Consider the following 115343-nt stretch of genomic DNA (forward strand, 5'->3'; position numbering starts at 1 on the left):
CTCCCAATCATTAAAATGTGAATAATTTAAATTTAGGGTGACTTTATTCTCTTTTGCAAATTTCAGGATGGCCTCATGCGTTGGCTCCGTACTATGCAGTTCGATAGGAACGGATAGTTCTATAGATAATTTGGCTATTTTGTGAATCCAAATTGCGAAGCCCTCTTCGAACTCAGCATTTGGAGGCACGACTAAAATTAGTTTTTTATGATTGGCCAACGGTATTTCAAAATCGCAGATAAAGAGAGTTTTCTCAGTATTTTGTAAAATACTTTCCATTTTATCGCCAATTAATTTATCTAAAAACCCTGTTTTTTGAGGCCAGCCTAACAATATGATATCGGCCCTTATTTCTTTAGCCGTTCGAGAAATCCCACTGGCAGCATTATGGTCAATGGTGGCCATAATTGTGGCGTTCGTATCTGATGCAGTAGCTTCATTGATATATTTTTCCAACCCTTCTTTGGCTTTTATAATGGTCTTTTCAGCCTCCTTAGTATTAGGAACTACAGTTAGAATAGACAGTGGATTGGTTGACTTTTGCTCCTTTATCAACACTGCAAAATCGAGTACTTTATCAATGTTCACAATATTCGCAATGGGTATAAGAATATTCTCTTTGTGCGCTCTGTAGGTCAAATGTAAATAATCGTCATCATCAACATCCCGTATAATCATCTTAGCCGCACTTTCTGTCGCAAAAGAGGCCACTATGCACGTCACTAGTATTAAAATAACTGTCCCATTAAGAATATTGGCATCTAAAATTCCGGCTTTGTATCCTACCAAAATAACCGCGAGAGTAGCCGCCGCATGGGCACTACTTAATCCGAAAATTAATTTGCGTTGTCCTTTAGAGAATTTAAAAATAATTTGGGTAATCCATGCTGCCATCCATTTTCCAAAAATAGCCACAAAGGTTAAGGTACCCGCAATAATCAAAGCCATTGGACCGCTAAGAATAACGCTGACATCTACAATCATCCCCACACTTATGAGAAAAAATGGGATAAAAAGCGAATTGCCAATAAATCCGATCCGATTCATCAGTGCTGAAGAATGTGGAATAAGTTTGTTTAGTGCCAATCCCGCTACGAAGGCACCAATAATTGATTCCAGACCCGCTAATTCAGCTAAAAACGCTGAGAAAAACACTACGGACAGTACAAAAATGTAATGCGAGTGTTTTTCACTCTCCAATTTCCTAAAAAACCATTTGGCTATTTTTGGAATGACCAAGAACATAAAGGCTGAAAATAAAACAAGAGAGATTCCCAAACGCATCCAGAAGTCGATAGTTAATCCGCCATTGTGAGATCCTAATATGACCGCTAATAAAACCAACACGGCAGTATCAGTTAATATGGTCCCTCCTACGGTTACGGCTACAGCTAGGTTTTTAGACAGTCCAAATTTACTCACTATTGGGTAAGTCACTAATGTATGCGTAGCAAACATACTAGAAGTAAGCAAACTGGCATTAAAGTCGAAGCCCAGAATGTAATAGCACACCGGAAACCCGATACTTATAGGTATGGCAAAGGTTAAAAAACCAAATAGGAGACTCTTATTACGGTTGACTTTAAATTCGTTGAGATCCAGTTCCAAACCTGCTATAAACATAATATAGAGGAGTCCGATGGTCGAAAACACGTCTACAAACAGACTCTTTTCTAAAATATTTAACCCCGCAGGACCTATGATGATTCCAGAAACAATCAGTCCAATAATTCCTGGAATCCGTATTCTGTGCAGCACTATGGGCGCTAGTAAAATGATAAAAAGGATCAATGAGAAAATCAACACCGGGTTGTGCAATGGCAACTGAAATTCTTCTATAAGTTGGTTAATGATGGTATCCATAGTTAGCACTTGTATTGAAAGCTGAAAATGCATCAGTTGCCATCACGATGCAGAACTGCGTATTAACAAGCAAATATAGTAATAAGATTCGCACACTTATTTAGCAACGATAAGGTATGATGTTAAATTTTTTAGAAAAATAACCAATAGTAGAATGTAGTAACTAGTTATGCGATTAGTATTCAAATTCCAATTGAACAATAATCGAATAACAGACTCATAATATGATAGTTAAACAAAATCAGGTTTATACCTATATTTTTTGTATATTTGTTAACCAAATGGTTAGACTTTATGGTTAACATGAAAAAAGAAGAGTCTACAGAGCAACAAATTTTGGAAGCGGCCAAAAACATATTTCAATCTAAAGGTATGGATGGCGCAAGGATGCAGGAAATTGCCGATAAAGCGGGAATCAATAAGGCAATGCTTCATTATTATTACAGAAGCAAACAATTGCTTTTTGAAGCCGTATTTAAAAATGTTTTTTCACTCTTGGCCCCTCAGTTAAATACCATACTCAACGATGATTCTTCAATTGAAGAAAAAATCAGACACTTTACCAATGACTATACCTCATTTATGATGAAGCATCCATATCTACCAAATTTCATCATTAATGAACTAAACAGAAATGAAGATTTTATAATAAAACTTAAGAACACTACTGGATTCCCCAATATTAAAAAATTTAAAGCTCAAGTGGATAATGAGATAAAAGCAGGGGTTTTAAGCCCTATTGATGCTGACCAATTATTCGTGAACATATTAGCGTTAAACATTTTTCCGTTTTTAGGAAAACCGTTGGTTAAAGCACTCACCACAAAGGATGAAACGTCTTATATGGCATTTGTAGAAAAAAGAAAAATTGAAGTTGCCAATTTTATAATCCAGTCCATAAAAAAGTAACTGTATGAAATTGTTTTTTTTCATAGGGGTAGTAATAATAACAAGCACTGTGGTTTCGCAAGAAATAGTCACACTTCAGGAATGTTATGATTTAGCCTCTGTCAATTATCCTCTAACGAAACAATTGTCCTTATTTGAAACGCAACATCAGTTGGAGCAGGAAGTTGTTTTATCATCAAAATTGCCGCAATTTAGTTTTGATGCACAAGCTACCTACCAGTCTGATGTGATTGCTGTTCCAATTCCAAATTCAACCATAAAACCAATCAATAAAGACCAATATCGTGCAACCCTATCCGTAAATCAACTGATTTATAATGGCGGTGCAACAGATGCCTCGCTGAACGTGAAATCATCACAACTCAAAACCAAACAAAAACAGGTTGAAGTAAACCTCTATCAACTAAAACAACACATCAATCAACTCTATTTCTCGATTTTATTGGCACAGGAAACGGACTTATTACTCCAATCAAAACAGACCTTGTTGGAAGTTAAATTGAGTGAAGTTATTTCGGGCATCAAATATGGCGTACTTCTACCTGCATCAGATAAAGTTTTGAAAGTTGAATTGATAAAAATAAAAAAACAACTTAAAGACATTGAGAGCAATAAAGTAACCTTAATTGAAACACTGTCCAGTATCATTGGGCACCATTTGGATCCTTCCACCACATTTCAAAATACGTTGATTGAAACCATTACTACAACCGAATTAACCCGACCCGAATTAGAACTATTTCAACTTAAAAAAGATGAAATTGAAAGCAACGAGGCAGTTATAGCCAAACAAAATTCTCCAAAATTATTAGGATTTGCTACAGGTGGCTATGGCAATCCTGGATTGAATATGCTCGATAATTCCTTTCAACCCTTTTATAGTCTTAGTGTGAAATTGAATTGGAATGTTTTCGACTGGAATTCCAATAAAAAACTACGAGAAGCCCTGTCAATCAATAAAGATATTATTGATACTGAGACAGAAACCTTCAAACTAAACACCAACACTGAACTGAACCAGCAGCTCAACGAGATTAAAAGGATAGAGGCGTTTATCGCTTCAGATTTAGAGATCATCAACCTTCGCAAAGAAGTACTTAAATCTGCCGATTCTCAGCTCAAAAATGGGGTCATTACCTCATCGGCATATATTACCGAACTCACTAATTTATACGAAGACGAAAACACTTTAATCAAACATAAAATTCAGTTACAATTGGCAAAAGCAAATTACAATGTTATTAAAGGACATTAATAACCTCCTGCATTTAGTGCACATATACGCAGAGGGTTGTAAGCATAACAAAAAACAATTCTGCGAAAATCAGCGAAATCAGCGGGAAACAAACACATATAGCATGACATACTCTAATTATATAATCCCTTTAAGCCTAGTAGCAACTATCCTATTCTCCTGCGACAAATCCAACGGAAAAGCAGATGGCTACGGCAATTTTGAAGCCACAGAAATAACAGTTTCTGCTGAAAACAACGGAAAACTGATGCAGTTTGATGTCAATGAAGGCGACCAACTTACCAAGGACCAATTTATAGGGTATATTGATACCATTCCGTTGGCCTTAAAACGTGAACAATTGTTCATATCAAAAGACATCATTAGTTCAAAATCTAAAGGGGTTCTGTCTCAAATTAATGTGTTAAATGCTAAATTAAAAACAGCTCAAACCAACAAAACCCGCTCCGAAAACCTGATTAAAGATAATGCAGGCACACAAAAACAGTTGGATGATGTTCAGGGCGAAATAGAGGTTATAAAAAATCAAATTCGCAGTGTTGAAATCCAGAATGCGCCTGTAGTCAACGAATTGAAGAGTATCGATATACAACTCAAACAAATTGATGATCAGATTGATAAAAGTAAAATTGTCAACCCAATAAATGGTACTGTATTAACCAAATATTCAGAACCTGGGGAGATTACCTCTTTTGGGCGACCATTGTATAAAATAGCCAATTTGGGCAGCATGCAATTGAGAGTCTACATCAGTGAAACTCAGTTGGCAAACATTAACATTGGGCAAGAAGTCACCATTAAAATTGATGATGCTGACACGATGAAGGCTTACAAGGGCATAATCAGCTGGATTGCTTCGGAAGCGGAGTTCACTCCAAAAATCATTCAAACCAAAGAAGAACGCGTGGCATTGGTATATGCTGTTAAAGTGGACGTCACGAATGACGGAAGCCTAAAAATTGGCATGCCCGCAGAATTATGGTTTTACAATTCGAATACTAATTAAAACATAATAATCATTAAAAACAGAACCAATGAAACATTTAATTTTCGCACTTGGTCTATTGACCATCGTAAGCTGCAAGGACAGTAAAACTTCAGAAACCACCGTGCATACGGATGCCATTGACCACGCCGTGGCGGCCGATGATGAACATCATAATGATGAAACATCCAACGTATATGGCAATACTTGGACTAAAGACATGGCAATGGACAATGGTGAGAAATGGCAAGCAGATGTAACCACCAATGAAGGGGTTAAACAATTGCAACAAACCTATTATGCCCAGACCACAAACAGCTTGGAAGACTATCATAAATTGGCCGAACAACTTAATGAAGATAAAAACTACGTGGTAAAAAATTGTACGATGGAAGGCCCGTCCCATGACAATTTACACGTTTGGTTACATCCATTAATTGAAAAAATTGCGGCGCTTTCAAAAGCTGAAACGATTGAAGATGCTACAAAAATCAAAATTGGCATTGAAGAAAACATTAACTAGTACGACACCTATTTTAAATAACAAATCATATAAATACGATGGAAAAACATAGTTATAACGTCAACATCCATTGGACACAAGACCGAAAAGGGATGATGTGTTCACCAGAATTAGAAAACAAGGAGACTAACGACACCAATTGCATAGAAGTAGCAACACCACCCGATTTTGATAAAGGAATGCCGCATATTTGGTCACCTGAACATTTGTTTACGGCAGCAGTGAGCAGTTGCTTAATGACCACTTTTTTAGCCATTGCAGACTATTCAAAATTGGAATTCGTCAGTTTTAAATGTCGCTCAAAAGGTATTCTGGAGAAGGTAAATGGCAAATTTGTAATCAGTGAAGTACTGCTATTCCCTGAAGTTGTTATTTCTGATGAATCTAAGCGTGAACGCACTCTACGCATTATAGAAAAATCAGAAAAAGCCTGTTTAATCTCAAATTCCATTACATCAAAAATCACTATGGAAACCAAAATCAGTGTTCAAAACTAATAATCTGTGGGCATTTCAATACATAACATATCAAAATCCTATAAAGATGTAAAAGCCTTGCAGGACATTTCATTTGAGGTCAAGCCGAATGAACTTTTTGGTATTATTGGTCCTGATGGTGCTGGTAAGACAACATTATTCAGAATTTTGACCACACTCTTATTTCCTGACCAGGGCACAGCAACTGTGGCTGGATTTGATGTGATTAAAGATTACAAAAAGATCAGGAACAGCGTAGGTTACATGCCTGGTAAATTCTCCCTATATCATGATTTGACAGTTGAGGAAAACTTAAATTTCTTTGCGACAATTTTCGGAACGACTATCGAAGAAAATTATGATTTGATTAAGGATATTTACGTACAAATTGAACCTTTTAATGACCGTCGTGCAGGTAAATTATCGGGTGGCATGAAGCAAAAGCTAGCCTTGAGCTGTGCGTTAATCCACAAGCCCAAAGTATTATTTTTAGATGAGCCCACTACAGGTGTCGATCCGGTTTCGAGAAAGGAATTCTGGGAAATGCTAAAGCGTTTGCAACAAAAAAATATCACCATTTTGGTATCTACACCTTATATGGATGAAGCCGCTTTGTGTGACCGAGTAGCTTTAATTCAAGATGGTAAAATTTTGCAGATAGACACTCCAAAAGCTATTGTGAAACACTATCATAAGTCTATTTATAATGTAAGGTCAGCAAACATGTACCAGCTGATCACAAGTTTAAAAGCCTATGAACACCACCATAGTGTTTATCCTTTTGGCGAGTTTGTGCATTATACAGATAAACGATCCGATTTTAATCCAGCCGACTTAATTGCCTATTTAAAATCTAAAAACCTATCCGATATCTATATTGAAAGAACCGAAGCCACTATTGAAGACACCTTTATGGAATTAGCAATATAAATGTCAGTTTGAACGCAGTCGGAACTACAACACATCTCGACTGCGCTCGATGAAACAAAATTCACAAAAAAATGAGCAAAAGCAAAGTCATACAAGTAGAAGGTTTAACCAAAATGTTTGGCGATTTTGCAGCTGTAAACTCCATCACTTTTGAGGTTGAAAAAGGAGAAATCTTTGGATTTTTGGGCGCCAATGGTGCCGGAAAAACCACAGCCATAAAAATGCTGATCGGTATTTCACACCCAACCTCTGGAAAGGCCACAGTAGCTGGTTTTGATGTTTATACTCAAACAGAATACATTAAAAAAAACATAGGTTATATGAGTCAGAAGTTTGCCTTATATGACGATTTAACGGTGAAAGAAAACATCATCTTTTTTGGAGGAATTTATGGATTACCACGAAAAATAATTAAAGAAAAATCAGGAACTTTAATTCAGGAACTTGGACTTGAAAACGTTGCCAACCAATTGGTTGGATATTTACCCTTGGGTTGGAAACAGAAACTATCCTTTTCAGTGTCCCTGATTCACGATCCGAAAATCGTGTTTTTAGATGAGCCCACAGGAGGCGTTGACCCGATTACCAGACGTCAATTTTGGGAAATGATCTATAAAGCGGCCAACCAAGGCACCACTGTGTTTGTAACTACCCATTATATGGATGAAGCTGAATATTGTGATCGTGTTTCCATCATGGTCAATGGTAAAATTGAAGCTTTAGATACACCGAAAAAACTTAAAGAACAGTTTCAGGCGGAGCGCATGAATGATGTGTTTTTAAAGTTGGCGCGCGGATAGAAAAAAATATCCCGCAGATTTCGCGGATTTTCGCAGAAATATAACGATAATATTTAAAGAAAATCGAGTATTCTCGGCAGAACACAAAAAAAGTTAATGACTATAGAATCAAAATCAGAAAACGATATTTCATATAAATTAGAGGGGCAATTTTCAAAGTATATAATGAATTAGGTCCCGGGCTATTAGAATCTGACTATGAAGCTGTTCTATGTTTCGAGTTACAAAAACAAGGATTATCCATTAAGCGACAAGTTCCTCTACCAGTTATTTATGAAGATGTGGAATTGGAAATTGGTTTCAGATTGGATGTGTTGGTTAATAATAAAATTATAATCGAAATCAAATCCGTAGAGAAATTAGAGAAAGTACATCATAAACAAATTTTAACCTATTTAAAATTAACTGGTCTAAAACTTGGGATTTTAGTCAACTTCAATGTTGATACTATCACTGAAGGGATTTTTAGAAAAGTAAATGGACTATAAGAAATAGCCCGTAGATTACACGAATACGTACAAAAAAAGATCAAACCAAACACTAAGCCTTCTGCGAAAATTAGCGAAATCCGCGGGAAATGTAAAATTAAGTATTAAAAAAAAACCTTCCGTCGCAGGGACTTACGATGAAAAGATTTATAGGCTTCGTAAAAAAGGAATTCTACCACATTTTTAGGGATAGACGCTCATTGTTTATTCTCTTCGGGATGCCTATTGCCCAAATTCTATTGTTTGGATTTACCATTACCAATGAAATCAATAATGTGGATATCGCCATTTTGGACAATTCAAAAAATAGTACTACAGAAGCAATCATTAATAAAATAGGGGCTTCAAAGTATTTTAGCATCAAACAAGTATTCACTCGTGAAGCGGATATCGCTTCTGTATTTGAAAAAGGCCACGTTAAAGCCGTGTTGAACTTTGACAAAGATTTCAGTAAAAAACTGATTAAAGACCACAAGGCAACCATCCAAATCATTACGGATGCCACGGACCCAAATACGGCAAATACGATTACCAATTATGTCAATGCCATCCTTCAGCAGTATCAAAAAGAATTGAACAAAGACATCAACGTGGCCTATCAAATAATCCCACAAACCCGCATGGTTTACAATCCTGAACTCAAAAGTGTGTACATGTTTGTCCCAGGAGTGATGACCATTATTCTGATGTTGGTTTCGGCCATGATGACTTCCATTTCGATTACCAGAGAAAAGGAATTAGGTACCATGGAAATCTTGTTGGTGTCCCCATTAAAGCCGTTCCAAGTTGTTATCGGAAAAGTGATTCCTTATATTTTTCTATCCATCATTAATGCCATTGTGATTGTTATGTTGAGCATATTTATTTTCAATATGCCTATTCAAGGAAGTCTTTTACTATTAGGTTTGGAGAGTGTGCTTTTTATCATCACTTCACTCGCTTTAGGCATTTTAATATCCACAATTTCCGCCACTCAGCAAACCGCCATGATGATTTCATTAATGGGATTGATGTTGCCTGTAATATTATTGTCGGGCTTTATCTTCCCTATTTCGAGCATGCCCATGCCGCTTCAAATTATTAGTCATATTATTCCTGCCAAATGGTTCATCATCATTTTAAAGGCTATTATGCTAAAAGGTGTTGGCTTGGAATTTATCTGGAAAGAAACCCTGATTTTATTGGGAATGACGGTATTTTTTATGGCGTTGAGTGTGAAGAAATATAAGATACGATTGGAGTAAAAAAGTGGGCAGTATTCAGTAAGCAGTCCATAAAAAATTAAAATATCAGTGATTCAAATGACCATATGAGTGTTGCGAAAATATATATCATTAATAACTAAAAAAGAGATTCCCACCTTTGCGGGAATATTATGAAAACAATCCTTTACATCATACAAAAAGAGTTCAAGCAAATTTTTAGAAATAAGGGTATGCTTCCTATTATTTTTATATTGCCCCTACTCCAATTGGTTATTCTTTCTAATGCCGCCACCTTTGAAGTCAAGAATATGAAATTTGGTTATATTGATAACGATCGCAGCTCGACATCGAGGGCACTGATCGAAAAATTCAATGCATCCACTTATTTTAATGTGCTGACCGATTATCCTACGCAAAAGCAGGCAAGCGCCGCCATGTTACGAGGCGAAGTTGATGTCATTATGGAAATTCCCCAACATTTTGCGCGCGACTTACAAACAGAACAACACAATATATTAGGCATTACTATCAATGCCATTGACGGCGCTGCTGCAGGTGTTGAAAATGTCTATATCTCACAAATCATACTAAGCTTCAATAAAAATATAAGAACCGATTTATCCCAAATTTCCGATGCGCAAATACAACCCGTCATCATTGAGACCATCCCGTTATTCTGGTATAATGAAACCTTAAATTACAAAACCTTTATGGTTCCTGGTATCCTGGTATTGTTGGTCACCATGATTACCCTTTTTCTTTCGGGAATGAACATTGTGCGGGAAAAGGAAATAGGAACTTTGGAGCAAATTAATGTTACGCCCATAAAGAAAAGTCAATTCATAATTGGGAAACTCTTTCCGTTTTGGGTGATTGGGATGGTGTTATTGAGCATCGGATTGATCATCTCCAAACTTATTTTTGACGTCCCCATGGTGGGCAGTTTACTTCTTCTGTACCTTTATACCTCCATTTATATCTTGGTGGTTTTAGGTATTGGGCTATTTATTTCAAACTTTACGGACACCCAACAACAAGCCATGTTTATTGCCTGGTTTTTTGTAGTGATTTTTATTTTGATGAGTGGGTTGTTCACACCAATTGAAAGTATGCCAAGATGGGCACAACTAATTACCGAGTTTAATCCTATTAAGTATTATGTAGAAGTGATGCGGATGGTGATGCTTAAAGGTTCTGATGTAATGGATATCCTGCCGCAACTGATCAAAACTTTGGCTTACGCTATTGTTATGAATGGTTTGGCAGTATGGAGTTATAAGAAAACTAACTAATACGGTTATAAATCTTCTAGATTTAAAGCGCAATTAAAATGATTATGCGATTTATTATTGCAACAAATGCACATTAGCATCACTTTGAAATTTTCAGATTTCAATACAATCTTTTACCTATGGAACATCAAGTATATATAAAAAAAAGTAACGGAGAAACGGAACTATTTTCCTTTGAAAAGCTTAGAAGATCATTGCGATCATCCGGTGCCAGTAATGAAACGGTTGAGACCATTGTCGAAAAGATTCAAGGCCAAGTTTATGACGGCATGTCGTCTAACACAATCTATAGAAAAGCCTTTAGCATCTTAAAAGGTAAACATAAAAGCACCGCTTCACGATACAGTTTAAAACGCGCCATTTTAGAGTTGGGACCAACCGGTTATCCGTTTGAAAGATTGATTGGGGCTTTATTAAAGGAAAGAGGATTCAACACCAAAGTAAGTGTCACCTTGCAAGGCGCCTGTGTAACTCACGAAATTGATGTATTGGCCGAAAAAGATGGCAATGTGTATGCAATTGAATGTAAATTCCATGCCGATGCTAGAGCGACCAGTAATGTGAAAATACCTTTATATATTAATTCGCGATTTTTAGATATTCAACAACAGTGGAATTCCAATCCAAAAAACACCACACATTTAAAACAAGGCTGGTTGGTAACTAACACCCGATTTACTGCAGACGCCGTCAACTACGGAAAATGTGTGGGATTAACGCTAATGAGTTGGGATTATCCAAAAAATAACGGTCTAAAAGCCAATATAGATTCTTTAGCGTTATATCCAGTAACTACCTTAACTACTTTAAACAAACGGGAAAAGCATCTCCTCATAGCGTCTGATGTGATATTGGTTAAGGAATTATTCGATGGCAAGAATAAATTAGTAAATATTGGTTTATCAGACAGAAAAATTGAACGTGTTCTGAATGAAGTGCAACAATTGTGTGGATCGGATTGTAATTAAAAATGCGCTCAGCCTATAATTTAATCCATGTCAAATTTTCCATTCTGCACACTTAATAAGTCATATTTACTTATTTATAAACGTTTTCGCAACCATATTTCTCTGTAGGTAACATATGTTACTGACCACTATTCGTATCTCATGTACATTTGTGACATAAATGATGTAACACATGAAAACGAAACTCCTCATACTAACAATTGCTTCTTTGGGATATAACACAATGAGTCATGCTCAAGATATTATTCCAATTTCTAGAGATGAAGTTTTAAACAAGGTGAGTCAAGATAATATCAGTCTAAAAATATCTGAACAGGAGTTTATAGAGGCTAGAGCTGATTACAGACAAACAAACGCTGTTTTTCTTCCCACTATCACCGCAAGTCACACCGGTATTGCTACTACTAATCCGTTAATGGCATTTGGTTCTAAATTAAATCAGGAAATATTAACGCAAAGCGATTTTAATCCTGCCACTTTAAATGATCCGTCTCAAATTCAAAGTTTTGCCACGAAATTTGAAATACAGCAGCCGCTCATCAATTTAGATGGGTTGTTTCAACGGAAAGCCGCAAAATCCAAAATGGAAGCTATGGCTCTAAAAACGGATCGCACCGCTGATTATTTAAAGTTTGAAGTAGCAAAAGCTTATATGCAGTTGCAATTGGCCTACAAAGGCGTGGACGTACTAGAAAAAGCCTATCATGCTGCCCAGGCCAATCAAAAATTAGCTGACAACAGTTTTAAACAAGGTTATTTACAACGCGCTGATGTGCTAAATGCAGAAGTTCGTGTTACGGAAGTTCAAAATCAGTTACAAACGGCAAAGAGTAATGTACAAAACGCTTCTAATTACCTCTCATTTTTAATGAATGATGAAACTTATGTAGCCTATATGCCTAAGGACAGTTTAACCATTTCTGTTACCACCGTGGAAAACCATATTATTTCAGAAAACCGATCAGACATTAAAGCCATGCAATTGGCTACAGATGCTTTGGAGTTGATGAATAAGGCAGATAAAATGGCCTTTCTACCACGGGTGAATGCTTTTGGAAGTTTTGAGTTATATGATGATAAAATTTTTCAGGCAGATGCCAATGGCTATTTATTTGGAGCGCAGTTAACCTGGGATATTTTTCAAGGTTCCAAACGCTTCGGTAAGGTACAGAAAAGTAGCGCAGAACTTGAAAAATCAAAATTACAATATACGCAATATGTGTCCCAAACCAATTTAGAATTGAACAAGGCAAAGCGTTCGTTACTAGATGCCGAAAACAAATTAAAATTGACCGCATTGGCTTTAGAGCAATCAGAAGAATCATTAAGAATCAGAACAAACAGGTTTAAGGAAGGGTTAGAAAAAACATCCGATTTACTAATTGCCGAAACGCAGTTTGCGCAAAAACAATTGGAGTATTACCAAACCATTTTTGAATACAATTATGCACAAGCATATTTAGAGTTTTTAACTAAAAAATAGAAAGAGACAAGACTATACAACCGAGGACTCAAGACTAATAAGCTTGAGTTCATGGCAACCACATTAACATTAAATAAAATGAAAAAATACATCTACCTATTATTCTTAACTACTGCTTCTTTTTTTATGACAAGTTGCGGTAGCGACAATAGAAAAGCGATTACTGATACTACCCCACCAATTCCAGTAACTATTAGTCAAATTACAGCAAATAACACGAGTCCGTTTTTATCAGTAAGTGGTAAGATCCAGGCCGCAAATAGTGCTGATTTAAGCACCAGAATGATGGGCTATGTCAATAAAGTACATGTTAATGTAGGTGATAAAGTAAAAAAGGGACAATTATTGGTATCCATCAATAATACAGATTTACAGGCCAAACAAGGACAAGTTAATGCTGGTATTACTGAGGCAACAGTAGCCTATACTAATGCCAAGAAGGATTATGACCGCTTTCAAAGTTTATTTGCAGACAATAGCGCCTCTCAAAAAGAATTGGATGATAGGACTGCTAATTTTGAGATGGCAAAAGCCCGCTTGGAATCTGCCAAACAGATGAAAAATGAAATCAACGCCCAATTTGCCTATAGCAATATTACTGCCCCTTTTAGCGGCACAGTAACAAGTAAAAGTATTGAAACTGGCGACATGGCCAATCCTGGAGTGCCATTAATAAGCATTGAAACGCCTGGTGATTTTGAAGTCATGGCCATGGTGCCTGAAACAGAAATTTCACAAATTAAAAAAGACGCTGAGGTGAGTGTGTTGGTCAAGTCTATCAATCAAACTTTAAAAGGCAAAGTAGTTGAAGTAAGTACTTCGGCTAAAAACACGGGCGGACAATATTTAGTAAAGATTGATCTCGATAAAACAGATGCGAATATCCTCTCTGGTATGTTTGTTAGTGTTCAGTTTCCTGTTGAAAAACAATCCGCTACTGAACTGGTTTTAATTCCGAAAGAAGCCCTTATAACCAACGGTCAACTAACTGGTGTATATACGGTAAGCCAAAGCAATACGGCCATTTTACGTTGGTTGCGTTTAGGAAGAACTTTTGGAGATCAAGTGGAAGTCTTATCAGGTTTGAATTCGGATGAAGCCTATATCGTTTCTGCAGAAGGTAAACTTTACAATGGTGCTAAAATTACAATTCAATAACTAAAAAGTCGTATCAAAGATTATACGTTGTTTATTATTTCAAATTAATGAACTCATAAGTGTAAAAACATTTGTAGTGAAAACCCTTTTTTTGCTGCCATAAATGGCAAAAAAAAGGAAACGGATGGCCGATTAAAATGCCCAAAACATAACTTAAAATGAAAGAAGGAATCGCAGGAAAAATTGCCAAAATCTTTATACAATCAAAGCTCACAGTGCTTCTGATGATTGTATTTATGGTTGTTGGCGTGTATAGCTCGTTTTTAATTCCGCGTGAGGAAGAACCACAAATTGATGTGCCAATGGCCGACATTTTTGTGGGTTATCCTGGGGCAAGTCCGACGGAAGTAGAATCGCGCGTTATAAAGCCATTGGAGCAATTAATCTCCAATATTAAAGGTGTAGAATATGTGTATTCTACCTCCATGCAAGAACAAGGGATGGTAATCGTCCAGTTTTATGTGGGTGAGGATATTGAGCGTTCGTTTGTAAAATTATACAACGAAATCAGTAAACACATGGACCAGATGCCTGCAGGGGTTACATTACCGCTTGTCAAAACTCGTGCAATTGATGATGTACCCATGCTAGGTTTAACCTTATGGAGTGAAAATTATGACGATTTCCAACTAAGCAAAATGGCGCAAGAATTGGAAGACGAAATAAAGAAAGTAAATGATGTGGCCATAACCCATAAAATAGGTGGTAGGGAGCGTCAAGTACGTGTGGTTTTAGATAAGGATAAATTGGCAGCTAGTGGCCTGGATTTCCTGTCTGTTTCAGAAATGATCAAGGCGAATAATAGTCAGTTAAGCTCCGGCAGTTTTGACAAAAACGATACTGAATTTTTAATAAATACTGGAAAATTTTTAGAATCGGCCAAAGATGTTGAAAATCTTGTTGTGGGTGTACAACAAAACAGACCAATTTATCTAAAGCAGGTGGCCACCATTATTGACGGTCCTGAAATTCCACAGAACTATGTGAGTTTAGGATTTGGACAAGGCGGTGACAAAGCGTCCGATTATAAATCAGATTACCCAGCAGTGACCATTTCAGTGGCCAAACGAAAAGGTGCTGATGCCATGAAACTTTCTGAGATTATTATTGACAAAGTAGACCGTTTACGTAGCACCTTAATTCCGGATGATGTCCATGTAGAAATCACTAGAAACTACGGTGAAACAGCTTCTGATAAAGTGTCGGAACTGCTTTGGCACTTGGTCGGATCTATTTTTGCTGTGACTCTTGTTGTTATGCTCGCTATGGGATGGCGTGGTGGACTAGTCGTGTTTTTATCCGTACCTATTACATTTGCTTTGACCCTGTTGAGCTATTATATGATGGATTATACCCTCAACCGAATTACGCTTTTCGCATTGGTTTTTGTTACCGGGATTGTAGTAGATGACTCCATTATTATCGCCGAAAACATGCACAGGCATTTCAAAATGAAACGCCTGCCATTTAAACAGGCCGCTTTATATGCGATAAATGAAGTAGGAAACCCTACCATTTTAGCAACCTTTACGGTTATTGCTTCTGTATTGCCTATGGCCTTTGTTTCCGGATTAATGGGACCCTATATGGCACCAATGCCAATTGGGGCATCCATTGCCATGATTTTATCGCTTTTTGTAGCTTTAACCATTACCCCGTATTTAGGATATATTTTTTTAAGAGAAAAAGAAAAATCAATCGGTTTGTCTGGGAAGAAAGTAAGATCACCTAAGCTAGAAAAACCATTAGAAGAAACAGTTATCTATAGAGTTTACAACAAGGTAGAACGCCCTTTATTAGAGCATAGCGGTAAGCGTTGGTTGTTTTTAGGAGGCACCTTTGTGGTATTGATGGCTACAATGCTCTTGTTCTTTACCAATTCAGTTGCGGTTAAAATGTTACCGTTTGACAACAAGAATGAGTTTCAGGTAGTTATTGATATGCCAGAAGGCACAACCTTAGAACGCACAGGAGTTGTAGCTCAAGAGATTTCTCAATATTTATCAACGCGTCCTGAAGTGGTCAATTACCAAAACTATATTGGCACCTCTGCCCCTATTACCTTTAATGGTTTGGTGCGACATTACGATTTACGTGGTGGTAGTAATATGGCGGACATTCAAGTGAATCTCATTAGTAAAAATGACCGTTCAGCGCAGAGTCATGACATTGCGAAACTGTTGCGTCCTGACATTCAAAAAATCGCTGCAAAACACAATGCGAACGTCAAATTGGTAGAGGTTCCACCAGGACCTCCTGTATTATCGACCATTGTTGCTGAAGTTTATGGACCAGATTACAATCAGCAAATAAAGATTGCAGACCACATTCAAGAGATTCTGAGAAATACAGATGATGTGGTTGATATTGATTGGATGGTTGAAGATGATCAGGTTGAATATCAATTTGAAATCAACAAGGAAAAAGCCATGTTATACGGCGTAGCGCCACAACAAATTGCCTACACCATGAATATGGCCCTATCCAACAACGCCATCACCACCTTATATGATGAGGATGCCAGTAAGCAAGTGGGCTTGGTATTGACTTTGGATGAAAAGGAGAAATCGACTATTTCTGATATTTCCCAACTTAAAGTCACCTCCAAACAAGGCAATATGGTACCCATTGCAGATTTGGTGACTATCACTAAAGGTACTGCTGCAAAGAGTATTTATCGTAAAAACCAAAAGCGTGTGGTATATGTGTTAGCGGATATGGCAGGCGAATTGGAAAGTCCGGCCTATGCTATTTTAGGAATGGAAGATAAACTAAAAGAAATCCCTTTACTTGAAGGTTATATGCTAAATGAATTGTATTTGGGTCAGCCCGATTATGAAGACAACTATACCGTTAAATGGGATGGTGAATGGCAAATTACCTTGGAAGTTTTTAGAGATTTGGGAATTGCCTTTTTAGGCGCCATTATCTTGATATACATCTTAATTGTGGGCTGGTTCCAAAACTTTAAAGCTCCAATTGTGATGATGGTAGCCATACCATTATCCTTGATAGGAATTATTTTGGGCCACTGGATTATGGGCGCATTCTTTACCGCAACCTCATTTATTGGGATGATTGCACTGGCGGGAATTATGGTGCGGAACTCGGTATTGCTAATTGACTTTATCAATCTCCGTACTGCCGATGGCATCCCATTAAAACAAGCCTGTATTGAAGCTGGAGCTGTGAGAACCACACCTATTCTGTTAACGGCCGGAACGGTAGTTATTGGTGCCTTTGTGATCTTATTTGACCCCATATTTCAAGGTCTTGCCATTTCATTGATGGGCGGAACCATTGTGTCAACCGTGTTAACGTTATTGGTGGTGCCGTTGGTGTATTATATGATTGAAAAAAAGAATTACAAATAACAAGTCGGTGAAGTGTGGTCTAGAACACTTTTGGGTTCATGATTCCGTTGCTTCCCACACTAATACAACATATGATGAAACTAGTAATTGTAACCGCAGTAGAAGAATTTCAAAAAGACGTTTTGACGCTCTTCAAAAAAGCTAATATTGAAAATTTTAGCAGTTCTGATATTGATGGCCATAAAAACGGATCATCAATCTTGATGGCATCAAGCTGGTTTGCAGGCGCAAAATCTGGCAATGAATCGCGACTGTTCTTCTCGTTTACAGAAGATGAACACATCAATGCCTTATTCGAGTTAATTATCGCATACAATTCAAATTTAGAAACGAACAATCCTATCAAAGCCGTGGTTGTTCCCATTGAAAAATCTATATAAACTTAAAAATCCTTACAATGTTAAATACATATTTTAGAGTGATCGTCGGCACAATGGTGCTATTGAGTGTAGTACTTACCGTTTATGTCCATCCAAATTGGATGTGGTTAACCGTTTTTATTGGGGTCAATTTAATCCAGTCTGCATTTACCAAATGGTGTCTACTAGAAACTATTCTCCAGAAATTGGGAATCAAGAATACAGGAGGTTCCTGTTCTATTTCTTCCAAAAAAAATTAAATAAAATAGAGTTGTTAGTTGATTAATTATAATTGATACTGTCCATATCCGTTTTAACTTCAAGCGTCAAACTATAACAATAGTATAACATTTTGTTTTATGAAACTATTAGAAGGTCTTTTCATTTAATTTTGATACTTTTAAATATCTAATTGCTAACTCTTAATAAAGTAATAGTAACAAGTACGCTTTTAAAGTGGTAATAATTTATCGAATTTAATAATAATCGTCATGAAAAAATTAATCCTACTCCTCATTTTGGCTAGTTTATCTTGTAAAGAACAAGGCACTAACGCCACTGCGCAAAGTGAAGTTCTAACAGCAACAGAATTTAAAACTGCAATTTCTAAAAAGAAGGTGCAATTGGTTGATGTAAGAACTCCAGATGAATATGCTGAAGGCCATATTGAGAATGCTGTGAATATTGATTATTATAGAGATGATTTTAGTAGTGCTTTCAACAATTTGGATAAAGATAAGCCTATTTACATTTATTGCAGAAGTGGAAATAGAAGCGGGAAGGCTGCTATTATTCTGTCAGATTTAGGTTTTAAAGAAATTTATGATTTAAAAGGTGGTTTCTCAAACTACAACTAATTAAATCGTACTACAAGAAAAATGTGCTATTGAGATGTGTTAGAACCCCATTTCAATAGCACATTATTTTTTAGCTAGTGCTTTTTGGTTGAACTTCAACCTTAGCCTTATCATTGGTATCATTTATCATATATACCGTTCGAGTAGGATAAGCCATTTCTATATTTGCTTCGTCATACCGCTTTATGACACTTTCAAAGACGTCACACTTCAGGTTAAAGGTATCTGTAAAATTCCTTCCCCACGCCCAAGCCCGTATAGTGTATGAAGAATCATTTATTTTGGTAAGTGCCGTTCTAACAATAGGCTTCCCATTCTTCTTGTCCAATTCTGATCTATTATCATAAATTAAGGGATGTTTTTCGCACTCTTCCTGCAACAACTTTTTTGCCAGTTCAATATTGCTGTCATATGAAATACCCAATTCAATGTGTTCACAACATTTAAGTTCTCCTAAGTCATAATTAATTAACTTCTCTTTATTTATGATAGCATTGGGAATAACTATCATTTTATTTTCAAAATTCCTAATGACGGTATGGCGTAATGTAATGTCTGTAACAGTACCAACCATAGTATCAGTAACCTTAATGACATCGCCAATTTTGAAGGGCTTAAATGATATAATAAACACACCGCCCACCAGGTTTGACAATGCTTCTTGAGATGCCACACCGGCAATTATAGCCACTACGCCTGCTCCACCCAAAGCTGTTTGGGCTACTCCTTTAAGTGATGGAAAGGCTAATAGAGCAAATAGCACACCAACAAAACTAATCATAAATACAGCTACATAGCGTAGAAACTTGTAACTGGTAGGATCATATTGATATACTATTTTTTCTTCTATTTTGCGTTTGAACCATAGATTGACTAAGGTTGCGGATACGATAGTAGCTACTGCAACTATCCCTAAGTGACTAACCAATTTGAAGTAGGCCTTTAGGGTGGCATCTTTCTCTCTATCCACAAAAATAAAACTCAATGCAATTACTCCTAACACCAACCATAATGTGTTTAATGTCCTTTTTAATATTCTTAGCGGCCTGACTGGTACACCTGGCATTTTTTCCGCTTCTTTTTTCAACAACCATCGGCTAAGGATATTTGTCATTCCATAAAGCACTAGCCAAATGACAATAACAACAGTTCCATAAATTATATGCGATCGATATGCTTCAAAAAATTCAGTCATTTATTTTTATAATTTGTTTTAGACGTTGGCAAACTATTTATTTCACATCAAAATTCCATAAAATCATAGATAACATGTTTTAGAAAACTATTATCTTAAGTATTAACTCTGTATGATTTTAATCTTTGGTCAAAGGTATAAATTTTATATGGTCTCCACTTTTCAATAATGGAGAAGTTAAACTATTTACTATAATTTACATCTTAATACAGTGTGCTATTTATTTTGAAAGAAAAAAAGGTTAAATTCAAATTGAGTGTTGAATTTAACCTTTTTAAAAATTATGTAAGGACGACTCTTATTTAGCAATAGTAGCTCTAAGCATCCAGGCCATTTCTTCGTGTTCCATCATAATTCCTGTTAAAAAATCAGCTGTACCCGCATCTTTAAAGTCTTCTTCTACTTTACTTATGTTCTCTCGGATATACTTAATGATAGTATCATGATCTTCTAATAATGCCGCCGAGTAATCATGGCTGGAGTTATCACCAGTGTATTTTTCGGATAAATGTGTTAACTCTAAAAACTCTTTTAAGGTTCCAGGAGCATAGTTTCCAACTTTTCTAATACGCTCTGCCACCGTATCGGTAAATTTCTTAATGGCATTATAATGTTCTTCAAAGAACAAATGTTTAGTGTGAAAGTCATGCCCTTCCAAATTCCAATGTGCTCGTAATGTTTTGGTGTACAGTACAAACTCATCTGCTAATAATCTTGAGAGCACTTCAGTTACCTTTTCTCTATTTGCTTTTGTAATTCCAATGTTCGTTTTCATACTCGTTTTATAATTTATATTACTTAATTTTTAATTTTATTTTTCTCGAAGTAAAGAATAGCAGCCTTGAGTCATAATACCAATTTTAACTGTAGCAATGTTGTTTCATTACAATTTTTATTGACTGCTTTAAAAACACTCCGTATTCTTGATGTTATTTGAATCCTCAACTTATGATTACAATATTATGGTTAATTCTCGATTGCATTATTATCTGTAACAGTTTGACCTACCATCACACCTTGAGAATGCCCTTTACCCACGTATGCATTAAACCAATTCCAAAAAGTTCGAAATTTGTTTCGATAACTAACAAGTAAAAACAAATGCACAAACAACCATGAAAACCAAGCAAACCAACCTGTTAATGTCGTTTTAGGAAAGGTCATGTCAGCAACGGCTTTCTGATCGCCAATTATGGCCATAGCACCCTTATCAACATACTTAAAAGGCTCCATTTGTTGATTTTTTACCATTGCGACAAAATTATCAGCCAATACCTTTCCATGCTGTTGCGCAACACTGCCCAATTGCGGATGTCCTTCAGGAAATTCAGGATCCGTTTTTTGGATACAAGCATCACCTATAGCATAAACATTCTGGTATTGCATAACCTTGTTAAAAGCATCAACCTTTAGACGGTTGCTCTTGTCATAAACATCATCCTTAATCCCTTTAATCTTAATACCTGTTACGCCGGCGGTCCAGATTAGGGTTTTAGTTTCGATTGTTTCCCCATCCTTAAAGAACACTTTGTCATCTTTATAATCAGAAACCATTTTATTGAGCTTAACTATAATCCCCAAATCCTCCAATGTCTTTTGTGTGTATTTTTGCGATTTTTCACGCATAGGCGGTAGTACAGTTGGTGCCCCATCTACAAGGTATATGTTTAATTGTTCTCCCTTTAACTCAGGGTAAATATCCATAAGTTTTCGTTTACGCATTTCAGCAATCATACCCGCAATCTCCACACCCGATGGGCCCGCCCCAGAAATTACGATGTTACGCATTTTACGCTTTTCATCTTCATCAGAACAGAAGGTATATTTTTCGCCCTCCATGATAAGATAGTTTCTCAATTTTATAGCCTCGTTCACAGTTTTCATTGGAAGCGCATTTTTTTCAATATTTTCCATACCGAAAAAATTGCTTTCTGTACCAATAGCAATTACTACATAGTCATAAGAGATGGGTCCTGTAGATAGGCATATGGTATTGGTTGTAGTATCTATACGTTCTAATTCCCCTAGTCTGAAGTGCAAATTATCTTTTTTTGTAAACAGTGTACGGAAGGGTATGGTGATACTGGAAATGTCAAGCATACCAGTTGCTACTTGATATAATAGAGGTGGAAAAAAATTGTAATTATTACGATCAACCAGAGTGACCTGCAATCCTTTTTGGTCACTTAATCTTTTGGCTAAGTTAATCCCTGCAAAACCACCGCCCACCACAACTATATGCTTGTCTTTCATGCTCTATATTATTAAAGTATACCATTGTTAACAGGATAAAATCTCCACATAAACATTTTACTTTATTATATTTTTATTGCTTAAAATTAATCTTTTTATAAGATGCCTTTTAACGTGTTCAACGTAAGTGTTGACGCTTTAGCGTTATGATAGCAATTGGTATACTACAATAAACCATTCCTAAATTTAGTGATTTGCAAATTTTAAATGGCCATAAACTTATACTTTTAAACGTTTTATAAAATTAACAACATATTAAAATGCAGTAGAAACAAAAAGTGCTTATGAACTTTCTAAATATAGAAAGAAGCCATAAGCACTTCATTAGTATAAATTAATTTACCTAGCTAACAATAGTCTTTTTAGCAACAGGTTTATCAGAGCTCATCCTCAAAATGAGATACCCAATAATTGCAGAGATGAATGACCCGATTAGAATACCAATTTTAGCCGAATCAATATATTCAGGATGACTTAAAAAGGCTAAACTCGCAATGAATATCGCCATTGTAAAACCAATACCCGCTAAAAATGAAACGCCCAATATTTGTTTGAAGTTAATATCACTTGGTACTTCAATGATACCTATCTTCTTTGCTATCATTACAAATGAGGAGACGCCAATACCTTTACCTATAATCAAGCAGATAATAATATTAATCACCAATGCGGTATCCAGTTCTACTGAACTATCAATAAGCACCCCTGCATTGGCAAGTGCAAATATTGGAATGATGAAATAGGCTACCCATCCATGAAGGCTATGTTCTAAATGTTGAAGGGGCGATCTAAACTTATAGGTCCAGCTTTGTAACTCATAAACGTTTTTAATTTGTTCGTCAGATAAAATTGGTTTTTGGAGTACACTTGAATTTTTGATGTTTTTATAAACGATATCCAAGTGACTTAAGAAGGTTGATGTGTCTATATTTTGACGAATAGGCACAGAAAATGCCAATAAAATACCCGCAACTGTTGGATGGATTCCCGATTTAAGGAACAACACCCAAATTATTACTCCGGTAAAAAACATGACAAATTTTGAATAATACCCCTTATAAGAAAGGTAATACAAGAAGCCCAATAAACCCAATGCAATTAACAATAAGGTTATATTTATGGTACCACTATAAAATAATGCTATGACCAATACGGCTCCAATATCATCTACAATTGCAAAAGCAGTCAAGAATATTTTAAGACTTAAAGGCACACGATTCCCTAATACATTTAAAATGGCTAAAGAGAAGGCAATATCCGTTGCCATAGGTATTCCCCATCCTTTTACCGTTTCTGGATTTTGATTGAGCACCAAGAAAAAAACCACTGGCACAACCATTCCTCCCAATGCACCAACTAATGGAAACATGATCTTTCGTGTAGAATTTAGTTCTCCAATTACAAGCTCTCGTTTAATTTCAAGACCAATTAAGAAAAAGAAAATGGCCATTAATCCATCGTTAATCCAAAGAATTAAAGGTTTTTTAAATTCAAAACTTTCTGTAACAATACCAAGATCGTATTGGCATAAGTCTCGGTAGGAATCTCCAAGTGGTGAGTTTGCCCAAATAAGAGCGAGTACTGTACTAAGCATCAGCAATATACCACTGAAACTTTCAATCTTAATAAACTTCTGTAATGGTGTAAGGAATAGCTTTCTAATCATCTATAATTCATTTTCGGTAAAGTTAAAGAAAAGGCGATAGTAATCGCACGATTTTTTCCAGCAATTGAACAATTTTTGGTCGATTTAACCACTTATTTGGGTTTATTTTAACAGATTCGTCCATGTCTTCCTTGAACACTTCTGTTAATTGTTTTGCAATATCAGTACTATAAACCATAGCGTTGACTTCAAAGTTTAGATCAAAACTTCTATAATCCATATTGGCCGAACCAATGATAGCCAAATTATCATCTATAACCATAGTTTTTGCATGCACAAACCCCTTGTTATAAAGATAAATTTCAGCACCAAACTGCAACAATTCTGTATAATACGCCCGTGCAGCAGCATTGACCATCTTTGAATCTGAAATCCCTGGAACAACAATTTTAACATCCAAGCCACTTTGAACCGCAATAATTAAGGCGTCCATTAAGCTCTCTCCGGGTATAAAATATGGACTGGTGATAAAAATACTCTTTTTGGCCGACCCTATAGCTTCTAAAATTGAATAGAAAATTACGGGCTGGAGACTATCGGGGCCTGAAGCTACCATTTGAACCACCTCTTTATGTATTGATGCTTGGGGTGATTGGTCAGGAAAATATGTGCTATTGTATTCCAATTGGGTAGGACTGCAAAAATTCCAATCGCCAATAAAAAGATATTGAAGGTAAGCCGTAGCTCTTCCAGTAATCATCAAATGCGTATCGCGCCAAAATAAATGAGAATCTGTTTTTAAATCATTGCGATACCGATCGCTCATATTGATACCCCCTACAAAACCTACTTCGCCGTCAACAATAATTATTTTACGATGGTTTCTATAATTAAGTCGGTTGGCTAGTGCATACCATGTCACCTTATAAAACGGTGCTGTTTGCACACCAGCATCCTGCAATTTCTTGAGAAACTTATTTCCGAGACCATGGCTTCCAAAATCATCATACATAAATCGGACCTGAACACCTTCTCTCGCTTTTTTTATGAGGAGATCAGCTACAGAATTACCAGTGACATCATCTTCAAAAATATAATATTCAATATGAATGTGCGACGTGGCTTTTTCTAAGGCACTTAATAGTGCCGGGAACTTTTCTTCACCATTGATCAAAAGTTTTACTGTATTGTTTGCCGTAAGCGGACTATTGCCTGCGCCGCGGACATACGCCGTTAGATTATCATATGCACTAGAGATCAAACCAGAATCACTAACTCTTTGAGAATACGCATACATACGCGCTCTCAAATGATGCCGAAGCTGTTCGTCCTTTATAATTTTTTTAGTGTATAATTTGCGCTTTCTATAATTGATCCCAAAGGAAAAATAAAAAATAACTCCAACAAATGGAACGAATATAATAAAGAGAATATAGGCTAAAGCTTTTACACTGCTTCTGGTGTCATATACCACTCGTAAAATCACGACAATAAGAAAAATGACGTAAGCAATTTGCCCTAGCAATAGCCAATTCATATAGGAAACATTTTTAATTATCTATGCATATCTAGGTTGGTTGGTTTCATTGCAGTTAGAGGTTCAACCTTATGCAAGATACTATATTATATCTTAGGAGTCTGCAGGGATACGAAGATCACTTAAAAATTAAAAAAGCCCCATTGATTATAATAATTACAGATGGGGCACATAAAACTCAAGAGCTTATGTCATCCACGGCGTTGCCAATTTAAACATTCGCTTTTTCTAAAGTTTCTTCTAAGGCTTCTTCACTTTCATCTTGATATAAATAGCGCTCCTTGCTATCATCCAATTCATCCATCCATTCTGTGTGATGTGTTTCAGCCATAGTGCCTGTAACCACACTTTGGAACGTCTTGTCACGATATGTCAAAATATTCTCATCCTTATCCTTGAGCCATTCTTTGAACATTTCAGCTACTTTATCCACATTAAAATCTGGATAGTCAGACAATGCCAATAAGTCTTTTATATAATCGCTTTGAAAATCGACATGGTCAAAACTGGTTTGTAATGCGTCATTGGCTTCTAGCCACTTGTCCATATCTAAACGGCGTTCAGCTTTTGAGGGTAATTTTAGGCGATTCATCATAAAATCTCTCGCTACCCAAGCTTGTGCATCAAACATATTAAAGGTATAGTATTGATCTTGCATGCCCAAATACATCAATTGAGGCAAATTATTAAAGAATACACCTTTATACAAATGGTTTGGATAGAGATTATTTTTGGTTTTTAGTCTTAGTTCATCCGGCAAGAATGGAAACTTGTGTTGATAACCTGTACACATAATTACAGCATCAAACCTTTTTGTAGTACCGTCCTTAAAGTGTGCGATGTTATTTTCAAAATGTGTTAAGAGCGGAACTTCAGCAACTCCGTCAGGCCAGTTGACACCAATAGGATTGCTTCTATAACTTAAGGTGACTGATTTTGCGCCATGCTTATAACATTGCACGCCAATATCTTCAGCGGAATAACTACTGCCAACAATCAGTAGATCTTGATCTTTATACGGATCAGCCCCTCTAAAATCATGCGCGTGCATCACCTGACCAGGAAACTGTTCAATACCTTTAAAATAAGGCATGTTTGGCGTAGAGAAATGTCCGGAAGCAACAATCAGATAATCAAACTCTTCAGTATAGGTTTTATCAATTTTCAAATCGTCCAACACGACTTCAAATTTTTGGGTATCCTCATTAAAGTTCACCCATCTTACAGTAGTATCAAAACGAATATAATCGCGCACATTGTTCTTTTTTATCCGCCCCTGAATATAATCAAATAATACGGGTCTTGGAGGATACGAAGAAATGGGCTTCTTAAAGTGTTCATCAAATGAATAATCTGAAAATTCCAGACATTCTTTCGGACCATTAGACCATAAATATTTATACATACTGCCATGTATAGGCTCTCCATACTTCCCTACGCCAGTGCGCCATGAGTAGTTCCACATTCCGCCCCAATTACTTTGTTTCTCAAAGCAAACAATCTCTGGAACTTCTAATCCAGCGTTCTTAGCGGCCTCAAAGGCTCTCAATTGTGCTAATCCACTTGGTCCAGAACCAATAATACCTACGCGTTTTTTGTTTGTTTCATTGTTTTTAGTCATGTGTAATCATAAGTTTTTTGTCTGTAACACTGCCTCTTTTGAGGTAGCCATACAAACTATTAATAACAATCTTGTTTTAAAGGAAAAAGCTCCAGATTTGAAGCTCATGAAAATGTGCTACTCTAAAAAAAGAGTCCAGAATATGGGTTCTGAAGTACATTTCTAATGCGAAGAATATAACTAATAAAGGTCAATAATCCTAACCTCCAGTCTGAATAATTTGGTTGGGAATATAACACCTTAAGAATGATCGTACTATAAGTGTTCTGGCGTATTTACGACTTAGGAATTGAATGGCTTGGTGAGCATTAATTTCTTTAACAGTAATCTTGGCTCGTTCTTGCCGTAATACGCATCATAGCTCTTGGTATTTTCAAATCCAAGCGCTTCATAAATTTTAATTGCTGAACTATTATCTGGGTGCACTGTTAAACAAATTTCTGAACTAAAATTATACTCGAGAATTTCTACGAGCTTTTCAGTAAGCTGCTTACCAATGTTTTGGCCACGATAATCCGGATGCACTCCTAAGGAGAGAATCCATCCTTGGTTCAATGTTTTTGTATGGTTGCCAAGTGCATAGCCAACGACCCTATGGTGCTTTTCGGCCACATAAAAATACTCATTTGAAATATCAAAAAATTGACGCAAAACAAATAGAGGATAACTCCCATCCTTAAAACTCAAGGTTTCAATTTGGTGTATGCTTTCAAGATCTTTTAATGTTGCTTTTCGTAGTGTGATCATATCAATAACTAATTTGCTGGCACTTTTTAAAGCGGTATTTAATTCAACATTTTAATTGTTAAAGTAGTGTCTTGAGACAGAGTAAATTTACAATCATTATAGGTAGGTGCTGAAAACTTTGGCTTAACGTTATTTGAGAAACCGTAGCCCTCTTTAGGAATTCCTAAAAAGTTGCGGTTACATTCAGCATCGGAATTTTCATCATGAAACAATGAGATTGCATATTCTCCCTTTGGCAAATCAGAAATCACAATTTGTTTGGAAGTTTTATCTACCTTATAAGTATAGGTTTTAATGGCAGAACCATTCTCAAGAAAATTCTCTTCGGTGTTAAACACACCCACTACGAGATTGCCTTTTACGGATTCAATATTGGTGATATTTAAAATGAGCTTCGGATGTTCAGAGGTTGTCATCCCTAAAAATAGTGCGATAGACAAAATAATAATGTTCATAATTTTATACATTTTTTTAAACCATTCTATTTAGGTCGTAATTTATTTTCTTGTCAGCATACAAACCCTTATACAACATTTATATCAGTACGAGCTACCAAAGATGCCTGACCTTATTCATGTCCCAATTTATAAGTCCTCAATCACTTAAAAAATCACTATATATTAACCAAGACAACAATCACATTTTAAGTGTAATTTAATTATTTAAAATAGACAGCTTCAAATACTGCCAATGGCGTTCTTCTACCAACATTTAAACGCAACTCCTCTCCTGAGATTGTGTAGTTATCTGCAATCTCAAAAATTTTTAAAAATGCCGATTCATTGACATCAACGTCTGGACACATTTTTAAGGTTGTAGCCATATTATAAAATCGGATTCTATTGCCAGCTTCCAATTCAAATTGGCCATTGATAGTATTGCAACCTGCAAAACCCGTTACCCTATTATCTTGAGACTTTAAAGTAAAAAACATTTCTCGGTCCTGATTTTCGGCCATTTTCACATCTTTGCCTTCCAATGTCTTTAATTTCCAATATTTTTCAACAACTGGAGACGGCTCTAATATTCCACTTTTAAAAATAGCCAATGGAACTCTCTTCGCAATGTTTAAGGCTAAAGAATTATCAGTAATAGTATAATTATCAACAGTTTCAAAAATGCTCAATAACTGCTGTTCATTAAAACTACCCTCAGGACATGCCCTGCGCGTAGATGCCATTTGAGAGAATGATATACGATTTCCATTTTCTAATTTATAGGTGCCCATGAATGTATTGCAGCCTGAAAAACCTGTGATACGGTTGTTTTCAGAATTTAGTGTAAAGTAAATCATTGCACTTTGTTGTTTGGAGTGGGATAGCTCTTGTCCTTCTAAGGTTGTAAGAACCCATTTTTTATTCTCAATGGAAACTGATTTCTCCTTATTTGCTACAGCAGACTGAGTCTCTATTGTTGTTTTACTTGTGTTACAGTTGAAAAATGTAAACGCTATAAGTGTTATTGAAGCTAATTTTAGAGTCATTGTGATAACATTTTAATTTTTTTTTATTTGATCAGAATGTATGGTTCATGGTTAGATATTGCCACAACATTCAATAACCATGCCCTTTGGACCCTTGTAGAATCTTAAATTAAGATACCATATTACCAAATCCTTATAATTAGTTGATTATCAAGGAAATAATCAACACTAAAAGTTGCTTTAGGATTAAACTCTACAGGATTTATTATAAAATTACCATTATAAAACGATGTTGCTTTCCCATAAAAATTTGTGATATAACGTATTCAGAAAAAATTAAAGAATGGAAGTAAAAATTAAAGAATTATCGTGAATGTGTTTCAAACATCTCAAACCTCGTTTTTTAAAGAGAATTAGCTGTTTTTAAACAATCTTCAAATTTTATTTACAATTGACGGTATTTCGTTCAAAAAAATAGCGCTATAACGAATTTTTAAGAATTAATCATCAACATGAAGTAGCTCAAATACGTGAAATAAATAAAGAAATTACTTGAAACTATAACGTTTTAGTGTGCAATCCAAAATTGTAATAGTATATTTGCGGTTTAAACCAAAATAAAACATGAAAGTTCGCGAAAAGTTTATTTTAATTTCGATTATTGTCACAGTCGTCATTATTGGAATCTCATTGGTATGGAGTCCTATACTATGGGCTTTTATAGTCGTGATTCCGCTTATTATAATGGGAATTTTTGATATTATTCAGACCAAACATACCATCAGAAGAAACTTTCCTTTAATAGGACGTTTCAGATATCTATTAGAGTCTATACGTCCTGAAATTATGCAATATTTCGTAGAGACGGATACGGAAGGTAGACCATTGAACCGTATTTTAAGATCTTTAATATATAGAAGAGCAAAAGGTGAAAATGATACAGAGCCATTTGGGACTCAAATGGACCTCTATCATTCGGGTTACGAATGGTTAGAGCACTCTATGTATGCTAAAAATAATCCAAAAGAAATTGGGGAATTTCCACGATTACTAATTGGTGGTAAAGAGTGTAAACAGCCTTATTCTTCCAGTTTATTAAACATTTCAGCCATGAGTTTTGGCTCTTTAAGTAAAAATGCTGTCCTCGCTTTAAATAAAGGTGCAAAAATGGGCCATTTTGCGCATAATACTGGTGAAGGTGGTATAAGTGATTACCATTTAGAACATGGAGGAGATTTAATATGGCAAATTGGAACTGGATATTTTGGGTGTCGTAATGATGATGGTACTTTCAATGAAGTGACTTTTAGAGAGAATGCGTTACGCCCACAAGTAAAGATGATTGAAATTAAATTATCGCAAGGTGCAAAACCAGGACATGGTGGTATTTTACCAGCGTCTAAAAACACTCCAGAAATTGCCCGTATAAGACATGTAAAACCAGGAATTGCGGTACATTCACCTCCCTCTCATTCAGCTTTTGCTGACCCTATTCAGTTTATGTACTTTATTAGGAGGTTGCGGGAACTTTCTGATGGCAAACCTATTGGGTTCAAATTATGTATTGGTAGAAAACAGGAGTTCATGGATTTTTGTGAAGCTATGATTTACACCGGAATTCGTCCTGACTTTATTACAATTGATGGAGGTGAAGGAGGAACTGGTGCAGCCCCAGTAGAATTCTCAAATTCTATGGGAATGCCATTACGAGAAGGGTTGATTTTTGTGCATGATACTTTAGTCGGTTTTGGATTGCGAGATGATATCAAGGTTATCGTTGCTGGTAAGATTATTACAGGTTTCCACATGGCTCGTGCCATTGCATTTGGAGCTGATGGCTGTAACAGTTCGCGTGCCATGATGTTATCTATAGGTTGTATACAAGCGTTACAATGTAATACGAACACTTGCCCTGTGGGCGTTGCTACTCAAAACCCATCTTTGGTAAAAGGATTAGTAGTTGAAGATAAAGCCCCTAGAGCGAAACGTTACCATGAAGCTACTATCCATAGTTTCTTAGAACTTGTTGCAGCTGCAGGTCTTAATGATCCTAGTGAGTTGACAAGAGGTCATATCAGTAAAAGAATTGGACTTTTAGATGTGAAGACCTTTGATGAGATTTATCCAGAAATGGAGCCCGGATCATTACTAGATATTAATACGATTCCTGAAAGTTATAAAAAATTCTTCCATTTAACACGTATTATGAAATAAGTATGCAAGTAGTCATATAGGACTATTTCGTTAATCCTTACGCATTTTACCCGTGATTTCTTCAATTTTAATAATGAAAATCATGGGTAAATTGTCATTTACCATTTTACTGGAAAACTCACTGATAAAACTTAATTCCTTTTGCTCTTTTTCCACAATCAAGGCTTTGATGCCCAGAGAAAATTCATGCAAATAAGATTTAGCTTCGCTTGCAAAAAGTTGTTCGAAAGTACCATGTATGGTCACTGATCTCCATTTTGTAAGCGAATCCACATCAATAACATTCATTGCAACATTGTTATTCAGTCGCATTGCGTTCATCTTATGACCCTCACCAGAATAGCAGATAATTACATTTTTTTTCTGATTATAAAAATATGTAATAGGGACAACAAAAGGTTTATCTTGATAAATATAGGATAAATGCCCTAAGTAATTATTTTCTAGCACAAACTGATTTGCACTCGCTTCCAAATTGATATACATGACGTGTCGTTTTAGTATACCAATATAATGTTATTGAATAGAATTTTACATGACAATAGTCAGTTTCACGAGCTTAACCTATTATATATCAGCAGAATAATTAAATTAATATGATTTTATGACGTTAATTATATCATTTTTCTGTAGTACTCCTGACTGGCGCCATACTTGTTTGCCATTTTTAAAAAGCAACATGGTTGGAACGCCTTTTACTTGATAATTGGAAGCTAATAGTTGGTTTTTATCAACATCTATTTTGATAATTTTTACAGCCTCTCCCATTTCTGACTTTACATTTTCTAAGATAGGTGCTAAGGTTTTGCATGGACCACACCAATCTGCAAAAAAATCGACCAAAACTGGAGTTTCTGAATTTATAATATTTTTAAAGCTACTTTTCATTTTAAATTCTATTTTTGGTAGTACTTAATCTTTATCGGCATCGTTAGAAATCCTGACACCTTTAATTGATTTTATTTTCTTTTTAACATTTTCTGAATCGTCAGCAGTGTTATTCATTGGATCCCACTCTTTTTCACTAGGTTTCGTTGAATTTTCAAAATTAGACGCCTCTTGACGTTTTTCATCTTCTTTCCTGTTATTTTGCTTTTTTTCCTCTTTATTTTCCATCTGTTCACGCTTCTTAATATGGTTTGATTCTCTCTTATATGCGATGATAATACATTAAAGTTTGTCGCAAATAAAACCAATTATTTACACATTAATTACTACTGACAAAATAATTTATATCTCATATATTTATGGTAAAAAGAAAACAAAAAAGTTCTCAAACTTGAAGTCTGAGAACTCTTTTTTTGAAATCACTTTATAATTCTACCAATTATCGATTTCATCTTTTAATTCCTCTTTGGATTTACCATAGCGTTCTTGTACTTTTCCAGCTAACTTTTCAAAGTTGCCTTCCGCTTCAGTATATTCATCGTCAGTAATTTTACCGTATTTTTTTTTAAAATCACCTTTTATCTGTTTCCATTTTCCTTCAAATTGATCTGAATTCATAATATTTGAGTTTTAAGTTTATAATTGTTTTGTTCTTATTTTATAAAGTTACACGCATTACCTGTTCACTTATGACCCAAAAGATGAAAAAATTAATGCGATAACTAAATTGTGAAATGTTTAACAAGATTGGAGTTGAGATATAACTTAAGATGAGAATTGTCAATTTTTAAATATATATAAATATCTTTGGTACTTATGCTAAATTGTTGATGGAATTATCATAGAAGCTGAAACTCGAAATAATTAAATTATGAGACGCATTTGTATTAGTATAAGTATTATTGTTGCTGTGGTAGCATTAGTTTTAGCAGTTACGGCGCATTTTAGTAAAGCCTTTCTGCCTGTAACAATTGCATCGATATTTGGCTTAATAGCCTTGTATATGACTAAGAAAGAAGACTTGTCAAAAAAATCAATCTATTTAAGCTTTCTATTAACAGGAATTGCATTAATGCTTTCCACTTATAAACTGATTTTTTATCCTGATGTCATCGAGGGAACAAAAAAAATAGATGTCGAAGAGACTTCTGATATATCCAAGCCGCCTGAAACTTTGGAAGAATTGGAAGCTGATGATCAATATTTGTATCGGCACCAGTAATTTTAAACAATATAATTGGCCACCTTACATACTCTTTTTTTTGCACCACCTCATTTGCGCTTGCTAATAAAATTGCAAAAGTTGGCATTAATTTTAAAAATTCCTTTTTTTTAACTTTATTTGAGCATCGTATAATTTAAATAATGAAGATCTTTCTAATTGCTTCTGCCTTCTCATTAGTTGGTGCATGTGCCTCGCGCAGTTATACCCAAAAGATAGATGATTTAAAGCAAAGTATCGTCTTTGAGCAACCGGAGATGATTAGAGAATACGGTAAGACCATCACGTCTGACGAACTGAGCACACATGTTCACACACTAGCATCTGCCGAATTTGAAGGCCGAAAAACTGGTGAAAATGGGTTCCATAGAGCCTCAAACTATCTCAAAGATTTTTACAGCACTAATGTAATTCCTTCGCCTCTAGGTAGAGACCACTATTATCAAAATATTCCAAAAGCATATTTTAATACAGAAAGTCCGGCTTCTCAAAATGTGGTAGCATTTATAGAAGGAACAGTATATCCCGAAGAAATTATAGTTCTATCTGCTCATTTAGACCACCTCGGCGTTTCTGACAATACAATATATTATGGTGCTGATGACAACGCATCGGGTACTGCTGCCCTTATGGAAATTGCACAGGCTTTTATAAAAGCCAAGTCAGAAGGTTATGGTCCTAAAAGAAGTATTTTGTTTTTACATTTAACCGCAGAAGAGTCGGGCCTCTTAGGATCAACTTATTATGTAAAACATCCTATTTTCGCCTTAACGAACACAATAGCAAACTTAAATATTGACATGATTGGGCGTGTTGACAAAAAGCATGACGAACATAAAAACGAAAATTATATTTATATTATTGGCGCAGACAGACTAAGTACTGAACTGCATTATATTTCTGAAGCTGCAAATTCAAGATTTACCAATCTCGAACTTGATTATACATACAATGCTGCGGATGATTCAAATAGGTATTTTTACCGCTCAGACCACTATAATTTTGCGCGCTTAGGCATACCTGTCATATTTTATTTTAATGGTGAACATGCTGATTATCATCAGCCTACTGATACTCCAGATAAAATTAACTACGCATTACTTAAAAAGAGGGCACAACTTATTTTCACAACAACCTGGTACCTCGCAAATAGCGCAAAAAAATTGAGTACCGCAAAATTGTAATCTTGAACACCTCATTTGTTAAAGTTTGTTAAATGAAACCATCCTTAAAGTCAGAGCGCTCTCTTTTTTTGTATTATCGCACATCTATTAAATCTCTTAATTATATTTCAATGAAAAAATTATTCGTTATTGCGGGTATTGCGCTGACTACTTTCAGTTGTGGCACTGCACCTCAACAAACCCCGAAAGCTGAAACCAAAACTGCTGTTAATCCAACCGTATATGCTTCTAGCATTACTTCAGGTGAATTAAAAGAAATGCTATACACATTTGCTTCTGACGAATTTGAAGGTCGCCATACTGGTGAAAAAGGTCAGAAAATGGCGGTTGAATACTTAAAGAATCATTATGTTTCTATGGGAATCCCCTCACCTATTTCGGAAAATGATTACTTTCAGGAAGTGCCTCTTTTAAACCAGAAAGCGCCTGAAATTGATATGACCGTTAATGGCGATACTTTCAAAAATTATGAAGACTTGGTCATGTCTGGTGCGGCTACATCGCAAACTATAAATGCGTCTGAGATTATTTATGTTGGATATGGCATAGAGGATGAAAACTATTCAAGCTATAAAGGTTTAGACGTTAAAGATAAAATTGTTTTAATCAAATCTGGTGAGCCAAAAAATGCAGATGGCACCTATATAACTTCCGGCACTAAGGAAGATACAAAATGGTCGGTTGGCAGACAAGCCCTTGCAACAAAGAGAGATATTGCACGGAAAAAAGGTGTGAAAGCACTTCTTTTTATGGATGATGCATACTTAAAAATGGTTTCTAAGTACATGGAATCTGCTGCTCAGTCTGGTAATGATGGACGCATTACGCTTAAGGATAAACAAGAAACGATGCTTCAGATTTTGATCAGTGAAAAATTAGGCAAATCATTACTGCCATCTATTGACACGGAAGATACTTCCAAAACGATTGCAACAAAATTAAATATTAACATCACCAGTAATTCTGAGGACGTGAATTCTGAAAACGTTGTGGCTTTTATAAAAGGTTCTGAAAAACCAGATGAAGTTATTGTAATCTCGGCGCATTTGGATCATGAAGGAATTAAAAATGGTGAAATCTATAATGGTGCTGATGATGATGGCTCTGGCACAGTAGCCATCTTAGAAATTGCAGAAGCATTCAAAAAGGCACAGGACGCAGGACATGGACCAAAACGCTCCATTTTATTTTTACATGTAACTGGTGAGGAAAAGGGCCTATTGGGATCTAGTTATTATGCTGATATTGATCCTATTTTTCCATTAGAAAATACTGTAGCCAATCTTAATATTGATATGATTGGTAGAATTGATCCTAAACGAGAGGGCGACAGAAATTACATCTATCTCATCGGTTCTGATAAGTTAAGTACAGAATTACACAACATTTCAGAAGATGTCAATAAAAAATTCACCAATATAGCGCTTGATTATAAGTTTAATGATGATAATGATCCCAACCGTTTTTATTACCGTTCAGATCATTATAATTTTGCAAAAAACAATGTGCCTGTAATTTTTTATTTCAATGGAACTCATGGTGATTACCACAGACCTTCTGATACGCCTGATAAAATAGAATACGATTTGTTAGAAAACAGAGCACGACTTGTTTTTTATACGGCATGGGAATTAGCCAATAGAGCCAATCGTATCGTAGTAGATAAGGCTATAGAAAAATAAATGTTAAAGTTTTGATAAATAGCTAATTGAAATAAATTTTTTCATATCTTTATATGACGTATTGGGGTGCCCATTTGATGAGCTGAGAATATACCCATTGAACTTGCTGGATAATGCCAGTAACAGGAATACAACAAGCAAAGGGAATAAACGATTTTATATTGTTGTTCCCTTTGTTAGTTTTTAAAGATTCTTCCTTTAAAAAGATTGAAAGCCTCCAAAATATTCATTTCATCTAAAAAATCTGATCTAAGTCGTTCAAATATGGTCAATTAGAAATTATCTCGTAACTTTAAATTGAAACAAACGCGTTTTTGCGTTTCACTTTAACCTACAGATCAAATTGAAAGATATATTATACGATATTGTCCCAAGGTTAGAACCTTTTGATTATTCACTACATCACGATACGCAGTTTATCAATAAGGAATGGGTATTGATCAACGGTATTGAAAATGCTAAAGCCGTGTATCTATTTAAACCTAATAATGAACTGTTGATCTCTGAAAATGACCATGTCACCAAAACCCGGTGGAGTTTTATCAATTCAAATTTCCTTTCTATTACAACTGAAGATGGTATTGTACTGATTAAAGCCTTCTATAAGGATAAGGACATGTTGGTTTTAAACCAAAAGGCTTCTGATGACTATGCTTTCTTTATTAATTCTAGTGCTTATGACACCACTATTGACACTAAGGAAGATGTCAAAGCTTATTTTAAGGAGAAATATCTCAAAAAGGCATCACAGCTCATCTCTGAGCACCAGTTTTATTATATCCAACGTTTTAAGGAATACGGTCCATATACCATGAAAGAACTGCTTACAAAGGTTAAGAACAAGGCTGTTAATGCCTATTGCTTAGTAAGAGATGTCAATGAATCAGACTACGCAAAAAAACTACGGATTATAGATTTACTACACGAACTCAATTAAAAAGGCAAACATTTTCATGTTTGCCTTTTTAATTGATTACTTCCTTTATATTATTTTAGATATGTAACGCCCTGTCCTCAGTAGCTGCTAAAGCAGCCTCCTTGGTAGCTTCAGCAAATGTAGGGTGTGCATGAGACATGCGTGCTATATCTTCTGCAGAGGCTCTGTATTCCATCGCTACCACAACTTCGGCAATCATGTCGGCCGCTCGGGCACCAATCATATGGACACCAAGAATTTCGTCTGTAGTTTTATCGGCGAGAATCTTAACAAAGCCATCTAAATCCATACTCGCTCTACTTCTACCTAAAGCACGCATTGGAAATTGACCAGTTTTATACTCAATACCCGCTTCTTTTAATTGCTCTTCCGTTTTCCCCACGGCTGCAACCTCTGGCCATGTATAAACAACACCAGGAATCAAATTGTAGTCAATATGTGGTTTCTGACCCGCAATAACCTCAGCAACCAAACTCCCTTCCTCAGAAGCTTTGTGTGCCAACATTGGACCTTTTACAACATCGCCAATAGCATAAATATTTTTAACATTAGTCTGCAACTTGTCATTAACTTCAATTTGACCTCTATCTGTGAGTTTTACACCTGCAGCTTCAGCGTTCAATCCGTCAGTATAAGGACGTCGGCCTACAGAAACCAAGCAATAATCACCCTTAAACTCAACCTCTTCTCCTTTCTTATTGTCCGCTTTCACAATAACTTCATCGCCGTTGCGCTCTACTGATTTTACTTTGTGAGAAACATTGACGCTAAATTTAGCCTTCTTAAAGACCTTATTCAATTCCTTACTCAGTCCAGCGTCCATAGTAGGAATGATACGATCCATATATTCAATAACCGTAACCTCTGATCCTAATCTTTTATAAACTTGACCAAGCTCCAGACCGATAACACCACCACCAATTACAATAAGGTGTTTTGGTATTTCTTTAAGCTTTAAGGCTTCTGTAGAAGTTATAACACGTTCTTTATCTAAAGTAATGAATGGCAAACTAGAAGGTTTGCTACCGGTAGCAATAATGATGTTTTTCGCTTCAATTTCTTCCGTTTTCTCTCCAGTAATTGTGATATGTGTAGCATCCTTAAAAGCACCTAAACCTTGATACACATCAATTTTATTCTTCTTCATCAAGAATTCGATTCCCACAGTGGTCTGATCTACAACCGATTGTTTACGTGCAATCATTTGCTCAAGGTTCACTTTAATATCTCCAGGAATATCAATGCCATGCTCTTCAAAATGTTTGACAGCATCTTCATAATGATGTGAAGAATCTAATAGCGCTTTACTAGGAATACACCCCACATTAAGGCAGGTACCACCAAGTGTTGCATATTTTTCAATAATTGCAGTTTTCATGCCTAATTGTGCGCAACGTATTGCGGCTACATATCCTCCAGGACCAGAACCAATAATGGCTACATCGTATGAATTCATAAAAATGTGTTTTGATGTTTGTTAAATTCGACTACAAAAATACAATTTTGATTCACGTTATACGAATATGAACCTAGGATTTTAAAAATAGAGTTACTAAACGGACGCTTAATCAGGAAATCCTAACATGTGCCCCATACCTACCGTAAATAACCAACATCCATAAAGCGTATGTTCAATTGTTACCAATAAGGTTGATTTCGTTTCATTATATGTCAAAGCGAATAAAATACCACCTAAAAAAGTCATTACCAATACCAATGGATTCCTGTAGAATAAATGTGCCATTGAGAATACAATTGCATTAACAACAACCAATAGGGCCTTACTATCAAAAAGTGATGCATAACGCTGAAAATACAATGTGCGATAGATAAGTTCTTGTGGATACACTGAAAACATGGCGTAGGCGAATAAAATCACCACCCATAATTTAGGCTTTTGGTAAAGTATATGGAAGAGATCAGATCTTGCTGTCAAAAACATGTAACCCATGGTCAAAATCGCAATGATTATGAATTTAAGAAGAACAGCCGTCCAAAAAGGTTTCCATTGGAGATTAGGTGCAATTTTAAATTTATTACCTTCTACCTTTACTAAAATATAAATAACGTAAAGAAAACCTACGACGGCCAGAAATGCCTTGACCAAAAATGGATAGTCCAACACAAAACTTACCGGCAAGATTATAAAAATCAATAAAAATTCTGTGCGTTTATAAGAAACCGATTGCATGTGCTTACATGTTAATAGCCGTTGTATGTTTAACCTCATTAATTACAAACATGCTATGTGTGCTACCAATATGGTTAATGGATGTTAATTTATTGACCATGAACTCTCTAAAAGCTTCCATATCTGAAACAATGACTTTAAGAAGATAGTCATAATCCCCACTAATATGGTAACATTCCATCACTTCTGCAAGATTTGCAACCTCTTTTTCAAACTTAATCACGTAATCTTGTGTGTGTTGCACTAATTTGATATGACAAAACGCTACAAAATTTTTATTGGCTTTTTCCTTCTGAATTAAGGCAACATAATTTGAGATGACCCCTTGGTTCTCTAGTTTTTTTATACGTTCATATACTGCAGTTACGGAGAGATTTAATTTGTTGGACAACTCTTTATTGGTCTGTTTGCTGTTGGCTTGAAGCAACTTTAAAAGCTTTTTATCTATGGCATCAAAATTCATAAAAGAAAATTTATCTAATGAAACTTATCTAATTGATATTTATTAGGATGAAATTCTGCTAACTTAAATAATTTTAGATTTATAATCTAAGTTTAGTTACATATATTGACAAATCATCTAAAAAATGAGACATTTGAATCTATTATAACTAATTAAAACACATTTCAATGGCATTTAAACCAGCAAATAATATACAGGATCTCCAATATTTTGGAGAGTTTGGAGGTGTTAACCCATCTATCTCAGATTCTTCTACCTACACTTTTCTCTCCGCAAAAACAATGTTTGATACATTTGAAGGCAATGCAGATGGGTGTTACCTATACTCGCGCCACTCCACACCATCCAACCTTTATTTAGGTCAGGCTTTGGCGGCAATGGAAGGCACGGAAACCGCCAATGTTACGGCTTCAGGAATGGGCGCCATTACCGCCGTTTTGATGCAACTGTGCGGTGCTGGAGAACATATAGTGAGCAGCAGAACAATTTATGGTGGCACTTATGCCTTTTTAAAAAATTTTACACCACGCTTCAATATAAAAACCTCATTTGTAGACATTACCAATTTGGAAAGCGTCGAGTCAGCAATTACGCCAAAAACAAAAGTATTGTATTGTGAATCTGTCAGTAATCCGCTTTTGGAAGTTGCAGACATTGCCGCACTATCCAAGCTTGCTAAGAAACATAATTTAAAATTGGTTGTAGACAACACCTTTTCCCCGTTGTCAATATCGCCAACACAATTGGGCGCTGATATTGTAATTCATAGTTTAACCAAATTCATTAATGGCTCGAGTGATACCGTAGGTGGTGTGGTATGTGGTACTCAAGAATTTATTGACAATTTAAGAAATGTAAATGACGGTGCCTGTATGCTATTAGGGTCTACAATGGACAGTTTAAGGGCTGCTTCCATTTTAAAAAATTTGAGAACCCTCCATATTAGAATGCAGCAACACAGTCTTAACGCTACATATCTAGCTGAAAGATTTGAAAAGGATGGCTTGAAAACGGTGTATCCCGGATTGAGATCGCATCCTTCCCATGAATTATTCAAATCCATGATGAATGATAAATACGGCTATGGTGGTATGCTTACTGTAGACGTTGGATCTCTAGATAAAGCTAATGCACTTATGGAACTGATGCAAAAACAAAACCTAGGGTATTTAGCGGTGAGTTTAGGGTTTTATAAGACCTTATTTAGTGCGCCAGGCAGCTCAACATCTTCTGAAATACCTGAGGATGAACAAAGAGAAATGGGCTTGAGTGATGGTTTAATTCGCTTTTCTATAGGCTTGGACGCTGATATTGAACGTACATATGAGATGATGAGAACCTGCATGCAGGATCTTAATATTTTATAACTGAGGCGCTTCTAGTGCCCTAATTAAAACAAATACCATATAAAGTAAATCATCAGAGCCAGTGTCTAAAGCGCTGGCTCTGATGATTTAGCATTTAATTTTTAGGAAATTTGCACCTTCTGCAATGGAGGCAAACCCCCTTACCTATTCAGCACATCTTTAATTTGATTTGCATAGGTTTGTCTAAAATCGTAACATTACGTACAAGAATAAAATCTCAACTTAACTAACCTCTTCTTAATGGAAAGCCAAGACATTAGACCAAAATCACCTCAGGACGAACCTATAGTAGAAAATAAAGAATTACGAATTTGGGAAGCTTTAATTCCGGTGTTTGCACTGATTGCCATGCTTGCTTATAATGTATACGTTTATGGTGGTGATGCGTTGTCAGGTTCTAATCAGTTCATATTATTAATGGGTGGTGCGGTTGCCGCAATTGTAGGAATATTCAATAAAGTGTCCTTTGATCAGATGATAGAAGAAGTGTCTGAGAATATCAAAGCCACGGGAGGAGCCATATTAATATTGCTGATGGTTGGTGCCCTTGCAGGGACATGGCTGATTAGCGGCATCATTCCGACGATGATTTATTATGGGTTACAAATCTTAAACCCAACCATATTTTTAGCAGCCTGTGTCATCATTTGTGCCATTATTTCAGTGGCTACAGGAAGTAGTTGGACAACATCTGCCACAGTTGGTATTGCTCTAATTGGTATTGCTGAGGCGTTAGGGATCTCATTGGGAATGACTGCCGGCGCAATTCTTTCAGGCGCTTACTTTGGAGATAAAATTTCGCCAATGAGTGACACCACTAATTTGGCACCAGCCATGGCAGGTACAGATTTATTTACGCATATTAGATACATGCTATATACCACCGTTCCAACTTTACTGGTAACCTTAACAGTGTTTATAGTTATAGGCCTCAATTTAGACACCACAGGAGCGGCAGATACACAAAGCATTCTTAACTCTGTAGATGATGCCGTCAATGTGAATCCGTGGTTATTTATCGTACCACTTTTAGTGATTGTCTTAATCATAAAAAAAACCCCACCTTTGGTCGCCTTATTAATTGGCACCCTATTAGCTGCTGTGGCGGCGCTCCTATTTCAACCCAATATTGTTGCTGCAATTGGAGGTGGAAACAGCTTAACTTTTGCTACAGGCTATAAAGGGTTAATGGACGCCATAACGATTGACACAGCAATTCCTACTGATAATGAAGCTCTTAAGGATCTCTTCTCATCTGGAGGTATGTCTAGTATGCTAGGCACCATTTGGCTAATTCTTTGCGCCATGGTTTTTGGCGGTATTATGGATGGAATTGGCGCACTGGCGGTTATTAGTAAAGCCTTGTTAAAATTGTTCCACACCACCTTCGGACTTTTTGCAAGTACCGTAGCCAGCTGTCTGGCATTGAATTTAACGGCAAGTGATCAATATTTAGCGATTGTAGTTCCTGGTAAAATGTACGCCCAAGCGTATAAAGATAAAGGCCTTGCACCTGAAAATCTATCAAGGACCTTAGAAGATAGTGGTACCGTAACTTCTGTGCTGGTACCTTGGAATACCTGTGGCGCTTACCACAGTGGGGTATTAGGAGTAGATACGTTACACTATGCAGGGTATGCTATTTTTAATTGGCTTAGTCCATTTATGACACTACTCTTTGCCGCCTTTAGAATTAAAATTAGACAACTTTCTACCAAAACCATCTAATTGATCTTGTAACACCCGCGTTTTGCTCAAAAATTTACTATAGTTAAAACTTATAGCTATATAATTTTATATCATAAATAACTATAGTTATTGTAGGTGTAAATGAATAGTTTTGTAGGAGAAATTAATAGTAACTTAAAATTATAAAATATGGCATTTGTAGGAAGAAAATTTCCAAATCTATCAGTCAACGCAATGAACGAATTGGGTGACACATTTAAACTTAACGTTCTTGAAGAAGCAAAAAAAAACAATAAAAAAGTACTTTTATTCTGGTATCCAAAAGATTTTACTTTTGTATGTCCAACGGAATTACATGCCTTTCAAGCTGCTTTAGGCGAATTTGAAAAACGCAACACCATTGTTATTGGTGCCTCTTGTGATACCGCTGAAGTTCACTTTGCTTGGCTAAGTACAGCAAAAGATAATGGTGGAATTGAAGGAGTAACCTACCCAATTTTAGCAGACTCCAACAGAAACTTAGCCTCAACACTAGGCATTTTGGATATTTCCAATGAAACTTATGATGAAGAAACAGGTATTGTTACTGTGGATGGCGACAATGTAACATATAGAGCAACATATATTATTGACGAAGAAGGAACTGTTGTACACGAAAGCATTAATCATATGCCATTAGGAAGAAACGTAAGTGAATTTTTACGTTTGATTGATGCTTACACGCATGTACAAGAAAAAGGTGAGGTTTGTCCTGCAAACTGGGAAGAGGGCAAGGAAGCAATGCAAGCTAATGCAAAGGGTACAGCTGAGTACTTAAAAGCGCATTTAAATTAAGATAGATTGTTATAGAGAGTGCAGAGAGGCAATCTTAATAAACTATTGAGATTGCCTCACTCTGTTTTTATTAACGTTAAAAATTTATTATGATACAGGAATTAGAACAAGATAATTTAGGACAATTAGTTTCAGATAACGATACCGTTGTTGTCCAATATTCTGCTAGTTGGTGTGGTAATTGCAGAATTATGAAACCAAAATTTAAAAAATTAGCCACAGAAAATGAAAATATGACTTTTGTTATGGCAGATGCTGAGAAGTTTCCAGAATCTAGAAAACTAGCCACCGTAGACAATCTACCTACGTTCGCAATTTTCAGAAACGGTGCCTTCGTTAATCAGGTACAAACCAATAAATACGAAGTTTTAAAAGATTTAGTCAATGAAGTTACCAGTAATTAAACATTTGACTCAATTTATTGAGGATAACGACGAAGATTTTGTAGTAGAAACTATTGAGACCTTAGAAAACTTAACGGAAGTACCATCTCTAAAAGATGAAGAGTTGGATGTAATTGGAGAATTAATCTCCAATATGTACGGAGCTTTAGAAGTCCACAAGATGGTAAAAGATGGCACTCCTAAAAAAGAAGCTTTAAATAATTTCATGTCACGAGTATTAGGCTCTATTGACAAATAAACATTTAGATACCACTTATACAAAGGCCCCTCTATTCGAGGGGCTTTTGTATTTATATAAATCTAGCGCTATCTTCTAGAAAGTTGTTGCGCTCATTATCCCAATTAATGCTGATGTAACCTTTCGCATTTTTTTAGTACCTTCCCTATTAACTTTATTTATTTATCTCCTTATACTATGAATGACACAAATTATGTAAAGATCTTTTCGGGATCATTCGTCTATGCACAAATGATTATAAATAGGTTGGAGGAAGTCGGCATCCGTGCCGTTGTTAAAGATGAGTCTGAATCTGGAAGACTGGCAGGTTTTGGCAGCCCTATTCAAGGTTTTCAAGACATATTTGTAAGCGAAGAAGAACTTACCAAAGCAATTCCCATAATAGAGATTGCAAAATCTGACTTAGAAGCAGAAAAAAACCCTGATTAAATTCAGGGCTTTTCTTCTATAAGGAAATGCAATTATGCGTTGACCGCGTACATCTTCTCTCTTAATTCCTTTATTTTCTTATCGTCCATATACTCGTCAAACGTCATGTAACGATCAATCGCACCATTGGGTGTCAATTCTATTATTCGATTGGCTACTGTTTGTGCAAACTCATGATCATGGGTGGTAAACAATACGGTTCCTTTAAAATTAGCCAGAGAATTATTAAATGCCGTAATACTTTCCAAATCTAAATGATTGGTAGGCTCATCTAACATTAGCACGTTCGCTCTCATCATCATCATTCTACTTAACATACAACGCACTTTCTCTCCTCCTGACAAAACATTAGACGTTTTCAGCGCTTCTTCACCGCTAAAAATCATCTTACCTAAAAAGCCACGGATATGAACTTCTTCGCGCTCTTCTTCCGTCGTGGCCCATTGGCGTAACCAATCAACTAAAGTCAAATTATTGTCAAAAAACTCACTATTGTCCAATGGTAAATAGGATTGTGTCGTGGTAATCCCCCAATTGTATTCTCCTTTATCAGCTTTTTCTTTTCCATTCAAAATTTGATAGAACGCAGTGGTTGCTCTAGAATCCTTAGAATATACGACTACCTTATCGCCTTTAGCCAGGTTGATATCTACATTCTGAAACAGTATATCACCATCTAAGGATGCCGCAAGACCATTTATATTCAAAATTTGATCACCTGCTTCCCTATCGCGCTCAAATATAATTGCAGGATAACGACGGCTAGAAGGCTTAATATCAGAAATGTTCAATTTCTCAATCATCTTCTTTCTACTAGTTGCTTGTTTAGATTTTGCGACGTTAGCAGAAAAACGACGTATAAACTCTTCCAATTCCTTTTTCTTTTCTTCAGCCTTCTTGTTTTGTTGAGAACGTTGTCTGGCCGCTAATTGAGAAGATTCGTACCAAAACGTATAATTTCCAGAGTAATGGTTGATCTTTCCAAAATCGATATCAGATATATGTGTACATACTGCATCTAAAAAGTGCCTGTCATGAGATACAACAATCACACAGTTTTCATAATTAGCCAAGAAGTTTTCTAACCAAGATATGGTTTCATAATCCAAATCATTGGTAGGCTCATCCATAATTAACACGTCAGGATTTCCAAATAGCGCTTGAGCCAATAAAACACGTACCTTTTGTTTTCCATCTAAATCCTTCATCAGGGTGTAGTGCAATTCTTCCTTAATCCCTAAGTTAGATAGCATTGCTGCTGCATTACTATCAGCATTCCAACCGTTCATCTCTTCAAACTGCACTTGCAACTCGCCAATCTTATCAGCATTCTCATCCGTATAATCTGCATATAGTGCGTCAATCTGACTTTTTAAATCATACAACGGTTTGTTACCCATAATAATAGTTTCCAAAACCGTATGTTCATCATATAAATTATGGTTTTGCTCCAAAACTGACATACGTTTACCAGCTTCTAAATGCACATGGCCAGAGGTAGGGTCCATTTTCCCCGCTAATATTTTCAAGAAAGTAGATTTCCCTGCACCATTAGCACCAATAATACCGTAGCAATTGCCTTGGTTAAATGAAGTGTTGACTTCATCAAATAAGACGCGTTTGCCAAATTGAACTGAGAGATTAGAAACTGATAACATTTTATAGATTTTAAATAAGCTGCAAAAGTAAAAAATTGCTAGCATTTAATGAAACTTATACAGCTATATTTAAGAGTTAAAAATGACTAATGGAATGCCCTGAAATATGAGTAAATACCTGAGATAAAACAGCTTTCACGGTAATAGACATTAAACATTTAACAGCGCCTTAACAACATAGTGCATAAACAAGTTTTATTTTTGTTTACAACACAACCAACACCGCTAATCTATTTATTTTATGAGAGTCTACATTATGTCATTGATGCTTTTGTCAACGCTTTTGGGTTGCAAAAATAATTCTCAAGAAATTAATGGTAGCGCATACTTTGGGGGAGAAATCATTAATCCGACCAATGATTATGTTCTTTTATTTTCACCAAATTCACAGTCTGAAGTTTCTGATACGCTCTTTTTAAATAAAGACAATCGCTTCTTTACCAAATTAGACCCTTTAAAATCTGGCCTTTATACTTTTATTCATGGTGGACAATACCAAATGGTTCTTTTAGAGCCGCAAGACAGTGTCATGTTGCGTTTAAATACCATCGATTTTGATGAATCTTTGGTCTTTACAGGTACTGGCGCCAAAAAGAACAATTTTTTGGTGAAAATATTTCTTGAAAATGAAGCTGATCAAAGTAATTTTATGAATATTTCCCAATTGGATCCAGAGCGTTTTGAACAGTACATAGATTCTACTCGAGCGTTAAGGCTCAACCAATTATCCGACTTTTCCGATAAAAAAGAACTATCTCCTAAATTTGATGAAATAGCTGAAACTAGCATTAATTATAGCTATTATAGCACCAAAGAAATGTATCCTTTTGCTTATTACGGCTATAGAAACCTCAGAAACTACAAAGAATTACCTTCAAAATTTTATGAATTTAGAAATGATATTGATTATAATATCAGTTCTCTAAGTGATTTCTTTATTTACAACCGATTTTTATATTCCCACTTCAACAACTTGGCACTCGAAGAGTTTTACGCCAAAGCAGATGACGATGCCATATTTAATAAAAATTCAGTGATTTACAATCTAGAAAAGTTGGAGTTAATGAATAAGCGCATATCAAATGACACCATAAAAAACAAGTTGCTCAAAAATACAGCCCGCGATTTTATTGCCGTATGCGAAGATTCTACTGCTGTAAATCAAATTGTAGCATCTTATCTTCAAAAGAGTACCAACCCACAAGACAAGGATTATATTAAAGGCTTGTCTAGCACTATCAACAAGTTAAAACCGGGCAAAATCATTCCAGATGTACAATTGGTCAATTACAATAATGAAGAGCATGCCTTAAGTAGCTTAATTAATAAACCTACGGTCATTTATTTTTGGTCTAGCAATTTGAAAGTCCATTATAAAAACAGCCACTATAAAATTAGGGACTTGAAGAAAAAATATCCAAATATTGATTTTATAGCCATCAACCTGAATGATAACAATAAAAAATATTGGAAGAAGACTTTAGATGAGTTTAGGTTTTCCAGTGATAATGAATATCAATTTAAATATCCAGCAGCTGCCAAACAAACCTTGGTTATCAATACCGTATACAAAATGATTGTTGTGGATAAAGATAGGCGCATTGTTGATTCCTATTACAATATGTTTCACTCAAAATTTGAGGATCAATTAAAAGAACTCAACAACTAAAAAAGACTCCCATGGTAGGAGCCTTTTCTATATTTATATGACAGAGGTTTAGTTCCCTTTTTTGTAATCTGCTAAAAACTTCTCTAAACCGATATCCGTCAATGGGTGATTTAACAAGCCAGTTATGGAACTTAAAGGTCCCGTCATGACATCTGCACCTAATTTTGCACAATCTATTACGTGCATGGTATGACGTACTGAAGCTGCTAGAATTTCGGTTTCAAATCCGTAGTTATCATAAATCATTCTGATTTCGGCAATAAGATTTAAACCATCAGTCGAGATATCATCCAAACGACCAATAAATGGCGATACGTAAGTAGCTCCCGCTTTGGCAGCCAATAATGCCTGGCCTGCAGAAAACACTAAAGTCATATTCGTTTTGATGCCTTTATCGTAAAAATATTTACACGCTTTGACACCGTCTTTAATCATAGGTAATTTAACCACAATCTGCTCATGCAATTCAGCCAATGCCTCTCCTTCTCTCACCATCCCTTCATAATCTGTAGAAATAACCTCTGCACTCACATCTCCATCTACCAAATTGCAAATGTTAACATAGTGTTTCATGATATTGTCAGTTCCTGTAATGCCTTCTTTAGCCATTAACGATGGATTGGTAGTAACACCATCTAAAATGCCCATATCTTGGGCTTCCTTAATTTGCTCTAAATTAGCGGTATCGATAAAAAATTTCATAGAAAATAATATATATATAAGTTGTGTTTAACGTGCTGCAAAGTTACAATTAATAAGCACGAGGTGGGTTTTATTTTAATGAAAACATATTAACAGACCTACAAAGGCACTGTCCTTATAACTTATAATGATTCATCAACATTCTTTCATACACCTTATCTGGTAAGATGCGTTTTAGAACAATGGAAAATTTTTGCATGAACTCCCCTACCTTATAATGAATTTTCGGATTTTTAGTAGTAATGACTTTATATATGGCATGTGCCATCAACAGAGGATCCTTGCCTTCACTGACATGGGCATCCATTAGGTTTAAAGTATCGCCATAAGGCTTCTTATAAGGCGAATCCTCTTTAATTGGTGCATGATAGCGCCCGGCAGCAATATTGGTTGCAAAATCTCCAGGTGCAACATTGGTCATATGAATGTTGAAATCTTTAATTTCCATTCTCAAGGCCTCCGTAATCAATTCCAGTGCTCCTTTACTAGCACTGTAAACACCTCTATAAGGCAATCCCATATAACCGGCAATAGAGGTTACATTGATAATTAAACCAGAGTTTTGTACTCTCATTTGAGGTAGCACCGCTTTGATAACGCGAATTGGTCCAAAAAGATTAGTGTCAAAATTACGCTGTATTTCAACATCAGGAATCTCTTCAATGGGTCCTGTAATTCCAGCGCCAGCATTATTGATCAAGACGTCCAATCTGCCGCTCTTTGCTATAACTGCACTAACGGCTTCATGGATAGACGTCGTATCAGACACATCTAATTTTACAAGGTTGAATTTGCTGTCAGGATAACGCTCAGGAGTTCTACTGGTACCGTAAATGGTAAATCCCTTTAGTGACAGAAATTCGCCAATAGACTTTCCTATTCCTGAAGAACCCCCTGTAATTAAAACAACTTTAGACATGATTAAAAACTAATTAAAATATGAAAGCAACTACGATTTGAAAGGCTAAAATATGAAGAAGATATTTAAAAGAAGTTCCTTTGGAAAGGATTTCACTATAGCGCATAAAAAAAGGCAAGCTACCTACATCACACCGCTACGACCACTTACCTTTGCTGCGTTCCCGCCCTGGAGGATTCAGCAGGAGCTGGTTGTGTAGGACTTGCCAGCTGCAAAGATACAATCTTTTACTACTTTTGCAATGATTTTTTAAACTGAATTTAATTAAATACCTTGCTTTAAAATATTAACAATCTATGTCTTCAATTAAACTTTTTATAATCACCGTTTTAAGCCTATCTCTATGGACATGTGGTGATAACCCTAATGGCAAAAAAAACCACTTTGTTATAAAAACCGATGCTAAAAATAATACAATTGCTCTTGGTGAAACTGTTAATCTTTCTATGGACAATCCAAAAAACAAAGCCATTTCAAGCGTGACTTATCATTTAAACGGAGTGGCCATTGATAAAAATTTCACAGCCACTGATGTTCCTTTAGGAATCCACACCTTAACAGCCAAAGTGGTCTATGAAGGTCAGACGGAAGAAACCACTACAAATTTGACTGTTCTGAACAATAAGCCTCCTGTAATTTATAGTTACAACATTCTTAATGAATACCCACATGATATCACCTCCTATACGCAAGGCTTAGAATTTCATAATGGCATTTTATATGAAAGCACTGGACAATATGGCGAGTCAAAACTCCGTAAAGTAAAACACGATACAGGTGAGATTTTAAAAAGCGTCACTATAGGAAATCAATACTTTGGTGAAGGTCTTACCGTTTTAAATGATAAGATTTATCAACTCACTTGGAAAGAAAATATCGGGTTCGTTTATAATGCGGAAACTTTAGAAAAAACCGGGAGCTTTAATTATGGCAAGAGTAAAGAAGGTTGGGGATTATGTAACGACGGAAAAACAATTTACAAATCAGATGGCACCCATACCATTTGGAAACTTAACCCTGAAACATTGGCTGAAGAAGGTTTTATTCAAGTTTTCACGAACACTGGTAAAATTGAAAGTTTAAATGAACTGGAGTATATTAATGGTAAAATTTATGCCAACATCTACCAACGCAACGGAGTTTTAATTATTAATCCTAAAAATGGTGCTGTGGAAGGAGTGATTGACTTTTCGCCACTTCAAAAGCTCGTGAAACAGCATCCGGAATTGGATGTTTTAAATGGCATTGCCTACAATCCTGACACTAAGACTATTTTTGTTACCGGTAAGGATTGGGATAAATTGTTTGAAGTTGAAGTGTTTGTCAAATAAGGTCTTTTTCAAGAAAACATCCGATATTACAAAATTAAACTCTATTACGTATTTACACTCTAATAATGCAAAGCTTTGAGATACAGATAACAGTAACCCAAGAAGATTTAGACAACCTGAATCATGTTAATAATGTCAGGTATGTGCAATGGGTGCAAGACGTGGCGGAGAAACATTGGCATGCCAAGGCTACAAAAAATATTCTCTCTGATTACGTTTGGATTCTTCTAAATCATAACATCGCCTATAAAAACCCTGCTGTTTTAGGCGATGTACTAACACTTAAAACTTATATAAAAGAAGCTGGTGGAGTTACTTGTCTTCGTATAGTTGACATCTATAATAAAGATACTGACAAATTGTTGGCGTCTTCAGAAACCAAATGGTGCTTGGTTACCCAAGCAAATATGAAACCCGCACGTATTACAGACACTATCAGGGCTCTTTTTAGTTAAATTAAGACTAAAAAAGCTGTTAAAGTCTCTTAATAGATAACTTCGTAATTCATTTCTGTGTTTAATTTGGGTACAACCAATCAAACTGCCTAGTGTTTAAATTTACTCTTTTCTTCTGTCTTGCCACCACAGCAACGTTCTCACAACGCATTTCAGGAACATTATATGACGCGGAAGCACCCATTTCTGGTGCTAAAATCATGAATGTCAGTGCCAAAAGTATGACATCAACAGATGCTATTGGGAATTTTGAAATCCAGGCTAAACGCAATGATACACTACTTTTTAGTTCGCTATTTCATCACACCAAGCAACTCGTCGTTATACAATCACATTTAGAAAGCCCTCAAGTTGTTGAGCTCAAAAAAATTCTCAATGAATTGGATGAAGTCAATGTAAAAGGTCCAATTACAGCACAACCAATGGATGAGAAAGAAGTGACCACTCGTGTCAACAAACAATTCAAATCTGATGTTGAGCGAAATCCGCACTTGTACAGAAGGCCAAATGCAAACGCAGGGCCAATCAATTTTTTAGAAATTGGCAGGCGACTAAAAAAACTCCTTAAGCGGAAAACGCCTAAAGAAGAAGAACCTGAAGGACTTATTGAAACCACCATTGAGGCTTCAGATTTAGTCACCCTTTTTAAAACAGATCCATTTTTTAATGACACCTTTTTAATTTTGGATTTAAATATTACCAAAGATTACAGACACCTTTTCTTTGCCTATTGTGAGACTAAAAAGATGTCTTCCTTCTTACTTCAACCGGATAATAAAATTTATCTTATAGATCATCTTCTAGATTATAGCCAGGAATTTAGAGTGATACTCGCCGAAAGTCAACAACGCTAATCTGGGTGTCGTCTCTATTTCCCGTTCATAAATCAATACGTTTCAACCTGATTTCTCTTTAAAATCGCTGGAACTATAGCATTGTCAAATTAATTAAACTCTTCAGGTGACTTCATAATTTCAAAAGTTATATTTTTGAACTTTATTAGAATTGATGGTCACGATGAAAAGAAGCCTTTACTTTAGCCTTTTGTGTATTACTATTATCTTTTGGAGTTCTTGCCGAAAAGATTTTGACTTTCAACCTAGTCAAGGCGCGCTTACCTTCTCTAAGGACACAGTGTACTTAGATACTGTCTTCGCAAACATTGGGTCTAGCACCTATAATTTGAAGGTTTACAACCGTTCCAACACTGACATCTCCATTCCCTCTTTACGCCTAAAACAAGGTCAAGCTTCAAATTACCGACTAAATGTTGATGGTACAGCTGGCAAAGAATTTAAAAACATCGAAATTTTGGCAAAGGACAGCCTGTTTATTTTTATAGAAACTACTGTAAATCTTCAAGATGTTGTCACTGCAAAAAATCAATTTTTATATACAGATGCTATCGAGTTCGACAGTGGCGCCAACTTGCAAAAAGTAGAATTGGTTACTTTGGTAAAGGATGCCATATTTATATATCCCCATAAAAATTCGCAAGGCATTATTGAAACTTTAAATTTTGATATTGACGACGATGGCGTTGAAGACATTACAAATATTCAGGGACGTTTTTTAACCGATGCAGAACTCACCTTTACAAAGGATAAACCTTATGTAATTTATGGATACGCGGCTGTGGACGAAAATAAGACGCTGACCATTAATGCGGGTGCTCGTGTGCATTTTCATGCCAATTCAGGGTTGTTAATTACAAACAATGCATCTTTAAAGGTGAATGGAGCTTTTAGTTTTAACCAAAAAACTATGGAGAATGAAGTTGTCTTTGAAAGTGATCGTTTAGAACCCATATTCGAGAATGTTCCGGGACAATGGGGAACCATTTGGCTGTTTCAAGGCAGCAAGGCAAATGAGATGAATTTTGCAACGATAAAAAATGCCACCATCGGCGTGTTAGCTGAAAACAATCAAAACACCTCTATTCCAAAATTAACCATCAAAAATTCTAAGATTTATAATTCGAGTAATTTTGGAATATTAGGCCGCGCTACTTCTATTACTGCAGCAAACCTGGTCATTAATAATGCGGGGCAATCATCATTTGCAGGTATTTATGGCGGCGTTTATAACTTTACGCACTGTACACTTGCGAATTATTGGACAAATAGTTTTAGACAGTTCCCTGCCCTCTTCCTTAGTAATTATCAAGTTATTGATGATAACACCTTAGTTTCTAATCCACTTACTGCTGCAAATTTTAACAACTGTATAATCTATGGAAATGACAACCCTGAGTTTATGGTAGAGCAATTGGATGGTACAGACTTCAATTTCAAATTCACTAATTGCCTAATTAAATTTGACGATCCAAATAAAAATTTTGGAACAGATCCTAATTACGATTTTAAAAATGCCGCCCTATATGATAATGTCGTCTTCAATAAAGATCCTAAATTTAAAAGCCCTTCTAGAAATCAACTGATGATCGGGGAAGGTTCTGCAGCTGTAAACGTTATTGGGAACAATCCTTTCTCAAATCAAATACCTGTTGACATCCTTAATATTAACAGAACGACTGCGCCCGATTTAGGCGCATACCAACATTTGGATTTATAGAGTAATTGGGCTTTATAACTTATAATTCGCATTGCGTAAATCATGAAAAAACCTCACAAGTTCAGCAACAAGTGAGGTTTTTTCTATTTAGTATCGCGCTAATATTTAAGCGAACAAAGGCTTACCTTTCATCATTTCATTTACTTTATCGCCAATAGCGTCAAGTTTGTTATCGTTATCATGATTGGTAAGAACCTCATCAATCATTCCAACAATAGCATCCATATCCGCTTCTTTCAAGCCTCTAGTTGTTATTGCTGGAGTACCAATACGAATTCCTGAGGTTACAAATGGCGACTTATCATCAAATGGCACCATGTTTTTATTAACGGTGATATCTGCTTTTACTAAGGCAAATTCGGCGTCCTTACCTGTAATGTTCTTATTTCTTAAATCGATCAACATCATATGGTTGTCAGTTCCGCCAGAAATAATATGGTAATCTCTATCTACAAACGCCTTGGCCATAGCTGCAGCGTTATTTTTAACTTGTAACATATAATGCATAAATTCATCCGTTAAGGCTTCACCAAATGCAATGGCTTTGGCAGCAATAATATGCTCTAACGGTCCACCTTGATTTCCTGGGAATACACCAGAATCTAATACAGAAGACATCATTCGTAAATTGCCTTTTGGAGCTTTCATTCCGAAAGGATTCTCAAAATCTTCACCCATCAAAATCATTCCTCCTCTTGGTCCTCTTAAGGTTTTATGCGTGGTTGTCGTTACAATATGACAATGCGGCATTGGATCACTCATAATGCCTTTAGCTATCAATCCTGCAGGATGGGAAATATCTGCCATGAGCACCGCTCCTACCTGATCAGCAACTTGCCTGAAGGCCGCAAAATCCATATCACGCGAATATGCTGAAGCTCCAGCAATAATCATCTTAGGTTTTTCCTTCTTAGCCGTTTCTTCTAATTTATTATAGTCAATTAACCCAGTCTCTCTATCTACCCCATAAAATGAAGGATTGTATAATTTTCCAGAAAAGTTAACTGGCGATCCGTGTGTTAAATGTCCGCCATGCGATAGATCAAAACCAAGAATTTTGTCGCCCGGTTTTAAGCACATGGAATATACAGCCGTATTTGCTTGACTTCCTGAATGCGGTTGCACGTTAGCATAAGCTGCACCAAATAGCGTTTTAGCACGATCAATTGCTATTTGCTCCACTTCATCTACAATTTCGCAACCACCATAATAACGCTTTCCAGGATACCCTTCAGCATATTTATTTGTCAATACAGATCCTGCGGCTTCCATTACCTGATTGCTTACAAAATTTTCTGAAGCAATAAGCTCTAAACCATGTAATTGTCTTTCTTTTTCAGCTTCAATAAGCTCAAATATTTGTTGGTCACGTTGCATAAATGTTGTGTTTTTTAGTCCTCTTAAAACAAGGATTTAATGAATGTTTTAAATTTACCCAAAAGTAATAAATACAATACTTATTTCAGTCAAAAAAAGAATTTTTCGTCTGAATATAATGTCATGATGAATTGGTCTGGAGCCGCATAATTTTAAGTCTTTTTTTGGATTTTAATTAAAAAAAATATGTAGGTTTGAATACATTTTACAAAACTAATGAATCGCAACACTATGCCTTTATCCGCAAATAACCCCGATAGAACATCGTGGCTTCACGTGGGAAAAAATTCTGATTTTCCTATTCAGAACATCCCTTTTGGTGTTTTCTTAACACGAGATGACATCATTACCATTGGTACACGAATTGGCGATACCGCCATTGACCTTGGTGCGCTGCATCAACTAGGTTATTTTGAAGGTATACCTCTTACTGACGATATTTTTCTTCAGGACACCTTAAATGATTTTATTGCTGATGGCCGTAAAACATGGCGTGCCGTAAGAAATAGAATTGCTGATATTTTTGACAGTAACAATACAACTTTAAAGAATAATACCAAACATAAGGAAATTGTGCTCTTCAGGCTTGACGAGATTGAGATGCAATTACCCGTCCAGGTGGGAGATTATACTGATTTTTATTCGAGCAAAGAACATGCTACAAACGTAGGTACCATGTTTAGAGACCCAGACAACGCACTGATGCCAAATTGGTTGCACATTCCTGTTGGGTATCACGGTCGTAGCTCTTCTATAATTCCGTCTGGCATTCCAATACACAGGCCACAAGGCCAAACAATGCCTGAGGGTGCCAAAGACCCTGTTTTTGGTCCTTCTAAATTAGTTGACTTCGAATTGGAAATGGCTTTCATTACTACAGATGCTAATGATTTAGGTGAACCGATTCCCGTAAATGAAGCTGAAGAATATATATTTGGATTGGTACTTTTCAATGATTGGTCAGCCCGTGACATACAGAAATGGGAATATGTGCCATTAGGACCATTCTTGGCTAAAAACTTCGCGTCCTCTATGTCGCCATGGATTGTGACCCTAGACGCTCTTGAACCTTTTAAGGTAGAGGGCCCAAAACCCATCAAACCTTTGTTACCATATTTACAATCTAAAGGAAAAAAAGGTTATGATATCAATTTAGAAGTTGCCATCCGTCCAAAAGACGCCAAAGAAACTATTGTGAGTAAATCCAATTTTAAGTATATGTATTGGAATATGGCACAACAATTAGCACATCATACGGTTAATGGCTGTCCTGTAAATTCTGGAGATATGATGGGGAGTGGTACCATATCAGGTCCTACGGAAGAATCATTCGGATCTATGTTAGAATTGACATGGAAAGGTGAAAAACCCTTAACTATGAAAGATGGCACAGAACGTAAGTTTATTAATGATTACGATACGGTAATTATGAGAGGACATTGTGAAAAAGATGGTACCAGAATTGGTTTTGGGGAAGTTTCAACACAACTTTTACCAATTTATAATCCTCAAAAAAAGAAACAAAAGTAAATATTTAAAATAGTCATAAGTGAAGCACGAACGTCAATTTATACTGATATTCGTGCTTTTTTTATGAACACCACATCACATGTAAATAACCCATAATTATTCATTTGGCACATAATTTGAAACCTACTAACTTTAACCCCCTAACCTTAAGACCTATGACTTCAAAACTACCCTACATTTTACTCTTTTTAGTTACTGTTTCTTGCAGCAGTAAGAAACAAATTGAAAAGGCGCTACATTCTGGCAATTATAATCAAGCCATTCAGGAAGCACTCAAAAAACTTGAAAACAATAAGGATAATGAGCGTAAACAGGATTTTGTCCTGATGTTGCAATCTGCTTACGACAAAGCGAATGAACGTGATTTAAAACAAATTAAGCATCTTAAGAAAGATGGCAATCCAGAACATTACAAATCAATTTATGATCTTTACCTTGCTTTAGAAGCTCGTCAAAGAGCCGTAAAGCCTGTTATACCATTAAAAGTCAATGGAAACATTATTCACTTAGATTTTCCTGATTATACAGATAAGATTGTAGAATCTCGCCGTGCCGTATCCAACTATTTTTATGATCAAGGCAAAGCACTTCTTAAATCCAATTTTAAAATGGATGCAAAGAAAGCCTACCATACTTTTCAATACATTGAGCGCATCAATCCGAATTTTAAAGATGTGCGTAGCCTAATGCAGGATGCTCATAATCTTGGGACGGATTATGTTATTGTAACCATTCAGAATCAAACGAGACAAATCATACCAATGCAATTGGAAGATGACTTATTGAATTTTGACACCTATGGTTTAAATCAGTTCTGGACAGTATATCACGCCAATCCTGCCCATGATATTGCTTATGATTATGCGATGGAATTGCAATTAAAGCAAATTAATGTGTCACCAGAAAAGTTACACCAAAAAGAAATTTTGAGAGAAAAAGAAATTGTAGACGGCTGGAAGTATAAACTTGACGCTGCCGGCAATGTGGCTAAGGATAGTTTAGGTAAAGACATTAAAATTGACAAAATCGTGAACGTTAAAGCCCGTTACATTGAGTATTCACAATTGAAATCGACCCAAGTTTTAGCCGATGTTGTTTATGTGGACCTATTGAGCAACCAAACTCTCGATGTGTTCCCAATTAAAAGTGAATTTGTTTTTGAAAACCGTTTTGCAGTTTACAAAGGCGACAAACGCGCATTAGATCCAACTGATCATGAGCTGCTACGAAATAAAAGACTCCACTTTCCTACTGATGCTGAAATGGTTTATGACACAGGTGAAGATTTAAAACTACAGCTTAAGCAAATTATTAATTCTTATAATGTGAGGAAGTAGCACTTAACCGTATTCCTAACATCAAAGTTGTCAACTTTCACTAGTGTGTTTATATCACTAGTGTAAGTTACAGCAATCTAAAGAGCGTTTGTTTAAATGAAAGATTTCAGCTCCATTGAATTAATTCCGCTATGGCTGCCATGAGACACAACTTTCCCATTTTTAATCACCAATAATTGTGGCGATTCGTGCATCACGTTAAATTGATCAGCAATGGCATTTGAAATATCTCTATGATTCAACAAATCCAAATAATAAAGATCAGCTTCATCAACCTGTAACTGATACTCCTTTTTAAATTGATTTATTACCATTCTGCTAATTCCGCAACGCGTGGAATGTTTAAATATGATTTGTGTTTTGGCGTTGGAGCGCTCTTTAATAGTTTCTAACTGACCTATGTTTTTCAAATCAATCCAAGCCAAATCTGTGTTGCTGTTAGACACTTCTCCACTTTTTGCGGTAGTTGACGAATTGAATAATTTATCTAATAATCCCATAATATTTCATTTTTAAGTTTTGTAACCACTGATTTATAACAATTCAAATTTATATTTTATAAGTAGATGTAATGATCGACTTTCCTATTTTAATTATCTTTATAACATCAGTCGAAACACTTTTTAAATCTTACAACCTGACTAAATGTCTTGCTACTAGCGACTTTGACTGACTTTTTGTCGGCTGCTTTCAATTGGTAAGGTAATTGACTTAAACTGAATATCCATGCGTTAGCTAAATAAAATGCGTGGCAATTAAGATATAACACACAACAATATAGATATTAACCTATAAAAACATACCCATTATAGGGGAAACAATTATGAATTTTAACGACTATACAATAAAATCACAAGAGGCCATTCAACATGCACAACAGCTTGCTCAGAGCTTTGGCCACCAACAAATCGAAAATGAGCATATTTTTAAAGCAATTTTTGAAGTTGACGAAAATGTGTTGCCATTCTTACTTAAAAAATTGAATGTCAATATCAATTTATTACAACAGACTCTAGACAAGCAATTAGAAAGTTTTCCAAAAGTTTCAGGAGGCGACATTATGCTTTCTAGAGAAGCCAACAAAACACTTAATGAAGCGGCAATCATCGCTAAAAAGCTGAAGGATGATTATGTATCCATAGAACATCTGATTCTAGCAGTGTTCAAATCCAACAGTAAGATTGCGCAAATGCTCAAGGACCAAGGTGTTACAGAAAAAGCATTGACTGCTGGAATAGAAGAACTACGTCAAGGCGACCGTGTCACATCCCAAAGTCAGGAAGACACATATAACTCCCTTAACAAATATGCCAAAAATCTCAATGAAATGGCCAAAAGTGGGAGATTGGACCCCATTATTGGTCGTGATGAGGAAATTAGAAGAATTCTACAAATTCTATCTCGGCGTACCAAAAATAACCCAATTCTTGTAGGAGAACCTGGTACGGGAAAAACAGCAATTGCAGAAGGTTTGGCCCATCGAATTATTGATGGCGATGTACCAGAAAACTTAAAAGACAAACAAGTGTTTGCCTTAGATATGGGCGCACTAATTGCAGGTGCGAAATACAAAGGAGAGTTTGAAGAACGTCTTAAAGCGGTAATCAAGGAAGTAACATCTAGTGAAGGTGATATTGTACTTTTTATTGATGAAATACACACCCTTGTTGGTGCAGGTGGTGGACAAGGTGCTATGGATGCCGCAAACATATTAAAACCAGCCTTAGCAAGAGGTGAGCTGCGTGCCATTGGTGCTACAACCTTGGATGAGTATCAAAAATATTTTGAAAAAGACAAGGCTTTAGAACGTCGTTTTCAAAAAGTTATGGTAGATGAGCCTGATACTGAAAGTGCCATCTCAATATTACGTGGTATTAAAGAAAAATATGAAACTCACCACAAAGTCCGTATTAAGGATGAGGCCATTATTGGTGCTGTAGAACTCTCTGAGCGCTATATAACTAACCGGTTTTTGCCAGATAAGGCCATTGACTTAATGGACGAAGCAGCGTCTAAACTGCGTATGGAAATCAATTCCAAACCTGAAGAATTAGACGTTTTAGACAGAAAAATCATGCAATTGGAAATTGAGATTGAAGCCATTAAACGTGAAAAAGACGAAACCAAACTTAAAACTCTACGATCAGAACTTGCAAATTTGAAAGAGGAACGTAACGAGATCAATGCGAAATGGAAAAGCGAAAAAGAGGTGGTAGACAATATCCAAAATGCAAAGTCTAGCATTGAAGAATTTAAGCTTGAAGCTGAACGTGCAGAACGGGATGGTGACTATGGTAAGGTTGCAGAAATACGCTACGGTAAAATTAAAGATACCCAAGAGCAACTGGAGAAACTCCAAAAAGAATTGCAAGAGAACCAATCTGGCAACTCTTTAATAAAGGAGGAAGTAACCTATGAAGATATTGCTGAGGTAGTAGCTAAATGGACAGGAATTCCAATAACGAAGATGCTGCAAAGTGACAGAGAGAAGTTGCTTAAATTGGAAGAGCAGCTGCATAAACGTGTAATTGGTCAGGAGGAAGCGATAACTGCCGTAAGTGATGCTGTAAGACGAAGCCGTGCAGGATTACAAAATCCGCAAAAACCTATTGGAACTTTCCTTTTTTTGGGAACTACAGGGGTCGGAAAAACAGAATTGGCGAAAGCTTTGGCCGAATACCTATTCGATGATGAGAATTCGATGACACGTATCGACATGAGTGAATATCAGGAGCGTCATAGCGTGAGCCGTTTGGTTGGTGCGCCTCCAGGATATGTAGGTTATGATGAAGGTGGACAATTGACGGAAGCCGTTAGAAGAAAGCCGTATTCAGTGGTATTACTTGACGAGATTGAGAAAGCACACCCTGATACTTTCAACATACTTCTACAAGTATTAGATGAAGGGCGTTTAACGGATAATAAAGGTCGAATTGCCGATTTTAAAAATACCATTATCATTATGACATCCAATATGGGAAGTTCTATTATCCAGGAGCGTTTTGAAGCTACAAAAGATATCGAATCTGCTCTTGAATCGGCAAAAGTTGATGTGCTAGGTTTACTGAAACAAAGTGTAAGACCAGAATTTTTAAACAGAATTGATGACATCATCATGTTTACGCCATTAACGAGAGAAAACATTGTGGAGATTGTTGGCTTACAACTAAAAGGCTTAACGCGCATGCTTGCTAACCAAGGTATTACCTTTGATGCTACAAGTGAGGCAACCGCCTATTTGGCCGAGAAAGGTTATAACCCAGAATATGGTGCACGACCCGTAAAACGTGTCATCCAAAAAGAAGTACTAAATGAATTGAGTAAGGAATTACTTTCAGGCAACATAACGTCAGACAGCATAGTTCTTTTAGACTCCTTCAACGATAAACTGGTATTCAGAAACCAAGAACATTTGGCCGAAGAAGTGAAATAATAAAATTGGCTCTGTCATGTAAACACACTAAAGGTATTCCTATCATTCAATTTATTGATTGACATTATTATAACAGTACGTATCCCATACTAAGGTGCGTACTGTTTTTGTTTAGTGCTATTATCTGTACGGATTAGGTTAATGTATCTAAAAATTCAAAACTACTTTCATAGACTCAAATTGATATTTCAATCTATGGGCCTTATAACCTATTATGACTTTGAAGATAGCGAAGCGTTTGTTTTTGATCATTATATTATTAATCAGGTCAAAGAAGGTGCTGTTATTGGAACTAAACATAACACATTGCTACACAACTGCATCAAAAAACATTTCAGCGGTAAAAACTTGGTGTACATATCCAACCGCGCGCGGTCATATGCTGTTAATCCATTAGTATATCCGAAGACCAAAAAAATACCTAATTTAGTGGCCATTGCAATTGTTGCAAACTCACCACTTACGCGTCAAAATGCAGCCTATGAAGGAGAGTTTTTCGATAAACCCTACCAAATATTTGATAATTTACGAGCTGCAATTAATTGGTCCCACTTACAATTGGAAGCTGAAGAAAAGCAATCCTTCAAAAACAAAACTTAATTGCGCACGCTATTATAGGCAATACTCACTTATACGATTTAATTTTTGCTTCTCTATACAGAAGCATTTTATTTTTTAGGATGTATTACCTAAACCAGATTTAGAGTCAAATATGTTAAGCTATGCTCAATTAAACAGCCATAGTTCTCGTGTCGTTAAGCCTGTAGAGTTATAAAAGGCACAGTTATTAATCATATTATTGAGTTTAGTGCATTTCACTATACACCTCATACAAAGACACTTAAAAAAAATCGAGTTTATAATTCATTACCATTCGTCTAAAAAACGAAAATAAATCGTCTTAAAATAACCGTTTATCGTATTTTTACGACACTTAACCTAAGAAACTACTATGGATATTAATAACTATATTGAGCATACGCTTTTAAAACCTAGCGCTACTGAGCGACAAATTATCGATCTATGTAACGGAGCAAAGAAAAATGGACTCTTTGCAGTTTGTGTCAACAGTTGTTATGTGCCCTTAGCCAAACAATTGTTATCAGAATCGGAGGTTAAAATTGTATCCGTAATAGGATTCCCTCTAGGGGCAATGGCCACTGAAGTAAAGGTTTTTGAAGCTAAAAATGCTATTAGAGAAGGTGCTGAAGAGATTGATATGGTTATTAATATTGGTTTTTTGAAAAGCCAGAACTATGTGGCCGTATTTAAAGATTTATCCGATGTTAAAAGAGCTATCGGTAACACCCCATTAAAGGTCATCCTTGAAATTAGCGAACTTTCCAAAAATGAGATTGTTAAAGCCTGTGAAATCTGTGTAGATGCAAAAGTAGACTTCATAAAAACCTCTACTGGGTTCTCTAAAAGTGGCGCTACACTTACTGCAGTAAAAATAATTAAGAAAATTGTTAAGGATAGGGCAAAAATTAAAGCGTCAGGAGGTATAACAGATGTAATTACAGCTAAGAAATATATTGAAGCAGGCGCAGATCGTATCGGGACCTCATCAGGTGTTGCAATGATGACTTCAAAGGTACTATAAGCCGATTATAATTTCTATATTTAGGCTTTAATTATACCTTATGAGTGTACATATTGAAGCGAAAAAAGGAGAAATTGCCCAAACTATTCTTCTTCCAGGTGACCCGTTGCGTGCTAAATGGATTGCTAACACCTACCTTGAATCTCCAAAACTTTTCAATACAGTTAGAGGAATGTTGGGTTATACGGGCACCTATAAGGGCAAGTCTATTTCAACCATGGGCACCGGAATGGGGGTTCCAAGCATTTCCATATATGCACATGAACTCATATATGAGTTCGGCGTAAAAAATCTGATTAGAGTGGGCAGCGCAGGCTCCTACCAAAAAGATGTTAAAATTAGGGACATTGTATTTGCCATGGCGGCCTCCTCCACCTCAGGCATCAATAAGCTGCGCTTTGCCAATGCGGATTATGCCCCAACAGCCAATTTTGAACTTTTCCAAAAAGCACTCGAGGCCGCAAAAGCTAAAAATATTGCTATTAAAGCGGGAAACGTACTGACCAGCGATGAATTTTATGGCGATAATTTCGAGTCGTATCACAAATGGTCAGAATTTGGAGTATTGTGTGTTGACATGGAAAGCTCAGGACTTTACACCATTGCCGCCAAGCACAACGCTAAGGCATTAAGCATTCTCACAATTTCAGACTCATTAGTAACTGGCGAACATACAACAGCTGACGAAAGAGAGACTACATTTAAAGAAATGATAGAAATCGCCCTAGAACTTGCTTAACCACTTAAAACTCTTCTTATGTTAAGACACCTAATTATTTTATGTATTGCTTGTTTCTCTATTAACGTGATGTCCCAAATTCAAAACACTGATAACATCACCACATATTATTTTATTCGTCATGCTGAAAAAGATCGCAGTAACCCATCTGAAAAGAACCCACATTTAACCGCCGTTGGTCATCAAAGAGCAGCTGATTGGAACGACATTTTACAGCATATCACATTTGACGCTGTGTATGCCACAGATTACCATAGAACAAAAGAAACAGCGCAACCAGTTGCTGAAAAAAATAATCTGCAGTTAACCATCTACAATACAAAGGCCTATTATAATGAAGCCTTTAAATTAGCAACACAAGGAAAAACAGTTCTTGTGGTAGGCCATAGCAACACGACTCCTGAATTTGTAAATGCCGTAATTGGCAGAAATAAGTATGGACCTATTGATGATGCCAATAATGGGAACCTTTATATTGTTACGATTTCGGATGCGTTTACGAATGCTACTTTACTAACCATCAATTAAGGATTTCTACTTCAATATTCTTGAGTTCAATTTTTGATAACAGTTCAAGTTCTCCTTTATCAAACATCAACCCCAAGTCATCAAAATTAAATTCGAGACGGGTTGGTTTATAGTTATTATAATCCACAAAACGCAGTCCATTCACCATGCGTTCATTATATGCTTCCCTAAAGCGATAGCCCATACCTTCAATTTCCTCATAAGAATAGGCGAGATACTCCACTTTATAGGTTGTTTGGTCAACCCAATACAGAAAAACGTCTTCAAAATCTTCGCCGCCACCATCTTCTGAAAAGGTGACTTCTATTTTATGGTAATCTTTGCCTTTAATGGCTTCTTCACCTAAATAGTTTTTATATACGGCTTTCCCGTTCAATCCGTAAGGCAATACTGAAAAATAATGTACTGAATTTACAGAGGCACTGTAAAGTGCTACCAATGAGTCTGATAGCTCAACTTTGACATCATTTTTATAACGTTCAAATCCTGAATTGCTTAATACATCTTTAATGTTATTAACTGAATCTTGAATATAGCGTTCCAATTGAAATTTACCTCCTTTACGATGCGCTTTATAATGTATGTCTCTAAAATCAAACTCAATATTTGATTTCTCAAACACTTCGCCTCCTGAAACTTCTATTGATTTTTCGATAATTTCATTCGCAGATGCCTTGGCAACGGATTTCTTATTTTCTTGGTTGCAATTGAAAAGAGTTAATAGCAAGGTTGATACTAAAAGATGTCGTAACATAGAATTCTTTTTAGATGAGTTTGCAAATTTAAAGATTACAGTTGGGTCTTCTTTAAAAGTTATCCTAAATGTTTTACCTTTGACTCCTTATGCAGAAACACATCAACATAAAAAACAGAAAAGCACGGTTTAATTATGAACTGTTGGATAAATATACCGCTGGAATCGTTTTATCGGGTACAGAAATTAAATCCATTAGAAGTGGTAAAGCCTCCATTGCTGAAAGTTTTTGTGAATTTAATGATAAGGGCGAACTTTTTGTCATTAACATGAACATTGAAGAGTATGCTTTTGGCAATTATTATAATCATAGACCTAAGGCGGAACGCAAACTCTTGCTGAATAAGAGAGAACTCAAATCTTTACATAAAGATGTTCAAACCAAAGGCTACGCGATTGTCCCCCTTCGCTTATTTATTAACGATAGAGGTTTTGCAAAGGTTGAAATCGCTTTAGGGAAAGGTAAAAAACTATATGATAAGCGTGATACTATAAGAGACCGCGATAACAAGAGAAACCTAGATAGAATTAAAAAAATCTACAAGTAATGTGCTATCTTTCGCGCCTTGTGCCAATTATTAATTTAAGAGTGTTATAACAAGCAGGAACACTATTTATAGTTAAGTTTGAAATGCTTCTAGACGACTATTCCATTAGAATCTCCATATAGAGGTCTTTAAACCTAACGTGATGACCAAATTCCTACTCTCACTTTTTTTTGTAACACTCAGTTTTCAGGCGTTCTCGCAGCTTAAAGGACAGATTTCAGACACCAATGGCGCACCGCTCCCCTATGTAAATATTTATGTAGAAAACTCCTTTATCGGAACCACAAGTAATGACGAAGGAAACTACGAACTTAATCTTAGTAAAGCTGACACCTACAGTATTATTTTTCAATTTTTGGGCTACAAAACTGTCAAAAAAGAAGTTGAAATAACCCACTTTCCTTTCACATTAAATGCAACACTTATAGAGGAACAGATTTCATTAAATGAAGTTGTGATTAATTCAGATGAGAATCCTGCCGATATCATCATGAGAAAAGCTATCGCTTCTCGAAAAACAAATCTAGAAAAGATACAGGCTTTTAAAGCTAATTTTTACTCCCGTGGATTAATTCGCATAAAAAATGCCCCAGAAAAGTTTTTTGGTCAAACCATGGACGATTTTATGGTAGGCCTAGATTCGACACGGAGCGGCATCTTGTACTTATCTGAAACCATTTCAGAAATTGACTATATGCATCCCGACAAGCTGAAGGAAAAAATTATTGCCTCAAAAGTAAGTGGCGATAGTAATGGTTTTAGCTTTAATACGGCAAGTGATGTCGATTTCAATTTTTATAATAATACGATCGAACTGGGCAATCACATCATCTCACCAATTGCAGATTTTGCTTTTGATTATTACAACTATAAATTAGAAGGTGTTTTTTATGATGATAAAGGTAACCTTATCAATAAAATCAGAGTAATTCCGAAGCGAGAAAACGATCGCATTTTTTCTGGCAGCATTTACATTGTAGACAACCAATGGACCATTTATGCCGTCGAATTGGGTATTACAGGAATTCAAGCGCAAATTCCGCCAGCAGAAGTGATCACCATCACACAAAACTTCTCGTATTCAGAGAAAGATCAACTCTGGGTCATTATTTCTCAGGGCATTGATTTTAGTTATGCGCTATTCGGGTTTAAAGGTGATGGCCGTTATACTGCTGTATACAGCAATTACAATTTCGCACCGCAATTGAGCAAAAAATCATTCGGCAAGGAAATATTATCATTTGCAACCGAAGCAAACCAAAAAGATTCCGCCTATTGGAAAAGTGTTAGACCAGTACCTTTAACTGATGAAGAAGTTAGCGACTATTTGGTAAAAGACAGTATCCAAACGCTTAGGAAATCTAAATCCTACCTCGATTCTATTGATGCAAAAAATAACGTTTTCAAAATACAAAACCTTCTTTTTGGATATAACCACAAAAACTCTTTCAAAGATTGGAGCTTAGGTTATAGCTCCCCATTATCTGGTTTGCAATTCAATACCGTTCAAGGCTATAACTCAAAATTAATTTTCTCTTACCGTAAAAATCAGGATGAGTATAAACGTTATTTTTCAGCCAATACAACTTTACAATATGGTATCTCTGAGGAGCGCTTAAGAGCAACTGCTACATTCAGGTATAAATTCAATAATGTTAACAAACCATTCTTGACGGTGTCTGGAGGTGTCCAAGTACAGCAATTTAATGAGGCTCAACCTATTTCTCCCTTAGTAAATTCAGTGAGTTCCTTGTTTTTTGAGGATAATTATATGAAGGTTTATGATAAAAGCTACGCCGAAGTGACTTATTCTCAAGAAATTTTTAATGGCACTACTATTTATAGCCGTATAGCTTATGAGCGCCGCAAAGCCTTATTAAATACTACTGCCCAGGTGTTTCTTAATGACCAAAAGGATGCTTACACTAGCAATCATCCACTCAATCCGATGGCCTATGGAGTTCCTGCTTTTGAAACGTATCAACTTTTAAAATTAAATCTGAATGCGCGTTTTAATTTTGGACAGGAATATTTGAGTTATCCAGATAGCAAGATTAATATCCCCAACAGTAAATACCCTACGCTATATTTGGGCTATGAAAAAGGATTTGCCGGTTCAGAACAACAGTATAATTTTGATCAACTCAAGTTAGGACTGACACAACGTTTTAATGTAAGCAATAAAGGCGATTTTAAATATAACCTTAAAGCAGGAACCTTTATTAATGCTGATGGAATAGGGTTAATGGATTTTTACCACCCAAATGGAAACCAAACCCATGTGGGGACGGCAAGTTCTTATTTAAACGTGTTTAACAACTTGCCGTATTATGCATTAAGCACCAACAATTCATATGTAGAACTGCATGCCGAACATGATTTTAAAGGTTTACTATTAAGTCGCGTGCCATTACTCAATAAATTAAATTATAACCTGGTAATTGGCGCACACGCCTTTGCTACAGAGCACCAAAAACCATATCAGGAATTTTCAGTGGGCTTAGACAATATAGGTTTTAAGAAATTTAGACTATTAAGAATTGATTATGTGCGGTCCTATCAAAATGGCTACCAAGGCGATGCGGTAATTTTTGGATTGAAGTTTTTAAATTTTATTGAATAACACTATCACTGCAAGTCTTTTCAAACAACTATGCTGTTGTCACTTCGAGTATTTTTCAAGAACGATAGTGATTGAAAAATATATCGAGAAGCGATCTTTATATTTACTTCCTTTCTATCACGGTTCTCGATACATTTTAAACAGCTTTCTTTCAGACGCTATTTAAAACACTCGAACTGACATTATTTTTTTCAAACAACTATCCTGTTGTCACTTCGAGTGTTTTTCAAGAACGACAGTGATTGAAAAATGTATCGAGAAGCGATCTATAATATATACTTCCATACTAACACGGTTCTCGATACATTTTAAACAGCTTTCATTCAGACGCTATTTAAAACACTCGAACTGACATTATTTTTTTCAAACAACTATCCTGTTGTCACTTCGAGTGTTTTTCAAGAACGACAGTGATTGAAAAATGTATCGAGAAGCGATCTAATAATATTTACCACCTTACTAACACTGTTCTCGATACATTTTAAACAGCTCTCTATCAGACGCTATTTAAAACACTCGAACTGACATTATTTTTTAAAAAAACTACCATGTTGTCACTTCGAGTGTTTTTCAAGAACGACAGTGATTGGAAAATGTATCGAGAAGCGATCTTTAAGATTTACTTCCTTTCTATCACGGTTCTCGATACATTTTAAACAGCTTTCTTTCAGACGCTATTTAAAACACTCGAACTGACATTATTTTTTAAAAAAACTACCATGTTGTCACTTCGAGTGTTTTTCAAGAACGACAGTGATTGGAAAATGTATCGAGAAGCGATCTTTAAGATTTACTTCCTTTCTATCACGGTTCTCGATACATTTTAAACAGCTTTCTTTCAGACGCTATTTAAAACACTCGAACTGACATTATTTTTTAAAAAAACTACCATGTTGTCACTTCGAGTGTTTTTCAAGAACGACAGTGATTGGAAAATGTATCGAGAAGCGATCTTTAATATTTACTTCCTTTCTATCACGGTTCTCGATACATTTTAAATAGCTTTCTTTCAGACGCTATTTAAAACACTCAAACTGACATTATTTTTTAAATAAAACTACCATGTTGACACTTCGAGTGTTTTTCAAGAACGATAGTGATTGAAAAATATATCGAGAAGCGATTTAATAATAATCATCTCCAAATCTAACACGGTTCTCGATACATTTTAAATAGCTTTCTTTCAGACGCTATTTAAAACACTCAAACTGACATTATTTTTTAAAAAAACTACCATGTTGTCACTTCGAGTGTTTTTCATGAACGACAGTGATTGGAAAATGTATCGAGAAGCGATCTTTAATATTTACTTCCTTTCTATCACGGTTCTCGATACATTTTAAATAGCTTTCTTTCAGACGCTATTTAAAACACTCAAACTGACATTATTTTTTAAATAAAACTACCATGTTGACACTTCGAGTGTTTTTCAAGAACGATAGTGATTGAAAAATATATCGAGAAGCGATTTAATAATAATCATCTCCAAATCTAACACGGTTCTCGATACATTTTAAATAGCTTTCTTTCAGACGCTATTTAAAACACTCAAACTGACATTATTTTTTAAAAAAACTACCATGTTGTCACTTCGAGTGTTTTTCAAGAACGACAGTGATTGAAAAATGTATCGAGAAGCGATCTAATAATATTTACCACCTTACTAACACTGTTCTCGATACATTTTAAACAGCTCTCTATCAGACGCTATTTAAAACACTCGAACTGACATTATTTTATTCAAGCAACGTCCTTATTGTCACTTCGAGTGTTTTTCAAGAACGACAGTGATTGAAAAATGTATCGAGAAGCGATCTTTTATATTTACTTCCTTACTAACACTGTTCTCAATAAATTTCAAACAGCTCTCTTTCAGACGCTATTTAAAACACTCAAACTGACATTATTTTTTAAAAAAACTACCATGTTGTCACTTCGAGTGTTTTTCAAGAACGACAGTGATTGAAAAATGTATCGAGAAGCGATTTAATAATAATCATCTCCAAATCTAACACGGTTCTCGATACATTTTAAATAGCTTTCTTTCAGACGCTATTTAAAACACTTGAACTGACAATGCAATAATTTTAGAAACACTTAGTTTTTATCTTCCAAAAGTGGTACAAACCTAAACTCACCGAACTCGTGCTTTTCAAAATCTTTTGGTCCTTTTCTGATAAATAAAGTCATGGTCTGTACCTGGTCTCCAACAGGAATAACCAACCGGCCACCAATTTTTAATTGGCTCATCAAGGGTTTAGGGACAAATGGGGCCCCTGCAGTTACAATAATACTATCAAACGGGGCTTCGTCCTTTAAGCCTTTATAACCATCTCCAAAAATTAGTTTTTTGGGACGGTACCCTAGTTTAGGAAGAAATTTACTAGTAATTTTAAACAGTTCTAATTGACGTTCAATACTGTAGACCTTTGCTCCTAATTCGCACAGCACAGCAGTTTGATAACCGCTACCTGTACCAATTTCAAGAACATTATCTCCTGGCTTAATCTGCATAAGCTCTGTTTGAAAAGCAACGGTATAAGGTTGTGAGATGGTTTGGTCAGCCGCAATAGGAAACGCTTTGTCTTGATACGCATGGTCTAGAAAGCTCGAATCCATAAAAAGATGTCTCGGAATTTTACCGATGGCCTTTAATACTTTTTCATCAGTAATCCCTTTATCCTTTACAATGCCAACAAGTTGCTGGCGCAAGCCCTTATGTATAAATGTATCTTTCAAAGCGGTGATGTTTGCTGGCTAAACTACTTCAAATAAAAGCAAATCACAAATTCAAAATCCCAAAATACACCCTCAAAAGTAAAACTGACATTTTGATTTTAAAGCATTTTAATCATGAGATACTTTACAAAAATTTGTCTAAAAACTTACCATTTTATCAGTGTTTATGAGTGTACTAAAAATAACAATATTGATTATCTTACAATGGGGCACCCTTCATCTTTCTCATTTCTTTTTCTTTTTTCTGCCTTAAAAAAAGGCTATTTTTGTATAAAACGTATAATCTATGTTAAAAGCAGGAGTTCTTGGTGCTGGTCATCTTGGAAAAATTCACTTACGCCTTTTAAATCAGTCCGAAAAATATGATTTAATTGGTTTTTATGATGCTGATGAAACCAATGCCAAAAAGATTGAGGCTGAATTGGGCTATAAATATTTTGATACTATTGAAGGCCTTATTGATGCTGTAGATGTTGTCGATATTGTCACTCCAACCTTATCGCATTATGAATGTGCTAAATTAGCCATCTCTAAAGGCAAGCACATCTTTATTGAAAAACCAATCACCAATACCGTTGAAGAAGCTGAAACCATCCGCACACTTGTGGCTGAAAACAACGTCAAAGGCCAAGTAGGTCATGTGGAACGATTTAATCCTGCATTTAAAGCAGTAAAACATCAAATTCACAATCCGATGTTTATAGAAACCCATAGGTTGGCAGAGTTCAATCCACGAGGTACTGATGTACCCGTGGTGTTAGATTTAATGATTCATGATATTGACATTATCTTGAGTGTCGTAGATTCTAAAGTCAAAAATATATCGGCAAGCGGTGTGTCAGTAATTAGTGATACGCCTGACATTGCAAATGCGCGCATCGAATTTGAAAATGGCTGTGTTGCTAATTTAACGGCGAGTAGAATCTCTTTGAAAAACATGCGAAAAACTCGGTTTTTCCAAAAGGACGCCTACATCTCGGTAGACTTTCTAGAGAAAAAATGTGAAGTGGTTAAAATGAAGGATGCGCCTTCCAATCCTGGTGATTTTGATATGATTCTTCAAAATGCTGAAGGTGTGAAGAAACAAATCTATTTTGATAACCCTGATGTTGCAGATAATAATGCGATTTTGGACGAACTAGAAACGTTCGCAGATGCCATAAATACTAACACGAAACCCATTGTTACACTTCACGACGGAACAGAAGCATTGCGTGTAGCGACCAGGATTATTGAACAGTTTTAAGTTCAGAATCACATCGCTTCACCAAAATCAAATTTATAGAAACACAAATAAGACCCCTAATTCGAGGGAATTAAAAATAAATTTTTAATGAAAAACATAGCAGTAATTGGTGCCGGAACCATGGGTAATGGCATTGCGCACACCTTCGCACAAAGCGGATTTAAAGTACAACTCATTGATATTAGTAAAGCATCGCTTCAAAAAGGTATGGATACCATCACGAATAATTTAGATCGTATGGTTGCCAAAGAAAAAATTAATAACGCTCAAAAAAATGACACTTTAAACAATATCACCACCCATACTGATATTTCTAAAGGTGTTAAGGATGTGGATTTGGTAGTAGAAGCTGCTACTGAAAATAGCGAACTCAAACTTAAAATATTCAAACAATTGGATGAGGTGTGCTCAAAAGACACCATTTTGGCAACCAACACCTCCTCTATCTCAATAACCCAGATTGCTGCCGCAACTTCTAGGCCCAAACAAGTTATCGGGATGCATTTTATGAACCCTGTGCCTATTATGAAATTGGTTGAAATTATTCGTGGTTACACCACAAGTGATGAGGTGACTAAAACCATAATGGATCTTTCTAAGACCTTAGGTAAAGAACCTGTAGAAGTCAATGATTATCCAGGTTTCGTAGCTAACAGAATCCTTATGCCAATGCTTAATGAGTCTATTGAAACACTATATAATGGTGTTGCTGGTGTTACAGAAATTGATACCGTTATGAAGTTGGGAATGGCGCATCCTATGGGGCCATTACAATTGGCGGATTTTATTGGGTTAGACGTATGTCTTTCCATATTGAATGTGATGTATGACGGTTTCAAAAACCCTAAGTATGCACCTTGCCCTCTATTGGTAAATATGGTTCGCGCCGGAAAACTAGGCGTTAAATCTGGTGAAGGTTTTTATGATTATTCGGAAAGCCGAAAAGCAGAAAACGTATCACAACAATTCTTATAGTCCCTTTACACGACATAAATGGCTAACATTATTCCTTTTAAAGCAGTAAGGCCCACGCGAGACAAGGTGACTCTCGTAGCGGCGCGATCCTACCAAAGCTACACATTAGAGCAACGTGAATCGCGTTTGAGGGATAATCCGTTTTCGTTTTTGCACATTGTTAATCCAGGCTACAAATTTGACAAACAAATTTCAGGAGAAGCCCGCTACAATTTAGTTAGAAATAGGTATTTAGAATTTAAAGAAGATTCTATTTTTATTCAAGACGCCCAACCTTGTTACTACATTTATCAAATTAAAGATAGGGATCATCAAGTTTTTAACGGCATAGTTGCCGCTACGAGTGCTGAAGATTATGAAAATGACGTCATCAAAAAACATGAGGATACCATTGAGTTTCGCGAGGTTATTTTTAAGGACTATCTAAAAACGGTAGGCTTTAATGCTGAACCTGTACTCCTCACCTATCCTGATAATGATGTTATTGCTGATATAATTAGCGAGGTACAAAAAGCACGTTCAGAATATGAATTCACAACCACGTATAGGGATACCCATTTATTATGGAAAGTAGAAGACGCCGATCAAATTAAAAAGATATCCCAAGAATTTCAGCAGATGGAAACGGTCTATATTGCCGATGGACATCACAGATCATCTTCTTCCTATCTATTGTACAAAGATTTAAAAGAAACTAATCCAAAACACACTGGAAAGGAGCCCTATAACTTTTTTATGAGTTATTTAATTCCTGAATCAAACTTGAGAATCCATGAATTCAATCGTGTGATCAAAGATCTGAACGGATTGACCAAGGAGGAATTTCTAATTCAACTGGACATGATGTTTCGTATTGAAAATAGAGGACCTGTACCCTATCACCCTTCTAAAAAACACCATTTTAGCATGTATTTGGACGGCGAATTCTACTCGCTATATTTGAGAAAAACGAGTTATAATATTGACACTTCACTTGATGCTTTGGATGCCCAAATTTTATATAAAACTATATTAGAGCCTATATTAGGTGTAATAGATCTACGAAACGACGATCGCATTGGCTACATCAATGGGAAGAAAGATATCATATCAATGAAAAGCGCTATAGACAATGGTAATTACAGAGTCGGTTTTGGAATGGTACCTGTGTTTATCGAAGAAATGAAAACTATTGCTGACGATGGCTTTAAAATGCCTCCCAAAAGCACATTTATTGAACCAAAACTAAGATGTGGCGTCACGATTTATGAATTTTAAAATTAAAATATGTTTGTAGGACTATTAGAAGTGTACGACAAACACAAATGCATTGAAATGAGTATACCAGAAAATCTACACTATATTAAATCATCATTACCGGAACAGGTTACCCTAGTAGCGGTTTCAAAAACAAAATCGGTAAATGAAATCATGGAAGCTTATGATGCTGGCCAACGTATTTTTGGAGAAAATAAAATCCAAGAAATGGTTGATAAAGAAGCACAAATGCCAAAAGATATAGAATGGCATATGATTGGCCATGTTCAGCGCAATAAGGTTAAATATATGGCAGAGTTTGTGAGTCTTATACATGGGGTTGACAATTTCAAACTCCTAAAAGAAATCAACAAACAAGCAAAAAAACATCATAGGACCATTAACTGTTTGCTTCAAATTAAAATTGCTGATGAGGACTCCAAATTTGGCATGACAGCTAAGGAAGCACAAGATATTCTACAATCAGATGAATTATCAGAATTGAATAATGTTGCTGTTGTTGGCGTTATGGGCATGGCAACGTTCACAGAGAACACTCAACAAGTGGAAGATGAATTTAAAAGATTGAAGATGATCTTTGATGACCTCAGTAACTTGGAGCCTAAAGACTCCAAGTTCAAAATTATTAGTATGGGAATGAGTGGCGATTATCAAATTGCAATATCATGTGGCAGCACTTTGGTTAGAATTGGAAGTAGTATATTTGGAGAGCGAAATTATAAATAACTTAATGTATTGCATACCCCTCAACTAACTTCCTTATACTAACACACTCAAATAATTTTACAAAAACACCACGTTTCTTGTATATTAGAAACAAGTTAAGAGACGTCCAAAAAAAATCAAGCTCATTTACGCAATATTAGACATAGAAACCACTGGCGGTAAATTCAATGAAGAAGGCATCACTGAAATCGCTATTTACAAATTTGATGGTCATACGGTAGTGGACCAATTTATCAGTCTTGTCAATCCTGAACGGGAAATACAACCTTTTGTAGTCAACTTAACTGGAATCAATAGCAATATGCTCCGCTCAGCACCAAAATTTTATGAGGTTGCCAAACGGATTGTTGAAATGACGGAAGACTGCATTATAGTAGCACATAATTCAGAATTTGATTATCGTATTTTACGCACTGAATTCAGCCGACTTGGCTTTGAATTCGAACGTAAGACACTTTGTACGGTTGAACTGTCCAAACAGCTAATGCCCGAACAGGATTCGTATAGTTTGGGCAAGCTTACCAGAGCGTTAGGCATCCCGGTAAGTGATAGGCATAGAGCATCTGGAGACGCATTAGCTACCGTAAAATTGTTTAAAATTCTGCTTGCTAAAGATCTTAATAAACAAATCATTCAAGACGCGGTAAAGGCGGAACCAAAGTACAAGATATCAACAAATCATAAGCATATCCTAGACGATTTACCATCTATTACAGGAGTATATTATCTACATGATACCTATGGTAAAATCATTTTTATTGGCAAGAGTAAAAACATTAGGAACAGAGTCAATCAACATTTTACAAGCTCCAATCCTAAATCAAAAAAAATGCAGAACCAAGTAGCCGCCGTAACTTATGAAGCTACAGGTAGTGAATTGGTAGCTATGCTAAAAGAGAGTGCAGAAATAAAAAAAACCAAGCCCTCTTTTAATAGGACCATGAGAAGAAACAAATTTACGCATGCACTCTATTGTTTTACAGATGAGAAGGGGTATATTAATTTAAGGATTGATGCGGCAGATGGTAGAAAAAAAGCCATCACTACATTCACCAATTATCAAAGTGGTAAGCAGTTTTTGATAAACGTTATTGAAAAGTATAAGCTGTGTCCCAAATTAGTGGGTCTGGACGCTACAAAGAAAAGCTGCTTTAAATTTTCTATTGGTGAATGCGCAGGCGCGTGTATAGGTGAAGAAACTTCAGAAAGCTATAATCTCAGAGTACAAGAGGTAATAGCTGCAAACATTTTTGATAATCAAGACTTTATTTTAATTGACAAAGGAAGAGCCGTAGACGAACATAGTGTATTATTAATTGAAGACGGCATTTTTAAAGGACTTGGTTATTACAACCTCAATTATCAAATTACCAATAAAAAAGTATTGGAATCCATAATTACCCCAATGGAAAACAATAGAGACACCATACATATTATTCAAACTTATCTCAGAAAAAACAAACAAATTAAACGCATTAACCTAACTCAATGAAACACCTTTACCTTGCCTCGCTTTTCCTACTTAGCTCATTTTCCTTTGCACAATCAACTTTTAATTCAGATACTTATTCCGTAAGTAGAAATGATATTACTACCAACACATATTCTAAAGATTCAACTGCCACTGCATTAGTAATCTATGAATACGGAAACAGCTATATTGATCGGGATACTTATACTCTTAAAACGGAGATCAAGAAAAAAATTAAGATTTTAAATAGGAATGGATTTGATAGGGCTACAGAAACCATTTATCTCTACAATAACAATAAAGGAAAAGAAAAAGTGTCTAAAATTTTTGCTACCACCTCTAATTTAGAGAATGGTGCAATTACCAAAACGGAACTCAAACGTGATGAGGTTTTTGAAGAAAAATATAATGAGCAATATACCTTGGTAAAATTTACCTTGCCTAACATTAAAGAAGGATCGGTCATAACGTATAGCTATCAGTTGGAATCACCTTTTATTTACAAATTCCATCCTTGGGAATTTCAGGACGACATTCCGAAATTGTACAGCGAATACAATACTAGTATCCCTGGCAACTACGACTACCATATTAAATTAGTAGGCACTCAAAAATTAAACAAATCAGAGTCTAAAATCGTGAAAAACTGTCTGAGTGCCTTCAATGGTGCCTCAGCAGATTGCGTGAATACTATTTATGCAATGTCTAATATTCCTGCTTTTATTGAGGAAGACTACATGACTGCAAGGCAAAATTACCTCTCAAGGTTAGAGTATGAACTTAAAGTGTTTAGAGGATTTGATGGCAGTGTTGATAACATTACAAAGTCCTGGAAAGATGCGGATAATGAGCTCAGATCAGACGCAAATATTGGAAGACAATTAAGAAGGAATACCTCCTTAAAAGACGAGGTAGCTAACCTGATTACAGGTGCCCAAAACCCTTTAATAGTGGCACAAAACCTTTATACATACGTACAGAACAACTATACATGGAATGGCGATCATAAAATATTCACAGATGTTTCGATCAAAGATTTGATAAAATCAAAATCTGGTAACGTGTCTGAAATCAACATTCTTCTACACAACCTTCTCTACGAACATGGCATTGAAGTTAAGCCCGTATTATTGTCTACAAGAGCAAACGGACTACCAACGCAGCTTTTTCCTGTTATTTCAGAGTTTAATTACCTTATTGTACAAGCCACTATAAATGGCGATACATACTTATTAGACGCTACTGATCCGTATTTAGGATTTGGAGAATTACCTTATAAATGTTTAAATCATTATGGTCGACTTTTAGATTTTGACAATGGAAGCACATGGCTTCCTATTGAGGCAAGCAACCCTTCTAGCATCCATTATCAAGTAGACCTAAAGATAACAGACCAACTGGTAAATGGCGAGGTAAAAGCTCATTATCTAGGTTATGATGCCTTGAGTAAAAAGAAGGAATTTTTTGTCAATAAAGATGCCTATATCAAAAATAATGCTGACAGACAATCTGATATTACCGTAACAAATCATGAGGTTCCGGTTGCTGATAAAAATTCAGAAGCGTTTCATGAGACTTATGATGTTGTATTAAATGACAGCCATAATACCCAAGATATGGTTTATTTGAATCCTTTTATTTATAAATTTTTCAAGGAGAATCCATTTAAATTGCAACAGCGTACCTATCCCATAGATTTTGGGCATCAGAAGACATACCTGTATAGTGTACAAATAGATTTTGGAGAAACTTACGACATTGTAGAAATACCAAAATCAATCCAAGCCAAACTTCCAAATAATGGTGGAGATCTCATCTTAAATACGACGGTAAACGCACAAAAAGTAATGTTGTTCTTTAAGTTTAGTTTAAAAAATAGTATTTATGAGCCTGAACACTATGAACTATTTAAATTATACCTTAACAAGGTATTGGAAGTACAGCAAAATTCATTAGTCGTATTAAAGAAGAAATAGGCAATCTTTTATTATTTTTGAGCATATGCGTGATAAAGATCAGAAAAGAGATTGGAAGTTTAAGCTTCATGAGATCATCTACGAAGCAGATACACCAACGGGCAAACTATTTGATGTTGTCCTTCTTATTACCATTATTGCGAGTATTATTTTTGTGATGTTAGAAAGTGTCAAGGAGTTTGACGCCGAGTATCACAATTACTTAAATATTGCTGAATGGGTAGTAACCATCATTTTCAGTATAGAATATATATTGCGAATTATATCCGTTAAAAAGCCTTGGAAATATATATTCAGTTTTTATGGTATTATAGATTTCCTTTCTACCATACCAAAATATCTATCCTTAATTTTTATGGGTACCCAAGTGCTTATCGCGCTTCGTGCATTACGGTTGTTAAGGGTTTTTAGAATCTTAAAATTGGCACGATATGTAGGTGCTTCCAATTTGTTGGCCAATTCATTAAAGGCCAGTCGCGCTAAAATCCTAGTATTTTTATTTACCGTCCTAATTATCAGTGTTATTTTTGGCACCGTAATGTATTTTGTAGAAGGCGATCAAAGTGGTTTTACCAGCATTCCAGTAAGTGTATATTGGAGTATCGTTACTTTAACAACTGTAGGTTTTGGTGATATTGCCCCAGTAACGCCATTAGGTCAATTTATAGCCTCAATGATTATGATTTTAGGTTACGGAATTATTGCCGTACCTACTGGCATTGTATCGGCGGAATATGCTGCCCAACATAGAGGTCAACTTCCACAAGTGCCACCGCAGCTTCCTAAGGTAGATATGAACACAGAATCTTGCCCTAATTGTTCGGCAGAAAGACATAAAGATAACGCCAAATTTTGCTACAATTGCGGTCACATATTAAATGAGCATCGGTAGGAATAGTTCAATACACATGTCAAATCAAAAGCATCTTATTAGTATTATTGGGCCAACAGCCATAGGTAAAACCAATTTGAGTATTGCCATTGCAAACCATTTTAAAACCGAAATTATTTCAGCCGATTCACGCCAATTTTTTAAAGAAATGCAAATTGGCACTGCTGCGCCTACAGCGGAAGAGTTAAATGCTGCACCTCATCATTTCATTCATCATAAATCTGTATTAGAAAACTATAATGTTGGCACATTTGAAAAAGATGCACTTCATAAATTGGACCAACTCTATAAAACACACCAAAGCGTCGTAATGGTTGGTGGGTCTGGCCTTTATATTGATGCGGTAACCAAAGGACTCGATTATTTTCCACAAATAGATCCTACTATTCGCAAAAAATTGAATAGAGAGCTTGCAATATCCGGATTGGAACCTCTTCAGCAACAACTGAAATCTGTAGATCCACAATCATTTGAAAATATTGCCCTTAACAATCCACAGCGTGTTATCAGAGCTTTGGAAATTTCTATTGGCAGCGGTCAGCCTTATTCGTCATTTTTAAAGAAAGACAAATCGAAACGATCGTTTAAAACCATCACTATAGGGCTAACGGCGGAACGTGCTATTATTTACCAACGCATTAATGAACGGGTTGATTTGATGATGAGTAACGGTTTATTAGCGGAGGCTGAAAGTCTAAGGCAACTACAACACCTAAATGCGCTCAACACAGTAGGCTATAGTGAATTGTTTAAGTACTTGAATGGTGAATGGACTTTAGAATTTGCTGTTTCAGAAATTAAGAAGAATTCTAGAAGGTTTGCGAAGAGACAATTGACTTGGTTTAAAAAGACAGAAGATACGCATTGGTTTGACTTCCAAACTCCTGTTGCAAATATAATAGCAACCATCTCTCAGGAAATGAACTAAGAAAGTTTCAACTAGACAACAAATAATTTAAAATTGAAATTAAAATTGAAAATACCTGTATTTCAATTAATTAATTCTACCTTTGTCGCTTAATTAACATTAATATTTATTATGAATAAAGGTACCGTAAAATTCTTCAATGACGCTAAAGGTTTTGGTTTTATTACTGAAGAAGGAAACAACAATGAACATTTTGTACACATTTCTGGTTTAATCGACGAAGTTCGTGAAGGTGATGCTGTGGAATTTGATTTAACAGAAGGAAAAAAAGGTTTGAACGCAGTAAACGTAAGAGTTATATAATCGCTTCAATTTTTTAAAACAAAAAGCCTATCTTATCGATAGGCTTTTTTTATGGCTTGATTTGATTTAATCATTTCTATTGACTACCAATCTAAAACCTTCTCCATGAATGTTCAAGATTTCAACATTCTCATCTGGTTTTAAGTACTTTCTTAATTTGGCAATATACACATCCATACTCCTAGATGTAAAATAGTTATCATCTCTCCATATTTTTGTCAGCGCTAATTCGCGCGGCATCAAATCATTTTCATGTAATGCCAGTAAGCGTAGCAACTCATTTTCTTTAGGAGATAGTTTCACGGGGGTCTCGTCTTTAAATTTCAAGAAACGTAGTTTGGAGTTCAAATCAAAATTACCAATCTTAAATTCAAACTGTTTACTGTCTGCTACAGTATCTGTAGCCTTACGCTGCATGATAGCCTTGATTTTCATTAAGAGCACCTCACTATCAAACGGTTTATTTAAATAATCATCTGCACCAACTTTGTAACCTTTTAAGACATCTTCTTTCATCGCTTTTGCGGTTAAAAAAATGATGGGAACATCACTGTTTTTTTCCCTAATTTCCTTAGCTAAAGTAAATCCATCTTTATATGGCATCATCACATCCAGGATGCAAAGGTCATAATCATCCTTTTTAAACTTTTCAAAACCTTCCATTCCATTCTTAGCATGAACCACATCGTAATCATTCATATTAAGGTAATCTTTTAGGACGGTTCCGAAATTTGGATCATCTTCTACTAATAAAATCTTTTTGTTTTGTTCTTCCATAATCTATGATATTAATGGTAGTTTAATTATAAAAGTGCTACCTTTTCCTTTTTCACTTTCAACGCTAACATGCCCTTGGTGGTCTTCAACCATGCGTTTAACATAGGCTAATCCTAACCCATGACCTTTAACATTGTGCACATTTCCGGTATGTTCTCGATAAAACTTCTCAAACACTCTTTTTTGAACCTGTTTTGACATACCATTGCCATGATCGGCAATTTTCACTATTATATTATTTCCTACATTTTCTGTAGTGATATCTATTTTTGGAGCATCATCTGAATATTTTATCGCATTGTCTAAAATATTGACCAATACATTCGTAAAGTGGGTCTCGTTTGCCAAAACTGAAGATTTTTCAGCTTTTAAATCGGCATTAACATAACCTTGCCTATCTTCAATAATTAATTCTACATGACTTATGGCATCTTCAATTAGGTCGTGAAGCTTTACTCTATCCTTACTAATATTGAGTTCATTTCGTTCTAACTTAGAAATCCGTAACACATTTTCTACTTGGGCATGCATCCGTTTATTTTCATCCTTAATCATCTGCAAATAACGGGCTGTTTTCTCCTTATCTTCAATCATCTTAGGATTTTTCATCGCATCCAATGCTAGATTTATCGTGGCAATTGGTGTTTTAAATTCGTGCGTCATATTATTTATGAAATCCGTTTTAATTTGGGATATCTGACGTTGTTTGATAATTTGATAAATAGCATTGGTATATGCCAAAATGATAATTATTGTAAAAATGATTGATAAAACCGTCATCGTGAGGATAGAAGACCACAAAAATTTTCTACGCTCAGGAAAATTAACATACAAATTAAAATTACTTTCATTGTTGTTATTCAAGAACATGGGTACACCATAAGTGGTTGCCGGATCCAAATCAAAATTACTTGACTGTACTTTTGTGGCTAAGTCTTTATCATATATAGCAAATTCAAAATCTATCTCGATCCCGTTCTCATTAAACTGTCTAGATAAATAGCGTTCAATATCTTCAGTTTTTATTCTTTTATATATAGGATAGTTATTGAATAAATCTCGATAACTAATTTCAAACATCTTTTTATCAAGCTCATCCATCCTCCTGTATTCTGAAATTGTTTTCTCAGGAGCTATATTTATGGTATTTTCAAAGGTATTCTTTTTAAACACCTTCATTTCCTTTTGGTTTGTTATACGGCTGATATTCAAACTATCTAATCCTCCAATGTCAAAGAACAGGGATGGTACTTTAAAACTCTCTTCAAGAATTCCATTTTGATATACAGTTGTTTCATTAGAAACATCGTCATAGCTGTACAAGAGTATACCTCTAATATTAGTGGTATCGGGACTTTTGCCGCTATTTAACATTTCCTGATACTTATCACTATACAACTTAAACTCCCTGTCTTCTACCAATTTAGAAACATTACTCAAAGCGCGTTTAACGTTTAGTGTAAATTGCTTCTTCTCGTTAGAAAGGGTGTTATCAATAAAATAAATCTGAACGAAAATGATTCCTATAAGCGATAAACTCATCAGAATCACTAATAAAATGAATAGCTTTCTGCCCATCATCCAAATTTAACATTTTAACATTTAGATGTAACTTGCTTTAACCTTACCTTAACACATTATGAAGATTTAAGTGTTATCAATGGTTTTTAGTAGATATTGATGAATTATATTTACTTGATCTTTAGTTTGATCTAAATCGTGATTGGTAATTACAAAATCTGATTGTTTGGATTTCACTTCATCCGGTAATTGGTTATTAACGATAGCCATAATCTTGTCTTCAGTAGTGTTATCGCGCTGTTTTACACGTGCAATCCGTTTATCAAGATCAGCTACCACATTAATTATGAAATCATATTGTGAAGCCATGTCATTTTCAAAAATAATTGCGGCTTCTTTTAACACATACGGGAAGTTTTGTTCCGATTGCCATTTTAAGAAATCCTCACCTACTCTAGGATGGATAATACCATTCATTTGCTTTAAAAGCTCTGGATTGTCAAAAATTTTAGACGCTAAAAAAGGACGGTTCGGTTGGTTGTCTTTATAAGCTTCCTCCCCAAACAAGGCTATGAGTTCGTTTTTGACTGCTTTAGAAGTGTTCATTAAATGTTTTGCCCTTTCATCTGCAATATATAAAGGCACCCCCAGACCTTGAAATATTTTTGCTACAGTAGTTTTACCACTACCAATACCCCCCGTAATTCCAATAATTTTCATATCTCATTGCATTAAAATAAATTCCACTTTATGCTGTTTTAGGCGGGCACTTTTAACAATTTCAGGCACTTTGACCAATTTGGGGATTAAAAATGATTTTTCAGTATTATCAATATCCTTATAATTACATTCAACCCTAAAATCTGAAGGCTTTACCATCTTATAATTATTTAAACTAACATTGTAAGCCACCGGAATGGTTTTAGGGAAGAAATTGATATTAGTATCGGCCGGCAAATTAATTATCGTAACAGGAACATTAAAAGTACCCTCAGTAAATTTCTCAACATGCCCTGTTACAGTCACGGTTTTATCAGATATTTTTAACTGTTTGAGAGCTTCTGTCATTTCAATTTGTATCACATTTTTTATATCAGACTTGATATTTTTTAGGTCCACTTTTTTGGTCGTGACCTCGTCAATATTTGCGATTATTTTTTTCGAACCTATTATACGGACGGAATCCGGAGTTATTTTTAATTTAGAGGACATATCGTATCCTGGTGTGTAAGCAATTGAAATATTTGTTTTAACCGGAACCTTTTTAACCGCTAAAGATTGATACGGAAAGCGCAAAGTATCGGGCTGAATGGACAGCACATCTACTGAGTTTTTAAACTTAGCATTTATCTTAGCTACATTTTGCTTAGCATTCCAGATATACATGTTATTTTTAAGGGATACGTCAGATTTAAAATCTATCTGAAAAGTGGGTTTAAAAAATGAATATTTAAGTAGATTGAACCCATAAGCCTTAACGCCTACCTTCACTTTTTTGCTACTGTCAATTTCTACATGATGCTGTTCTGGAACATTTTTGTAAATAATCTCAAATGCAATGGTCTCAGTATAACTTTTAGACAATTTTGTCAACGCCCAAAAACAAAAAGATAATACCAAAAAAGCTCCGAAAACATTTAATTTTCGACTTTTTAAAGATTTAGAGAGCTGAGCCTTAAGTTTATTGAACATGTTTGAAAAACAATTTAGGGAACCTTTTTCGGGGATCTACTTTTAAAAATTTTATAGCTACGGTCGATTTAAGGAACCCATAACCATAACCAAAAAACTGAATAAATATTGCCATTACAGACAATCCTGCTATAATCAGGCTTTTTGAACTAGCAAGGGCAACTATAAACGCAACAAGAATATATAATATATAAATGTACATCAACCATTCCATATTAAAAACAAGTAAAATTATGCCGAGCACAAAGCCAAGCGAAAATAAGGTTGGAAGCCAAAACACAAGCCGTTCTGAGGTAGGGTGCCACAAATTTAATATTGGTCTAACCAAACCAAATTTATAAACTTGCTGATAAAATTTACGCCAAGAAATTCTTCTTTTATGATAGACATAGGCGTTTTTAATAAGTTGCGTTTTAAAGCCCAACTTTGTCAAGCGTAATGCAAGGTCAGGATCTTCACCTGGATGAATAGACCCAAAGCCTCCCGACGCTTCAAATGCCTTTTTTGACAGCCCCATATTGAAACTACGCGGTTGAAACTTTTTAGACTCCTTCCCTCCGCGTATACCACCAGTCGTAATAAATGAGGTCATTGCAAAATTAATAGCTTTCTGCAACTTTGAAAATGAAGCGTGTGCGGCATCTGGTCCACCGTAGCAATCTGTATAAGTTTCAGTTAAACTAGCATGAACAATCTGCAAGTAATCTTCAGGAAGTAACACATCAGAATCCAAGATTATAAAATAATTTCCAGAGGCTCGAGACATACCGTAATTGCGAGAATCGCCAGGCCCAGAATTTTCCTTAACATAGTAGGAAATGTCTAACTGACCATACTGTTTGATAATGTCATATGACGGAATTGTGGAACCATCCTCTACAATACATATACTATAGTTAAAATCGCCTTTTAATTTGCCAAAGCTTTCCAAAAGCTCACCAATTTCGTCAGGTCTATTGTAAACAGGAATAATAAATGAAAAATGTAAGGGCTCCATAACATACAAAGGTAACGAATCAAATCACAAATTTTATCCAATTGCATGCTTTCAAATCTAAAAATATGGAAGCATCGCCTTACAAATAAAAAACCCTTTCAAATATTTGAAAGGGCTTAATAGTTATGTTTGATTTCGAATTAAAATTATTCTTTTACAAAAGCCTCCATGACCTCATTACTTACACCCATATTGCTGAAACCTCCATCATTAAACAAGTTTTGAAGTGTTACTCGTTTTGTAAGGTCACTAAATAAAGTCACCGTATAATTTGCGCAATCTAAAGCTGTAGCGTTGCCTAATGGAGACATCTTTTCAGCATACGCTATAAACCCATCAAACCCTTTAACACCTTGACCAGCCGTTGTAGGTGTTGGTGATTGAGAGATGGTATTGACTCTTACCTTTTTATCCTTTCCGAAGAAATAACCGAAACTACGCGCTATACTTTCTAAGTATGCTTTATTATCAGCCATATCGTTATAATCAGGAAATACACGTTGCGCCGCCATATACGTTAACGCCACGATACTACCCCACTCATTCATAGCATCTGCTTTATAAAGGGTTTGCATCACCTTATGAAAAGACATTGCAGAAACATCAGTCCCTTTTTGCGTCCAATCATAATTTTGGTCAGTATAGTGCTTGCCTTTTCTCACGTTAACAGACATTCCAATGGAATGTAGCACAAAATCAATCTTACCGCCTAAAATTTCTGTAGACTTAGCAACTAAATTCTCCAAATCCTCTAAAGAAGTAGCATCTGCAGGAATGATTTGGGAACCGGTTTTCTTTGCCAATTCGTCAATTTGTCCCATACGCATAGCAATTGGTGCGTTTGTTAAGACAAAAGTACCGCCTTCTTCATGAACGCGTTCTGCAGTTTTCCAAGCAATTGAATTCTCATCCAACGCTCCAAAAATAATTCCTCGTTTTCCTTTTAATAAATTGTATGCCATGTTTTTAAATGTTTTTTAAGTAATGCTAAGCAATTGAGAAGTCAAAGTTAATAAAACTTTAAACGTATCGCTCTCTTTTGATTTGTAAATCTTCAATTAATTGATTGCTTCCTCCCCTCAAAATGCCCTTTGGATACGACTTTTACCGAAAATATTAATTCAGTAATTGTTTGGCATGTTCAATGGCCGAAGTCGACATATTTAAGCCTCCTAACATTTGAGCAATCTCTACTACGCGCTCGTCAGGATTTAAACGTTTTAACTGCGTTTGGGTCACTTCATCAATATCTTCTTTAAACACTTTAAAATGTGTGTCTCCTTTAGCTGCAATTTGAGGCAAATGTGTAATCGTAAACACTTGCATGGTCGTACTCATTTGTTGCATAATGGACGCCATTTTATTTGAAATTTCGCCAGATACACCAGTGTCAATTTCATCAAACATAATGGTTGGAAGTTGGGTGTAATTGGTTAAAATAGATTTTATGGCCAACATTATTCGAGACAACTCGCCACCGGAGGCTGCTTTTTTCAGTTCATTTAATTGTCCACCTTTATTAGCAGAGAATAAAAATTTCAACTCATCTTTACCGTTACTTAAAAAAGAATCTGACCTATTTAACTCAACATTAAAGCGGGCATTAGGCATCCCTAAGGTATCTAAAAGCACTTCCAACTGTTTGACCAACCCAGGAATAGCTTTTTCTCTATTTGTATGTAATTGCAATGCCAACGTATTGAGTTGGTTTTCAACAGTCAACATTTCATGCTCCTTATCTTCAATAACTGCGTCCAAATTTTCTGTTACCGCAACATTTTCTTTAAGCGCATTCTTAATTTGAATCAGATCAGCCACCTCTGCAACAGCATGTTTCTGCAACAAATTGTTAATGATCTGCAATTTTGCATTCACACTGTTCAATCGATTTGGATCAGCCTCAAGAGTGTCCTGAAGAGCTTCTATTTCAGCAAAAATATCGTCTAGTTCAATTAAACTGCTACCAATCCGATCAGAAACAGATTTGTAATCAGCAGCATAGGGCGCCAGTTTGGACAATTGATTTTTAACTTCTGTCAGCTGTGTCAATACACCTATTTCTGTATTTCCCAATAGTTCGTGAGTGGCTGTAAGGCGCTCACCTATTTCTTCAATATTATTTAAGGTTTCATATTCTTCCTCCAAAGCTTCCAATTCACCTTCAACCAAATTGGCATCTTCTAATTCTTTTAATAGAAACAAATTATAATCCAATTCTTTTGCAGCTTCAATCTTTTGGTTTTGAAATTTTTTCAGTTCAGATTTTACCCGCTTGAAAGTCTGTAACTGTCTAACGTAATCTTGTAAAACCGCAGCATTGTTAGCTAGAGCATCTATAACCTGAAATTGGAAATCGTCATTGGTTAATTGTAAGGTTTGATGCTGCGAATGGATATCCAGCAACTGTGCTCCTAACACTTGCAAACTATCTAAATTTACTGGGGTATCATTAACAAATGCTCTCGATTTTCCAGATGGCAATATTTCTCTACGGATGATGGTTTGCGGTTCATAATCTAAATCTTCTGTTTTGAATAGTGCTTTTAGATTGTAGTTGGAGATATCAAAGGTAGCCTCAATAACACATTTTTCTGATGGATTTTTGACACTACTCAAATCCGCACGTTTGCCTAAAATAAGAGATAATCCTCCTAATAGAATTGATTTACCTGCACCTGTCTCTCCTGTGATAATGGTCAATCCGTTGTTGAAGTTGACTTGAAGGCTGTCAATTAACGCATAGTTTTTTATAGAGAGAGCTGTAAGCATTGTTAGGATTTGAATTTTGCTAATATAGAAATAAAATATGACGGCAATCTGAGCTAATCACTTAGACTAGAATTTAATTTCGCGCCATTTTGCAGCGTGCATAGGCGCTACCTTATTAAGAATATCTTTAACGTCTGTAATGTTGACTTTTGGGCCATCACTGAAAATATCAAGAATTTCATTGGCTTTGGCATCAAAAAATACACGCATTAAAAAAGAATTTGGTCGTCTACTGTTCATTGTTGACAAATCATCAAAAACATCAGCAATAGTTTCTTTTGCTTTTTTATCATTCTCGGCCATGACATCCAATCCTTTTCGATGGTAGTTATACATCACCGTTCTAAATTCCTTGAAGGTTGGAGAGAGCACATTATCAATCAGGGCAAACCTTGATTGCTGGCCATCTTCCAATTTCCACCCTTTAAAATTACCTTGTTGAGAATAATTGGTAATGGTTTGCGCCTGTTTGTAATATGGATCGCCACCATTCAGCTCGAAGGTGTCTGCGTCCAATCCTAAAATCATAAAAACATGATATGCCAAAACGGACACGAGGTTAGATTCAAATTGTGTGGGATTATACACGAGATTTTGAAACTCTAAATATTGAAACGTAAAATTCCTATCGTTAAAGTTGTATACTGGTGTATTGTACGAAGAGTTAAAAACAGGTCTTGACGACTGCACCTGAATGGTAGCCTGAAACGAATCACTGTTATAATCTACCACATTAATCACCATACTGCAATCAATACGCTCTTGTGGACCATACGTTTTATTAGTCCATTGCGTATTATTGATAAACTCTGTTAATTGACGTTCTAAGGTTTTAAAAACCTGCACATTTTCATTACCTGTTTGTTGCGCATTAACCACCAAATTACAATTCAATTCTTGCGAAAACATGAATGAAGTGCAGCACAAAAAGAATATACAAAGAAATTTATGCATGGATTTGCTTTATAATTTGATTCATTAAATCTGCAGCGACGTCTTCTTTAGATTTTAAGTCGTGCTCAATGATGTCTTGTCCGTCAGTTATAAATGTAACCTTATTTGTGGCCCCTCCAAAACCAGCGCCATCATCATTTAACGAATTTAATACAATTAAATTTAAATTCTTCGCTTTTAATTTTCCTTTTGCATTTTCCAATTCGTTATTAGTTTCCAATGCAAAACCAACCAGAAATTGATGTTTCTTAATCTGCCCTAAGGATTTGAGTATGTCTTGGGTTTTCTCCATTTCAATAGTGAATGAGTCCGCCTGTTTCTTAATTTTTATATCAGACACATGCTTCGGTCTATAATCTGCTACTGCTGCCGAAAGAATAGCAATATCTACATACTCGAAATGCTCATGCACCGCAGCATACATTTGTGCGGCGCTCACCACTTTAATGACTTTTATAAGACTGTGTGACACGGTTTCGTGTGATGGTCCCGAAACTAAAATAACCTCAGCTCCTAAATTAGCGGACGCCTTGGCAATTTCGAATCCCATTTTTCCACTAGAATGATTCCCTATAAAACGGACGGGATCAATAGCTTCAAAAGTTGGACCTGCAGTAATTAGAACTGTTTTTCCTTTAAGCGGTAATTGATCTAAAACGTCTTGCTCAATAAAAGAGACTATATCTTCAGGCTCTGCCATACGGCCCTCTCCTACCAATCCACTTGCCAGTTCGCCACTGGTAGCAGGGATCATGGTATTTCCAAAACTTTTAAGAATGTCAAAAGATGATTTAGTACTCTGATGTTTATACATATCCAAGTCCATTGCAGGCGCAAAATACACCGGGCATTTAGCGGATAGATAAGTGGCCATCAACAAATTATCGCACACCCCATTGGCCATTTTAGCCATAGTATTTGCAGTAGCTGGTGCAATCACAAAAAGATCCGCCCATAACCCCAATTCGACGTGGTTATTCCAGGTACCATTTTCATCATCGTCATTGACAAATGAAGAGAAAACAGGGTTTTTAGATAAGGTAGAAAGTGTTAAAGGTGTAATGAAGTCTTTAGAAGCAGGCGTCATCACAACCTTTACGTGTGCGCCTGCTTTTATAAATAACCTAACTAGGTTTGCTGTTTTATAAGCAGCAATACCGGCACTAATGCCTAGGAGTATATGTTTGCCGCTTAAAATTGACATCTTAATTATGCTTCTGTAATGTCGTCTTCAGTATTTCTGAAATAGATTTTATCATCTAACCATTCTTGCACAGCAAGCGCGTGCGGTTTTGGCAATTTTTCATAAAATTTAGACACTTCAATTTGTTCTTTGTTTTCAAAGATTTCTTCAAGGCTATCATTGTAAGTTGCGAATTCTTCCAACTTATCAACAAGTTCTCTACGGATGTCTGTATTGATTTGTTCCGCTCTTCTTGAGATGACAGAGATGGCCTCATAGATGTTTCCGGTTGGCGCATCAATTTCATTACGGTTGTAAGTTATAGAACTTACTGGAGCATTTGTCTTTTTTAAATCCATCGTATATATAAAATTAACTTTGTGTATTATAGGTTTGAATTGCTGCCTGCAATTCTTTATTCATTTTTTCAGCTTCAGCGCTGTACTTAGATTCTGGATATGCTTTGTTAAAAGCGTTGTAATATTTTGCGGCAATATCCAAACGCTCTTTACGCTTGTATTCAACACTGTTGATTCCTAATTTAAAAGCAGAATCAAATCGGTAATACATTGCATCTTCTCGAAAACTTGTTCCTGGGTATTCTACTAGAAAATTATCGAAAGCCTTAATGGACGCTTCGTAATCTTCAGATTCAAAATTGGCAATTTGATTGTAAAGCTTGGCAATTTCAAAAGCTTTCTTTTCCAATTTATAATCCAATTCCTTAATTAATGAATTTGCTTCTGGCAGGTACTCAGAATCTGGGTATTTATTAATAAACAATTGCAATTTTTCAATTGCAACTTTAGTTTCTTTTTGCTCTTTACTATAAACCGGAGACAGTTTGTAAAAGCTTTTAGCCGCTAAAAACAAAGCTTCTTCAGCCTTCTCACTTTTGGGATATTGACTTTCAAAACGCTCAAAGTGATATCCTGCAAGATAATAATCCCTCATGTTGTAAAATGAGTTCGAGTACATATATATCAACTTCTCAGCTTGTGGTTTTCCTCTGTATTGCGGAACGATTTGTGCAAATAATCTGTTGGCTTTGCCATATTTTCCAGCATCATATAATTCGGTACCCATTTTAAATTTTGTGGCAATATCTTCAGATTTCAAGGCCTTTTGATATTCGCTACATGAGGAAAATAATACTGTGATCAATAAAATATAACAAATGTTCTTCATCCAATAAATGTGCTTATCTGTATTTTTAAAATGTACTACCTGATTCAATGTGTTCATAAAATAGAATTATGTTTCAACGGTACTTCGACATTTTTAAACAGAATGCAAAAGTACACATTTATAACGTATAATAAAACAAAAAAATTTAAGCTAAAATAAGGGTTGAATTCACGCAAGCCGGACGTTTAAGTATAATTTAACGTTTCTCGTACTAATTAAGTTGTGCAACACTTTTCTTAATTTTTAATTTCAGTGCATCAGAAGCGACAACTAGCGGCAACCTCACTGTATCTCTGGATAAGTTTAGCGCCTCAAACACCGCTTTAATACCTGCTGGATTGTTTTCCTCAAATATTTGGGACGTAACCTCCATGAATTTAAAATGAATTGGATAGGCTTCCTTGGCATTTCCTTGTAATCCTAGGCGGATCATATGTGAAAAATCTTTAGGAAAAGCTTGCCCTAATACCGAGATAACACCTGCACCACCAGCCAGGACTACGCCTAAAGCCAAATCATCATCGCCTGAAATAATTAAAAAGTCTTCAGGTTTAGCTTTTAAAAGTTGCAAATACTGTCCTATATTATTTCCTGCTTCTTTAATTCCGATAATATTTTTAAAATCATTGGCTAAGCGTAAGGTTGTAGTTGGCAACATATTAACCATCGTTCTCCCTGGCACGTTATACAATATGATAGGTTTAGGTGATACAGCTGCAATAGCTTTAAAATGTTGGTAAATTCCTTCTTGTGTTGGTTTCGTGTAATATGGGGCTACTGATAGGATGGCATCTATCCCGTCAAAATCTGTCGTTTCAATTTCTTCAATAATAGCTCCAGTATTACTGCCTCCAATACCAAGAACCAACGGAACCCTTCCATTGGTAGCATTCTTTATAGTTGCTGTCACATCTTTCTTTTCCTGTTTCGAGAGCGTCACACTTTCTGCAGTGGTTCCACAAATGACCAAATACTCTGTACCATTGTCAATATTGTAATTAACAATTGTAGCAAGCGCATCATGATCAATACTCAAATCAGAATTGAACGGTGTAATCAAGGCTACACCGGTTCCAAGAAATTTTGTCATTATATTTTATTTAATATGGTTAAGTACTTTTGTAGTTCTGTTTTAAATAAATCAAACTGGTGTGTAGTGACATCCAGAATAAAATCATAGAGTCTGTCATCAACATTTGAAAGTCCAATTCTGAAATTTGCTTTAGATACTGCAGTAGTCAATTTTAATTCTAAAGCATCATTGTTATAGAAACTGATTAAGGCGTCAAATTTGGTATCTAAAAAAGATTGAAGTTCAGCATGTTTAATGCCTCCATTCCAACCAAAATCCTTTTTGCTGAAATAATTACCCCACAATTTTTCAGTCTTTTTCTCATCCTCAACAAAAATGATGATTTTAATTTTGGGCAATTGCACCCCCAATTCATTAAAATAATTTTTAAATGCTTCAGCGTCAGAAAACTCGCGTGCATCAAGGATAACCCCTACTGATTCCAATTTTTTATCGCTAATTGCAACGTTCTTAGAATTTAACAGTCTGTTGGTGTATTTTTGAATGGATTTTGTCCTAAATGCCTTTAAAATCATTTACTTTTGTTTTCACAAAGGTACTAAACACGCTACATTTATCTATAATCATTTGACAAGTTATTCAATGAAATTTAAAAACTTTTTATTGGTTTTGGGACTTCTATTAAGCGTCTCCTGTAAAACACCAACTGATATATTCAAAATTGAAGCTAAAAATGTAAATATTAATGATAGTCTACAAGCTGACGCCAGCATCGAAAGCTTCATTAAGCCGTACAGAGAACACATTACGAAAGATTTGGATAGCGTTTTAGGTTATGCCGTGGACACTTATTCTAAAACTGACGGCCATTTAAATACCGCTATTGGAAATCTTATGGCAGATGTGGTTCTTCAAGAAGCTGACCCTGTGTTTTTTAAGAAAACAGGAGAACACATTGACTTTGTATTGTTGAATCATGGTGGCATCCGCTCTATTATTTCTAAAGGACCAATTACAAAAAGAACCGCTTATGAAATTATGCCTTTTGAGAATTCAATTGTTGTTTCAAAATTACCAGGTGCACAGATCCAAGAATTATTGGAGTATCTATCTAAAGCCAAACGCGCACATCCTATTTCTAAATTAAAAATAGTTTTGGATAAAGATGCCAGGGTGGTAAAAAGTACTGTGAATAACACGCCTATAGATTTCAATAAAACCTATTATATTGCCACTAATGATTACCTCATTAATGGTGGCGATGGCATGGACTTTTTTAAAGGTAGTGAAGAGGTCATTATTTTAGACTACAAGATTAGAAACGCACTCATTGATTATTTTATGAAAACTGACACTATAAATCCTGTGGCCGACGACCGATTTATACAGTTAAACGATTAGCTCCCATATTGTAAGTAAAATGTAAAATTATGAAAAGAAGAGAATTTATTCAGCAAACAACTGCTGCTTCCGCTTTGATAGGTTTGGGAGGAATAGGTCTGCAATCATTTACTAGTCCTCCTAAAAAGATTACTATTTTACATACCAATGATGTGCATAGTCATATAGACGCCTTCGGACCAGAAAATGGACGAAACCCTAACCAAGGTGGTGTTGCAAGACGGGCTACTCTAATAGAAAGCATCAGATCTGAAAATCCGCATACCTTATTATTGGATGCAGGCGACATTTTTCAAGGCACGCCATATTTTAACTACTATGGTGGCGAATTGGAATTTAAACTTATGAGCATGCTTAAATATGACGCTGCCACCATAGGCAATCATGATTTTGATAATGGATTGGACGGCCTCTATGCCCAATTACCGCACGCTAAATTTGATTTTGTAAGTGCCAATTATGATTTCTCAAATACGATAATGGACAGCCATTCTAAACCCTATAAGACTTTTGTGAAAAACGGTATTAAAATAGGCGTTTTTGGCTTAGGAATTGAACTTGCAGGTCTAGTTGATAAACAAATGTATAAAGAAACGGTTTATCTTGACCCTCTTGAAATTGCCCAAGACATGTCGCGATTATTAAAGGAAAATGAAAAATGTGATTTAATAATTTGCCTGTCGCATTTAGGATATAATTATAGAAACAACGATCAGAAGCCAAGTGATCTTTCATTGGCAAAGCAAAGTAAGGATATTGATCTATTTATTGGTGGCCACACCCATACCTTTCTTCCAAAGCCAACCATAGTTAAAAACAGCATTGGCAAAAACGTTCTGGTAAATCAGGTGGGTTGTTTTGGAATTAATCTCGGTAAAATTGATTTCTATTTTGATCGTGCTAAGAACAAATCGGCCGAAGGCACATCAATTTTAATCTAACTTTGAATGGTTAGATGGTTAGAATTATTGAGCGATTTTCTGCGTTCTTTTAAAAACTCATCTTTAGAAAGTTGTTGGTGGTTAAACACGTATATACAAAGCATGAACAAACCAAGTCCTTGTAGTATATTATGGAAGCTCTCAAACAACCAAAACTGAACATATACCGTTGTGGTAAAGCTTAAAACATCAGCAAACACAAAACAGCAAACAATAGACAGGAATAGTATAGATTGTGACGTTTCCTGACTTAAGTTGACGGCAAAAGCTACAAATCCCATTATTAACAAAGCAATGCCTTTACATACCGCTAAGGTTAAAATGACACTGTCCATAAAATTATCCTGGACATTGGAAAACATAGCATACATAAGATAGGCATTAACCAATAGCACGATAATAAGATACCAAGATACTACGCCCTCAAATTTAATGTGTTTTAAACTTCCCAATAACACAAAGATCATCATTAAATATGTGCCTAATAGGAATGACTCAGATAGTTTAGTTGATAGGGCAAAATTATCAAACACCTGAAATATAATACCTAAAAAATAGAGTAGAAATATGGAGAAAAAAACATTCGCCATAAATCGTTGTCTGTAAAAGTATAATGTGAGTAGCGCAGGAATTAATAGTAAGGCTATCGCATTGGATAATGGTAACACATTATAGAAATATGCAAGGAAATTGCAGATTACAATAATAGTGAGCAACGTAATTATTGCCCAATTTGAGAATAAGGCATGCCATCTTTCCATGGTAGATTTGGGTTAAGTAGGTCCTACAAATATAACAAAAAAACTGAACTTTATCGCCATTATTATGCGTTTCATCGAATAAAATGTTAAATTTTAAAGATAAAATGTTAAATCTAATTTGGGCAACACACTGCAAATTCTAACTTGTAACTGATGTGAGTTTGGTAAGCTTTAAAAGTTAAATGTTGAAGATTGCCTTAAAGAAAGAATGCCAATAAATTAATTTATTGAGGAAACAATTATAGTCTAGAGCATATGAAAGTTATGAGTAAATACTTTACCATTTCGATACCTAGCTCGGTATAATCTCAGGAATTTTTGTTGGTATTAGGAGATCAAGTCTTGGTAAATAGGACCTCTATCATGTTTTTCATAACCTAATCTTGATTGCTGGTAGAAAAACCAAAATGCTATAACAAGAAACAGAGAACAACATACGTTTAGAATATTAATATCAGTAATATAAAAATAAGCCAATTGTATAACTTCAGAAAACACTATAAAAATGGAACCAATAAGCAAATTGATGGATTTTAAATCATCTTTGTGCAAATAGTTGATTAAAGCCACCGTCAATAAAATCATGACTACGGCATTGTATAAAAATTCCATAAAATATTGTGCATAAGAAAGTCTGTGAAGCGCTGTATCTGTAACTATCACTACGAAAAACACATCCAATACTATCATAATAAAAATATGGAATGGGAATTTTTTAATAATTTCAAAAAAGTCCATTGTTCTTAACATCAACAATATTAAAAATACATAAGACAGGATATATAAGGAGTTGACGGTATAATAGAGATAATCTATTTGTACGGCACGCATTTCTGGAAATAGCAAACTCACGAAGTTTATTATTTCAGCGACACAGAAGGTCACTAGAAAGGATAAAAAAAGTGGGCGTTTGTAATTAACGTAATAATAATATAACACGTTAAGAAGAATCAATAACGATACCCTTAAACCAGCAGCTCCTACTTCTAATTGCATAATTTGAAAAGCTACAAATAGTAGGGACAGCGCAATTAAAACGCTTGATAAAATTCTTTTTATAATCATAAATACTGCTTGATTATTCAAATAAACAAGGACAAATATATAAAATTTTACATATAAACCGAAAAGATAGACACTTAATCGATAAAATCATCAATTATGTAAGTAATTACTGTAATAATTTAAAAAAATCGGATTCTGAAATTATAGGGATGTTAAGCTGTTCTGCCTTAGCTCTTTTGCTCGGCCCCATATTGTCTCCCGCAATTACATAATTGGTTTTAGAGGAAATGGAACTAGAAACTTTTCCACCATTATCTTCTATCCGTTTCTTCAATTCATCCCTAGAAATGGATTCAAACACGCCGGAAACTACAAAAGCTTGCCCTTCTAAAATAGTTGTTTGGCCAACGAGTTGCTCAGATGAAATTTCTAACTGTACTCCATATACCTTTAGGCGCTCAATAATTCTTATGTTCTTTTCGGATGCGAAAAAATCAACGACACTTTCAGCTATCCGAATTCCAATTTCATCCACAGTTATTAACTCAAGTGTCGTTGCCTGTCTTAAACTGTCAATATTCTTATAATGTTTTGCTAATTTTTTGGCAACAGTTTCACCCACATACCGGATGCCTAAAGCATACAATACCCGTTCAAAAGGAACCGCTTTAGATGCTGATATTCCATTTATCAAGTTATCTGCACTTTTTTCAGCCATACGTTCTAAGGGAATTACTTGTTCCTTAGTAAGTGTATATAAATCAGAATAATCCCTAATTAAATCTTCCTTTACCAGTAATGCCACAGTTTCTCCTCCAAGTCCCTCTATATCCATCGCTTTTCTTGAAATGAAATGCTGAATACGTCCTATTATTTGTGGTTGACAACCATTATAATTGGGACAGTAGTGCTGTGCTTCACCCAAATTTCTAACTAGTGCCGTACCACATTCGGGACAATTTTCAATATAATGAGTGGGTCTTGAATTCTCGGGCCGTTTACTCAAATCTACCGCAATAATTTTTGGGATGATTTCTCCCCCTTTTTCCACAAACACCTCATCGCCCTTTCTAACATCCAATTTCTCAATTTGATCAGCGTTATGAAGAGAGGCCCGTTTTACAGTAGTACCAGCTAATTCAACAGGTTCTAAGTTTGCTACAGGTGTGATGGCCCCTGTACGCCCCACTTGGTACGTAATTTCGTTGAGTCGTGTAGATACCTGCTCAGCTTTAAACTTATAAGCGATTGCCCATCGGGGCGCCTTGGCTGTATAACCCAATTCATCTTGCTGATGTAAGTCATTAATCTTAACAACCACACCATCAGTCTCATAAGGGAGGTTGTGTCTATGAACATCCCAATACTCAATAAATTCTATAACTTCATCAATAGTATGAGCTAAAATCGCAGCTTTAGGTACTTTAAATCCCCAAGAGCGCGCCTTCTCCAAACTTTCAAACTGTGTGGCAATATTTAAATTACTGCCGGTAATATTATATAACAAACATTCCAATGGACGTTTTGCAACCTCAGCACTGTCTTGAAGTTTCAGACTCCCAGAGGCCGTGTTTCTTGGATTCCGATAAGGCTCTTCTCCTATTTCAATACGGTCTTCATTCATTTTATGAAAACCTTCAAAAGGCAATACTATTTCTCCTCTTATATCAAATTTAGGGGGATAATCGCCTTGCAATCGTAAGGGCACTGAACGTATGGTCTTAATATTTGCCGTTACGTCATCGCCCTGAACGCCATCACCTCGAGTCACTGCCCTATTTAAAACACCATTTATATAGGTTAAACTAATTGATGCACCATCATATTTGAGTTCGCATACAAACTGAACCTTGCCATCAATTACCTTTTTAACACGGGCTTCCCAATCCAACAAATCTTCTTTAGAATAGGAATTATCCAATGAATACATGCGGTGTTCATGAACAACTGTATTAAAGTTTTTGGTAATCTCTCCACCCACTCGTTTTGTTGGCGAATATGCATCAGCAAACTCAGGATGCGCGTCTTCTAATGCTTGTAATTCTTTCAATTTTAAATCGAAATCATAATCACTTATCACAGGCTGGTCTAAGACATAATAATTGTAATTATGCTGATTGAGTTCATCTCGAAGCTGCAAAATTTGCTGTTGAATATCCATGAAAGAATTGAAAATTGAGTTGTTTTTTTGAATCAAATTTGAGACCTCTAAGATACTAAAATGGCTTTCAGAACCATAGTATGCCTTGTAGTTTTTATTAGTAATTTTGCACAAGCCACTCTATCATCTTATAATTTAAAAAAGTCTATGATCCTCGAAATTTGCGCCTCCAATTACCAATCAGCCATCAATGCAGAGGCGGCCGGTGCGCACCGTATTGAATTGTGTTCTGAATTAGCCGTTGGAGGTGTTACCCCCTCTTATGGATTACTAAAACAGGTTATGCAGAAACTTACAATTCCTGTATTTGTACTTATCAGACCTCGAAGTGGTGATTTTAATTATTCCGAAGCAGATTTTGGAATAATGAAACAGGATATTCAATTGTGCAAAGAATTGGGCTGTCAAGGTATCGTTTCTGGGGTTTTAAATCCCGACAACAGTATTGATATAGACCGCACAAAAGAACTCATAGCATTAGCAAGACCAATGAAGTTTACCTTTCATCGCGCATTTGATTGGACGCCAAACCCGTTTGAAGCCTTGGATACACTGATTGATTTAAAGGTGGATCGCATCCTCACTTCAGGCCAGTGTAGTTCAGCTGAAAAAGGTATTTTAATCTTAAATCAATTGCAGAAATTGGCGCAGGGCAAGCTGATTATTTTACCAGGATCAGGAATTAACCCAAATAATGTATTAATTTTTAAAGGCGCCGGATTCTCAGAAGTACATTGTTCTGCCGTACTTTCGCCAGATGTACCAACCAGCCCACCACTGCCAATGAACACTCAAAAACTTTTAAATGATGGGCAAGAAATGGCTTCCAATCCTGAAGTAATGATTTCCATATTGCAACGAATCAATGATTAACCGTTTATTTTTTATTGCCCTTGTAGTATTATGTTGTGGATGTCAGCATAAGGATATGCCAGACACCATTGCCTTAGTTAACAATTGGCAGTTTAAAAACTATACGGATTCTACTTGGTCCAAAGCGAGTGTACCGGGAAATATCCATTCTGACCTTTTGAGAAATAATTTTATTAAAGATCCATTTATAGGCAGCAATGCTTTGGAATTACAGTGGATTTCAGATACGGACTGGGAATACCGTACAGAATTCCAACTTGATAATGCAACATTAAGTAAAAAACATGTTGAACTTACTTTTGAAGGTCTGGACACCTACGCTACGGTCTATTTAAATGACAGTATCATTCTGAAATCGAATAACGCTTTTCGGACATTTAAAATAGACGTCACTAAATTGCTGAGAAAGGATAATTATTTACACATCATATTTGAAAAAACGTCAACTTATGAAACCTTGGCAAAAGCCAAATTACCCTATGAACTCCCAGAAGGCAATCGTATATTTACCAGAAAGGCTCAATTTCAATATGGCTGGGATTGGGGACCCGTACTCAACACCTCTGGAATCTGGAGACCTATAACTCTTTCTTCTTGGAATGATTTTAAAATTCGTAATGCGTATATTGAACAAACTGAACTTTCAGAGGACCTTGCTACTTTTCGAGTCGATTTAGAAGTTTCTTCAACCCTTCAAGACCCTATTTCGTACGAAATTTACATTAATGACACCCTGAACGCTGAAGTTTTAACAACAAACCCTTCTGAAATAAACTTTCAAATTGAAAACCCAACCTTATGGTGGCCACACAACATAGGCACACCTTATTTGTATGATATTAAAATCATCGCTAAAAAAAACAGAACCGTACTTGATACTATTTCTATAAAAAAAGGTATCCGAACCATTGAACTTATTACCGAAAAAGACAGCATCGGTCAATCATTTTATTTTAAAGTGAATGGTGTAGACGTTTTCATGAAAGGTTCTAATTATATTCCGCAACACAGTTTACAAGATCAGGTATCACCTGCCCATTATGAACAACTCATCCAGAACGTGGTTGATGCCAATATGAACATGCTTCGAGTTTGGGGTGGCGGCATATATGAGGACGATTTGTTTTATGATCTTTGCGATGAAAAAGGCATTTTAGTTTGGCAAGATTTCATGTTTGCTTGCGCCATGTATCCCGGTGACACGGAATTTTTAGAAAATCTAAAACAAGAAGCGATAGACAATGTAAAACGCCTGCGCAACCATGTTTCTATTGCGCTATGGTGTGGAAATAACGAAATTAATGAGGCTTGGCATAATTGGGGCTGGCAACGAGGACGTTCAGCCGAAGAGAAAACTGAAATTTGGGACAATTATTTGAAGGTTTTTGACACCCTGCTTCCTAATATTGTAAAATCACACACAAACACTGATTATTGGGAGAGCTCGCCAAAATACGGACGCCTGAACCCGTTATATAAAACAGAAGGAGACGCCCACGATTGGTGGCTTTGGCACAGTGGCTATCCGTTTGAACATCTGGAAGAAAACGTACCGCGGTTTATGAGCGAATTTGGATTTCAAGGTTTTCCAAGCCATGAAGTGATGCGCTATATAAATCAATCGGAAGCGATTAGCATGTCATCTATCGGGTTTATGTCCCATCAAAAACATAATCGTGGTTTTGAATTGATAAAGGAATACATGCAGCGTGACTTTCCTGTTCCTAATCAGCCCGAAGATTATGTTTACATGAGTCAGTTGTTACAAGCTTACGGAATGACCAAAGGACTTGAGGCGCACAGGCGCGCTAGACCCTATACCATGGGTACTTTATATTGGCAGCTCAATGACGTTTGGCCCTCCGTATCTTGGTCAAGCCTTGACCATTTTGGCAATTGGAAAGCCCTACATTATTTTACGAAGAAAGCATTCAAAAATGTATTGATTTCTTCTCACACTCAAAACGATACCTTAAAAACTTACGTCATCAATGACATGCCTCATCCTTTACAAGGTGAACTGCATATACAAATTAAAGATTTTAACGGGCATGAATTATGGTCGAAAAAGAGCACTATTGATGTTGCAAAAAATAGCAGTGAAGTGAAACATGTTTTAGATTTAAAACACTTAGAATTTGATTATAGCAGCATTATTATTGTGTCCTCATTTAATAATGAAACTTCCTATTATTATTTAGAAAGCCCTAAAAACTTAAAATTAAAGAAGGAGGAAATCAAGAAGCGAATTACTAAGACAGAATCAGGTTTTACCGTAGAAATGACTTCGAAAACCCTGCAGAAAGGAGTGTTTTTGCACACCTCGGAACAAGGACATTTTAGCGACAATTTTTTCGATCTACTCCCAAACCAAATCCATCAGATTGATTTCAAAACTGACGCAACAACCCTGAAAGATTTAAAAATTAAAACACTTAATGATTTTATTGATGTTGAAGAAAATTTATAATTAGGTTTTTTTGACACCAGATACCATTCGGTCGTTCCCAAACATGTCCTTTTTAAGTATAACATTCTCAAATCCTGATTGTTTAAGTAATGCTACCATCTCATCTCCTAAATATTGGTTGATTTCAAAAAATAGTCGTCCATTTTTCTTGAGATACTTGTTGGAAAATTCAGTAATGGCAGAATAGAAAATAAGCGCATCGTCATCTTCCACATAAAGTGCCAAGGCTGGTTCATGTTTTAATACGTTGGCATCCATCTCTGCCTTTTCCAATTCCCTAACATAGGGAGGATTTGAAACAATGACATCAAAAAAAGAATGGTCAACTGCTAAGTCAGTCTTATGGTGTTTCCAATTGAGGATATCAAACTCCATAAACTGTGTTTGAACCCCGTTTAATTTAGCGTTTATTTTAGCTACATCCAATGCCTTTTTACTAACATCCATCGCATATACAGTGGCATCTTGATGGTGTTTTGCCAAGGAGATGGCAATGCACCCAGTTCCCGTACCAATATCCAAAATAGAAATCGCATCCATTCTATCGGTTGTTTCTGTAACCCATCGCACCAATTCTTCGGTTTCTGGTCTAGGTATTAATGTGTTTTCATTAACCTTAAACGGAAGTCCGTAAAATTCTGTAGCCCCAATAATGTATTGAATAGGCTCATGTTTTTTGAGTCGCTTAATGGCGTTATCAAACTTATCATACTTCTTTCCGGAAATGGACGCGTAAAGATTCAAAGGAACTTCAAAACCTTTCAGTTTTAAAAAACATTCAGACAATAAATTAAAAAATGACTGTATTTCTGTTTCTGGATAGTCGTTTTCTAATGACGCATAAAAATGATCTCGTAGTGTTTTTAATAGCATTATAAAGTTTTTATCATCCAAACATTACAAGAATAATGTCCTGTGTCTCCTAATGGGCCATCCAAATTCTTGAAACCAGATTTAGCGTAAAGTTTTGTGGCATCTTTCATATACGGCAAAGTTTCTAAATAGCATTTTTCATAGCCAAGAGATTTCGCCTTTTCTAGGCACACTTCCATCATCTTAGCGCCATACCCCTTACCTCTAGCCTCGGGTAAAAAATACATTTTTTGCAGCTCACAAATAGAGCCTTCAAAGTTTTGGAGGGGCGCAACACCGGCACCTCCTATAACTTTGCCGTTACCATGTATCACAAAATAGGCACTGTCATCCTTGGCATACGTAGCTGTCATCATATCTAGCGCTTTATCAGCATAAGCAGTTCCCACTTTTGGGACTCCCATTTCAATCAATACAGTACGAATAACCTTTGCAACCTGTGCATCATCTTTCGTTTTAATTTCTCTGATAAGGAAAGCTGCTTTGCTCACGATATTATGTTATTTTTGTCCCGATAATTTTCGGGAGTGAATATACATGAAAAATACATAAAACGCTGCATAGACATTGGCAAAAATGGTTTGGGCACAACAGCTCCTAATCCTATGGTGGGATGCGTTATTGTTCACGACCACAAGATAATTGGAGAGGGCTACACAAGTCCCTATGGAGGCGCTCATGCTGAAGTAAATGCTATAAACAGCGTTAAAAATCTAGCGCTACTCTCATCTGCAACACTGTATGTTACTTTAGAACCTTGCTCCCATTTTGGTAAAACACCACCCTGCGCTGATGCAATAATAAAATATCATATTCCTAAGGTCGTAATTGGCACCATTGACACCCACAGTAAAGTTGGCGGTAAAGGTGTGGAGAAACTCAAATTTTCTGGATGCGATGTGATTGTTGGGGTTTTGGAGGACGAAGTAAAATTACATCACAAACGCTTTTTTACATTTCATAATAAGAAACGCCCTTACATCATTTTAAAATGGGCAGAAACGGCGGATGGTTTTATCGCACCACAAACTAAAAGTGAAAAGAAACCAGTTTGGATTACCAATCCTATATCTAGACAATTGGTTCATAAATGGCGCGCTGAAGAACACGCTATTTTAGTGGGGACCAATACCGTCTTAGAGGACAATCCGAGTTTAACGGTAAGAGATTGGACAGGTAAAAATCCTACACGCGTGGTTTTGGACAAGCAGTTAAGGATTCCAAAAGATTTGAGTATATATGACAACCAAGCACACACCATCATAATTTCAGATAAAGAGTCTGCCGAAGTTGTTCAAACTGGCAACACAGTATTTAAACACATAAATTGGAATTTAAAAAACACCATTGCACAACAAATTTGCGATGTGCTATTTGACAATGACATCAATTCCGTAATCATTGAAGGTGGATGCCAAACCTTGCAAACTTTTATAAATGAAGGCTTATGGGATGAAGCGCGCGTATTTACAGGTCCTACAACTTTTGGCTCAGGAACTAAAGCGCCACAATGCATGGGTAAACTACTATCAGAAGAAACTATATTAGACGATAATTTAAAAATTTTTGTAAATGATTAAAAATTTAATTTTTGATTTTGGTGATGTGTTTATCAACCTCGACAAAAATGGCGCCATGGAAAGGGCTCTCAATTTATTTGGAATGGACACGCTATCAGAAGAAATTAACGCCATAAACATCCTGTACGAACAAGGATTAATGTCTACAGAAGAATTTGTAGAATTCTATATGGACAACTTTCCTCATCTTGATGAAGATGAGATTGTGGGCACTTGGAATTATATCTTAAGAGATTTTCCAAACCATAGATTGGAATATGTACAACAATTGGCCTCCGAGAAGAAGTACAAATTAATTTTATTGAGCAATACCAATGAATTGCACATCAATTGGATAAAAGAAAATGTGGGCTTTTTTGAAGAATTTAAGGCGCATTTTGACGCCTTCTACCTGTCTCACGAAATTCAATTGCGCAAACCAAACCCTAACATCTACGAGTTTGTTCTAAATGAAAACAATTTAAAAGCGGAGGAATCCTTGTTTATTGATGATACTGAAGAAAATATCATTTCAGCTGCCAAATTAGGCATCCATACCTGGCATATCAACCCGGAAACTGACGACATTACTTCATTGTTCTCAACCAAAAGCGAGTTGTTTTGACATATCTAATTCTCAGTGTTGCAGCATCCGTACTTATTGTAGTCATTTTTAAACTGCTGCAAAAATTTGAGGTCAACACTTTTCAAACCATCGTAGTTAATTATTTGGTAGCCTTTGGTTTTGGAATAAGCGCCAATACAAGTGCTATAGGGGTTGCTGACGTATTTGAAGCCAAATGGTTTTATGGCAGTGTGATTGTTGGCGCTATGTTTATTGGCCTTTTCAATCTAATGGCCTGGACGGCTCAAAAGAACGGGCTTTCAGTAGTGTCAGTTGCTTCAAAAATGAGTGTGATTATTCCCATTGTTTTTGGGATATTTTTGTATCAAGAAAGTGTCGGTTATCAAAAAATTATCGGAATTATTTTAGCATTGCTATCGGTTTATATGGTTTCTGTAAAATCAAAAACCAGCATCAACTTTAAAAAAAACCTATTACTACCGCTGTTACTCTTCTTCGGCTCCGGAATTAGTGATACTTATATTAACTACCTTCAGAATACGGCCATTTCAGAAGATAACATTCCGTTGTTCTTAGCTTGTGTATTCGGTTTTGCAGGCAGCATAGGCCTCATCATCTTAGCCATTAAGAAATTCCGTAATGAGATTCAACTGGATGCGAAAAGCATTGTGGGAGGCCTCATTTTAGGCTTAACCAATTATGCATCCTTGTATTATGTGATCAAGTCTCTACAATTACCTAATATGGAAAGTTCGACGTTTTTTACCTTAAATAATGTTGCCATCGTAATGGCGTCAACACTTACTGGACTTTGGGTTTTTAAAGAGCATTTGACCAAGAAGAATTGGATAGGGATTGGAATGGCCCTCATTGCCATATTTTTAGTAACTTTTGCCTGAAATGATAGAAAAAGACACCTATAAAACAATTACCAAAGCATCACCGGAAGTGTTGTTTAAGGAGAAAAATAGCAAATTCTTTGGCTACGCATTTCCAGTCCACTCAGAAGACGTTGTAAAGCTTCATATAGAAGAACTGAAAAAACAGCACCATTCCGCAAGACATTGGTGTTATGCGTATCAATTGGGAAAAGAAGAACGCAATTATCAATTTAGAGCAAATGACGATGGCGAACCTAACAACAGTGCAGGCATGCCTATTTATGGACAAATTCAGTCATTTGACGTTACCAATGTACTGATTGTAGTAGTGCGCTATTTTGGCGGCATTAAACTGGGTGTTGGCGGGTTAATTTCCGCATATAAGACCACAGCCCAAATGGCCTTAGAGCAATCAAAAATTGTTAGGCGCACCATTAATCAGGACATAGAACTGAAATTTGAGTATAAGGACATGAACAAAGTAATGCGGGTCATAAAAGAAAAGAATCTAAAAATTAAATCACAGACCTTAGAGTTAGATTGTAAAATCATTATTTCAGTACGCTTAAAAAACTCAGAAGCCGTTTTTGAGGCTTTCCAGTCTATATTCGGAGTTCAGGTAAAATGTCTGGAATCTTAATTTTGAAGTTTGTCCATTAAAAACTTTGGACATCGCGTAGGCCTATTTGTTTCGACATCCATGAACACTAAAACTGTATTTCCCAAGGTTAAAATTTCGCCTGATTGGTTGGTGATTTCGTAGTTGAATTCTATACTTGCAGAAGGTAATTTTACCAATTGGGTTTTTACTTTAATTAAGTCGTCATAAAGCGCTGGCTTTTTGAACTCTACAGTCATTTTGATTACGGGAAGCATCAAACCATCTTGTTCCATCTGCTTATACGAAACCCCTAATTTTCTTAACCATTCCACGCGTCCTACCTCAAAATACTGCGCATAATTGCCATAATATACGATACCCATCTGGTCGGTTTCGCCATAACGTACTCGAAGTTGTATTTCGTCGGAAAATAAAGGTTTTGACATGTTTCTTTGATTTATTTTTTGTACTTTCATCGGGATTTAAACATGGGGAAAAAATACTGTAAATTCAAGAGCATTTGATTTTTTTTTTCAGAATTTTGTTCACATATTTGTCTCAGAAAATATTCTAGAGAAAACACGAATTTCTCTTCATTTTGCTAATCTGACTAACAAACAAAAAACTAACTTTTATAATGGAGATAACTGCGCAATCGGTTTGGAATAATTGTCTGTCTTTTATAAAGGACAATATACAACCCCAAGCATACAAAACTTGGTTTGAACCTATTACAGCAGTCAAGCTCACTGACAAGGCTTTAAGTATTCAGGTACCTAGTAAGTTCTTTTACGAATGGTTGGAAGAGCATTACGTCAAAATTCTTAAAGTAGCACTAAATAAGGAGCTTGGAGAACGCGCAAAATTAGTATATGTCATTAAGATGGAAAACACTTATGGCAATAAACAACCTTTTACGGAAAGAATCCCAAGTTCAAACAGAGGCGCCGTAAAATCTCAAAATGTTGATATCCCCTTAAAAAATAAGAATCCAGAATTAAAAAATCCATTTGTAATTCCTGGAATTAGAAATGTTAAGATTGAATCTCAACTCAATCCTAATTACAGTTTTGATAACTTTTTAGAAGGAGACTCCAACAGATTGGCGAGAAATGCAGGTCTAGCAGTTGCCAACAAACCAGGTGGAACCTCATTTAATCCGTTATTAATCTTTGGCGGGGTCGGTTTGGGCAAAACACATTTAGCACATGCTATTGGTATTGATATTAAGGATAAATATCCTGAAAAGACTGTTCTTTATATATCCGCTGAAAAATTTACACAACAATACATTGACTCTGTAAAGAAAAATAACAGAAATGATTTCATACATTTTTATCAAATCATTGACGTTCTAATTATTGATGATGTTCAATTTCTATCAGGAAAGTCAGGTACTCAAGATGTATTCTTCCATATCTTTAATCACTTGCATCAAAACGGCAAACAAGTCATTTTAACCAGTGACAAAGCACCTGTAGACATGCAGGATATTGAACAACGCTTATTATCAAGGTTTAAATGGGGATTATCGGCAGAATTACAAAGTCCGGATTTTGAAACACGTGTTTCTATTTTAAAGAACAAACTTTATCGTGATGGTGTAGAAATGCCGGATGATATTATTGAGTACGTTGCAAAACACATTAAGACTAACGTTAGAGAACTGGAAGGCGCTATCATTTCATTAATCGCACAATCATCATTTAACAAAAAAGAGATCACAATTAATCTTGCTAAGGAGATTGTTGAAAAATTTGTTAAGAATACAAAACGTGAAGTATCCATTGATTACATTCAAAAAGTAGTTTCAGATTACTTCCAAATGGATGTGAGTACATTACAATCTAAAACCCGTAAAAGACATATAGTTCAAGCAAGGCAGCTTGCAATGTTTTTCGCCAAGAAATTTACCAAAGCATCATTAGCAAGTATCGGATCGCAGATTGGCAAACGCGATCATGCTACTGTATTGCACGCCTGTAAAACTGTGGATAACCTCTCCTCTACTGACAAACAATTTAGAAAGTACGTTGAAGATATTTCCAAAAAATTGGCACTTTAATCTAACTTCTACACAAATAAGTTCGTAAATAAAATTCACAAAGTATCATGACAAAAATACTAATGGTTTGCTTAGGCAACATTTGCCGATCGCCATTAGCGCACGGTATTTTAGAATCTAAACTTCCTTCAGATACGTTTATAGTAGACTCTGCTGGCACAGGAGATTACCACATAGGAAAATCACCAGACCACCGTTCTATTGCCACTGCAAAACAAAATGGTATTGACATTTCCAATCAGAAATGCCGCCAATTTAAACCCTCTGATTTTGATACTTATGACATCATTTACGTGATGGACCAGTCCAATTATGCCAATGTCATAAAACTGGCGCGAGATACTGATGATAGAGCTAAAGTTAAACTCATTTTGGAAGACGCTGAAATTGAAGATGGTTTAGAGGTTCCGGATCCGTATTGGGGTGATGCTGAAGATTTCGACAAAGTCTATGCACTTTTAGATGACGCCTGTACTAAAATAGCAGCAAAATTAACCACCTAAAAATTTCATAATCAAACAATTATTTTAATTTGAGTTTTGATTAAAATCTATTAGAGCCTGAGAATAGCGTACGTCTCAATCATAAAAGAAACATATGGATACACAATTTGGAAAACTCTATTTAATTCCTACTGGTTTAGGTGATAATCCAATGTGGGACGTTTTGCCACAATCGATCCAAAAAATTATCGACTTTACAGATGATTATATTGTTGAAAACGAAAAAACAGCACGCCGATTTATAAAACAGGTACATCCTGAAAAATCACAACCTGCCTTACACTTTAAAGTTTTAAATAAATATACAGAAGATTCAGAAAAATCGACATTTTTAGAAGCATGTAAAACTGGGAGACCTATGGGGTTACTCTCTGAAGCGGGATGTCCTGCAATTGCTGATCCGGGTTCTGATATTGTCAAATTAGCACACGACAATAACATTCAAGTAGTTCCACTGGTTGGCCCTTCTTCAATAATTATGGCCCTTATGGGGTCTGGGATGAATGGCCAGAGCTTTGCTTTTAATGGCTATCTTCCCATAGACAAGCAAGACCGGAAAGCAGAATTAAAACGTTTAGAACGACTTTCACAAGAACAAAATCAAAGTCAACTGTTCATAGAAACCCCCTATCGTAACAATAAAATGCTGGAAGATTTATGCAATGTATTACACCCTCAAACCAGAATTTGCGTGGCCTGCGATTTAACCCTTTCTACAGAATATATTAAAACCTTTATCGCGAAAGATTGGAAGCATACAAAAGTAGACTTACACAAACGCCCAGCAATCTTCATCATTCACAAAGACTGATTAAAGTACCGCTTTCGCCTTTCGGTTTGGTTTGATAAATGAAGTATCATACCCCGAAAAACGCTTCATATAATGTGAGATAGAAGAACCATAAGCATCAGAAAAATTATAACCTCCAAAACTCCTTAGAAATTTCTTAACACTTCCTGGTCCTGCCAAATGTGCAGCGGCTAGAATGCCTGATTCTGTGATGGTGATTCCGTGAATTTCTTTACCTACAAATCGAGCTATATCTTTTCGTAATATCCATTTGTTACGCTCTGAATTGGCTAAAAATGCCTTTTCCTGCAATTCTGGGGTGTACAAAAAGAATTGGGGATTGTAAACACCCAACAACTTTAGCGTTTCCGCACCAAATTGGTACTTTCCTAAATACCCAAAATCATTTACAGTAAAATAATTACCTCTAGATTCTTTAAAAGCAAGTGCTTCTTTAAAGCCTAAGTAGGATTTTCCCAAATAAGGAAAATATTTATCATATGTAAGTGTTGGGTTTGTTCCTTCTGCTGCAGACAATAGTGCGATGTCTTCAGAAACGGTGTAATTTAGTTCTAATCCTTCCGTAGAAAAATTAGTCATATCCACAGTCGTTTTTGGAAAAAGTGCCGTCATTAATATGACACAAATTGCAAAAGGAATAACAAAATAATTAGTGATTTTTTTTAACATTTTTCCTAATATTTGTAAAGCCTTTTATAGTTTTAAGCAGACTTAAATTTCAGCGTGCAAAGATACACCATTTTATTAAAGCCTCAAAATTAATCGATTAAGCTCTCTAAAAATAGATACCGCGTAGCTTTATGCCATTTTTATCGGTAAACTCCACGGTAGGAAAAGGCACCTTAATTACGTTTAAAACGTCAAAAACAGATCTCCAAAAATGAGATTTTGTTTTGATCCGCGACATGTCAATATCCAAACTTAAATAGAACTGTCGGGTCCTGTTTTTACTCATATTAAGGTCATTAACAACCCCACTATTACTAAACATCATGCCATCAGCCCCATAACCCACGGCAACATTCAACCACTTAGGAATATGATCGTTATTTATGAAAGAATAAATATTAAAACTCAACCAATAAGTCTGACCGTTATAGTCCTTAAGAAGTTCTTCTAAGAACCCGTCACCTAATTTGTCAGGTTGAGAGGAAGCATATTTAGTTTGATGAAAGGAGTATTTTAAGGTGATACGCTGCTCCTTCCACAGGATATCTTGACCAACGTAAAGTCCAGTACCGGTAGCATTGGCTATCATATCTCCCCAAGAGAAACCCCATTCTTTACTAAAGCCATCCAAAACCTCAACAGCGGTTAAAAATGTAAAGCCCAGCGTAGCTCCATATAATAATTGATCCTTTTTACTTGCCCCACTCCACTGTAGTGCATTGGCACCTATATTGCCTAATTGATAAGATGAGAAAACATGTCCCATTTTATCCATTTGCAACCATTGATTATTATCATTAACAGTATGAAACTTAGATTGCTCATAATCTGCATACCATAACTGTTGCAGACCTAATAAGGCAAGTCCACCTACAGCTGCTTCAGTTACGTATACTGATGTACGACGCGCCACATGTAGTGTATCGCTAGGTTGAAGAAATTGTTCAAGTTTTGATTGAGAAAATGATTCTGCGGCCACTAGTAAGAATACAAATGAACCTAGTAATAGCCGCCTCATGTTTACCTATTTACACCTTGCTGATTGATCCAGCGCACATATTCCTGTCTATTGACATTATGCTGAGCCAAGGTTTTAGCGAATTTGTGATAGCCAAAATTCGTTACGTCAGCCACAAAATAAAGGTAATCATGCTTTTCATAATTCAGCACCGCATCTATGGATGAAATATCAGGCATAGTAATTAAGCCTGGAGGTAATCCCGCATATTTATAGGTATTATAGGGTGAGTCTAAAACCAAATCTTTGTAAAGCACACGTTTAATGACCTGGTCAAAATTTCCTGAAGTCTTTTTGATGGCATAGATAACTGTTGGATCGGCCTGAAGTGGCATACCTATATTTAATCGATTCATATACACTCCGGCAACCCTTTTGCGCTCATCTACTTTAGCGGTTTCCTTTTGTACAATAGAGGCCAGTGTCATCACCTTTTCTGGTGTCAGACCAATCGTTTTGGCGTTAGCTAAGCGCGCATCATTCCAAAAACGATGGTATTCCTTAAGCATACGTTCTCTAAATTGTTCTGCAGAAGTGTTCCAAAAGAACTCGTAGCTATTCGGAATGTACATTCCCAATGCTGTTTGTGAAGAAAAGTTATTTGCCTTTAAAAATTCAGGAGAAGACATTACGGTAAACAATTCTAAACTATCTGCTTCAATTTGGGTGGATATACGTCCTGCCAAACGTTCTAAAGATTCCTGATTATTAAAGGAAAGTTTAACGGGAATATTATTACTGCGGATGGAATTGACAATATCATTGTTATTCATCCCTTTTTTAATAACAAATTTCCCTGCTTTGATATTGTTTGGGTATTTTTTGCGCTCCGCCAGAGCATCAAACTTATCCAAATCCTTTAAAAGCGGCTCCAATTGTACTCTCACATCCTGATAGGTCGCATTTGTTGGAATAAACACGTACGCCTCGTCATTGTTAAAGGCTGTATTAGAGACAAACATGGTTTGGTAAATGTTGTAAGCGATGATTGCAGCTACAACCAATCCAATAAGCGCTATGGCTACGAAAATTTTCTTGAAATACATTTATTTATTGATAAGTTGTAAAAGATATTCGTTTTTATATACTTTATTGCTGAAGAGCCAATCTTTTTTTACACCCACTACCTCAAAGCCTTGATTAGTGAATAAGTTCATGCTGGCCTGGTTACCTTCAGTAATATTACAATAAAGCTGATGCAAATTTAAATGATTAAAACTGTAATTGACCAACAATTGCAGTGCTTCCTTCCCAAATCCCTGTCGCCTGTCTCCGGGTTCCCGAATTAAAATACCCACACCCGCATGACTGTTTTGAAAATCAAAATCGAACAAATCAATTAGCCCAATGGCTTTATGTTGATAATTGGAGATTACCAATCGCAATTGCTTTACCTCATAGAGATCTCTATGCGAATTTTCTAAATATTGCTCAAGAATGTATCTCGAATATGGAATTTGGGTACTGCTAAGCTCCCATAGATGTTCATCGTTTTCTATGGCATAAAGAAAATGTATATCTTCAGGCTCTAATGCTCGCAAATAGATATGGGCTCCTTTTAAGGTCTCCATTAAATTGTTCCTTTAAAAACCTGAATTGCAGGACCTATGAGCCAAATATCTGAATACCCACCTCCTTTTTTCTTAAAAGTAACCTTTAATTCGCCACCTTCTGTATTTAGACTTATTAAATTTTTATCTGTTTCTCCCAAATAATTCATTGCAAGTGCTACAGCGGTTACACCTGTTCCACAAGACAAAGTTTCATCTTCAACACCCCTCTCATAGGTTCTAACTGAAAATTTGTCATCTGATATTTTTGAAACAAAATTTACATTCGTACCGCTTTGATGATAAGGAGAACCATATCTTATATTACTCCCGGATTCCTTAATATTAAGCGCTTGAAGATCTGATTCCATCTGTACATGGTGGGGAGACCCAGTATTCAAAAACACATGCGAATCAAATTTTTCTATTGTTGATACATTTTGCATTTGCAATTGCACATGATCTGCTTCAATCTTAGCGTGGTGTGTGCCGTCTATAGCCTCAAAAGTTGTCGTTTTCTCAATAATGCCAAGAAATTTAGCAAAGGCTACAATACATCTACCGCCATTGCCACACATAGAACTTTCATTCCCATCAGCATTGTAATACACCATTTTAAAATCGAAGTCATTATGACGTTCCAATAAGATCAAACCATCCGCACCAATGCCAAATCGTCTGTTACATAAGAATTTAACATAATTGGTATCATTTTTGTCAAATGTTAAATGACGATTATCAATCATCACAAAATCATTACCGGTTCCTTGGTATTTGTAAAAAGTCTGTTTCATAGATTTGACAAATATAGCAAATATCGATGGTTTATTACCGAACTCCGCATGCGTTAAAAATCGTTAAATGGAGGGTTTGCAATCACATAAAAATTTAATTTTAATCGTTAAATTATAGAACATCTATATCATAAATACATACAACACTAATAAATTCTAATTAAAATGAAGAAGATTTTAACCCTAATTTTAGTATCTGCATTAGGTGGAATCATGACATTATCTGCCTATAAACTATTTTTAGAAGAAGATTATACCAATAATTCAGAGCAGAACACTAGCTCTAAATCTAGTGTATCCTATTTTCCAACCAGTAATACTGCCGTAACCTCATATGGTACTCTTAATGCTCCTGATTTTACAGA

At 35.8% G+C, this 115343-nt stretch carries 111 protein-coding genes and 1 other RNA gene (2 of these 112 only partly in view); 63 read left to right on the top strand and 49 right to left on the bottom strand.

Annotated features, from left to right (window positions below):
• Nucleotides 1–1863 carry the 5' portion of a cation:proton antiporter gene (locus BXY82_RS12335; RefSeq protein WP_133758481.1) on the bottom strand. 162 nt of this gene lie to the left of the window's left edge, so 1863 of the gene's 2025 nt are visible here — the first part of the coding sequence; it begins with the start codon at nt 1861–1863; the stop codon falls past the left edge of the window.
• A gap of 303 nt (nt 1864–2166) precedes the next feature.
• On the opposite strand from BXY82_RS12335, the gene BXY82_RS12340 reads away from it, so the two are divergent.
• The 17 genes from BXY82_RS12340 (at nt 2167) to BXY82_RS12420 (ending at nt 18925) form a co-directional block, all read left to right on the top strand.
• Nucleotides 2167–2772, top strand: coding sequence for a TetR/AcrR family transcriptional regulator (locus BXY82_RS12340; RefSeq protein ID WP_133758482.1), 606 nt, complete (start codon nt 2167–2169; stop codon nt 2770–2772).
• A gap of 4 nt (nt 2773–2776) precedes the next feature.
• Nucleotides 2777–4027: a TolC family protein gene (locus tag BXY82_RS12345; protein ID WP_133758483.1), complete on the top strand. Its 1251-nt coding sequence runs from the start codon at nt 2777–2779 to the stop codon at nt 4025–4027.
• A gap of 103 nt (nt 4028–4130) precedes the next feature.
• On the top strand, nt 4131–5033 hold the full coding sequence (locus tag BXY82_RS12350) for an HlyD family secretion protein (RefSeq protein WP_133758484.1): 903 nt from the start codon (nt 4131–4133) through the stop codon (nt 5031–5033).
• 28 nt (nt 5034–5061) lie between these two features.
• Nucleotides 5062–5535 carry a hypothetical protein gene (locus BXY82_RS12355; RefSeq protein WP_133758485.1) on the top strand — a complete coding sequence of 158 codons (474 nt, stop codon included), beginning with the start codon at nt 5062–5064 and terminating at the stop codon, nt 5533–5535.
• A gap of 38 nt (nt 5536–5573) precedes the next feature.
• A complete protein-coding gene (locus tag BXY82_RS12360; RefSeq protein ID WP_133758486.1) occupies nt 5574–6032 on the top strand; it encodes an OsmC family protein in 459 nt (152 codons plus the stop codon).
• 6 nt (nt 6033–6038) lie between these two features.
• Nucleotides 6039–6941 (top strand): ABC transporter ATP-binding protein, encoded by a 903-nt coding sequence (locus BXY82_RS12365; RefSeq protein WP_133758487.1) that lies wholly within the window; start codon nt 6039–6041, stop codon nt 6939–6941.
• A gap of 71 nt (nt 6942–7012) precedes the next feature.
• Entirely contained in the window at nt 7013–7741 is a 729-nt protein-coding gene (locus BXY82_RS12370) for an ABC transporter ATP-binding protein (protein WP_133758488.1), read from the top strand.
• A gap of 149 nt (nt 7742–7890) precedes the next feature.
• Nucleotides 7891–8229: a GxxExxY protein gene (locus BXY82_RS12375; protein WP_317128587.1), complete on the top strand. Its 339-nt coding sequence runs from the start codon at nt 7891–7893 to the stop codon at nt 8227–8229.
• Nucleotides 8230–8366: 137 nt separating this feature from the next.
• Nucleotides 8367–9473: an ABC transporter permease gene (locus BXY82_RS12380; protein WP_133758489.1), complete on the top strand. Its 1107-nt coding sequence runs from the start codon at nt 8367–8369 to the stop codon at nt 9471–9473.
• Nucleotides 9474–9604: 131 nt separating this feature from the next.
• A complete protein-coding gene (locus BXY82_RS12385) occupies nt 9605–10726 on the top strand; it encodes an ABC transporter permease (RefSeq protein ID WP_133758490.1) in 1122 nt (373 codons plus the stop codon).
• Nucleotides 10727–10845: 119 nt separating this feature from the next.
• Nucleotides 10846–11694 carry a restriction endonuclease gene (locus BXY82_RS12390; RefSeq protein ID WP_133758491.1) on the top strand — a complete coding sequence of 283 codons (849 nt, stop codon included), beginning with the start codon at nt 10846–10848 and terminating at the stop codon, nt 11692–11694.
• Between the two features lie 172 nt (nt 11695–11866).
• Complete coding sequence (locus BXY82_RS12395) at nt 11867–13177, top strand: TolC family protein (RefSeq protein ID WP_133758492.1); 1311 nt, start codon at nt 11867–11869, stop codon at nt 13175–13177.
• Between the two features lie 78 nt (nt 13178–13255).
• Nucleotides 13256–14335: an efflux RND transporter periplasmic adaptor subunit gene (locus BXY82_RS12400; protein WP_133758493.1), complete on the top strand. Its 1080-nt coding sequence runs from the start codon at nt 13256–13258 to the stop codon at nt 14333–14335.
• Nucleotides 14336–14493: 158 nt separating this feature from the next.
• Nucleotides 14494–17709, top strand: a complete 3216-nt coding sequence (locus tag BXY82_RS12405; protein WP_133758494.1) for an efflux RND transporter permease subunit — start codon at nt 14494–14496, stop codon at nt 17707–17709.
• A gap of 74 nt (nt 17710–17783) precedes the next feature.
• Nucleotides 17784–18089 carry a hypothetical protein gene (locus BXY82_RS12410; protein WP_133758669.1) on the top strand — a complete coding sequence of 102 codons (306 nt, stop codon included), beginning with the start codon at nt 17784–17786 and terminating at the stop codon, nt 18087–18089.
• 17 nt (nt 18090–18106) lie between these two features.
• Complete coding sequence (locus tag BXY82_RS12415) at nt 18107–18328, top strand: YgaP family membrane protein (protein ID WP_133758495.1); 222 nt, start codon at nt 18107–18109, stop codon at nt 18326–18328.
• Between the two features lie 231 nt (nt 18329–18559).
• On the top strand, nt 18560–18925 hold the full coding sequence (locus tag BXY82_RS12420) for a rhodanese-like domain-containing protein (protein ID WP_133758496.1): 366 nt from the start codon (nt 18560–18562) through the stop codon (nt 18923–18925).
• 70 nt (nt 18926–18995) lie between these two features.
• Here the strand turns inward: BXY82_RS12420 and BXY82_RS12425 are convergent, their stop codons facing one another.
• The 9 genes from BXY82_RS12425 to BXY82_RS12465 form a co-directional block, all read right to left on the bottom strand.
• The gene (locus BXY82_RS12425) at nt 18996–20120 is read right to left on the bottom strand and encodes a mechanosensitive ion channel family protein (RefSeq protein WP_133758497.1); all 1125 of its coding nucleotides are present in this window, start codon (nt 20118–20120) and stop codon (nt 18996–18998) included.
• Nucleotides 20121–20418: 298 nt separating this feature from the next.
• A complete protein-coding gene (locus BXY82_RS12430; protein WP_133758498.1) occupies nt 20419–20895 on the bottom strand; it encodes a Dps family protein in 477 nt (158 codons plus the stop codon).
• Between the two features lie 191 nt (nt 20896–21086).
• The gene (locus BXY82_RS12435) at nt 21087–22373 is read right to left on the bottom strand and encodes an NAD(P)/FAD-dependent oxidoreductase (RefSeq protein WP_133758499.1); all 1287 of its coding nucleotides are present in this window, start codon (nt 22371–22373) and stop codon (nt 21087–21089) included.
• Nucleotides 22374–22716: 343 nt separating this feature from the next.
• Nucleotides 22717–24039 (bottom strand): Na+/H+ antiporter NhaA, encoded by a 1323-nt coding sequence (gene nhaA / locus BXY82_RS12440; RefSeq protein ID WP_133758500.1) that lies wholly within the window; start codon nt 24037–24039, stop codon nt 22717–22719.
• Nucleotides 24040–24061: 22 nt separating this feature from the next.
• Complete coding sequence (gene cls, locus BXY82_RS12445) at nt 24062–25516, bottom strand: cardiolipin synthase (RefSeq protein WP_133758501.1); 1455 nt, start codon at nt 25514–25516, stop codon at nt 24062–24064.
• 211 nt (nt 25517–25727) lie between these two features.
• Nucleotides 25728–27137, bottom strand: a complete 1410-nt coding sequence (locus BXY82_RS12450; RefSeq protein WP_133758502.1) for an NAD(P)-binding domain-containing protein — start codon at nt 27135–27137, stop codon at nt 25728–25730.
• A 282-nt stretch (nt 27138–27419) separates the two neighbouring features.
• The gene (locus tag BXY82_RS12455) at nt 27420–27884 is read right to left on the bottom strand and encodes a GNAT family N-acetyltransferase (RefSeq protein ID WP_133758503.1); all 465 of its coding nucleotides are present in this window, start codon (nt 27882–27884) and stop codon (nt 27420–27422) included.
• A 38-nt stretch (nt 27885–27922) separates the two neighbouring features.
• Nucleotides 27923–28339, bottom strand: coding sequence for a DUF2141 domain-containing protein (locus BXY82_RS12460; RefSeq protein WP_166643297.1), 417 nt, complete (start codon nt 28337–28339; stop codon nt 27923–27925).
• A 203-nt stretch (nt 28340–28542) separates the two neighbouring features.
• Nucleotides 28543–29367: an META domain-containing protein gene (locus tag BXY82_RS12465; protein WP_133758505.1), complete on the bottom strand. Its 825-nt coding sequence runs from the start codon at nt 29365–29367 to the stop codon at nt 28543–28545.
• Nucleotides 29368–29931: 564 nt separating this feature from the next.
• Here BXY82_RS12465 and BXY82_RS12470 point away from each other — a divergent pair.
• Complete coding sequence (locus tag BXY82_RS12470) at nt 29932–31521, top strand: FMN-binding glutamate synthase family protein (RefSeq protein ID WP_133758506.1); 1590 nt, start codon at nt 29932–29934, stop codon at nt 31519–31521.
• A 30-nt stretch (nt 31522–31551) separates the two neighbouring features.
• Here the strand turns inward: BXY82_RS12470 and BXY82_RS12475 are convergent, their stop codons facing one another.
• From BXY82_RS12475 to BXY82_RS12490, 4 genes are all read right to left on the bottom strand, one after another.
• A complete protein-coding gene (locus tag BXY82_RS12475) occupies nt 31552–32007 on the bottom strand; it encodes a pyridoxamine 5'-phosphate oxidase family protein (RefSeq protein WP_133758507.1) in 456 nt (151 codons plus the stop codon).
• Between the two features lie 105 nt (nt 32008–32112).
• Nucleotides 32113–32409: a thioredoxin gene (trxA, locus tag BXY82_RS12480; protein WP_133758508.1), complete on the bottom strand. Its 297-nt coding sequence runs from the start codon at nt 32407–32409 to the stop codon at nt 32113–32115.
• A gap of 24 nt (nt 32410–32433) precedes the next feature.
• Nucleotides 32434–32637, bottom strand: coding sequence for a hypothetical protein (locus tag BXY82_RS12485; protein ID WP_133758509.1), 204 nt, complete (start codon nt 32635–32637; stop codon nt 32434–32436).
• A gap of 204 nt (nt 32638–32841) precedes the next feature.
• Nucleotides 32842–33027, bottom strand: coding sequence for a CsbD family protein (locus tag BXY82_RS12490; RefSeq protein WP_133758510.1), 186 nt, complete (start codon nt 33025–33027; stop codon nt 32842–32844).
• A gap of 253 nt (nt 33028–33280) precedes the next feature.
• Here BXY82_RS12490 and BXY82_RS12495 point away from each other — a divergent pair, with 253 nt between their 5' ends.
• From BXY82_RS12495 to BXY82_RS12510, 4 genes are all read left to right on the top strand, one after another.
• The gene (locus tag BXY82_RS12495; protein ID WP_133758511.1) at nt 33281–33631 is read left to right on the top strand and encodes an FUSC family protein; all 351 of its coding nucleotides are present in this window, start codon (nt 33281–33283) and stop codon (nt 33629–33631) included.
• Nucleotides 33632–33774: 143 nt separating this feature from the next.
• Nucleotides 33775–34815 (top strand): M28 family metallopeptidase, encoded by a 1041-nt coding sequence (locus BXY82_RS12500; protein WP_133758512.1) that lies wholly within the window; start codon nt 33775–33777, stop codon nt 34813–34815.
• A gap of 110 nt (nt 34816–34925) precedes the next feature.
• Nucleotides 34926–36497 (top strand): M28 family metallopeptidase, encoded by a 1572-nt coding sequence (locus BXY82_RS12505; protein WP_133758513.1) that lies wholly within the window; start codon nt 34926–34928, stop codon nt 36495–36497.
• Between the two features lie 343 nt (nt 36498–36840).
• A complete protein-coding gene (locus BXY82_RS12510; protein WP_133758514.1) occupies nt 36841–37434 on the top strand; it encodes a hypothetical protein in 594 nt (197 codons plus the stop codon).
• 55 nt (nt 37435–37489) lie between these two features.
• On the opposite strand, the gene lpdA is transcribed toward BXY82_RS12510, so the two are convergent.
• The 3 genes from lpdA to BXY82_RS12525 all read right to left on the bottom strand — a co-directional run bounded on the left by lpdA (nt 37490) and on the right by BXY82_RS12525 (nt 40088).
• Complete coding sequence (gene lpdA / locus BXY82_RS12515; RefSeq protein ID WP_133758515.1) at nt 37490–38890, bottom strand: dihydrolipoyl dehydrogenase; 1401 nt, start codon at nt 38888–38890, stop codon at nt 37490–37492.
• A gap of 108 nt (nt 38891–38998) precedes the next feature.
• Complete coding sequence (locus BXY82_RS12520; protein WP_133758516.1) at nt 38999–39625, bottom strand: CPBP family intramembrane glutamic endopeptidase; 627 nt, start codon at nt 39623–39625, stop codon at nt 38999–39001.
• Between the two features lie 4 nt (nt 39626–39629).
• Complete coding sequence (locus BXY82_RS12525; protein WP_133758517.1) at nt 39630–40088, bottom strand: Lrp/AsnC family transcriptional regulator; 459 nt, start codon at nt 40086–40088, stop codon at nt 39630–39632.
• Between the two features lie 167 nt (nt 40089–40255).
• Here BXY82_RS12525 and BXY82_RS12530 point away from each other — a divergent pair, with 167 nt between their 5' ends.
• The 6 genes from BXY82_RS12530 to BXY82_RS12555 all read left to right on the top strand — a co-directional run bounded on the left by BXY82_RS12530 (nt 40256) and on the right by BXY82_RS12555 (nt 45049).
• Complete coding sequence (locus tag BXY82_RS12530; protein WP_133758518.1) at nt 40256–41455, top strand: aminotransferase class I/II-fold pyridoxal phosphate-dependent enzyme; 1200 nt, start codon at nt 40256–40258, stop codon at nt 41453–41455.
• 240 nt (nt 41456–41695) lie between these two features.
• The gene (gene nhaC / locus BXY82_RS12535) at nt 41696–43183 is read left to right on the top strand and encodes a Na+/H+ antiporter NhaC (RefSeq protein ID WP_133758519.1); all 1488 of its coding nucleotides are present in this window, start codon (nt 41696–41698) and stop codon (nt 43181–43183) included.
• 150 nt (nt 43184–43333) lie between these two features.
• Complete coding sequence (locus BXY82_RS12540) at nt 43334–43978, top strand: peroxiredoxin (RefSeq protein WP_133758520.1); 645 nt, start codon at nt 43334–43336, stop codon at nt 43976–43978.
• 89 nt (nt 43979–44067) lie between these two features.
• Complete coding sequence (locus tag BXY82_RS12545) at nt 44068–44382, top strand: thioredoxin family protein (RefSeq protein ID WP_133758521.1); 315 nt, start codon at nt 44068–44070, stop codon at nt 44380–44382.
• The gene (locus tag BXY82_RS12550; RefSeq protein WP_133758522.1) at nt 44363–44620 is read left to right on the top strand and encodes a DUF6952 family protein; all 258 of its coding nucleotides are present in this window, start codon (nt 44363–44365) and stop codon (nt 44618–44620) included. Before BXY82_RS12545 ends, BXY82_RS12550 begins: the two co-directional genes overlap by 20 nt.
• A 177-nt stretch (nt 44621–44797) precedes the next feature.
• Nucleotides 44798–45049 carry a putative signal transducing protein gene (locus tag BXY82_RS12555; RefSeq protein WP_133758523.1) on the top strand — a complete coding sequence of 84 codons (252 nt, stop codon included), beginning with the start codon at nt 44798–44800 and terminating at the stop codon, nt 45047–45049.
• Between the two features lie 32 nt (nt 45050–45081).
• Here BXY82_RS12555 and BXY82_RS12560 read toward each other — a convergent pair whose 3' ends face one another.
• The gene (locus BXY82_RS12560) at nt 45082–46707 is read right to left on the bottom strand and encodes an ABC-F family ATP-binding cassette domain-containing protein (RefSeq protein WP_133758524.1); all 1626 of its coding nucleotides are present in this window, start codon (nt 46705–46707) and stop codon (nt 45082–45084) included.
• Between the two features lie 241 nt (nt 46708–46948).
• Here BXY82_RS12560 and BXY82_RS12565 point away from each other — a divergent pair, with 241 nt between their 5' ends.
• Nucleotides 46949–48376 carry a TlpA family protein disulfide reductase gene (locus BXY82_RS12565; RefSeq protein ID WP_133758525.1) on the top strand — a complete coding sequence of 476 codons (1428 nt, stop codon included), beginning with the start codon at nt 46949–46951 and terminating at the stop codon, nt 48374–48376.
• 48 nt (nt 48377–48424) lie between these two features.
• Here the strand turns inward: BXY82_RS12565 and fsa are convergent, their stop codons facing one another.
• The 3 genes from fsa to ffs form a co-directional block, all read right to left on the bottom strand.
• Complete coding sequence (gene fsa / locus BXY82_RS12570; protein ID WP_133758526.1) at nt 48425–49078, bottom strand: fructose-6-phosphate aldolase; 654 nt, start codon at nt 49076–49078, stop codon at nt 48425–48427.
• Between the two features lie 115 nt (nt 49079–49193).
• The gene (locus BXY82_RS12575) at nt 49194–49997 is read right to left on the bottom strand and encodes an SDR family oxidoreductase (RefSeq protein WP_133758527.1); all 804 of its coding nucleotides are present in this window, start codon (nt 49995–49997) and stop codon (nt 49194–49196) included.
• Nucleotides 49998–50106: 109 nt separating this feature from the next.
• Nucleotides 50107–50205, bottom strand: an RNA gene (gene ffs / locus BXY82_RS12580) — signal recognition particle sRNA small type.
• 88 nt (nt 50206–50293) lie between these two features.
• On the opposite strand from ffs, the gene BXY82_RS12585 reads away from it, so the two are divergent.
• The 4 genes from BXY82_RS12585 to BXY82_RS12600 all read left to right on the top strand — a co-directional run bounded on the left by BXY82_RS12585 (nt 50294) and on the right by BXY82_RS12600 (nt 54357).
• Nucleotides 50294–51328 carry a glutaminyl-peptide cyclotransferase gene (locus BXY82_RS12585; RefSeq protein WP_133758528.1) on the top strand — a complete coding sequence of 345 codons (1035 nt, stop codon included), beginning with the start codon at nt 50294–50296 and terminating at the stop codon, nt 51326–51328.
• Between the two features lie 65 nt (nt 51329–51393).
• On the top strand, nt 51394–51783 hold the full coding sequence (locus tag BXY82_RS12590; RefSeq protein WP_133758529.1) for an acyl-CoA thioesterase: 390 nt from the start codon (nt 51394–51396) through the stop codon (nt 51781–51783).
• 92 nt (nt 51784–51875) lie between these two features.
• Entirely contained in the window at nt 51876–52637 is a 762-nt protein-coding gene (locus BXY82_RS12595) for a carboxypeptidase-like regulatory domain-containing protein (RefSeq protein ID WP_133758530.1), read from the top strand.
• 163 nt (nt 52638–52800) lie between these two features.
• Entirely contained in the window at nt 52801–54357 is a 1557-nt protein-coding gene (locus tag BXY82_RS12600) for a hypothetical protein (protein ID WP_133758531.1), read from the top strand.
• Nucleotides 54358–54462: 105 nt separating this feature from the next.
• On the opposite strand, the gene BXY82_RS12605 is transcribed toward BXY82_RS12600, so the two are convergent.
• Nucleotides 54463–55734: a serine hydroxymethyltransferase gene (locus tag BXY82_RS12605; protein ID WP_133758532.1), complete on the bottom strand. Its 1272-nt coding sequence runs from the start codon at nt 55732–55734 to the stop codon at nt 54463–54465.
• Nucleotides 55735–55965: 231 nt separating this feature from the next.
• Between BXY82_RS12605 and fahA the strand changes: the two genes are divergently transcribed.
• Nucleotides 55966–57264, top strand: coding sequence for a fumarylacetoacetase (gene fahA, locus BXY82_RS12610; RefSeq protein ID WP_133758670.1), 1299 nt, complete (start codon nt 55966–55968; stop codon nt 57262–57264).
• A gap of 155 nt (nt 57265–57419) precedes the next feature.
• Complete coding sequence (locus BXY82_RS12615) at nt 57420–58601, top strand: hypothetical protein (RefSeq protein ID WP_243835811.1); 1182 nt, start codon at nt 57420–57422, stop codon at nt 58599–58601.
• Between the two features lie 92 nt (nt 58602–58693).
• On the opposite strand, the gene ytxJ is transcribed toward BXY82_RS12615, so the two are convergent.
• Nucleotides 58694–59101 (bottom strand): bacillithiol system redox-active protein YtxJ, encoded by a 408-nt coding sequence (gene ytxJ / locus BXY82_RS12620; RefSeq protein WP_133758533.1) that lies wholly within the window; start codon nt 59099–59101, stop codon nt 58694–58696.
• A 323-nt stretch (nt 59102–59424) separates the two neighbouring features.
• Between ytxJ and clpB the strand changes: the two genes are divergently transcribed.
• The 5 genes from clpB to BXY82_RS12645 all read left to right on the top strand — a co-directional run bounded on the left by clpB (nt 59425) and on the right by BXY82_RS12645 (nt 64904).
• On the top strand, nt 59425–62034 hold the full coding sequence (gene clpB, locus BXY82_RS12625) for an ATP-dependent chaperone ClpB (protein ID WP_133758534.1): 2610 nt from the start codon (nt 59425–59427) through the stop codon (nt 62032–62034).
• A gap of 195 nt (nt 62035–62229) precedes the next feature.
• Nucleotides 62230–62634, top strand: coding sequence for a hypothetical protein (locus BXY82_RS12630; protein WP_133758535.1), 405 nt, complete (start codon nt 62230–62232; stop codon nt 62632–62634).
• Nucleotides 62635–62986: 352 nt separating this feature from the next.
• Entirely contained in the window at nt 62987–63637 is a 651-nt protein-coding gene (gene deoC / locus BXY82_RS12635; protein ID WP_133758536.1) for a deoxyribose-phosphate aldolase, read from the top strand.
• A 40-nt stretch (nt 63638–63677) separates the two neighbouring features.
• A complete protein-coding gene (gene deoD, locus BXY82_RS12640) occupies nt 63678–64376 on the top strand; it encodes a purine-nucleoside phosphorylase (RefSeq protein ID WP_133758537.1) in 699 nt (232 codons plus the stop codon).
• 18 nt (nt 64377–64394) lie between these two features.
• Nucleotides 64395–64904 carry a SixA phosphatase family protein gene (locus BXY82_RS12645; RefSeq protein ID WP_133758538.1) on the top strand — a complete coding sequence of 170 codons (510 nt, stop codon included), beginning with the start codon at nt 64395–64397 and terminating at the stop codon, nt 64902–64904.
• Here BXY82_RS12645 and BXY82_RS12650 read toward each other — a convergent pair.
• Nucleotides 64897–65658 (bottom strand): DUF6503 family protein, encoded by a 762-nt coding sequence (locus tag BXY82_RS12650; RefSeq protein WP_243835812.1) that lies wholly within the window; start codon nt 65656–65658, stop codon nt 64897–64899. The genes BXY82_RS12645 and BXY82_RS12650 overlap by 8 nt on opposite strands.
• Before the next feature lie 89 nt (nt 65659–65747).
• On the opposite strand from BXY82_RS12650, the gene smpB reads away from it, so the two are divergent.
• Both smpB and BXY82_RS12660 read left to right on the top strand, forming a co-directional pair.
• Nucleotides 65748–66206 (top strand): SsrA-binding protein SmpB, encoded by a 459-nt coding sequence (gene smpB, locus BXY82_RS12655; protein ID WP_133758539.1) that lies wholly within the window; start codon nt 65748–65750, stop codon nt 66204–66206.
• A 142-nt stretch (nt 66207–66348) separates the two neighbouring features.
• Complete coding sequence (locus tag BXY82_RS12660) at nt 66349–68829, top strand: DUF5686 and carboxypeptidase regulatory-like domain-containing protein (RefSeq protein WP_133758540.1); 2481 nt, start codon at nt 66349–66351, stop codon at nt 68827–68829.
• 2097 nt (nt 68830–70926) lie between these two features.
• Here the strand turns inward: BXY82_RS12660 and BXY82_RS12665 are convergent.
• Nucleotides 70927–71568, bottom strand: coding sequence for a protein-L-isoaspartate(D-aspartate) O-methyltransferase (locus BXY82_RS12665; RefSeq protein WP_133758541.1), 642 nt, complete (start codon nt 71566–71568; stop codon nt 70927–70929).
• Nucleotides 71569–71854: 286 nt separating this feature from the next.
• Between BXY82_RS12665 and BXY82_RS12670 the strand changes: the two genes are divergently transcribed.
• From BXY82_RS12670 to BXY82_RS12710, 9 genes are all read left to right on the top strand, one after another.
• Entirely contained in the window at nt 71855–72814 is a 960-nt protein-coding gene (locus BXY82_RS12670; protein WP_133758542.1) for a Gfo/Idh/MocA family protein, read from the top strand.
• Nucleotides 72815–72901: 87 nt separating this feature from the next.
• Entirely contained in the window at nt 72902–73789 is an 888-nt protein-coding gene (locus BXY82_RS12675) for a 3-hydroxyacyl-CoA dehydrogenase family protein (RefSeq protein ID WP_133758543.1), read from the top strand.
• 18 nt (nt 73790–73807) lie between these two features.
• Nucleotides 73808–75046: a DUF1015 domain-containing protein gene (locus tag BXY82_RS12680; protein WP_133758544.1), complete on the top strand. Its 1239-nt coding sequence runs from the start codon at nt 73808–73810 to the stop codon at nt 75044–75046.
• A gap of 57 nt (nt 75047–75103) precedes the next feature.
• Nucleotides 75104–75772 (top strand): YggS family pyridoxal phosphate-dependent enzyme, encoded by a 669-nt coding sequence (locus tag BXY82_RS12685; RefSeq protein ID WP_133758673.1) that lies wholly within the window; start codon nt 75104–75106, stop codon nt 75770–75772.
• Between the two features lie 124 nt (nt 75773–75896).
• Complete coding sequence (locus BXY82_RS12690) at nt 75897–77264, top strand: exonuclease domain-containing protein (RefSeq protein ID WP_133758545.1); 1368 nt, start codon at nt 75897–75899, stop codon at nt 77262–77264.
• A complete protein-coding gene (locus tag BXY82_RS12695) occupies nt 77261–79219 on the top strand; it encodes a DUF3857 domain-containing protein (protein ID WP_133758546.1) in 1959 nt (652 codons plus the stop codon). Before BXY82_RS12690 ends, BXY82_RS12695 begins: the two co-directional genes overlap by 4 nt.
• Nucleotides 79220–79244: 25 nt before the next feature.
• Entirely contained in the window at nt 79245–80111 is an 867-nt protein-coding gene (locus BXY82_RS12700; RefSeq protein ID WP_133758547.1) for an ion transporter, read from the top strand.
• 16 nt (nt 80112–80127) lie between these two features.
• Nucleotides 80128–81039 carry a tRNA (adenosine(37)-N6)-dimethylallyltransferase MiaA gene (gene miaA / locus BXY82_RS12705; RefSeq protein WP_133758548.1) on the top strand — a complete coding sequence of 304 codons (912 nt, stop codon included), beginning with the start codon at nt 80128–80130 and terminating at the stop codon, nt 81037–81039.
• A gap of 111 nt (nt 81040–81150) precedes the next feature.
• Nucleotides 81151–81342 (top strand): cold-shock protein, encoded by a 192-nt coding sequence (locus BXY82_RS12710; RefSeq protein WP_133758549.1) that lies wholly within the window; start codon nt 81151–81153, stop codon nt 81340–81342.
• Between the two features lie 66 nt (nt 81343–81408).
• Here the strand turns inward: BXY82_RS12710 and BXY82_RS12715 are convergent, their stop codons facing one another.
• The 13 genes from BXY82_RS12715 to BXY82_RS12775 all read right to left on the bottom strand — a co-directional run bounded on the left by BXY82_RS12715 (nt 81409) and on the right by BXY82_RS12775 (nt 94031).
• Nucleotides 81409–82119, bottom strand: coding sequence for a response regulator transcription factor (locus BXY82_RS12715; protein WP_133758550.1), 711 nt, complete (start codon nt 82117–82119; stop codon nt 81409–81411).
• A 3-nt stretch (nt 82120–82122) separates the two neighbouring features.
• On the bottom strand, nt 82123–83661 hold the full coding sequence (locus BXY82_RS12720; RefSeq protein WP_133758551.1) for a sensor histidine kinase: 1539 nt from the start codon (nt 83659–83661) through the stop codon (nt 82123–82125).
• A 105-nt stretch (nt 83662–83766) separates the two neighbouring features.
• Nucleotides 83767–84360, bottom strand: a complete 594-nt coding sequence (gene coaE, locus BXY82_RS12725; protein ID WP_133758552.1) for a dephospho-CoA kinase — start codon at nt 84358–84360, stop codon at nt 83767–83769.
• Nucleotides 84361–84363: 3 nt separating this feature from the next.
• Complete coding sequence (locus tag BXY82_RS12730) at nt 84364–85332, bottom strand: CdaR family protein (RefSeq protein WP_133758553.1); 969 nt, start codon at nt 85330–85332, stop codon at nt 84364–84366.
• Nucleotides 85322–86329 carry a glycosyltransferase gene (locus BXY82_RS12735; protein ID WP_133758554.1) on the bottom strand — a complete coding sequence of 336 codons (1008 nt, stop codon included), beginning with the start codon at nt 86327–86329 and terminating at the stop codon, nt 85322–85324. The genes BXY82_RS12730 and BXY82_RS12735 overlap by 11 nt, the downstream gene beginning before the upstream one ends.
• A 146-nt stretch (nt 86330–86475) precedes the next feature.
• On the bottom strand, nt 86476–87291 hold the full coding sequence (locus BXY82_RS12740; protein ID WP_133758555.1) for an enoyl-ACP reductase FabI: 816 nt from the start codon (nt 87289–87291) through the stop codon (nt 86476–86478).
• A gap of 154 nt (nt 87292–87445) precedes the next feature.
• Nucleotides 87446–89098 (bottom strand): DNA repair protein RecN, encoded by a 1653-nt coding sequence (recN, locus tag BXY82_RS12745; RefSeq protein WP_133758556.1) that lies wholly within the window; start codon nt 89096–89098, stop codon nt 87446–87448.
• Nucleotides 89099–89164: 66 nt separating this feature from the next.
• A complete protein-coding gene (porD, locus tag BXY82_RS12750; RefSeq protein ID WP_133758557.1) occupies nt 89165–90052 on the bottom strand; it encodes a type IX secretion system protein PorD in 888 nt (295 codons plus the stop codon).
• Entirely contained in the window at nt 90045–91256 is a 1212-nt protein-coding gene (gene coaBC / locus BXY82_RS12755) for a bifunctional phosphopantothenoylcysteine decarboxylase/phosphopantothenate--cysteine ligase CoaBC (RefSeq protein ID WP_133758558.1), read from the bottom strand. The genes porD and coaBC overlap by 8 nt, the downstream gene beginning before the upstream one ends.
• Nucleotides 91257–91261: 5 nt before the next feature.
• The gene (locus BXY82_RS12760; RefSeq protein WP_133758559.1) at nt 91262–91594 is read right to left on the bottom strand and encodes a DNA-directed RNA polymerase subunit omega; all 333 of its coding nucleotides are present in this window, start codon (nt 91592–91594) and stop codon (nt 91262–91264) included.
• 13 nt (nt 91595–91607) lie between these two features.
• On the bottom strand, nt 91608–92423 hold the full coding sequence (locus BXY82_RS12765) for an outer membrane protein assembly factor BamD (protein ID WP_133758674.1): 816 nt from the start codon (nt 92421–92423) through the stop codon (nt 91608–91610).
• A 211-nt stretch (nt 92424–92634) separates the two neighbouring features.
• Complete coding sequence (gene dapA, locus BXY82_RS12770) at nt 92635–93513, bottom strand: 4-hydroxy-tetrahydrodipicolinate synthase (RefSeq protein ID WP_133758560.1); 879 nt, start codon at nt 93511–93513, stop codon at nt 92635–92637.
• Nucleotides 93513–94031 carry a DUF6913 domain-containing protein gene (locus BXY82_RS12775; RefSeq protein ID WP_133758561.1) on the bottom strand — a complete coding sequence of 173 codons (519 nt, stop codon included), beginning with the start codon at nt 94029–94031 and terminating at the stop codon, nt 93513–93515. Before BXY82_RS12775 ends, dapA begins: the two co-directional genes overlap by 1 nt.
• A 67-nt stretch (nt 94032–94098) precedes the next feature.
• Here BXY82_RS12775 and BXY82_RS12780 point away from each other — a divergent pair, with 67 nt between their 5' ends.
• On the top strand, nt 94099–94857 hold the full coding sequence (locus tag BXY82_RS12780) for a 5'-nucleotidase C-terminal domain-containing protein (RefSeq protein WP_133758562.1): 759 nt from the start codon (nt 94099–94101) through the stop codon (nt 94855–94857).
• A gap of 29 nt (nt 94858–94886) precedes the next feature.
• The gene (locus tag BXY82_RS12785; protein WP_133758563.1) at nt 94887–95798 is read left to right on the top strand and encodes a bifunctional metallophosphatase/5'-nucleotidase; all 912 of its coding nucleotides are present in this window, start codon (nt 94887–94889) and stop codon (nt 95796–95798) included.
• On the opposite strand, the gene BXY82_RS12790 is transcribed toward BXY82_RS12785, so the two are convergent.
• From BXY82_RS12790 to ligA, 3 genes are all read right to left on the bottom strand, one after another.
• A complete protein-coding gene (locus BXY82_RS12790; RefSeq protein WP_133758564.1) occupies nt 95795–96559 on the bottom strand; it encodes a hypothetical protein in 765 nt (254 codons plus the stop codon). The two genes, BXY82_RS12785 and BXY82_RS12790, sit on opposite strands and share 4 nt — an antisense overlap.
• Nucleotides 96560–96886: 327 nt before the next feature.
• Complete coding sequence (locus BXY82_RS12795; protein WP_133758565.1) at nt 96887–97555, bottom strand: hypothetical protein; 669 nt, start codon at nt 97553–97555, stop codon at nt 96887–96889.
• Nucleotides 97556–97730: 175 nt separating this feature from the next.
• Nucleotides 97731–99725, bottom strand: a complete 1995-nt coding sequence (ligA, locus tag BXY82_RS12800; protein ID WP_133758566.1) for an NAD-dependent DNA ligase LigA — start codon at nt 99723–99725, stop codon at nt 97731–97733.
• 147 nt (nt 99726–99872) lie between these two features.
• Between ligA and BXY82_RS12805 the strand changes: the two genes are divergently transcribed.
• Both BXY82_RS12805 and BXY82_RS12810 read left to right on the top strand, forming a co-directional pair.
• Nucleotides 99873–100598, top strand: coding sequence for a copper homeostasis protein CutC (locus BXY82_RS12805; RefSeq protein WP_133758567.1), 726 nt, complete (start codon nt 99873–99875; stop codon nt 100596–100598).
• Nucleotides 100591–103068: a beta-mannosidase gene (locus tag BXY82_RS12810; RefSeq protein WP_133758568.1), complete on the top strand. Its 2478-nt coding sequence runs from the start codon at nt 100591–100593 to the stop codon at nt 103066–103068. Before BXY82_RS12805 ends, BXY82_RS12810 begins: the two co-directional genes overlap by 8 nt.
• Here the strand turns inward: BXY82_RS12810 and prmC are convergent, their stop codons facing one another.
• Nucleotides 103069–103941 carry a peptide chain release factor N(5)-glutamine methyltransferase gene (gene prmC / locus BXY82_RS12815; RefSeq protein WP_133758569.1) on the bottom strand — a complete coding sequence of 291 codons (873 nt, stop codon included), beginning with the start codon at nt 103939–103941 and terminating at the stop codon, nt 103069–103071.
• Entirely contained in the window at nt 103941–104432 is a 492-nt protein-coding gene (locus BXY82_RS12820) for a GNAT family N-acetyltransferase (RefSeq protein WP_133758570.1), read from the bottom strand. Before BXY82_RS12820 ends, prmC begins: the two co-directional genes overlap by 1 nt.
• Nucleotides 104433–104468: 36 nt before the next feature.
• On the opposite strand from BXY82_RS12820, the gene ribD reads away from it, so the two are divergent.
• The 4 genes from ribD to BXY82_RS12840 are packed head-to-tail and all read left to right on the top strand — an operon-like array spanning nt 104469 to nt 107607.
• A complete protein-coding gene (ribD, locus tag BXY82_RS12825) occupies nt 104469–105521 on the top strand; it encodes a bifunctional diaminohydroxyphosphoribosylaminopyrimidine deaminase/5-amino-6-(5-phosphoribosylamino)uracil reductase RibD (RefSeq protein ID WP_133758571.1) in 1053 nt (350 codons plus the stop codon).
• On the top strand, nt 105514–106125 hold the full coding sequence (locus BXY82_RS12830) for an HAD family hydrolase (protein WP_133758572.1): 612 nt from the start codon (nt 105514–105516) through the stop codon (nt 106123–106125). The genes ribD and BXY82_RS12830 overlap by 8 nt, the downstream gene beginning before the upstream one ends.
• Nucleotides 106122–106985, top strand: coding sequence for an EamA family transporter (locus BXY82_RS12835; RefSeq protein ID WP_133758573.1), 864 nt, complete (start codon nt 106122–106124; stop codon nt 106983–106985). The genes BXY82_RS12830 and BXY82_RS12835 overlap by 4 nt, the downstream gene beginning before the upstream one ends.
• A 1-nt stretch (nt 106986) precedes the next feature.
• A complete protein-coding gene (locus tag BXY82_RS12840; protein WP_133758574.1) occupies nt 106987–107607 on the top strand; it encodes an IMPACT family protein in 621 nt (206 codons plus the stop codon).
• Here BXY82_RS12840 and BXY82_RS12845 read toward each other — a convergent pair.
• Nucleotides 107604–108014 carry an acyl-CoA thioesterase gene (locus BXY82_RS12845; RefSeq protein WP_133758575.1) on the bottom strand — a complete coding sequence of 137 codons (411 nt, stop codon included), beginning with the start codon at nt 108012–108014 and terminating at the stop codon, nt 107604–107606. The genes BXY82_RS12840 and BXY82_RS12845 overlap by 4 nt on opposite strands.
• 191 nt (nt 108015–108205) lie before the next feature.
• Between BXY82_RS12845 and dnaA the strand changes: the two genes are divergently transcribed.
• The 3 genes from dnaA to BXY82_RS12860 all read left to right on the top strand — a co-directional run bounded on the left by dnaA (nt 108206) and on the right by BXY82_RS12860 (nt 110947).
• On the top strand, nt 108206–109633 hold the full coding sequence (gene dnaA / locus BXY82_RS12850) for a chromosomal replication initiator protein DnaA (protein ID WP_133758576.1): 1428 nt from the start codon (nt 108206–108208) through the stop codon (nt 109631–109633).
• 47 nt (nt 109634–109680) lie between these two features.
• Nucleotides 109681–110136, top strand: a complete 456-nt coding sequence (locus tag BXY82_RS12855) for a low molecular weight protein-tyrosine-phosphatase (protein ID WP_133758577.1) — start codon at nt 109681–109683, stop codon at nt 110134–110136.
• A 94-nt stretch (nt 110137–110230) separates the two neighbouring features.
• On the top strand, nt 110231–110947 hold the full coding sequence (locus BXY82_RS12860; protein ID WP_133758578.1) for an SAM-dependent methyltransferase: 717 nt from the start codon (nt 110231–110233) through the stop codon (nt 110945–110947).
• On the opposite strand, the gene BXY82_RS12865 is transcribed toward BXY82_RS12860, so the two are convergent.
• The 5 genes from BXY82_RS12865 to dapF all read right to left on the bottom strand — a co-directional run bounded on the left by BXY82_RS12865 (nt 110948) and on the right by dapF (nt 114978).
• Nucleotides 110948–111616 carry a peptidoglycan-binding protein LysM gene (locus BXY82_RS12865; RefSeq protein WP_133758579.1) on the bottom strand — a complete coding sequence of 223 codons (669 nt, stop codon included), beginning with the start codon at nt 111614–111616 and terminating at the stop codon, nt 110948–110950.
• Between the two features lie 106 nt (nt 111617–111722).
• On the bottom strand, nt 111723–112634 hold the full coding sequence (locus BXY82_RS12870) for a DUF2279 domain-containing protein (RefSeq protein WP_133758580.1): 912 nt from the start codon (nt 112632–112634) through the stop codon (nt 111723–111725).
• A 2-nt stretch (nt 112635–112636) separates the two neighbouring features.
• Complete coding sequence (mltG, locus tag BXY82_RS12875; RefSeq protein WP_133758581.1) at nt 112637–113680, bottom strand: endolytic transglycosylase MltG; 1044 nt, start codon at nt 113678–113680, stop codon at nt 112637–112639.
• A complete protein-coding gene (locus tag BXY82_RS12880; protein WP_133758582.1) occupies nt 113681–114205 on the bottom strand; it encodes a GNAT family N-acetyltransferase in 525 nt (174 codons plus the stop codon).
• On the bottom strand, nt 114205–114978 hold the full coding sequence (gene dapF / locus BXY82_RS12885) for a diaminopimelate epimerase (protein ID WP_133758583.1): 774 nt from the start codon (nt 114976–114978) through the stop codon (nt 114205–114207). The genes BXY82_RS12880 and dapF overlap by 1 nt, the downstream gene beginning before the upstream one ends.
• Nucleotides 114979–115143: 165 nt before the next feature.
• On the opposite strand from dapF, the gene BXY82_RS12890 reads away from it, so the two are divergent.
• Nucleotides 115144–115343 carry the start of a trypsin-like peptidase domain-containing protein gene (locus BXY82_RS12890; protein ID WP_133758584.1) on the top strand. Its footprint extends 1222 nt past the window's final position, so 200 of the gene's 1422 nt are visible here — the first part of the coding sequence; the start codon lies at nt 115144–115146; its stop codon lies off the right edge, out of view.

It is taken from the genome of Gelidibacter sediminis, assembly GCF_004364975.1.
GTDB classification, from domain to species: Bacteria; Bacteroidota; Bacteroidia; order Flavobacteriales; family Flavobacteriaceae; genus Gelidibacter; species Gelidibacter sediminis.

Bases quoted from the DNA above. Each gene is read 5' to 3' on its own strand.
- BXY82_RS12495 (WP_133758511.1), top strand. From the start codon at position 33,281: ATGAGACGCATTTGTATTAGTATAAGTATTATTGTTGCTGTGGTAGCA.
- BXY82_RS12785 (WP_133758563.1), top strand. From the start codon at position 94,887: ATGAAAAGAAGAGAATTTATTCAGCAAACAACTGCTGCTTCCGCTTTG.
- BXY82_RS12710 (WP_133758549.1), top strand. From the start codon at position 81,151: ATGAATAAAGGTACCGTAAAATTCTTCAATGACGCTAAAGGTTTTGGT.
- BXY82_RS12645 (WP_133758538.1), top strand. From the start codon at position 64,395: ATGTTAAGACACCTAATTATTTTATGTATTGCTTGTTTCTCTATTAAC.
- BXY82_RS12425 (WP_133758497.1), bottom strand. From the start codon at position 20,120: ATGACTGAATTTTTTGAAGCATATCGATCGCATATAATTTATGGAACT.
- trxA (WP_133758508.1), bottom strand. From the start codon at position 32,409: ATGAAAAGTAGCTTTAAAAATATTATAAATTCAGAAACTCCAGTTTTG.
- porD (WP_133758557.1), bottom strand. From the start codon at position 90,052: ATGCATAAATTTCTTTGTATATTCTTTTTGTGCTGCACTTCATTCATG.
- BXY82_RS12650 (WP_243835812.1), bottom strand. From the start codon at position 65,658: ATGTTACGACATCTTTTAGTATCAACCTTGCTATTAACTCTTTTCAAT.
- clpB (WP_133758534.1), top strand. From the start codon at position 59,425: ATGAATTTTAACGACTATACAATAAAATCACAAGAGGCCATTCAACAT.
- BXY82_RS12520 (WP_133758516.1), bottom strand. From the start codon at position 39,625: ATGCAATCGGTTTCTTATAAACGCACAGAATTTTTATTGATTTTTATA.
- BXY82_RS12355 (WP_133758485.1), top strand. From the start codon at position 5,062: ATGAAACATTTAATTTTCGCACTTGGTCTATTGACCATCGTAAGCTGC.
- BXY82_RS12780 (WP_133758562.1), top strand. From the start codon at position 94,099: ATGAAATTTAAAAACTTTTTATTGGTTTTGGGACTTCTATTAAGCGTC.
- recN (WP_133758556.1), bottom strand. From the start codon at position 89,098: ATGCTTACAGCTCTCTCTATAAAAAACTATGCGTTAATTGACAGCCTT.
- BXY82_RS12860 (WP_133758578.1), top strand. From the start codon at position 110,231: ATGGATACACAATTTGGAAAACTCTATTTAATTCCTACTGGTTTAGGT.
- BXY82_RS12560 (WP_133758524.1), bottom strand. From the start codon at position 46,707: ATGTTATCAGTTTCTAATCTCTCAGTTCAATTTGGCAAACGCGTCTTA.
- BXY82_RS12410 (WP_133758669.1), top strand. From the start codon at position 17,784: ATGAAACTAGTAATTGTAACCGCAGTAGAAGAATTTCAAAAAGACGTT.
- BXY82_RS12790 (WP_133758564.1), bottom strand. From the start codon at position 96,559: ATGGAAAGATGGCATGCCTTATTCTCAAATTGGGCAATAATTACGTTG.
- BXY82_RS12740 (WP_133758555.1), bottom strand. From the start codon at position 87,291: ATGGCATACAATTTATTAAAAGGAAAACGAGGAATTATTTTTGGAGCG.
- nhaC (WP_133758519.1), top strand. From the start codon at position 41,696: ATGGAAAGCCAAGACATTAGACCAAAATCACCTCAGGACGAACCTATA.
- BXY82_RS12765 (WP_133758674.1), bottom strand. From the start codon at position 92,423: ATGAAGAACATTTGTTATATTTTATTGATCACAGTATTATTTTCCTCA.
- BXY82_RS12680 (WP_133758544.1), top strand. From the start codon at position 73,808: ATGGCTAACATTATTCCTTTTAAAGCAGTAAGGCCCACGCGAGACAAG.
- BXY82_RS12500 (WP_133758512.1), top strand. From the start codon at position 33,775: ATGAAGATCTTTCTAATTGCTTCTGCCTTCTCATTAGTTGGTGCATGT.
- fahA (WP_133758670.1), top strand. From the start codon at position 55,966: ATGCCTTTATCCGCAAATAACCCCGATAGAACATCGTGGCTTCACGTG.
- BXY82_RS12585 (WP_133758528.1), top strand. From the start codon at position 50,294: ATGTCTTCAATTAAACTTTTTATAATCACCGTTTTAAGCCTATCTCTA.
- BXY82_RS12550 (WP_133758522.1), top strand. From the start codon at position 44,363: ATGAAGTTACCAGTAATTAAACATTTGACTCAATTTATTGAGGATAAC.
- BXY82_RS12575 (WP_133758527.1), bottom strand. From the start codon at position 49,997: ATGTCTAAAGTTGTTTTAATTACAGGGGGTTCTTCAGGAATAGGAAAG.
- BXY82_RS12700 (WP_133758547.1), top strand. From the start codon at position 79,245: ATGCGTGATAAAGATCAGAAAAGAGATTGGAAGTTTAAGCTTCATGAG.
- BXY82_RS12415 (WP_133758495.1), top strand. From the start codon at position 18,107: ATGTTAAATACATATTTTAGAGTGATCGTCGGCACAATGGTGCTATTG.
- dapF (WP_133758583.1), bottom strand. From the start codon at position 114,978: ATGAAACAGACTTTTTACAAATACCAAGGAACCGGTAATGATTTTGTG.
- BXY82_RS12810 (WP_133758568.1), top strand. From the start codon at position 100,591: ATGATTAACCGTTTATTTTTTATTGCCCTTGTAGTATTATGTTGTGGA.
- BXY82_RS12385 (WP_133758490.1), top strand. From the start codon at position 9,605: ATGAAAACAATCCTTTACATCATACAAAAAGAGTTCAAGCAAATTTTT.
- BXY82_RS12370 (WP_133758488.1), top strand. From the start codon at position 7,013: ATGAGCAAAAGCAAAGTCATACAAGTAGAAGGTTTAACCAAAATGTTT.
- BXY82_RS12630 (WP_133758535.1), top strand. From the start codon at position 62,230: ATGGGCCTTATAACCTATTATGACTTTGAAGATAGCGAAGCGTTTGTT.
- BXY82_RS12565 (WP_133758525.1), top strand. From the start codon at position 46,949: ATGAGAGTCTACATTATGTCATTGATGCTTTTGTCAACGCTTTTGGGT.
- BXY82_RS12855 (WP_133758577.1), top strand. From the start codon at position 109,681: ATGACAAAAATACTAATGGTTTGCTTAGGCAACATTTGCCGATCGCCA.
- BXY82_RS12380 (WP_133758489.1), top strand. From the start codon at position 8,367: ATGAAAAGATTTATAGGCTTCGTAAAAAAGGAATTCTACCACATTTTT.
- BXY82_RS12775 (WP_133758561.1), bottom strand. From the start codon at position 94,031: ATGATTTTAAAGGCATTTAGGACAAAATCCATTCAAAAATACACCAAC.
- BXY82_RS12795 (WP_133758565.1), bottom strand. From the start codon at position 97,555: ATGCAATTAGAAGTAGGAGCTGCTGGTTTAAGGGTATCGTTATTGATT.
- BXY82_RS12870 (WP_133758580.1), bottom strand. From the start codon at position 112,634: ATGAGGCGGCTATTACTAGGTTCATTTGTATTCTTACTAGTGGCCGCA.
- BXY82_RS12525 (WP_133758517.1), bottom strand. From the start codon at position 40,088: ATGAATTTTGATGCCATAGATAAAAAGCTTTTAAAGTTGCTTCAAGCC.
- BXY82_RS12420 (WP_133758496.1), top strand. From the start codon at position 18,560: ATGAAAAAATTAATCCTACTCCTCATTTTGGCTAGTTTATCTTGTAAA.
- BXY82_RS12530 (WP_133758518.1), top strand. From the start codon at position 40,256: ATGGCATTTAAACCAGCAAATAATATACAGGATCTCCAATATTTTGGA.
- BXY82_RS12390 (WP_133758491.1), top strand. From the start codon at position 10,846: ATGGAACATCAAGTATATATAAAAAAAAGTAACGGAGAAACGGAACTA.
- BXY82_RS12675 (WP_133758543.1), top strand. From the start codon at position 72,902: ATGAAAAACATAGCAGTAATTGGTGCCGGAACCATGGGTAATGGCATT.
- BXY82_RS12395 (WP_133758492.1), top strand. From the start codon at position 11,867: ATGAAAACGAAACTCCTCATACTAACAATTGCTTCTTTGGGATATAAC.
- BXY82_RS12485 (WP_133758509.1), bottom strand. From the start codon at position 32,637: ATGGAAAATAAAGAGGAAAAAAAGCAAAATAACAGGAAAGAAGATGAA.
- fsa (WP_133758526.1), bottom strand. From the start codon at position 49,078: ATGAAATTTTTTATCGATACCGCTAATTTAGAGCAAATTAAGGAAGCC.
- BXY82_RS12660 (WP_133758540.1), top strand. From the start codon at position 66,349: ATGACCAAATTCCTACTCTCACTTTTTTTTGTAACACTCAGTTTTCAG.
- BXY82_RS12590 (WP_133758529.1), top strand. From the start codon at position 51,394: ATGCAAAGCTTTGAGATACAGATAACAGTAACCCAAGAAGATTTAGAC.
- BXY82_RS12685 (WP_133758673.1), top strand. From the start codon at position 75,104: ATGAGTATACCAGAAAATCTACACTATATTAAATCATCATTACCGGAA.
- BXY82_RS12600 (WP_133758531.1), top strand. From the start codon at position 52,801: ATGAAAAGAAGCCTTTACTTTAGCCTTTTGTGTATTACTATTATCTTT.
- BXY82_RS12490 (WP_133758510.1), bottom strand. From the start codon at position 33,027: ATGAATTCAGATCAATTTGAAGGAAAATGGAAACAGATAAAAGGTGAT.
- ligA (WP_133758566.1), bottom strand. From the start codon at position 99,725: ATGGATATTCAACAGCAAATTTTGCAGCTTCGAGATGAACTCAATCAG.
- BXY82_RS12730 (WP_133758553.1), bottom strand. From the start codon at position 85,332: ATGTTCAATAAACTTAAGGCTCAGCTCTCTAAATCTTTAAAAAGTCGA.
- BXY82_RS12400 (WP_133758493.1), top strand. From the start codon at position 13,256: ATGAAAAAATACATCTACCTATTATTCTTAACTACTGCTTCTTTTTTT.
- miaA (WP_133758548.1), top strand. From the start codon at position 80,128: ATGTCAAATCAAAAGCATCTTATTAGTATTATTGGGCCAACAGCCATA.
- smpB (WP_133758539.1), top strand. From the start codon at position 65,748: ATGCAGAAACACATCAACATAAAAAACAGAAAAGCACGGTTTAATTAT.
- nhaA (WP_133758500.1), bottom strand. From the start codon at position 24,039: ATGATTAGAAAGCTATTCCTTACACCATTACAGAAGTTTATTAAGATT.
- BXY82_RS12350 (WP_133758484.1), top strand. From the start codon at position 4,131: ATGACATACTCTAATTATATAATCCCTTTAAGCCTAGTAGCAACTATC.
- BXY82_RS12470 (WP_133758506.1), top strand. From the start codon at position 29,932: ATGAAAGTTCGCGAAAAGTTTATTTTAATTTCGATTATTGTCACAGTC.
- deoD (WP_133758537.1), top strand. From the start codon at position 63,678: ATGAGTGTACATATTGAAGCGAAAAAAGGAGAAATTGCCCAAACTATT.
- lpdA (WP_133758515.1), bottom strand. From the start codon at position 38,890: ATGAATTCATACGATGTAGCCATTATTGGTTCTGGTCCTGGAGGATAT.
- BXY82_RS12845 (WP_133758575.1), bottom strand. From the start codon at position 108,014: ATGTCAAAACCTTTATTTTCCGACGAAATACAACTTCGAGTACGTTAT.
- BXY82_RS12615 (WP_243835811.1), top strand. From the start codon at position 57,420: ATGACTTCAAAACTACCCTACATTTTACTCTTTTTAGTTACTGTTTCT.
- BXY82_RS12460 (WP_166643297.1), bottom strand. From the start codon at position 28,339: ATGAACATTATTATTTTGTCTATCGCACTATTTTTAGGGATGACAACC.
- BXY82_RS12455 (WP_133758503.1), bottom strand. From the start codon at position 27,884: ATGATCACACTACGAAAAGCAACATTAAAAGATCTTGAAAGCATACAC.
- coaE (WP_133758552.1), bottom strand. From the start codon at position 84,360: ATGAAAATTATTGGAATTACGGGGGGTATTGGTAGTGGTAAAACTACT.
- BXY82_RS12715 (WP_133758550.1), bottom strand. From the start codon at position 82,119: ATGGAAGAACAAAACAAAAAGATTTTATTAGTAGAAGATGATCCAAAT.
- BXY82_RS12880 (WP_133758582.1), bottom strand. From the start codon at position 114,205: ATGGAGACCTTAAAAGGAGCCCATATCTATTTGCGAGCATTAGAGCCT.
- BXY82_RS12475 (WP_133758507.1), bottom strand. From the start codon at position 32,007: ATGTATATCAATTTGGAAGCGAGTGCAAATCAGTTTGTGCTAGAAAAT.
- coaBC (WP_133758558.1), bottom strand. From the start codon at position 91,256: ATGTCAATTTTAAGCGGCAAACATATACTCCTAGGCATTAGTGCCGGT.
- BXY82_RS12555 (WP_133758523.1), top strand. From the start codon at position 44,798: ATGAATGACACAAATTATGTAAAGATCTTTTCGGGATCATTCGTCTAT.
- BXY82_RS12540 (WP_133758520.1), top strand. From the start codon at position 43,334: ATGGCATTTGTAGGAAGAAAATTTCCAAATCTATCAGTCAACGCAATG.
- BXY82_RS12360 (WP_133758486.1), top strand. From the start codon at position 5,574: ATGGAAAAACATAGTTATAACGTCAACATCCATTGGACACAAGACCGA.
- deoC (WP_133758536.1), top strand. From the start codon at position 62,987: ATGGATATTAATAACTATATTGAGCATACGCTTTTAAAACCTAGCGCT.
- ytxJ (WP_133758533.1), bottom strand. From the start codon at position 59,101: ATGGGATTATTAGATAAATTATTCAATTCGTCAACTACCGCAAAAAGT.
- BXY82_RS12430 (WP_133758498.1), bottom strand. From the start codon at position 20,895: ATGAAAACGAACATTGGAATTACAAAAGCAAATAGAGAAAAGGTAACT.
- BXY82_RS12720 (WP_133758551.1), bottom strand. From the start codon at position 83,661: ATGAGTTTATCGCTTATAGGAATCATTTTCGTTCAGATTTATTTTATT.
- BXY82_RS12450 (WP_133758502.1), bottom strand. From the start codon at position 27,137: ATGACTAAAAACAATGAAACAAACAAAAAACGCGTAGGTATTATTGGT.
- BXY82_RS12545 (WP_133758521.1), top strand. From the start codon at position 44,068: ATGATACAGGAATTAGAACAAGATAATTTAGGACAATTAGTTTCAGAT.
- BXY82_RS12830 (WP_133758572.1), top strand. From the start codon at position 105,514: ATGATTAAAAATTTAATTTTTGATTTTGGTGATGTGTTTATCAACCTC.
- BXY82_RS12805 (WP_133758567.1), top strand. From the start codon at position 99,873: ATGATCCTCGAAATTTGCGCCTCCAATTACCAATCAGCCATCAATGCA.
- BXY82_RS12760 (WP_133758559.1), bottom strand. From the start codon at position 91,594: ATGGATTTAAAAAAGACAAATGCTCCAGTAAGTTCTATAACTTACAAC.
- BXY82_RS12435 (WP_133758499.1), bottom strand. From the start codon at position 22,373: ATGAAAGACAAGCATATAGTTGTGGTGGGCGGTGGTTTTGCAGGGATT.
- BXY82_RS12340 (WP_133758482.1), top strand. From the start codon at position 2,167: ATGAAAAAAGAAGAGTCTACAGAGCAACAAATTTTGGAAGCGGCCAAA.
- cls (WP_133758501.1), bottom strand. From the start codon at position 25,516: ATGAATTGGCTATTGCTAGGGCAAATTGCTTACGTCATTTTTCTTATT.
- BXY82_RS12865 (WP_133758579.1), bottom strand. From the start codon at position 111,616: ATGTTAAAAAAAATCACTAATTATTTTGTTATTCCTTTTGCAATTTGT.
- BXY82_RS12695 (WP_133758546.1), top strand. From the start codon at position 77,261: ATGAAACACCTTTACCTTGCCTCGCTTTTCCTACTTAGCTCATTTTCC.
- BXY82_RS12465 (WP_133758505.1), bottom strand. From the start codon at position 29,367: ATGACTCTAAAATTAGCTTCAATAACACTTATAGCGTTTACATTTTTC.
- BXY82_RS12505 (WP_133758513.1), top strand. From the start codon at position 34,926: ATGAAAAAATTATTCGTTATTGCGGGTATTGCGCTGACTACTTTCAGT.
- BXY82_RS12735 (WP_133758554.1), bottom strand. From the start codon at position 86,329: ATGGAGCCCTTACATTTTTCATTTATTATTCCTGTTTACAATAGACCT.
- BXY82_RS12345 (WP_133758483.1), top strand. From the start codon at position 2,777: ATGAAATTGTTTTTTTTCATAGGGGTAGTAATAATAACAAGCACTGTG.
- BXY82_RS12670 (WP_133758542.1), top strand. From the start codon at position 71,855: ATGTTAAAAGCAGGAGTTCTTGGTGCTGGTCATCTTGGAAAAATTCAC.
- prmC (WP_133758569.1), bottom strand. From the start codon at position 103,941: ATGCTATTAAAAACACTACGAGATCATTTTTATGCGTCATTAGAAAAC.
- mltG (WP_133758581.1), bottom strand. From the start codon at position 113,680: ATGTATTTCAAGAAAATTTTCGTAGCCATAGCGCTTATTGGATTGGTT.
- dapA (WP_133758560.1), bottom strand. From the start codon at position 93,513: ATGACAAAATTTCTTGGAACCGGTGTAGCCTTGATTACACCGTTCAAT.
- dnaA (WP_133758576.1), top strand. From the start codon at position 108,206: ATGGAGATAACTGCGCAATCGGTTTGGAATAATTGTCTGTCTTTTATA.
- BXY82_RS12605 (WP_133758532.1), bottom strand. From the start codon at position 55,734: ATGCAACGTGACCAACAAATATTTGAGCTTATTGAAGCTGAAAAAGAA.
- BXY82_RS12840 (WP_133758574.1), top strand. From the start codon at position 106,987: ATGATAGAAAAAGACACCTATAAAACAATTACCAAAGCATCACCGGAA.
- BXY82_RS12405 (WP_133758494.1), top strand. From the start codon at position 14,494: ATGAAAGAAGGAATCGCAGGAAAAATTGCCAAAATCTTTATACAATCA.